The following is a 115,343-nucleotide window of genomic DNA, read 5'->3' as shown; positions in this document are numbered from 1 at the left end:
CTAATTTTCTTAGCAGCAAGATTACCCAATACATAAGCCAAAGAGAGTGTTATGTAGGTATACCCAATAAGATTTACTGAGAGCCCCATAGAACTAAATAAGTATGGTGACTCCACTATATAGGCAAAATAACTGGCGTAAGCAAAACAAGGTATCAGTGCGAAATGAAGAAAGCGGCGATGAGACAACACTGCCAATATATTGCGAAATAGGGTTACAGGATGAAAAGGTATGCGTTTTTCGCTAGGCAAACTTTCACTAAAACGAAACAAAGTAAGTAAAATCGTGATAGCTATAAATAATGACATAAATAAGAAGCATGACTTCCACCCAAAATAGAACGCTAATTGCCCCCCCAACATAGGAGCTATTGCTGGAGACATTCCCACAAAAGGAAAAATAATCAGATATAGCTGCCCCGCCTGCTCTCGATCGTAAAGGTCGCTCATGATAGCTCGGCTTATCGTGATACCCGCACATGCTCCTATCCCTTGGAGTAATCGGAGTAAGTAAAGTTGATCCACAGACGTTGATACGAATATCCCTAAAGTCGAGACAAGCCAGATAGCAAGTCCAATCAACAAAATATTCTTTCGGCCAAAGCTGTCGGAAAGTGGACCATATATAAGTTGGGATATAGAAATACCAAATAAAAAAATTGCAATTGCGCTTTGAATGTCGCTTTCAGTTGCCTGATAAAAATCCCCCATAGATTTCATTGCAGGCAAAAATATATCTGTAGATATCAGCCCACCAATTGACAAAAAGCAAATAAAGATGAGGAATGATGTTGATGGCTTATTTTTCAATTTAAATTACTCTTAATGCTAATTTATTTACCATTGTACTTACCTATTAACCTTAAGGATGAACACGATTTATCTTTGCTTTTTTAGCCAAAAACACAGAAATATCGCTTTTAATCAAAATATTACCAAGATCAAGTAAGTTATGACGTATTGCTTACCAGCCACTTTCTGCTACTTATTCAAATTTGATTCCTTAAAACCAACACACGATATTAGCCAACAAGAATATGAACAAGAACACTATGAAAGTGATTTCGCATTATTTATACACTCTTGTTACATTTTTAACACAGGCGAAAAATAAGATTTCAAATTTAACATAAGTTAACATGGGAAATGCGAATGATAATCGATATTAAAATCATATAAATAGACGTAATATAGCGAAATGATTGTCTCCAGAAGCTTTGGACAATGAGTTAAGTGAGTACATTCACTAACGAAGTGAACAATGGCAACTAAGAAAATACGAATCAAAAGTGCACCTGAAGTTGAGACGAAGCGCTTAAGTAAGCGGAGTTAGGCAGTGTCGTTGCAACTGTACGACAACTATCGTTCTATGAATCTAAAATCTATAGATGGCGTAAAGCCGTCAAAAAAGACTCTAAAATCAGCGATATTGAAAGAATTCTTTCCTTGAAAATGCCAGACTCAAACGATTATTTCCTGAGCAATCTGAAGAACTAGATATGGTAAAAATGTCCCACCTCCTTAGCGAAAAATCTAAAGCAAATTGCTATGATTTGATGCTCGAACACATGATGCAATATAGGATTATTCGTATGGCTAAGGTGTTTTTTTTTGGGGGGGGGGGCTTTAAGTAGGTTTTATTATTGGACTGCTAATCTCCATAAAGTCAACCCATGTAATGACAAACGCAAGCAGCTTGATAGCAAAGTTCGAGAAATATTTGCTGATAAAAAGGAACATGATGGTGCAGGGCTACTCAAAAAGAACTTGAAGAAAATGTAAGTAAGCGCGTTGAAAAAACGGTTGCCGCGAGTATGAAACGCCGAAACGACATCATTAAGGCAGGAAGTACGTAGCCGTTATTATCGACCTATACTTATAGCAAGTAGTTGGCTGATCAATGAGTATCAGAATGACTGCAACTTTGGTCTATGATGAAACAAGCTTGGGGCACTTTCGAACTAGAAAATACCACGGGTTAAATGGCCAATAGGCTCGCCTCAGGCTTTTCTGTGCTATAAATTTTCAACTCTCATTCCAGTGAAACTCTGCATCAACAGTCATTGGGAGACCATTTTTCATCGCGTCCCACAATACAGGAGCAAAGGTTTTAAGCGTTTCTATATTTGAGTCTTTATACTGATCACAGCTTGAGTCTTTACCAAGTTCTAGCCATTGCTTTACCGTATATGCATCAGCACCTTCATAGAGCCAGTCTCCTACATCTTTTTTGACTGACTCCTCTGTACCTGTTTTGATAAAGACATGCCGGCCTTCACCAGTTGCATGATAGTCAATCACTACAACCTTAAATAAGTTATGCTCTGCTTGCATGTTCTCTAAAAACTCCTTTTAAAAGAATCACTTTACCCATCAATACCAAGCCTATGTGTGAAGCAATTTAAAGTTTAGTATAACAAGATAAAGCTCTCACCAACTTTAAAAACAAAAACCATCAAGTTTAAACTTGATGGTTTTTATTCTAACTGCTTGTTCAGCAGGTTGGTTGCTTTCTTCCTGGCCTATTCTTAGCTGCCTATGCGGCAGGACACGCATATTCACTTGTGGGACCCGAGCAGTCCATATTCTTAGCTGCCTATGCGGCAGGACACTGTTAACTATAGTCACTAAACCGTTAATGCCACGGGTTTTACATCACAAAACCCCAAAATACCCTTTTTCTTATTACATTTATAAGTCATTGTTTTTAAATGTCTAAAACATAACTTTCAAAAAAGGGGCAAAAACGTAACTCAGGTACCGTGCCTTTTCTTTCTTGATTGGTGGCTAAACCATAGCTATTAAAGTTTGCTGTACCGCGCTCACCGACAAACTCCTTTTGTACAAACAAATTATAATCTTCCCCTGATGAACCGCTGGAGATTGGGATTCGATGAAAACTATCGATGATTCGCTCTTCATTAGTGGCTGGTAACGATGGTTCAGCACCAGATAGTTCGGCTCTCGCCATGCTACGTTTGATTCGGCGTTTCTTAGAGCCCAAAAAGTTTTTCCCAATCGTTTGGTTACGGACAAACCTCACTTCAGCCGCAGTGTCTGGTACCTCACAGACACTGGAGATCTCAAACAAACCTTCATTTACCATCACAGAGAAATAGGGCTGAAAAGAGAGTCCAACCATCATCTCCTTATCTTCGGCAACAAAGGCAATAGTTTGGCCGACTGTCGATTCATTCCAATCAGGAAAGCTCACGCCAATCCTATTCATCGCTTGTCGGTTATTGACCATAAACAAGTGCATTTGGGATATACACCGTCCTGCCAATAATTCGTGGTCGGCTTGTGCAGGCATGTAACGTATTAAGAAATAGTAACGCTTAGTCATATCTATCCCTTACTTCGCTTTGGAACAATTGAATAGGCCGCCTTTGATCAAGACAGACATGATGAAATGCACATCATTTGGGATGGCTTGAGAAGCTGTCATACTTTCAATCCAGTTCTCTGTATGTCTGAGCAGTTGATAGAAGTCATTTCCATGGGACACGTGTCGCCTTGCTATAACGTATTCTCGATCTGCCCCATATTCGTTCACTCTTAATGGTTTATCTGCGTTTTCATGCCACCAATCGTCAATCGATTGCAACGCTGCACCAACTTTTTGACCATGAAATGCAACAGTTTCCTTTCCGTCCAATAGTTCGACAGTAGCTAACTGCTTAGTAGGAACACCATCTTCTCGGCTATCCAAAAACTCTTGACTTGGGTAAACCTCATCTCCCCAACCAACTCCAATTTTAGCTTTGACATCCATATAGAAATATTCGGTTGGGTCAGACAGGGCTCGCATCAAATAGGCTGTGAGCTTTTCTAGGCATTCTGCTGAAGCCTCATCCCAATGACCATACCAAGAAAGCTTTGTTGCGTTTTCTACAATCAAGGCTTCTGAATCACTGATGGTCACTTCTATCGACAGCTTTCGACACTCCCTGTTTCTCCAAAGCCAACGGCCAAGCAGTATATTCTTCGCGTATCGATGAGCTAACTCATGATAGCCATTGAGCTCTTTATAAGTATTAGCCAGTAACGAAAGCTTACTGCGCACTTCATCATCACTACAGATATCTGGGGTTAGAGAATTGGCTCGAATTCGAAGCGGGAATGCACAGTAGATATCATCAACCCCAGGTTTGACATAACACTCTTCGATGAACTGAGGATTGGAATGAGCTAAATCTTGTGGAGCAACATTCTTTTTTACAAACTTGCTCCCTTTATATGCTTCTGCATAACCACCTTTTGGTGCTCGCAGCCTAGTTCTATCAATTTCAAGGGGACACATCTCACCACTTTTCGAAAGATGGTAGAAATATGCTTTGCCAGCGGAAAGAGAGCGTACGTAGTTCAGCTGAGTACAAAGTTCCATAAACGATTAATCCCTATAGTTTTTTATAAGAATAGTTTCGCTACTGCATTCTATCGACCAAAAGGCATGGTTTAAAAAGTGATCTCTTCCACTAAAACGTACTTCTATCGGGTTTACTCGCTGAGCAAGCCCTATCGCATTCTCTGCATAAGCGTGACAACTGGTGATTGAGTTGCCCCGTTTAGTTGGTTGTTCTAACAAATGGTAGCCAATAGAAACTGGCAAATTATCAGCGTCTTTAGTAATAAAACGCTCTAGCTCATCAAAATCACTCGGCTGGTTCTCACTTGGATATAACCATCGTCCGTATGCTGGCAACCCTTTTATGACATGGAAAAGCTCGCTCCTACTGGTAAACGTCCTTAGCCACTCAATCTGCGTCGATAGCTGTGGTTGGTATAATGCCCCTCCGGCAAAAGCTACGGGAAGTGCCGTTTTAAGCGCGGACTTAAAATCTGAAATTCGGCTGTCACTGTGGACTCTGATAACTAAGTCTATTTCTAGGTCCGCCAATCGTTCACTACGAATAGTTGGTCGCTTCGCGTTAGAAACCGTTCGTGCTTTGGCGACTGAGTTGGGCTCGGTAAGCTTCGCTGTCGGTTGAATGTTCTCGCTTCGAATATAAAAAGAGAAACTCGAAAACTCAAACGGGGAATCACAATTAACTAGCTTATTAAACTCTCTTTGATAATGGTGCATGAACCCCCAAATAGCCGTCAAAGAAGGAGCACCACACAGGTATGGGCTACTCATTGCGACCGCATCTTGCACTCTCATTGATGACAAATAGATATACTGCTCACCCGTTACCTTATCTTCCTTTCCATTTGGTTTACTGAGTTGTTCAAGTACCCATACAATTTGGGCTTTGGCGACCTGCATAAGCTTAGGATGATAGGCAAACTTTGCGGCATACCTATTATTTTGAAACGCGAGATGTAAGCGGCAGTTAAACTCACTAGCTAAAGAGCACAGATCCGATTCTGGTAGCGCCAAAAAGGCTTGAGCTAAAGTATCATCATGTTCCAATTGCTGTTGATTAGGGTCAGCATCAACGATATCTCTTAACTCAATTAATGGAAGCATCCACAGGGCTATCTGCTTTCGCAATATCTTACTTCTAACCTTACGAGCGCTCTCCCTTTGCTTCTGTGTTTTTGATGGCTCTGAACCAATTAGATGATTTAACACCTGACAAAATTTGGCGTTAGTTACCTGATAGTCATCAAAGTAGTGACCACTCTTTTTGCGACTTTCAGTTAACGTCCCACCCTGCGCTAGTTTGACGTCTAGCGGGTAGTTAAGGACTTTCATATGCCCACCTAAACTGCCACACAGATTCCCGATACTTGCCGAGTTTGGCAATGACGAAGACATAAAGCTGAGTTTACTTTCCTGACTTCGCGATCTCACTTCTAGCTCACTTTGGATGGCATGACTGACCACTGGGGTCACCGAAATATACCCCCCCTCCCAAGGAAACCGTAGCTGCTTACTGTAAGAACTGACACTATCGGGAAAATGATTATCAGGGAGCTGCTTTTCAATTGTATGTTTTAAGCGAGCGAGTGACTTAGCACCTAACCCAAATTCTTTGAGCAACTCAATCCAAACGGGGCTTTCTTGCTGTATAAGAGAAAGAATGCATAGTCGCTGTGATTGCCAACTAAAAGGATTCAATAACCACAATGTGTGACGATACACCGCAGAGTTATGCGCCCACCCCAAACGTTGCTCTAATACTGAGCTTGAGATAAACGCCTCGGTTGTAGCAAGAGGCTGTGCAATTATCCGCTGATCTTTAACTCGGCAGTCTGGAAACTTGAGATTATGAGTATGGAACCATTTGATTTCACCAAGGGACGCCTCTAGGTTCTCAGCCGCTTTTAAATGCCTTTTAGCTCGGGCAACATCCAACCAATCCAAGCATCTATCTGATTGATGGCTTGAACTGAGATTGAGCAAGATCGTTAGCGCTTCTTTTTCACACCCATCAACACAGACATCTTCCGTATTGGGCATGAACATCTTCTTTAAAGCAGACTGCTTTACTGCTTCGTCTTCAATTGTTAATAAGTCACTTAATTTCGTCATAATTACCACTCAGGTAGATACACACTTAAACCATCACTTTCAGAGCTCATTCGAGTCAACTTTGTTTCGATGACACTTCTTAAAGTAAACGCCGATTCATGACTCGCTATCTTTGTATGCATTCGCGGCCTGATCGCGGCTTTAATCTCACCAAACTCATACAGCCGATACACTTCATCCGTTGTACAAGAGAGCAATGTAGAAGCTTCTAAGGGGCTGAGCAGTACATCACCGATATTTCCTTTCGCGCTTGAAGGCACTGTTGCAATTAGCTTTGTAAAGTAAGCTAACACCTGAGTAAGCACGATATTGTGACTCAACTGTCGACTGGGTAACTGGCGACAATCTTTAAGCAGAGCACCAAAGGCTTCATTGAAAAACATTTTCTTCCAATCTTTTATTCGAACGAGTTCCGCCTTCTCCTTCAAGGCATCGAGGTCTTGCCACAATGCTGTTGGCCAAGAGCCGCAGTATTCGATGAATGATTCGAAACTGAAGTCATCAATATTGCCATAACGATTTACATACCAAAGTAAAAAGCCATAGCGCTCAGATAACGTCATTTCTCCTTTTAGTAATCCCAAGGGTTTTGAATCATTCCCTGACAACCATTGAGCAACTAATACCTCAACCTCTGGCGCATCTTCTACTGGCGAGTTTCGGAGTTCATAACCGCATTCACATTGGCCAATACTCTCGGTACTTTGGTATTCAAGTCTCGATTTACACTCAAGGCAGTGATGAACCAGTTTACAACCATGGTGTTCACAAGCTTGGTGAGAAATAAATTTCCACTGCTGGAGAATGTAGGGGGCTTCGTCAATACACAGAGGGCAGATAGGCGTGAAGCGTTTGCGAAGAAAAGCATAAGGGTAATCAACCCCGAATCTATGTACAGCTTTGTATTGCGGAGAGAATTGAGCTTTTGAATGTGATAACGCTAGGCGCAGTACACCAAAGTTGTTGAGCTTTAATTGGTTCTCAAGATGGATAAGAACCCGCACTCGCATTTGGCTTGTGGTTTGAGCATGGTAGATATTGACTCGGTTGAGTTCTAAGGGGAAAGCACCAGCCATCGCCTCATGCTGATCCATGGTGTCGAACCAGATATCTTCGGCGAAATGAGAAAATCGCTCGCAACCTTGCTCTTGCGATAAACGCAACAAGAAGCTTTCGAGCGATTCGTCAGGGTAAAGTTGAATGTCCGTTTTCACATGCCACCACTAAAACTTAGAATGTCTAAGTTTTAGTTTCGCTGATATTCCCACTAATGCAAATTTAAACTGTAATATGTATGGAAGCAGATCACTGTAGAGAATGAATAAAAGACGACCAAAAGTATTCTGCTGCACCTTGCTGCGTAAGTTGTTCTTCCGTGTCACTTGTTCGATAAAAATTCATTCCGCTAGCTTTTAAGTACAATGAAAGACCATCATTTTCAACACTTAGCCAATCATTCATACTGTTATCATTCTCAGAACTTGAATAACAAATAGTATTGCGCTCAAAGTGCCCACTACCATACCAAATATTACACACGCTCTTCTGACTGCCATTTTCATAAATATAAGCACAAAAACGTGTCGAGGTAATTTGCTTAAAACGAACTTGTATCTGCGGGTTCCGATTACCTAGTTCTTCTAAAGAGCCTTCAAAATAACGAGCTATGTAGTCAAAACTTGTTTCCAAAAAGCAATCTCTATCATGATCACTAAACTCTTGTTTCAAGCGCATATTACTCGAACGCGGTAAAGCTACGCTTTGTGAATTGGCAGGAGCTTGAGGGCTAATGGAGCTAGTAACGCCTTGAGAGGTGGAACTAACTGTTAGTGCATCAACTGCCACTCTGATCTGTTTTGCGATAATTGTGAATGCTTCTTGTTGATTAGCAAACATTGTTACAGGCTTTCCATCGGTGGGCGTAGCCAATAGCTTTCCAAAGGGTGCATGATGCCAATCACACGGATGTAAAATGACAGGAATCACTTTTGCCTCCCTGAGTTCGTGCTTTTCTAGGGCTCTAGCCATTTCTTTTTCATAGCAATAATTTGAAGCCAAGAAGTGAGCACTCACCAAAAGAAGAATTACATCTGAATCTTCTAAATTTTGACTAATATCTTGGTCAATTTCAGAACCAACAACAATCCGGCGATCATGCCACGTAGTAATCAGCCCTTGCCTTTTTAGCATAGCAAGGTGGACTTCTAATTCATTTCGTAGCTCTTCATCAACATGACAGTACGAAAAAAATAAATTTGCCATTACCTCTCCCTCTCTATTTTAATGCTGGATTTTGTTTGGAATCAGAGACTTACGAGACCAGTGTTCGTCAATGGTTTGAGTAAAGTCAGCCCTAACTAATTTAGCTCTTTTCTCAAGCCAGTTCCCTTTATCTTTCCTCAAATAAATACCTTCAATCTTATTAGCACCATAATATGACGGTTGGTCTAGCATCAATTTCAAGTCTTTGACACTAAATCTACCTTGAACCAACGGTGAAACAATGGGAATACCTACAGTCGCTAGAACCTTATTCCTTCTTTTAACAGAATAAAATTTACCTGCTGAACGACTATAAAGATCAAATCCAATAAACCAATTTGGTAGCTTTTCGTAACCAATTGAGTGCTCGGCATAACACCATTCACCAAACAGTATTAGATCGCTATCAAGAGCTAGTTTTAGTTGATACTCATATTGCTTTATCCATTTCCACAGGTGCTTAAACTGACCACCTACACCTTTATCTATCCAAGCTCCTCGATTTTGTGCTCTTAATTCACCATGCTGATCAATCGAGAAACCCACATTAGCCCCATCGACTTTCTCCTCAACAACTAGCTCTGAAGATAAAAAAGATTCCACTTCTAATGGTGGCAATAGTTTATCACCCCTAGGTTCCCTATCGCCTAACCAAGCAATGTGTGGAGTATGAGGAAATCGGAAAAACTCATCGTCCATGATGTTGACGCCACTTTTCTCTGAGCCAAACATCGATAATTTGCTCAACATTGACACCTGCATCTAACAATTCAGACTCCCAATCATACCAATCTGTGTCGCAAGCATTAACAATCGTACATTCTGGTTGTTCTTCATTTGCTTTAAGACATGCCGCTACTATTTTAGTATCAGCTAGATCGTGTACAACGGTTTTTAATGGTTCATCTAGTGCAGCAGCTTTATCAACGGCCGCAGGGTCATCAACCCACTCAAGACCTACGTAGTCAATTTCATTTCTCGCCATTTTTTCGAACAATACACGTTGGCCATAATCTTGCTCCGTAAGCTTATTTGAGTACTCAGTAATGATTTCCCAATCACTATCGACCACCATCCGGTCAGTTCCTAACTCAAATGATACTAGCCATTCAAATACTTTTTCTGCTTCCAGAGGGTCTTCAACGGGGTGATTTTCAGAGCGAAAAGGGGATTCAGGGTGCTCTCCACTGGCTACAATAAGCACGTTGGTATCAACTACATGTCTGCTCATTGTCTCGCTCGCTCTGCTTTTATTCGTTGCATCGTTTCTTGAGCTTGCTTTCTCAATTCACCAGTAGCATCACCGAAAAAGTTTTTAGGCCATTCTTCTAGTCGCCCATATTTATCCATACTCAATGTTTTCAACACCGCATCTGAATTCTTTCGTTCAACAAAATACAATGCACACTGATCTGGCTTCGCCTTTTGGGTTGCAACCAGAGTTTGCATACGTCTGAATAAGTGCTCAGAATGTGTCTCAACGATAAATTGAACATCACGTTCTAAGCTGACTTCCAAGAATAACTCAGCAAGTAATGACTGAGCCAGAGGATGCAAATGGATTTCAGGTTCTTCTAAGATAATCGTTGACTTTTCTGGTGCGAAATATGCCAATACAAGCACAGGAAGCACTTGCGACACACCTGTACCAACATCAATTAGATTTGCCGCTACACCATCTCGATGAACAAGTATGTTGTAGTTACCTGCACCAATATGTTTGACCTCAAGCCTATCGGCGATGCGCATTTTTTTGAGCCACTTTGATACCGCTTCAACTAAGCCATCGCTCTTTTTGCCTGATGTATTATTACTAGCTAACAATGCAAAAACGGCCTCGCTACCATCGACTCCGATGATTCCTGGGCGAGTTCTATTCCATATATACGTTCTTCTAGGCTTGCTTCTGAGAGGGCCTAAATAAGAGACGGCTTCAAGATCTCTTAATACCGACAGGCTGATATCTTCTACGTCACTTCCAATTGGTCCTAAATCGTAAATTGCATCTTTAGAAAATGACACACCACGCTCAGGCGAATACTCTCTACTTTTCAGGCTAGTTCGAGTCTCATTTGGCAAATAAATATTAAAAGCGCCTTTGTCAGAACGCTGAGCTCTGAACCAATTATCACTATCCTTACTAAGTTGGAGTTGATCGATTACCGGACTTTTTTTGGAATCCTGAGCATAGTCAATTTTTAGAAAGCTGCGCCCTTGTCTTCCGTCAACATCCATTTCAATAGAGATTTTCCGGTTTTCAGGATCTTTCGTTAATAAATCTTCAAATGCCCCCATGTCCACATAGTCATTTACCTCATCTCCACCGAGGTTTAAGTGAATCGTTCTATCTGGAGATGTCGCAGTCTGTTTCATTAACAACAAACTTTGCAATAGGCTCGATTTCCCTGTCGAATTTTCACCAAGCAAAAGAGTCACTGGTGCAAGATCGACATCTCCTGACTCACGCCACGCTTTAAAATTGGTAAGTTTGATTCTCTTAAACATAAAATATCCTTCGGCTCTAAACAGCCTGTTCAACGATGGCATCAGTAAAGTTTAGCTGTGTGGTTTGAGACTTTTTCAACCGAGCTTTTAGTTCATCGCAAACAACCATCAGCTCTTCGACTCTAGCAAATATACGGTGTTGTTCTTCTAGTGGGGGCATTGGCAAAACAATACTACGACTTTTTGTAACAGATATATTGTCCTGACCTGCCGTACCAATCAGCTCTATACTCTGCAGGAATAACCCTGCTGTTAAATAGGTATATATGTACTTATTTAACAAAGATTCTATTGGTCGGAATACGACTATAGCCTGATTACAATTCCATTCTGGATATGAATCAGGGATTATCGCTATCTTACCAAGAGGAGGGCCAACAATGTTCATTACCACATCTCCAGGATAGAGGATTGAACGTGTTAACTTGGTTGTATGGTGTGCAGAATCAACGAACTGTTCTTTATAGCTGAAATCAATTTTCTGATTTCTAATATTGTAAACCTTAAGATACGGCACACCTTCATTCTCGATAAACTTGTCTTTCGGAGGTGTAGAACCAGAAGTTACGCCAGTACAAATATCATCCAAACGTACAAAACACCAACCATTAGCGAGTCCAAATAACTTCTCATCATCAGCAATCGGCGGCAGGGCTTTCTGCTTTTTAATTTTCTTATCTTTGATTAACTGTGCTTTTTCTTCCGCGATACGCTCAAGCAACTTTGCAGCAGGTTCATCATTTGGGTCTTGTGGGACAAGCTTACCCATTACCGCCAGTTGCAGGATGGTTTGTTTTAGCTGATCGATGCTCACTTCGGTGGTGAACAGGGTATCGAAGTGCTCGCTGATTCGTGCCCAGTTTTGCATTAGTTCGTCGGCATCAGCGGAGTTGGTTAGCGTGTCTAACAGCGTTGTCACCAATAACTGATGCGCTTCAATGCTGGCTTCGGTTTGTTGCTCTAGTTGGTCGCAGAGTGTCATGAGTTCATCGACTTTGGCGACGATGCGGTGTTGCTCTTCTAGGGATGGAACAAATACAGGCATTAGAGACAATTTCCCTAAGTAAATTCCCTTTTGAGCAGTTCCTTTTCCATTTTCTTCAAAGTACTTGATACAAGTAGGTGAAGCCAAAAAGTAAGTAAGAAAATCAGAGTCAATTTTTGTTTGGAGTACCGCAACACTTCGCTGTAAAACGAATTCAGGAGCATCATTAGGTACAACAGCAGCGCGCCCTAATGTGCCTACTATAGTTAAAAGAACATCTCTAGGTTTAATTTGTGTTCGAGCGTGTTCCTTTAAATAATTATCTTCATCAACATAACGAGATGGACTAGTAAAATCTATGCTTCTGAAATGCACATTCTGACTACTAAACATTGGATAGCCTGAGCCAAAGTCTTTGGCAGGATTATGGGAGCCATCAGTCAACTTAATACACAAATTCCCTAGCCTAGCGATAGCCCAGCTTTGAGGGAGTTCAATAAACTGATCTTCATCGTTTATGTCTTCAAGCTTCTTCGGTTTTTTGATCTTTTTATCTTTCACCAATTGCGCTTTTTCTGCCGCAATTCGCTCAAGCAAAACAGAAGCAGGTTCATCTGTTGGGTCTTGTGGCACTAACTTACCGCGCACTGCCAATTCTAAGATCAGCTCACGCAGCTTCTTCACGCCATATAGCTCACGCTTTTTGCTGCTGCCACGACCAGAGGCGGACTTGGTTTTAACGGTTGAAGTCCAAACGCCGATATTATCGGTGATCAACTGATTCATAGAGGTCTGTTCTACACTCATTATTTACTCTCACCTACAATCGGGCCCACAGACGAATTCAGGGCTTCACCTAGAATGCCTTTAAGTTGATTGCGAAGTTGTGAGATCTCTTGCTGCTGCTGTTGGTAGTTCTCTAATAGCTCGTTTGGATCGTGGCTTATCACTTCACCTTGATACGGGTTTTTAATATCTAGGTTGAAGTTACGCTCAATGATGTCGGCGATTGGCACTTTCCATGCGTGATTATTCTCTACGCGGCTTGCAAAACCGTCTTCTTCATTACCCCACCAATCAATCTCTTGTTGGAACTCCTCAAACTTCATTGGTTTGGTCTTACTGTAGTTCTTCACGCCTTCTGGGTATGGGTGCTCGTAGAACCATACGTCTTTAGTTGGCTTGCCTTTGGTGAAGAACAGAATGTTGGTTTTGATGCCTGTGTATGGGTTAAATACCCCATTAGGTAAACGTACAATGGTGTGCAGGTTACATTCTTCGGTCAGCATTTTTTTGATTTTGGTTTTAACGCCTTCACCAAACAATGTACCGTCTGGCAATACTACCCCTGCGCGGCCGCCATTTTGCGTTTCTGAACCTTCGTCTAACACTTCTATGATCAGTTGTAGGAACAAATCAGCCGTTTCACGAGTTTGCATTTCGGCTGGGAAGTTCTTTTCAATGCCGTCTTCTTCTGTGCCACCAAACGGAGGGTTGGTTGCAATCACGTTAATGTTGCTGTCCCAGCTTGAAAGCGGTTTGTTCAGCGTATTGCCGTGTTTAATTTGCACTGGCACTTCAATGCCGTGCAGCATCATGTTGGTGATACACAGTAGGTGTGGCAGTTGTTTCTTTTCGACTCCGTGGATCTGCTTTTGCAGTGTTTGGTGATCCGCTGCAGTCTTCACGTAGTTGTCTTTCACATGGTCAAACGCACACGCTAGGAAGCCGCCCGTACCCGTTGCTGGGTCCATAATCGCTTCGCCCAGTTTTGGGTCTAAACGATTAACGATGAAGCGTGTAACGGCACGCGGTGTGTAGAACTCACCCGCGTTACCTGCGCTTTGTAGGTCTTTTAAGATCTGCTCGTAGATATCACCAAATAGGTGGCGCTCTGAAGAGTCAGTAAAGTCAATTTCGTTAAGCTTGTTGATCACTTGGCGCAGTAACGTACCGTTTTTCATGTAGTTAAACGCATCGCTAAAGGCTTCTTTAACAACAAAGCCACGCGGGTTTAGATCAACAGGTGCGGTTAGGTTTTTCAGTTTGTAGAACAAGTCATCGTTTACGAACTCAAGCAGCGCTTCACCGGTAATGCCTTCGGCATCTTGCGCCCAATTACGCCATAGATATTGTTCTGGGATGGGTGATTTGTAGTCGTCCAGTTCTAGCTCTAACTCTTCTTCTTGAGCATCAAATACTTTAAGGAAGAGTAACCAAGACATTTGACCAAGGCGCTGTGCATCACCGTCGACACCCGCATCTTTACGCATGATGTCTTGAATGGATTTGATAACTGAACTGATAGACATGTTTTTCTACTTTTAAACAACTGAAATTTGTGGCGAATTATAACAGAACTAGGTCAAAAAAAATGAAGTTAGTTCTATGAAACCATAGATATAAGATTCATTAATCTATAGCCTGAACTTATAAAATAATAATCATAAATACAGTTGGCTAAATAATGAAAATAGAATGCCCTCGTTGCCAGAAGGACAATGAGATTGAATTTGCAGAAAACATATCGTGTTCAGAGTGTGAGAAGAGTTTTAAAGGGTTTAAGTTCAGCAAGCGAAAGCTCGTTTCTGCTAGCTCCGCTTTACTGGTTGGAGCCCTAGGGGGTTACGCTGTTGAAAGTGGGTTAGACAAAGAAAGGTATCCTCTCGAAGTGGAATACGCGATTGTCGATACTTGCGTGAATTCTAGCAAAAACATGGTGTCCGTAAGTTGGTATGAAAGTAAACGGGAAACTTGTTTATGCGCATTAGAAAAAACAGAAAATGATGTGGCATATTCAGACTACAAATCAGATCAAGCTATATTTCTTCGCACATTCAAGCAACACGCTAACAGATGCTCATAAAAGGAGAGGCAGCATTATGCTACCCCTCCTTTAATTATTAGCGCTTAGGTGTGTTTCCGCGACCACCGCCCGATGGTTTGCCCGTCGTGCTTGGGTAATTTGGATTCGGCTTAGCGCCACCTTTAGGTGTACTTGAAGCTGGTTTATTCATGATGAACTCCTATTTCCCTTGTTTTTGGTTGTGAGCAGCTGCGCGTTGAGCTCGGCCAGCAAAGTCGCCTTTAGGAACTTGCCCACCGTTTTGTTTTGCGGCATTACCTTGAATGCGAGCAGCGGCTTCTGGTGTCATTGGTGCTTTTGATTTAGTCATGATTTTATCCTTAAAAATATCGTTATTAATGTGTCTTAGCTAAGACCAGGTAATATTAACTAAGGGGTTGGGGAACTATGGGGACAACTACAAAACAAAAGCAAAAACAGATTCAAAATACTTTAGACGCATTAGGTTGGAGCCATCATCGGTTTGCTGATGTACTCTACGAAGAGCTTAATGATAACGACGATTTTAAAGAAACAGACAAAGAGAATATCCGTAAGCTTGGTCAAAACATCAAAAAGCAGCTAAAGCGTGATTCGACGCCTGAAGAGCGCCTTAATAAGTATTTACAAGTACTGTTTGAACACCCTGACTACCAAGCCCTCAACTTAGGCAATATTTTACCTAGATATATTGATCACAACTGCATAAGCGGAATGTTAGCCGATCAGCTTGCACTACTCTCATCTGAACTGGATCTCTCCGATGAAGACAAAAAAGGCCGCTAAATTAGCGGCCTTAAAGGTTTTCGTATCTACACGGTGTGAATATTGTTAAGCAGATTGGTAGATAGCAGCTTCCAGTTCATTAACCGCTTCTAAATATTGCAGTTTGCCACCAAACCCTTTCTTAATGATTTCTAACGGTCTGCCCATTTCATCGAAAGGTTTCACTTTAAGAACATGAATGTTTTCGATCTCTTGCACACCTTCATCGGCATACTTATCAAGGAGGTTGTTCAGCACCTGCTGCGCGGTATCGCCATATTTAGTGAAGTAGTTACGCTTCTTCACGTTATCGGCGCGCTCTTTACGAGTTAAAGCGGGTTGATCGTAAACGACATGGCAAATCATATCGAATGGGTCCATGTCTTTGCCCACTTCGTCTTCTAATGCTTCCCATAGAATACCGGCTTCGGCTAGCTCATCGATAATAGCTTGCTTGCGGTCAGATTCGTTCCAACGCTTGGTAAACTCATCTAAAGAAGAGAACTGTTTCACCATGGTTTTGCGGGTGTAGTCTTTAAAGGACTCGGTCACAAGCTTACCGTCTGAATCGTAATATTGAACACGTTCAGCAAGCGCTTTGACTGGAACTCCATTTACATGGAACTTGCGAACTCGATTCTCATCATCCCAATCGTCTGCACCGCCTGTATTCTCAGGGGAATTTCCAAAATCTTCTCCATAGGTAGCCTCTGGCTCTTGAATTGAATCAGGGTCAATGTCTTCATCACCGAATGGGTTATCAGCATCGACATCATCAACACCGTCGATGATGTCATCTAAATCGTCTTCATCTTCAAACTGCTCTGGAGTCGTGACCTTCACGCGTTCTGGAGTTCCGTCGAAGCGTTCATCAGCAAACAGTTCTGTCGCTTTTTTGAAATCCAAGATAGTGAACCAAAGCTTGCCATAGCGATCATCAATACGAGTACCACGACCAATGATTTGCTTAAACTTGGTCATCGATTGAATACCTTGATCAAGCACCACTAGCTTGCAGGTTTTTGCATCAACTCCCGTCGTCATTAGCTCTGAAGTCGTGGCAATAACAGGGTACTTTTTCTTAGGATTGATAAAATTGTCTAGCTGATCTTTGCCAATGTCATCATCGCCCGTAATTTTCATTACGTATTTATCGTTCTTCTTAACCTGTTCTGGGTTCAGGTTTACTAACGCACGGCGCATGCGATCAGCATGATCGATGTCGTTACAGAACACGATGGTTTTGGCCATTGGGTCGGTACGTTTCAGATAGTTGGTAATGGTTTGTGCAACAAGCTCTGTACGCTCATCAATAACCATAGTGCGATCAAAATCTTTTTGGTTGTAGATTCGGTCTTCTATCACTTCGCCATTTTTATCGGTTTGCCCTTTGGTTGGTCGCCAACCTTGGACATCCACATCAATGTCAACACGAACGACCTTATAAGGAGCTAAGAAGCCATCCTCAATACCTTCTTTAAGAGAGTAGGTATAAATTGGGTCGCCAAAGTACTCGATGTTAGATACTTCATCGGTCTCTTTTGGTGTTGCCGTCAAACCGACTTGAGTCGCACTGCTAAAGTATTCAAGAATTTCACGCCAAGCGCTGTCTTCTGAAGCACTACCACGGTGGCACTCGTCAATGATGATTAAGTCAAAGAAGTTAGGGTCGACTTGCTTGTAGGCTTTTTGTTCTTCTTCTGGCCCCGTAAGCGCTTGATAAAGCGCTAGATGAACCTCAAAGGCAGGGTCGACTTTGCGACCTGTAATTTTTGTCATTGCCGTGCCAAACGGCTGAAAATCATTCGTTTTGGTTTGATCGACGAGAATATTTCTATCCGCTAGAAACAGAATTCGCTTCTTGGCTTTGGCTTTCCAAAGTCGCCAGATAATTTGAAATGCGGTGTAGGTTTTACCTGTACCCGTCGCCATGACTAGTAAGGCTCTGTCTTGGCCAGCAGCAACGGCCTCTACTGTTTTGTTGATAGCTTGAAGCTGGTAGTAACGCGGTGATTTACCGCTGCCATCATCATGGTAATCTTGGGTGATAATTGGCAGATGTTCTTCTTTATACCCTTTCCAAGCACAATACTTTTCCCACAACTGCTGAGGTGTTGGGAAATCCTCTAAACGAATTTCCGTTTCAAGTTGAGTTGGGTTGGTTAAGTCTCGGAAAATAAAACCATCACCATTCGATGCAAAAACGAATGGCACCTCTAACAGGCCAGCGTATACCATGCCTTGTTGCATTCCTTTACCAACTTCATGCTTATTGGCTTTTGCCTCAATCACCGCAAGCGGCATACTAGGCTTATGATAAAGTACGATGTCAGCTGATTTTACTTTCTGACGAGCAGCAGCTTGGCCTCGAACAATCACTTTACCATCGCGCAGTTTCACTTCTTGGCGAATCTGAGTCATATCATCCCACCCTGCCTCTTTAATCGCAGGAAGTATGAATTTGGTAATGATGTCGGTTTCAGATAACTTAGCTTTATTAATGCTGCTGACCATTTGGATTACTCGTAGAGAGACTCAATAGCTAATCAGTATATCGTAAAGCCAATATAAATCCGAGTGCGCATTATTCACGGTGTGATTAAGTGAATGTTGCGATAACTCTTTGTTTAAAATCACCTAAACGTAACTCATCATAACCCTCGAAATCAGAGTGAAAAGCGTTTTGAACCCCATCGATTTTTGACCAATTTAGTTGAGTTGAGGACTTCCCTGATACCATAATCTTATCGTTCGACAAATCTGTAGGAGTAAAACTCTGCACCTTATCTGATTCATCAGTCTGTGCATTCGATTTAATAAATAGACACGATTCTGGAATGTCCTGCTCAATTCTTTCAGCAAACCCAATCAAACTTTCTTCGGCAAAGGTATACAACCACGCTTCTTGGTTGGGTGAGTCATTGATTCTTAAAATTCGCCCGAGCACTTGCCTAAAGTAAAGCTCCGTTTTTACCGAACTCATATGGCAGCAAACTTGAAGCCTTGGAATATCCGTGCCTTCACTTATCATCCCAACACTGACTATCCACTGAACCGTTGAGTGACGAAAGGACTCAATTTCATGTAACGGATTATCGTGATGATAAGTCACTATGCATGCTGATTGATTAAAGTGGTCAACAAGTCGCTTTTGAATGTCTTTGGCGTGCTTAATAGAAGAGGCGACCACCAAGCCTCCAGCACTTAGGGACTCTTGCCTTATCTGCGCTAGCCTTTGGCAACCGCTATTTAATATGTAATTCATAGCGTCTTCGTTGTGGATGACGCTTTGATAAGAGACATCGGATTGTTTAAGGCAATCAAGAATAGAGGCGAAGTGTTGATTGTCACTGCCAGCTTTAACGCTCAGGTGTTCATTATCGATTAAAACGATCTTCGGGCGGCGGCATACCTTATCTTCAACGGCCTGTTGCAAACCGTATTGGTAATCGCAAACAACCTTACCCTCAGGGTCGGAATATTCAGCCATGACAATCGGTAGTCGATCAGAACGCCAAGGAGTACCCGACAGCGCCAGAGTATAACGAGCAAAGCCTTGGATCTTCGAGACAATTTCTAGCCCCCATGAATTTGACCGCCCCTCATCATCAAACGAACAATGGTGGATCTCATCAAATACGACTAAAACTCGATATTTGCTGACGGTGTTCCAAAAGTTTTCATCCAAAAAACGGATAGATTGATAGGTGTAAGAGCCCCCAAGAGAACCCAAACCTCCATTAAAGGAACATTCGAGCTTCCATGAAAAGGTCTTTTGCATCCCTTCAGCAACAGTCAGAGAGGGCGAGAAGCACAGCACTAAGTCAATCATGCCTATTTCAAATAACCGACTCGCAACCTCGGCGGCCATAACGGTTTTACCCGCTCCAGGGGTTGCTTGACAGAAGAAGTGTGAATGCTTGTTTAAAGTGAATTTCTCGATAACTTGAGCTGCACACTCGGTTTGCCATGCTCTTAACATTGAGGAGCCTTACTTTGCGCGACTTGCATCCAGTTGGTTAGTGCATTAATTCGGCCTAATAGCTTGGCTGAGCGCTCTCTTGCCGCATTAAATAGCGGCTGCATATCTTGCTTGTTGTTTGGGAAACGCGTTAACAACGATTGATATTCCTCAATTTCACCTAGAGTAATCGCCAGTTCGCCTTCATGCAGCTTCTTCTCTTGCTCTAATGCATTTATAGAGTATTCCGGAGACTGAACAGCTATTGAATCGACTTTAGCTTTCCTATTTCGACCCAGTCTAGGCTCAATTGTGAGCGCTTTGAATTCGTTAGTTTGATGGTAACGTTTGTCTCTGCGAGTCCCAATAACAGAAAGCCAGCCTTTCTCCTCAAAAGATAGAAGTTGCTTATAAACATACTTCCGCGCGTCGTCCTTGCTCGGGAAAGCTGAAGTACCGTTTAACAAAGCATCCCTAGCTTCTGTGACGGAGAAATTATCCATCCCTTTTTCAATCAATAGGTTAAACATGTGAGGGTTAATTCTGGTTACTTTCTTCATGAGACTCTTACAGGCAATAAAAACTTAGGATTGCTAAGTATACAAAAATCAGTAAAACTTAGACAATCTAAGTTATCTAAAGGTTGAAAAGAAATGTGTAAGTGCAAAAAGACAACCCAATCCCAGCGAGGCTCAAAGCTGCGCGTAAAAAAGCCAAGATCACCCAAAAAGATTTAGGGGTGAAAATTGGTATGGAGCAGAGTTCTGCTAGCGGTCGTATGAATCATTACGAGAAAGGCAGGCATGTACCCGATATTGGTACGCTTGAACGTATGGCTGAAGAGTTAGATGTGCCGCTAAACTACTTTTTCTGTAGGAGCGAATTGAGCGCTGAGTTAGCGTGCGCCATTGATAAGATGAGTGATCAAGAGAAGGCGGTGTTGTTGGAGAATCTAAAGAGCGAGAAGTAATACTTAAGCTTTAAGTCCATTTTTGCTCAATAACATACTCAATGGAATTGCATCCGTAAATCGCGGAGCAAGTATCTTATCTTCTGAAGTAATGGCATTTAGGTTGTAAGACGATCCAGAGTCAATTTGATGAAGACGAAGCTCCTCTACAGGACAATTAAAGGGATTATCCAAGTAGGGAAACTTAAATGAAAACGTGCGCGACAATATCTCTTTGTCTATCGTATCGACGTTCTCATTGAAACTCATAAGTAGTGCGTCTTTCAAGAAGTGCTTTAACGCTCGGCACTCCCCTCTACACATAATAAACAGAGGATATAACACTTCATTTTTTGTAAGCACTGGCGGTTCATCAAAGCCCATTCTCGTACTCAAACCAGCAACAAATTTAGCAAAGTGCTTTTTTTGCTCCAAGTCAAAACTATAAGATGCCGTTCCACTCGAATAGCTGTTAGCTTTCAACAGCTTGAAATAGTTAATCTTTCGTCTCCAACTTAATCGTGAGTTCCATTGTGGCTCTGTCGCTATTACATCAGCATATGGCATACCAACCAGCACAAACGAGACTTTTGCTTCTTCACTTATATATTTGAACGTATTAGCAATAGCTTGCCTTTCTTCTGCTGTAGAAAACTCCACAAGCTCTTGAATTTCATTGACGATAATCAGCTCAACAGATTTACGTTTAAGTTGCTTTACAACAGCCTCACCAAGAGCAATTTCATTACGTCGTCGAGTACCTCTTCCCCCTGACTTTCCATCTAAATCGACTAAAAACTGCGTAAGCGTGTTCTGTTCATTTATGCGGCTTGGCACTCTGGTGCTAAGAACAGGTTGTTTGCTCCAAGTTAAACTCGGCAGAAAGCGGGATAGATAGGTGTTAATCAAAGCCGTCTTTCCACTTCCGGCCTCACCAGTTAACAAGAAAGACTCCGGTTCACCGCCAAGGGAGTGATTAAAACGAAGCTGATCGAAGATAGAGTAGATTTCAGTTATTGCAGGGTACTCGATAAAGCTGGTTTCAAAGGACTTTAGCTGCTCAAACTGACTAGACGTTAAGTTCAAATTAATACCCCTCAATATCTTCAAAATCATCATCAGATAATTGCTCTGAGACATCGAACACGACCGCAACTTCTTTTTTGGCCGGAGTCGTACTGATTGAGCTTGGCCCCTCTGAGCCCACATCATTAAACTTTGCTAATTTCGAAGTGTTACCCGTTTTAGGCAAGCTACCCTTATTACTTTTGGCACTGCGGAACCTATCGGTTTCTTCCTGAATACGTTTCTTCATATACAGAAATGTATCCGCAAGCGCCTCATCATCAGCAAGCTGCTTAGTGTTAAGCCTGCGTACTTTTTGTATGCGCTCATGTTCAAAAAGGGACAGTCCTTTTGTATATCCGGTGTTGTCTACCGCTGGAACTTTTATGTACATCTTTTCCGATTCTAGATAAACATGAATAGAGCTGATATCAGAAGGGTCTGTTTTGGTCTTAACAAACAGCTTTTTGCCATTGTTGGACGCCCAATATTTACGGTATTCAATAAGTTCTGAGGAATGATAGTGGAGATTATGAAGCCTGATCCCTGCTACTCCAATGGTTCTGTGTCTAAGCAAACCTAGCTCAACTCTCAACTGCTCCTTCTCAACACCACTGTAGTAAGAGGGAGTCCATTCCGATTGATTCCACTTGTGGTATGGAATGTCACGTTCTCTTGAATCAGGTGCCATATGGTAATAGTCGACAATCCACTTATGAAGTAGCTCAAGAAACACGGAAACTCTAACCACCGCATCCTTCTTTGGGTTGTAATCTTGTAGCTGAGTAGGATTGGTGAACGTTTTTCCAGGCAGTGCGTTCACTAACCCTTTGTTCATCTGATCAAACAGCTTTTCGATCCCTGACTTTCGCCAAGGTTTAGCAGCTTGACTGTATTGGATATCAGACACTAGAGGCCGTAACGAATCTTCTAAGCTTTGGCTCCAAAACTCGGCACCATTGTCGACAACTAAACAGTCAATCTTACCGTGGCAAGGCCATTCATTATCAATAGATGGATATCTTTGCTTTACCCAACTCTTATCTAGCAGCGAGTTCAATAACGCCTTCCTCACAGAATCAAAACTAGGCTCTCTAAAGTTGATACTGCACCCAACGATACATTTACTGAAGCGATCATAAAGCATCGTCAGGTAGGGTCGCCCCAAAGGAATATCTAACTCATCATCAATCAGAATAACTGGAACTGGGGTATGGTCAATTTCGACATATTCCATTGGTTTTGTCGCAGCTACTTGTTGGCCAACTGCTCGAAACTTTCGATTTGCAAATCGTTTACCAAACCTTGCAATCGCGACTTCATAAGGAGGTAGAGCATGTATTCGATTATAAAAAGAGCGTTCGGCAATTGGCTTAATTTTCCCTTCGACAATCTCTCGATTTATTTGAATCACTCGACTCTTATAATATCGGTATGCTTCTGCGACACTTAGCCGTTCGCGAGTCAGGTATACGTTCTTAATCGCCTCATTAATCAAGGCTTGTGAATCCATTTCTCCTCGGCTGTTGCCCTTATACGTATGCTTGGGTATGAGTGCCCATGGCTCTCTACCTGCTTCAAAGTAGGATTTTTTCCAAGTTGCTAAAGTTCTCCAACTCGGGGGAGTGAGCTGTAATTCTGATTCCACGAGACTTAAGAGAGGGTTCAAGTTTTTTTCGGTCCATCCGCCTTTTAAACGCTTCTCTACGAACGCGATGATTTTGATACGACGAATAACTTCTTGCTGTACCTTCGGTGATTGAGAGTCAATAGTCGAAGAAATTTCAATAGGTTCTTGAATTAGCTCTATTGGAAGTTGCTGAGGCTCTCCTTCTGAAGCTTCAAATTCATCAAAGAACCCAAAAATGTTATTAGAGTCCGATGGCATGGTTAACACCAAACGTAAGTTTCGAGACCAAACCCAATACCGTTTAGGTCTGTTTTAACTTGCCCCGAAGAGATCCAAGGTAGAGTAGAAATAAGTGTGTCCTGCTCCGATAAACCGAAATACAAAGACACCTCTTGTAACTTCACCATTTGTTTCCGTTGAATAAACGCCAACACTAACTTTTGAAACTCAGTCACTGTCCGCAATCCGGAGTAACGGTGTAGTAGCTTGAAGTTATCTAAAGTTGGTCCCATTCTAATTTGCTTCTCAGTAACTAAAACCAAGCGTCTGTTAAACTCATTCAACGCAACTCTTTGTTTCTCTTCAAATCTATTCCTGAAATCAGGTTTGAGAATCTGACTAGAGTGTTTTACTTCGAAGAGGGTTGACTGCTCGTTGTGATCCGCTACTAAAAAGTCTGGGGTATATCGGCACTTACGATTATTGAATTGATAGTGGAAGCCAAAAGGTTGAGAGGTAAAACTTTTAACATTTGCGTTATATTCGAGGTGAAAACAGAAATCGAACTCCAAAATAGAGAGTGTGCGAACAACCGCATCATTCTTCAAGCTCATGAACTTACAGATGTTGTGTACGTGAGATGATTTCTTGGTTTGGTCGAACATAGCAAAATCACTTTTGTTGTAAACCTACAACAAAAAAATAGACTATGAAGACTTATGGTGCAAATATGAAGAAAGCCTGCAATTTATGCGAACATATATTGCAGGCTTCATAAGGGGTGGGAACCCAGCCACATCCCGGCACACAAGTCACTCGCTGCGGCTGCTCCCTTCCAGGCCTGACCGAGTTCACGAGCTATTGTTGCGGGAGGACCAGGCCCCCATAGATTCGTTTTCTAAGAGGCTTGCCTCAAAGAGTGATTGGATTATTAAGCATCCCGGCAGCCATTGCAAGCCCTTCCCCTTTCTTTTTGAGCAATTGTGGTCTAAGTGCTTATCCTTTATTCAAACCACCAGTAAATCGCAGGTAAATTCGCCATTTACCTGCGATTTGAAGTTCTCGTACAACATCATCTAGATTGAGCAGACACTAGATATCGATGTCTTCGTTATCTTCAGTACGAATGATGTAGTCCGTCATCCATGCCGTTCCTAACAAACATAGCCAGACTACAAATACAGGGCTTGGTACTTCAATACTCGGTGTAATCACCAGTGCTGCGAAGCCTGCAGTTGGTAGCGTCCAACACAATAACTTATTCCAGCGGAAGGTTTTCAGCTTGGTCATCGCTTCCATTGACGCCATAATGCCCGTCACACACAAGGCCACAAGCGCTGCATAAGGTAAATCGGCAATCCAAAGGGGCAAGATTAACCCTAATGACCACCAGCTGTGTCGGCTAGCAGGCTTAAGATGATTTGCCGCCCACCAAATCACGATGATTGATAAGGTTTGAAGTGTGGTAACCCACGGGACGCCTTCAAGCTTGCCTGCTGATTGTGTCACCATGATCCCGACCTGCAAAGTAGTCACAATCAAGCCGGAAATAATTACGACCGACAAACTACTGCGTCTTGAGAAGACCACCATCAATAGCGGGAATAGTACCCATGCACTGACAGACAGCGTGATAGGCTGTAAAGGAAGGGTTAGACCATAAGTGGTCATGGCAGCAAGCAAAGCTAATCCTGCGATGCCTCCCTGCGGTAAAATCCATAAAGCAGGAATTACCATCGCCAGTACAGGGATATCTCCCTCACTTAAACTGATTGCTCTAGCGCACACAACGGCTAATAATGTTGTAATTAGAAATTGAAATGTTGAAAAGACCATAGCTCTCTCCTTCTACCGATCCGTGGTATTCATGAACTAGGAACATTTAGTATGGACCAATTTTTAGCCCAAATCTTTGCTGTGATTCACCAAATTCCATATGGAAAAGTAACAACTTATGGAGACATAGCACGTTTCTCAGGTTTTCCGGGCTATGCGCGCCATGTGGGAAAGGCATTGGGAAACCTACCTGAAGGCAGCAAACTCCCGTGGTATCGAGTGATCAACAGCAAAGGTGAGATATCTTTGAAAGGTGACTCATTTGAACGCCAGAAGAAGCATTTGTTGGAAGAAGGGATTGAAGTGAGTGACGCAGGAAAAGTTAAACTCAGAATATACAAATGGCAGCCCTAAAGCTGCCATCATTCGCCGATTCAACTGGCTAGATTAAGCCAATCAAGATGCCTTAACAGTAGCATCCATTTCTAATTAGCGAACACCGACCAAGCGCAGGTCAGCGTGCTGTGTGTTTTCTACATCTGTAATCACAGACTTGATTGTATCCGTTGTGAAACGTAATTTGCCGTCAACATGGATAGTTGCACGCATGTTGTAACGGTGGTTAGGCTGAATCTTGTTGTCGTCGTAGCCTAATTCGAACGCAAACGGCACTTGCTTACCATCAGTTGTGAACTCTTGAGTTGCGATAACCGTTGATGGAGCATCTGCTAGTGAAATATCTTCTAGCGTTACAGTAACCAATGCATTCTCTGGTAATGCAATTCTTTCGCGGTAGCTAACTGTTCCTGAAATCACTTGAGTATTCTCTGCAACCACTTCCTGCGAAGCGTTAGTTTCTGATGTTGTTTGGCAACCCACTAGTAGGCCAAACGATACTAAAGACGTTAGAAGAATTAGAGCCTTTTTCATATTCAATTTCTCTCAACATGTTTGCCGGACTCGGCAAATCTACGGACTAATTATAAGAGAGCTTTCATATTCTGTCTTGAAACCCTATGATTTATTGACAGATATCTGACTAAGCTAAATGATTAACACCATAATCTGACACTCATTTTACGAAGAGGAATGCTGGCGATGAGTCAACCTTTAAAAGAATTACTAAGTTTACTTCAGCTAGAGAAGCTGGAAGAAGGTTTATTCCGTGGGCAAAGTGAAAACCTCGGCCTTCCACAAGTTTATGGCGGTCAGGTCTTAGGGCAAGCGCTTTCAGCTGCTCGTTATACCGTTGAAGAGGACCGTAGTGTTCACTCGTTCCACAGTTATTTTCTATTCCCCGGTGACCCTGAAAAGCCGATTATTTACGATGTGGAAAATCTCAGAGATGGACGCAGCTTTAGTACCCGCCGTGTGAAAGCGATTCAAAATGGCCGCCCTATTTTCTACCTGACGGCATCTTACCACGGTGACGCACCGGGCTTTGAACATCAAAACCCGATGCCTGATATTCCAGGACCGGAAAACTTTGCGTCTGAAACTGAACTTGCGAGCCATATTGCGGAGTTCTTACCAGAAAAACTGCGTAAAACCTTCTGTGGTGAAAAGCCGATTGAGATGCGCCCTGTAACGGTGGTTAACCCACTAAAACCAAAGAAGACGGAAGCGAAACAGTACCTTTGGGTAAGAGCAAATGGCGCGATGCCAGACAACCACTTAATTCACCAATACCTGCTTGCTTACGCATCAGATTGGGGGTTCTTAGTCACGGCACTTCATCCTCATGAAGTTTCTATCATGACGCCAAACTTCCAAGTGGCGACGATTGACCACTCAATCTGGTTCCATCGCCCATTCAAGATGGATGAATGGCTGCTTTATGCGATTGAAAGCCCAACGGCAGCGAACACTCGCGGCCTAGTGCGCGGCGAGATCTTTAACCAGAAAGGTGAGCTCGTAGCGACGGCAGTACAAGAAGGTGTGATGCGTTTTACTAAGTAGCGCTCAAATAAATAGCGGATAAACGCTTCTTACAAGCCCCAAATACGAGCAAACAAAAAGAGGCTAGGTTCAATACCTAGCCTCTTTCTTTAATGACGCTTAAGACAACCCGTCACATAAAAATCAATAAAACCTACTCAACTTCTAATGTTGGCTCAAACTCGCTCTGTACTCGTGTTTTGATGCCATCACCTGCGTCACGCAGTAGATTAAATGGCGATAACACTACGCCTTTCACCGCGCCCTCTGCGGCTCCCTGAGCGAGCTCTTTACTCTTATCCGCTAACAAGTTAGCTTGCGCCAAAATACCTGGGACTTCCGCTCGTAGCATTTCAGATTCAGTGACGATGACAGGAATAGTCTGTTCGCGATAAGATTTACTTTCAGCGAGCATTGGTGGCATTACGTCTACGCGGTATCTCTTTAATTCCGTTAATGTTGGTGGAATAACATCGGTTCTTACCTGCTCGACTTCCGTTCGAACATTTTTGACTTCATCTAATATCGCAGGAATTTTGCTGTCGACCGAGGCTACGGTTTGATTCACGTCATCGATCGTCTTTCTAACTTCTTCGACAGTGTTTAACACCTGAGGAGCAAGATCGCTGACATGTTCTGCAAGCGCTAATAGCTCTTCTACTTTGAGCCCTTTCGTGAGGCCCGAAATGTCTTCGATAACTTGCGGATAAGTATCAACGATTTCACCGACTTTATTGGTAAACGAGTAGATGGTGTAACCCAAGTAAAAAATGGCGACCGCCAATACTAGCTGGATAGCGGTAGATACTTTTGCAAACATGAATAATCCTTTTCTTTATCGCAGAGGCGAGATCTAAACTGAGAAGATATCTAAACTAAAGCGATAGTTAATCTATTACTAGGCGCAGCTTAAAGCGGCAATGCTGTCGTGTACTTCAACGGTTCCATCGCAAACGTCGAGGTCACATTGGAGATACCATCAATGCTATTCACCAAGCGCTTATAGAAATCATCAAAGCACTTCATGTCTTTAACCTGAACCTTCATCATATAATCATATTCGCCAGCCATGCGATAGAACTCCATCACTTCTGGAAATTCCGACACAGTATTCACAAAACGACCATACCACTCATGAGAATGATCACTGGTTTTCACTAATACGAACGCAGTAAAGGAAAGATCCAGTTTTTCTGGGTTCAGCAGTGCGACTCTTTTCTCAATAATGCCGTTCTCTTCGAGGCGCTTAAGCCTTTTCCAACAAGGCGTTGTGGTGAGATTGACCGCTTCAGAAATATCGTTCAATGACAGGGTGCTGTCTTCTTGCAGTAACCCTAATATTTTTTTATCTACGGCATCTATCACATTTTCACCAAATCGCATCTAAAGAGAATAATTTTCTACAATTTAAGCAAAACAAAGCAAATATGGCAAAGTTTTTCTCTCGGATTATAGATAAATTAGAACCATACCAATTACAAAGAATTCCTACACTCGATCAGGAGAACGCTTATGTGCACTGACCATCAATGGATTAACAACGCGATTCGTAAAATTGAAGCGGACTACCAACGCTCAGCGGATACGCACCTTATCAAGCTCGATCTACCAAGTATCGAAGGCATTGATGTTTACCTTAAAGATGAAAGCACACACCCTACAGGCTCTTTAAAGCACCGTTTAGCGCGTTCTCTGTTCTTATACGCTATCTGTAACGGTTGGGTTGGCCCAGAAACAACAATCATTGAATCTTCATCGGGTAGCACTGCGGTATCTGAAGCGTACTTTGCTCGCCTACTTGGCCTACCGTTTATTGCGGTAATGCCAAAATGCACAGCGAAGAAGAAGATTGAACAGATAGAATTCTACGGTGGCCAAGCGCATCTTGTTGACCGCTCAGATGAAATTTACGATGAGTCTCGCCGTTTAGCAGAAGAATTGAATGGTCACTACATGGATCAATTTACTTACGCTGAGCGTGCAACCGACTGGCGTGGTAACAACAACATCGCGAACTCGATTTTCAATCAAATGCAGATGGAAGATCACCCAGTTCCAGCTTGGGTAGTAATGAGCCCAGGTACTGGCGGTACTTCAGCGACGATTGGCCGTTTCATTCGCTACCAACAGCATGAAACCAAGCTTTGTGTTGTGGACCCTGAGAACTCTGTATTCCACGAATACTTCCAAACCGGCAATGCGAACGTGAAAGGCAGTACATTCAGCAAGATTGAGGGCATTGGTCGCCCACGAGCAGAACCAAGCTTTATTCCTGGCGTGGTTGACGAAATGCGTAAAATCCCAGACGCAGCAAGTATCGCAACGACACATTGGTTATCTGACATTCTTGGCCGCAAGGTTGGCGCATCAACCGGTACTAACATGTACGGTGTGCTTCAACTAGCCAGTGAGATGAAAGCGCGTGGCGAAACAGGTTCTATCGTGACTTTGCTGTGTGACAGCGGTGAGCGTTACCTAGACACTTACTTCAATGACGAGTGGGTAAATCTGAATATCGGAGACCTACAACCTTATGCAGCGAAGTTAGGAGCTTTCTCGCAAACGGGTGAGTTGGCTTAAGTACATTAACTAACAAGCTTACAATGACAAAAAGGACGAAGTTAACTTCGTCCTTTTTCTTTATAACAAGCCCCTATTAAGACACTTATTAATCGCTATTACTGTGTTATTTTTATCACTACAGACAAAGATGCATTATCACTATAAGTATCTACAAACAAAAACCCTTCCAGTTTAACTTTGCCTTTTGTGTTAAACAGAATTTCAAACGCATTATCAATATATTTATCTAATGAACAACATGACACTAGAAAGTTATCTGTTTGCACTAAAAAACTACACCCCGGATAAGACATATCATCGACAGGTTGAATATTCTTTTTAGTAAGGCTACTTTTCACAATAAAACCAGTCACGCCAAATTGATTCATATTAATATCCTGAAAGCTTGATTATTAATCGTAGATATTTAGAAATAATAGGCGAACAATAAAGTTCACTTTAACAATGTATGATTATGAGCTCACTTCAAATGCTTCTGATAACGCCTCTACAGAGGTTTCAGAGACAAACTCACCATCAACAAAGTACTTAACGTTTGCACCTTCCTTCACGCCGGTTACCGTTGAAGAAGTGCCGTCAACATAAGTCACTTCCATCTCAATAGTATTTTCGTCAATGGTTCTTATGTGGCTGTCTTCAATGTTGTGGTACGTCAGAGGATCAATCGGTGCATCACGCAGTGAAGGATCAAGATCGCTATTAATATCAATCATTGTCTCGACTTTACTATCAAAGATATGCGGAGTGCCGTCGAAAGGGTTTGACCCCGTCCAGAACTCGATTGAGTTAACAACGAAGTAATCTGCCAATGTTGTAAAGCCATAAACGGGTACCAATAAGAAGTTAACACCGCCACGTGCATAGCGGTTATCAACAACCTTTATGTTGAATTCCATTAACTTTTTTGTCGTGAAATTGCTACCGACACAACCGCTAAGAATTGGGGCAAGTAACAGGATACCCGCAAGCTTGATCGAACTCTTTTTACTGAAGATTTTCATTTCATCTACCTACGACTTAGAAATAGTAACCGAATTCAATACCAACAGAGGTATCGTCAAATTCATACATAGTTACGGATGCATTCACATCAACATTGCCGTTAGTCCAACCCAGAGCATTTTCAAACACAGTGTCGACATCAGAATCCAAGAAGTAAGTAAAATCACCGCGGTAATACATGTTACCAAATGACACCAAAACGCCCGCTTCTAGGTCAAAGCCGTCGCTCACATCACCCGTTGAATAGTTGGCACCCACGTTCCATGCACCAAAGCCAGCATCAGCGACGTAGTTACCACCGACGGTAAGATTGTCGTAGTCTCCAGAGATATTCCACTCACCATCAATAACAATGTTATTTGAAATATTGTATTGGCCAGATAGTGTAATGACATCTTCTCTATCATAATGATCATTTAATTTATCATTACCAAAGTCAATATCAAGAGTATCGTAGCTTAAACCGATGCTAGCTTTATCATTAATACCGTAGGTAGCTTCAACGCCTATTATATTCACGTCATATCGATCAAACTCTTGTGTATCGTATCCAGCTTTAATACTACTCTGAACATTTCTGATATCTTGATTGTGATAATTATTTTCAGCTTGTACCTCTTGTTCTACATTTTCTGCATTCGTTGTATCGTTTGCAGATACTACACTAGAAAAAGAAATAACAAATAAAGAAGATAATGTTAAAAGTTGTGTTTTCATGATATTCCAATGGTTAAATTTCAATGCCAAAATGGCAGTGTTAAAATTAGGCTATTAAATTAGCCGTTTTTTAGGTAATAAAAAGCCACACCATAATTTTAAAAACATGGCTTTTTATTAATGTGAATTAATTAGATGTTAATTATCGATATAAATCGTAAGGCGATAGATTATTTTTCTACCGCACCGCCGAGAGTTTTACCCAATCGAAAGTTGATGACCTTATGAGAAATTGCATTGTCCTGATAATGGAGTTCAGACATGTCGACAATATTATTGTAAGCAACCGTCACTTGACCGTTTTCTTCAGTCACTAATACTTTTTGGCCAAAAGCATCCAATCCAATACTTGGGAAATCGGTCATTGCTTTTGCACCTGGCGCTGGCCCACCAAAAACGAGCAGGGTCGCATTAGGTAGCGACTCCCCAATAGCTTCTGCTCTAGCCTTAAAGTCCCAGTTCATAAACCAAACCGTGTCACCTTGAGCAAGAACATCTCGTTTAATATTGTTCAGGGTCGTTTCAAAATCATACTCTGATACTAATGTTTCAATGCCGTAGTTCTTTGTTAATCCTTCGCTCTGAACTGGTGCAATGTTATCTAGCTCATTCGTTAGCGATGCCGTTTTTTCTGCGTACTGCTCAAGGGCTTCGTTATCCATTATTCCGTGTCGCTTTTGAATAAACTGAGCATCGGTATAGATTACTTTTTGCTCGCCATTTTCAACATAATTCAAAACACGAAATGGCAAATCGAGCCCTACTTGCAAACTGTCTTTGAGCAACTGGGTATTCAACTTATCGTCGGTATAAAAGTCCACTCGACTTGGCGCTAAATATTCATTTGCCTGTCCAGCTAATCGAGAATGGTCGATAGTTAATACTTTATCTAACCCGTTATCTTCAGCGTTTCGATCAACAATGAGCACACTCCCATCAACGGCATTTAGTTGAGATTGATGAGCGTTCTGATCAACGGTCGTTTCGCAACCTAGAATGGGCAGAACACACAAAGCAATTAAAGACAGTTTTTTCATAGATAACCTCTTTAGAGTTTGAAAATGATTAAAGACAAAACGAAACAATCAAATCTATTGAATATTATGCTCGGAAACAAAGTCTTCAAGAACTGAGTGGGCGCGCTTTAGGTCACCATCATTCAAATGGACTAAGTACCCATACAGCGCTTTTTCATGCTCTACCATATAAGTCATTTCTTTTTCATAACCGACTGGGCTGGATGCTTGAATATCCTTAAGCTGATGAACAAATCGCTCTGCGCTGCCCTCTAAATATTTCGTCCCTAAATATGGCATCACTTTCAAAGATAACGTCACTGTTTTAGCGAAAAACTTATCTTTACAATGAATAGTGCTATCAACACCGTATTGTTTGCGGACAGGGTTCATCACAATGGTATTGTGTTGCTCCATTTTACTGAGCAAGTCCAAGCTGTTTGCTGTCATACTGCCTGGCGGGTTATGTTTGAGTTCAGAAAATACCTGTTTACCTAAGTTTCGAAATACCAACTCATACTTAAGTCCCTTCGCAAACTCTCTGTACTCAGCTTTCTCAATTCTCGTCATCATATTTTCTCCACTCATAGCAACGAACGATGGCAAAGTTAACACCATTATCATGAGGAACTTGCCCCACTTTAGTTGGCTGTTATAGCAAATCATCAACAGGGGTCTCGCCTAGCCAGATATTCCTTAAAACAACACTCTGTTTTGAGGAGGCTTTAGCCTGATACACAACGTCATTGTTATATTGAATCTGCATCGTTTCCCCTCTGCAGATAATGGCAATCACATCGCCTTTAATCAGCGGCATGGATAGGCTATCCACTAGTTTTTGGATATTTGAGTCTTTCATATTGATGCCTGGGTTCGACTCTTCCAGCGCCTCAATCGTGGCTGTTGTGACTTTTCCTTGTGTTAACTTCTCAGGCGTAAACGTCAATAGAAGTGCGCTATCACCTTCTTTGCTTTTCAAGTGTCTAATATCGTAATAGTCGACAAACCATAATGTGCGAGTATTTTCTGCGACCATTCGATAATCATCGTATGCCCACGATTCAAATTGCGCATGCGAAGGCTCGTTTTTTAGCTCGTGACTGAACGCTTCCCCGGCCATCACAAGAGTCATCAACAAAAATGTTACTTTGTATCTCATTGGTATCTCTTCCTACATTCAGGTTTAAACATCGCAGGTACTCGCTAATGCCGAGATCGGGCTAAGACGCTAGCTTCATCATGTCGAGAGAATCTAATCTCTCCACCTTTCTTGAGCTCGGAAATGTCAAATGAACCAAAATGCTGTTTGCAATATTCGATGCTTGAATTGGTCGATATTTTTTCATTCTGCCTATCATCATCGGCTTAAGTACCTTAAGAGCACCTTGAAGTAACTTTTCGTCAGCTCTCTTCTCCTGTCGATTCCCCGCCAACGGGCCCGGGTGTAGGAAAGTCGTTTTCTCAAAATCAAGTAATTCAACGTCATTTTCCATCTCCCCTTTACAGCGAAGGTAATGCGAGCGAGCTTTGCTATCAGCTCCAAGACATGACACGACGATTAAGTGCTTCACTCCAAGGTCTTTCATGTTTGCTGCGGTCGACACGACTAGGTCAACATCAATTGCGCGAAGTTTATCTTTGGTACCCGATTTTTTAATCGTGCTACCTAAAGCGATAATCCCAACGTCCGGAAGATCTGAATCTAAATGGATTGCAGGAACACTTAGATTACTGTCAATTATCTGCTTCAATTTCTGATGCTGCGTATTGAGTTCACGTCGAGACAGTGCGTAAACAGTACTGATATTCTGACTGCCTAATAAAGTACTCAGCGTTTCTCGTCCAACTAAGCCACTCGAACCAGCAATAATGATTGATCTATTCATATGAAATTCACCGTTTAAAGTTATGTCGTCTCGACGTTGTATACATAATAAACGCAACAAACCGACCGGTCTAGTCAGAATATTGTCAACTTTGTCAGAATTAGACTGATCGGTTTACATATTCGAAGATGAAACGCATTGGGCTCTGGAATATAGATCTGATTAGTGAGGGGGAAAACGCGATCGCTCGACAAGTTTTGGGGAGACCGTTACTGATACTCCAAGAACCGGTAGGAGCCGATTTAAGTATCAGTATAGATATAGATGACTTGGTCATTAAATGAGTCGTTGAAGTGTTTAGTACTTAAAACCGAGCGAGAGCTCAATGAGGATATCTAGGGGGACAAGCTTTCAAATCGCCAATGGCGACGAAACAACATGAACACTTTACGTGTTAGGAGTTAGTCTCCGTTTCGCGCACTGCAAGTTGTGTAAATTGATCTATTTATTGCTGAATATTCTCAAGAACAGACTCGGGAATAATGTTCTCTATCGCCACATACTGACCAACATCTAGGAACGCAAAACAGCTATAAGCCAAGCTACTCCAGCCTAAAATAGACAATATCAGCATGCCAAATGTTTTCATGCCACTTTGATTCAATCGTTTCGAAACAAAGGTATAACTCGGAATTCCGACTAAAACAGGAGCCAAAATAGCCATCGAAAGTTGACCATATTGATTCCATTTTTTCATGAATTTTCTGAGCTTAGGTTTAAAGACAGCGCCTTTTTGTTTCTTAAATAAAGTTGAATAGACGGGAGCAATTTTCCAACCTGCATACGCAGCAATCATCGCTGGGATTAAATTAAACAACAGCATTTCTGGGTAGGAGTAAGATAGAAACGCGGCAATAGCAGGCCCTGAATAGGTTTTCCAAAGGCTTAACAGCGCCATCGATAAACCAATAGCCAAGTATGTTTCAAATGCCAATGTCATGCTTTGATCTCCTCTCTCCGGTTTACTTCTTCAATGATCTGATTGTCTAATTTGAAGTGTTGAATGAATAATACACAACATAGACCGACCGGTCTAGCTGTAATTTTATTATCCTATGAGAGCCTCAAATCTGAGGGGTACATACTCAAACCAGTGAATGAGTATTGGCGTCAATCTCGCAGCCGTGTAGACTCTAATTAAGGATAATCATTAACTTGAAAAGGAAAGAGTTTTGGCTGAATTCAAATACAAGCAACTAACTCAAGAAGAACAAGACAAGCTAGATGCCGCTTCATTTCGTCGCCTATTATCTCATCTAGACAACAATAAAGACGTGCAAAACATCGACCTAATGATTTTGGCTGGCTTTTGCCGAAATTGCTTTAGCAAATGGTATGCAGCAGAAGCTGAATTGATGGGAGTCGATTTAGATTTAGACGATGCACGTGAACGTGTTTATGGCATGACTTACGATGAATGGAAAGCTAACCATCAACCGAAAGCGACGCCTGAACAATTGGCCGCGTTTGAAGCTCGCCAAGCGAAAAAGAGTTAAGAAATTGGACACCAAATAAGAGTTCGTATCCTGAGCGAAGTTTTATTTTCGATTGAACGCATTCCTACTTTCAATCATCAATATTTAGCAAACAAAAAGCCCAGTAACTGCCTCCAATAGTTGGACACCAGTTACTGGGCTTTCTTTATCAAGCTTTAAACTTAAGGGCTATAACAACTTTCTATAGTCTAGCCCTTAGTTTTACCAACTAACCGTGAGAGGTTCTTCCCACGTTGTCATGGCTAAGCTCTTTATTAAGCTCCGCTTCCACGTGACCCGGAGAGCGGGTTGAGCCAGAAATCAGTCGGTACATCGCAGGAATTACGAACAGAGTAACCAATGTCGCAAAGCCCATACCGAAGAAGATAACCGTACCCACAGCCACTCGGCTTTCATAACCTGCGCCCGTTGAAGTAATCAATGGGATTGCACCGGCGAGTGTCGTGAATGCCGTCATCATGATTGGACGTAAGCGTCGAGCCGAAGCATCAATGATCGCCTTTTCAAATTCAATACCACGGTCACGAAGTTGGTTAGCAAACTCTACGATCAAGATACCGTTTTTGGTTACCATACCGATCAACATGATCATACCAATCTGGCTGTAGACGTTGAGCCCTTGACTCATCAGCACCAAGCCTAAGAAGCCACCAAAAATACCCATAGGTACGGTGAACATCACCACCAGCGGGTTAATGAAGCTTTCAAACTGCGCGGCCAGTACCAAGTATGCGACCAGCATCGCTAGCGCAAATACCACTAGGATACTTGATTGGTTCTCTTTGAAGTCTTTTGACTCGCCAGAGTAGCTCACTGAAATATCACCTGGTAGCTGTTCAATCGCTTGTTCATCAAGGAAGTCGAGCGCGTCACCCAGCGTGTAACCTTCCATTAGGTTCGCCTTGATGGTCACCGATTTCTGCTTGTTGTAGTGCGACAAACGAATCGATGATGCCACTTCTTCAATGTGCGTCAGCGTATCGAGTGTAACTAGCTCACCAGACTGAGTTCGCATGTAGATTTGGCTTAAGTCGTTCGCGTTGTTGAAGCTGTTTTCATCACCACGTAGATACACGTCGTACTCTTCACCACGATCAACAAAGGTCGTTTCACTGCGGCCACCAAGCATGATTTCTAACGTATCTGAGATGTCAGAAACGCTAACACCTAGCTCTGCTGCACGCTGCTTATCTACGGTTACCAATAGCTCTGGTGTTTTCTCAGAGTAATCGATGTCCGCACCTTCCATCATTGGAGAGTCTTCAGCCGCTTGCTTTAAGAGCTCTGCCCACTTCTGCAGTTCAGAGTAATCAGAACCGCCAAGTACGAATTGAACAGGCTCACTTGAACCACCTTTGAAGCCCGGCATGAACGGGAATACACGCACATCTGGAATGCCGTTCAACGATTTACGAACTTCGTTCAACGCTTCTTGTGCGGTAACGTCACGCTCATCCCAATCTTCTAGGATCATGATTACGAAGCCCGTTTGGTCGCCCGCATTACCACCAAACGCTGGTGATTGAATACTGAATGACTTCAAGAAGCCTTGACCAAGCAATGGCATTAAACGCTCTTCAACGATGTCCATGTTGGCAGACATACGGTTGTAACTGGTTGCATCGGCACCACGAACAAACGCAAAGATAACACCACGGTCTTCTTGTGGCGTCAGTTGCGACGGCACTTGTTGCATCAAGCCATAACTACCGCCCATACACGCGATAATGATGATTGGAGCCGCCCAACGCCAGTTTAGAGCACGGCGCAATACCGATCGGTATCCAGATTCAAGTTTGCCAAATACGCGCTCGACAAACAGGTTGAAACGGTTTGGTTTAACGTTCGCTTTTAGGATTTTACTGCTTAACACTGGCGTTAACGTTAATGCGACTAGCGACGAGAAGATCACCGACATAGCAAGCAATACAGAGAACTCGGTAAACAACAGACCAACCATGCCGTCCATGAACGAGATTGGCAGGAATACCATTACCAATACAAGCGTTGTTGCGATTACCGCGAAGCCTACTTCACGAGTACCTTTATAGGCAGCAAGCAGCGGTGACTCACCACGTTCAATATGGTGGAAAATGTTCTCAACCACCACGATCGCATCATCGACCACCAAACCAATCGACAGGATAAGTGCCATAAGGGTAATCAGGTTGATAGAAAAACCGAAGTAGTACGCGGCAATAAACGACGAGATCAGAGATACAGGTACGGTTACCGCTGGAATAAGTGTTGCACGTGCTTGACCAATAAAGATGTAAAGCACAAGGATAACCAAGCCACCCGTGATAAAGAGTGTGCTGTATACCTCTGAGATTGAGCGGTCGATAAAGACTGTTGAGTCATAATCGACAGCTAAACGAGTACCATCTGGCAAGAACTTTTGAATTGCTTCGACTTCTTTATGGACTAAGTCAGCCACCTCAAGTGGGTTCGCATCTGACTGAGGCACGATACCCATACTTACGTTAACAACCCCGTCACTCTTAAAGGTCGAGTTCTCGTTTTCTGCGCCAATGTAAACATCCGCTACGTCTTTCAAGTAGATAGGTGTGTTATCAGAGGCACGTTTAACGACTAGGTATTCGAAATCTTCCGCTTCAGTGTAAGAACGAGCAGTACGAACCGACATCACAATCGCATCGTTACGTACTTCACCACCTGGGCTTTCAATGTTCTCATTATTCAGAGCAGAAGTGATGTCCGAGGTAGTCACGCCACGCCCCGCCATCTGAGCAGGTTTCAGCTTCACGTACATTACTTTGTACAAGCCACCTGATATATCCACTGAGCTCACGCCAGAAATCAAACTAAAGCGGTCAATCAACACGCGTTCGGTGTAGTCGGTTAACTGCGTTCGGTCCATCTCCGTCGAACTTAAGTTGATGTAGACAGAAGCTTCACCACTACCATTGTTCTTATAAACAATGGGGTCGTCGGCTTCATCGGGCAATGAACGCTGCGCACGAGCTACAGCGTCACGAACATCACTCACACCGGTATTGAGGTCGTAACCAAGCTCAAAAGTAATCGTGATACGTGACATACCGTTACGCGTTGTGGATTCGATCTCATCGATACCACTAATACCGGATAACTGGTCTTCAAGATTGGAGGTTATTTGGCTTTCAATGATGGTGGCAGACGCACCCTCATAACGAGTACTGATCGATACCACCGGGCTTTCAATATCTGGCATCTCACGAACTGCGAGCTTATTGAAAGAGACAATACCAAACACAACCAATAGTAGGCTCAATACGACGGCCGCTACTGGTCTCTTTACAGAAACATCAGATAACAACATTAGTTAGCGCCTTCTTGTGCTTTTTTATCACTTGCTGCATCAGCCGGGCGATTAACAGTAAGCTCTTGAACCGAGACACCGTCACGCATATTCACGATACCTTGCACCACGATCTTCTGGCCAATTTCGATGCCTTTGTCGATCACGACTTCGTTATCAATACGAGCCCCAAGGAAAACTTCTGTACGAGTTGCTTTGTTATCTTCGTCGATAACATAAACGAAACGCTTCGTACCTGAATACTCAAGCGCTTGAACGGGAATGATTGGCGCTTCCACTGGTGGGAAGTCCATATCCGCTGCCACTAGCATGCCTGGCTTTAGATAATCATTATTGTTGTCGAAGTGGATTCGAACTCGAAGGTTCAAGGTTTCAGCGTTAATACGTGAATCAATGCCAACGACAGTACCCGTGAACTGAGTGTCGCCCCATGCGCTAGTGCGAGCCGTTACTTTCATACCTTTAGATAGTTTAGAAAGGTAGCGCTCCGGGATCTGCAGATCTAATTGCATTACCGATAGGTCGTCTAGGGTCACGAGTTCAGTACCGGCTGTCACCATTTTACCGCGGCTAAAGTCGATAAAACCAACAGTGCCCGAGAATGGCGCGCTGATGTGAAGATCTTTCAGATTGGCATTTGCAGCAGCTAAACGAGCGTTGGCGATCTCTACGTTCGTTTTCTGAGCGTCAATTTCAGTTTGCGTGATCGCGTTACGTTTCACTAGGCGTTGAAATTCCGCTAGCTTACGTTGCTCGTCTTTTAGATAAGCTTGCGCTTCTGCAACCGCCGCTTTCGCTTTGTCGTCATCAAGCTGAACCAACATCTGCCCTTTAGTGACATCTTGATTAGCTTTAATGTTGATAGAGTCCACTCTGCCAGCCACTTCAGAAGTGATCATTACCGATTGCTCGGCTTCTAACTTACCGACCAACGAAAGAGATTGGCTAACTTGGTGAATATCAACCTGCTCAGTAACAACAGTGACAGTGCTAGGGCCCATACGTTTAGCAAGTACGGCTGGAGACGCCATAAGAATAGACAAGCTAAGCAGGGTTAAAACAGATTTATGCTTCATAATAATGGTCTGCAAGTAAGTTTGTACCAATCACAGTGAGTAAGTGGTCAGAAATAGCTTAGGGAAAAGCTTGAGAACAAGGCAGCTTTTTTCAACAGATAGTTTCGATAAGTAGTTATTCTACAATCAAAATATCTGACGCTGTTCTCGAGCATTTTAGCAAGCTAAGATGACACGTTATTTACTACGATTGGTATTATTATCTATAAATGAAATTAACCGTATTCTATCAACTGATGAATGCTGTAACGTCAAGAAGTGTAAATCTAGATTAAATTCCATTTACGTTTCATCATGTTTTAGACACATTGAACACAATACAGAAAGCCAATTACCTCAAGGTGTTACCTATCACTACGTAAACCTTAGTACAGATGTTCACTTCACGAGCAATATGCATACTTTTCGCCATCTTTGCCCAAAAAGGCAGCATTTAACACAAAACCATAAGAAAAACCCTTTACAGGTTTAATGTGTTTGCTATGATGCGCTCCGCACTTGAGAGATGCGTTGGGAAAAACATCTCTTTAGCCTATCCATTATGAGTTAGGAAAAACACCCTGGAGGGGTTCCCGAGTGGCCAAAGGGAGCAGACTGTAAATCTGCCGGCACTGCCTTCGATGGTTCGAATCCGTCTCCCTCCACCATATTTCTTCTTACCTCGACCTAAGAGTTAAGAGACAAACCTAGTTGATGGGCTTATGGGAAAACATCAATTTAGGCTTACTTTGTGAAAAGTAAGACACACCCTGGAGGGGTTCCCGAGTGGCCAAAGGGAGCAGACTGTAAATCTGCCGGCACTGCCTTCGATGGTTCGAATCCGTCTCCCTCCACCATATTCTTCTTACCTCTTTTAAGAGTTAAGAGAACAACCTGATTGATGGGCTTATGGGAAAACATCAATTTAGGCTTACTTTGTGAAGAGTAAGACACACCCTGGAGGGGTTCCCGAGTGGCCAAAGGGAGCAGACTGTAAATCTGCCGGCACTGCCTTCGATGGTTCGAATCCGTCTCCCTCCACCATATTCTCCTTAATTGGAAAATCGAAAAGCCAACTCATTGAGTTGGCTTTTTTCGTTTCTGCCGTTCCATATTCTTAGCGTAACTTATCTTCCAAGCATAAAAAGTCTGCAATACCGGTCTTATAAAAAGATAGTTTATGCCCTTACACCCACGACTTAATCAATCACCCCAAACCTCTCTATGACGCTTACAGACCAAATAAGCTGCGCAACCTAAGCAGTTTGTAGAAACCAGCTCTTCGCAATCATCCACTATTTTCTGTTTCTGCTGCGATGAAAGTTCAGACTCTAATATGGGCTCAAAAAGCCTCGTCATATCAACCTACTCCTCGGTTTAGTTTGGTTAAGTAACCAATTAAAAATATTAAAATGAGTAACTTGCCTTAAGTTAGCCCACCTTATTCCCAGCCCTTCCCTAAATAGGTCTCTTCAAGACACTTGCAGAGTCAAATCGCCAGAAACAAAAAAGCCCCTACAGATTTCTCCGTAGGGGCTTTTAATAATCAAAGTACTGGTTTACTAACGTCTTCTGTTAGCCATGCCAGATATTAACCTTGAATACCAACAATCAACCAAGGTGCGTTGTCGGTTGTTAGGTCACGCTCTAAGTGCCAGATATCAGTGATGTCTTCTTCGATACCTTCCGCAGAATCACGGTAGCGACCGCTAAACTGTAGGCTTAGCTGTGCTTTGCTGCCGTCATGGTCTGCACGAACGATTTCAGCATCAACGTACATTACATCTGTGTGCTGATCACCATCTAGCTTGCTACGCTCAGCTTTTAGGTCTTCGAAAAGGCTTGGAGACACGTATTCTTCAATCGTGCTTAGCTCGTTGTGGTTCCATGCACCTTGCAGTGTACGGTAGTGCTCACGAGAGCCGTTGATAAATGCCGCTTGATCAAAACCCGGTGGGTAGTTATGTGGAACATCACTTTGCGCACCAAAACCAAAGCCACCAGCAGTGCCTTGTGATTGAGGTTGTGCTTGCTCGAAGTTATGAACATTTGGCTGTTGCGTTGGTTGTTCAAACTTGTTTTGTCCCATACCGCCGAATGCTGGCTGTTGGCCTCGTGCATTCTGCTGATTCATAGAACCCTGCTTCGCGCCAAGCATGCCACGTAGGAACTTAAACGCTAGGAAAGCAATCAGACCCATAATCAGAATATCCATGAACTGGATACCTTCAAATGCGCCACCGAAGAATGCTGCTAGTAAACCACCTGCAAGTAAACCGCCTAGCAGACCGCCCATAAGGCCTTTCTTGCTAGAGTTAGCCGCTGTGTTCTTACCGGCTTGATCTTGTCGGATTGAATTCGTGTTCTGTTGTTGCTGTTTGGGTGCAGGAGCCGTTTTGAAACTCTTACCAAAAGACTTACCACCACCAAACTTTTTCGCTTCCGCGATTGGTGTCACCGCGACTGATACCATCAGAATCGCGACTAGTGAGAAAAATCGTTTCATTATTATCCTTTATAGGTTTCTTTATCTTTCGACACCTTAATCATACTCGTTAACAAAGCACAATGAAATATTCACTGTGTTTACACATGTTTCATAATATTGCGGTGATTAGTTGATTACTAAACTAGCGAAGGGATTGACGGCACTTAGGGGCAGCATTAAAATATTGAACGATGTTCATTTACTAGAAACTAATCATGGCACGCAGAAACGACCACACTCGAGAACAATTGATTCAGCTGACTTTAAAGACAGTGACAGACTTTTTAGAGCAGCACTCCTATCACGAGTTGAGCTTACGAAAAATCGCGAACATGATTGGTTATGTACCGAGTACCCTGGTAAATGTGTTCGGTAACTACAACCTGTTATTGTTGCATGTGGTTGCTCAAACCCTGGATGAACTCGCGGCTGAATCTGCAGCTGCCGTTGAACAATCAAGCAATGCACAGCAAGCATTATTTAATCTTGCATACTGCTACCATGACTTTGCGCAAAAGCACCCACACCGTTGGCAGCTTATCTTTGAGCACAACATGAACGGTGAAAACCTACCTGAATGGCAATCCAACCGTATCGATAAAATGACTGGCATGCTCGAGCAATTGTTAATCGCAATTGCACCTGAACATACGGAAAGCGAAGTCGTTAAAGCGAGCCGTGTATTATGGTCTGGCGTGCACGGAATTACACTTCTGAGTGTTGACGATAAGTTTTTCGCATCTGAGCCTATCGATGGTAAAGAGTTGATTAATAACCTAGTCTCAAACTACTTAACCAACTGGTAAGCATTCAAGGAAAGACAATGAACAACAGCAGCCAATCTTCGCTGTTAACGCAAAAAAGGTTCCTACCCTACTTTATTACCCAGTTTCTGGGAGCCTTTAACGACAACATATTCAAAAATGTTCTGTTGCTGTTTGTTGCTTTCGCAAGCGTAGACACACTACCTATCTCCAGCAACCTATTCATAAACTTGGCGGCTGGGCTATTTATTCTGCCCTTCTTCCTGTTCTCTGCTTTAGCTGGTGTACTGGCAGACAAATACGAAAAATCTTGGTTTATCCGTAAAGTGAAGCTGCTTGAAGTCGTGATCATGTCGCTGGGTGCGATTGGTTTTATCTACGAAAGCTATGGAATATTACTTCTACTTCTATTTCTAATGGGAACGCAGAGTGCCTTCTTTGGACCGGTAAAATACGCGCTACTCCCTCAGCAACTAGAAACAAAAGAACTCGTTTCAGGTAACGCATTAGTTGAGACAGGTACATTTCTAGCCATTCTGATTGGTACTTTGGGTGCCGGTATTATTGCATCGGAAGAGAGCGCTAAACTGGTTGCAGCAATTTGTATTGTGTCATTTGCTGTGCTTGGCTACGTATCAAGCTGCTTTATTCCTGAAGCACCAAGCAATGCGCCAGATCTTAAAGTGAAATGGCAGCCAATCAAGCTAACCAAAGCAACACTCGCGATTGCAAAAAAAGATCGACCAACCTTCCAGGCTTTAATGTCTATCAGCTGGTTTTGGTTCCTTGGCGCGACCTACTTAACCCAATTCCCAAACTTCACTAAGCTGCATTTGAATGGCACTGAGAGTTCGGTTGCCTTTTTGCTGGCCCTATTCTCTGTAGGCATTGCCATTGGCTCTCTAGCCTGTGACAAGCTTTCCAATCACCGAATTGAGATCGGCATTGTGCCAATGGGCAGTTTAGGAATTTCAATCTTTGGCTTGCTGATGGCGACATCCATACCTGAGTCTTTGCCCGAGTTTAGCTCTTTCCAGCAATTTGTGACTTACTCCGAGCTATGGCCCCTGTTTGCTTATCTACTGCTACTTGGTATCTCTGGTGGTATCTTTATTGTGCCGCTTTATTCGCTGATGCAGCTACGCGCGAAACCAGACGAGCGCGCTCAAGTGATTGCAGGGCTAAATATCTACAACTCGCTGTTCATGGTAGGTAGCGCTGTGATGGGCATCGTATGCTTAAGCGTGCTTGAATTATCCATTCCACAGCTGTTTGTACTACTGGCTCTGTTGAATACCTTCGTGATGCTTTACCTGTTCTATCAGGTACCCATTTACGCCTTCCGCTTCTTCACTTGGGTAGTCACTCATACTATGTACCGTGTTAAGCACAAGAATCTGCATAACCTACCTGAAAACGGTGGAGCGTTGATTGTTTGTAACCACGTCAGCTATATGGATGCACTGCTACTCAGCGCGGTTTGCCCTCGCCTGATTCGTTTTGTCATGGAAGAAGACTATGCCAAGCTTCCGCCATTAAGACGCTTCTTGAAAAGAGCTGGGGTCATTCCTATCTCATCCACCAACCGCCGCTCGATTCGCAACGCTTTCAACGAGGTTGAACAAGCCCTACATGAAGGTCATATCGTGTGTATCTTCCCGGAAGGTAAACTCACCTCAGATGGCGAGGTTGCAGAATTCATGCGTGGTATGGAGCTGATTATCCGACGTTCTCCCGTACCAGTCATTCCAATGGCTCTCAAAGGGTTATGGGGCAGCTACTTCAGTCGCTATAAAGGCCGAGCATGCAAAGGGTTGCCAACTCGTTTCTGGACAAAGCTAGAGATCGAAACAGGTGAGCCAATTTCACCGGCCGATGCCTCTTGTGAAACTCTGCGTCAGGCTGTTGCTGATCTACGTGGCTCTCAAAGATAATTAGCTTAAAATAAGTCCAAATGTCCCTCCTGAACAGACGTTTAGTTTTTCTTAACGTTTGTTCAATTCATTTAGACTTACTTATCATCAAGTTAAGCGTATAGTCTTCGCTACGCTGCCATAACCAGAAACGATAAAAATAATATAATGAAAATGAATAAATCCATTCCATTTTATCTTGCTGCTCTATTTTGCTTAACCCCATGGGTAAGCTCCCCTACTGCGCTGGTTATCGGTTTCCTGCTTGCGAGCTTAGGTTTAGTGCCAGAAAACGTAGAAGTCGGCAAACTGACTAAGAAACTACTGGCCTACTCAATTGTCGGCTTGGGCTTTGGCATTCAGTTTGAGAAAGCACTAGCGGTGACTGGTGACGGTATTGGTTTGATCATTACCACAATTATCGGCACGCTGGTTATTGGCTGGTTCTTAGCAAAACGCATGGGGCTGGACCGTACTACGGGTTACCTGATTTCTTCTGGTACCGCCATTTGTGGTGGTAGCGCGATTGCAGCGGTCGCTCCGGCAATCAAAGCAGAAGACGAACAGATTGGTTTAGCTTTAGCTACCGTCTTTGTATTGAACTCTGTAGCACTGTTCTTATTCCCGATGATTGGTCATGCACTTGAATTGAGCCAACAAACGTTCGGTACCTGGGCAGCGATCGCAATTCACGATACTTCTTCAGTTGTTGGTGCTGCCTCTGCATATGGTGAAGAAGCACTGACTACCGCAACAACACTTAAGCTCGCGCGTGCATTGTGGATTATCCCAATCGCTTTGGTTAGCGCAATGATCTTCAAGAGCGATCAAAAGAAGATTACCGTGCCTTACTTCATTTTCTTCTACTGTGCAGCTATCGCAGTCAGCGACTTGTTGCCACAATTTGAAGTGGTATACCAAGGCATTTTTGACGTGTCTAAGCGTGCATTAGTTGTGTGTCTATTCTTGATTGGCTGCGGTATCTCTGTAGAGAAACTGAAAGCGGCGGGACCAAAGCCGTTGATGTTTGGTATTACGATGTGGGTGATGATTTCTACAGGTTCGTTAGCTTGGTTGACCCTCGCATAACCTCTAGGGAGTTAAATCTCTAACAAGATCACGAAGCTCGAATATCGAAATAGGAAACAAAAAGGCAAAGCTCATATGGGCTTTGCCTTTATCGTTTTTGAAACCTTTTAACCAAATCACTATTCAAACAGGGGCTTATCACTCTTCTTGCTCTCTCTTTTCATTAAAACCAATACCACAACTAACACAAATGCAGTAAGTTCAGCTAACGAACGCGTCAGCCCTGACGATGTGATGGCTTGGCCTATCTGCAGTAATACTGCAATGATGAGGGCAATTTTCATAATAAGACCTTATTCTATAATCCGTTATTTATATGGCTTATTATGATGGATGGTTATAAAGATAATAAATTCTGTTTTGAACTATCTAATTGCTAAATTAACTAACCTAGTTCAACTGACCTTCTAACCACTTGATAAAGGTTCTGACTTTAGGCCGCTTTTCGGTACCGAGCGGGCAGATAAGATCATACCCTTTATCTGTCTCCATACTTGGGTAAGGCGTAATCAGCTCCCCCGTCTCAATGTATTGCTTCACAAAGTGATAACGCCCCATCGCAACGCCAATATTGAACAAAGCACTCTTAACGCCCATATCTCGGTGACTCACACAATAAAACTGCTCGAACAGATTCACATCCAAGTTATTGTGCTTAACCCAGCGCTGCCAAACATCGGAGCCTAATGCATGAATAAAGTTAATCCTATTAAGCGACTCCAAACCATCATCAAAGATCTTGTGTTCTGCAGCATAACTCGGCGTACAAACCGGAATGTACTTTTCACCAAAAAGGCGTTGTCGGTGCATGTCTTTAAGATCTTCCGCACCGTAATAGATCGCTATATCAAGGTGATTTTGGTGAAAGTCTTGTTCCTCTTGCGAGAAGATATTGAGATTAAACTTAGGGTATCTTTTCTTAAAGTCTGCGAGCCTAGGCAGCAACCAGCTATTAGCAAACGCTGGGCTAGTACCAATATTGATCTGCCCATAGAGATCGGTGTTAGTAATGTCTTCAATCTCACCAAAAATCGAGCTTAACGACTTAGACAAAGTTCGTTGAAAGCGCTGACCTTCTTCGGTCAACTCAAGCTTACGTGTGCCTCGTACAAACAAGTTAAAGCCAAGCTCACCTTCTAACACCTTAATCCGATGACTCACCGCTCCTTGTGTTAAATGAAGCTTTTTAGCAGCCAGCGTAAAGCTCATTTTCTCTGCAGCAACATTAAAGGTATGAAGATTTCTAAGTAAAGACTGATGGTTTGCCATAAGCGCTCATGCATTAAAAATTTTAATTCATGGTACTACCCGTTTCGTTTGTTTGCATTAAGAAATAAGTTTCTAATAGCCGCAGTTACTTAAAATACTGCATTGATCAATATTTGGTTGCAAATAGTGGTGAGCAGAAACATTAAAAAAATTAATTTCAAAATTTAGGGGCACGTATGAATATACTTGGGTATATGCAAAAAGTAGGTAAGGCATTGATGGTTCCCGTAGCCACACTGCCAGCTGCGGCAATCCTTATGGGTATTGGCTACTGGTTGGATCCTGTTGGATGGGGTTCGGAAAGTATTTTGGCCGCATTCTTGATCAAATCTGGTGGCGCGATCATCGACAACATGGCGGTTCTATTCGCGGTGGGTGTCGCATTTGGTTTGAGTCGTGATAAGAATGGTTCTGCGGCACTGTCTGGCTTTGTGATGTTCCTCGTCGTCACCACGCTACTTGCTCCGGGCTCTGTTGCTCAGTTAATGGATGTTGAACTCAGTGAAGTGCCAGCGGCATTTGGCAAAATCAGCAACCAATTTGTAGGTATCATTGTGGGTATCATCTCTGCTGAGATCTACAACCGCTACTCAACCGTTGAACTTCCTCAAGCTCTAGCGTTCTTCAGCGGTAAGCGTTTGGTTCCTATCCTGACCTCAATCGCAGGTATGGCTCTCTCCTTTGCTCTTCTTTACATCTGGCCAGCTGTTTACGACGCTCTGATCGTTCTGGGTATTAAACTAGAAAGCATGGGCGCAGTCGGTGCTGGTCTGTTTGGTTTCTTCAACCGTTTGTTCCTATCAGTTGGTATGCACCACGCTCTTTACCCTGTGTTCTGGTTCGACGTTGTCGGTATTAACGACATTCCAAACTTCCTAGGCGGCGCGCAATCTATCGCTAACGGTACGGGTATTCCAGGTAAAACTGGCATGTACCAAGCGGGCTTCTTCCCTATCATGATGTTTGGCCTACCAGCAGCAGCATTGGCGATGTATCACTGTTCTGATGCGAAAAATAAGAACCAAGTATTCGCTATCATGCTTGCGGCAGCTATGGCTTCATTCTTCACGGGTATCACAGAGCCACTAGAATTCAGCTTCATGTTCCTTGCTCCGGTACTGTTCCTACTGCACGCTGTGCTAACAGGTCTATCACTTTACATTGCCGCAAGCATGGAATGGATGGCAGGCTTCGGATTCTCAGCAGGATTTGTTGACCTGGTACTGTCTAGCCAAAACCCACTAGCAGTGAACTGGTACATGCTATTGGTGCAAGGTGTTGTGTTCTTCGCGCTGTACTACTGCATCTTCCGCTTCGCTATCATCAAATTCAACCTACGTACTCCAGGTCGTGGTGAAGAGATGGAAGCTGAAGGCGAGACTGCATCTCCTGAAGCACTCGTGAACCTAACTAACAACTACATTGAAGCGATTGGCGGTGCTGACAACATCCTTGAAGTTGACAACTGCATCACTCGCCTACGCCTAACGGTAAAAGACTCTTCAATCGCCGACAGTGACAAACTGAAGAAACTAGGAGCAGCAGGTGTGGTTCCGGTGGGTAAAGGTGGACTGCAAGTTATCATTGGCTTAGGAAAAGTGGATAAGGTCGCAGAACAAATGAAGAAGGCACTCGCTTAACACGACACCTTTTGATGACAAGATCAAATAGTAAGAATTTGTGATGGCTTCACCACCATCACAACCCCCTGAAGCGCAATTACGACTAGTCACCGTGTATTGCGCTTCGTTTTATTTAGAACGAACCTCTTGTAACCACTGCGCCAATCCCGCTCTCGATACCTTGATGCCTAATTGTTCTTGCTCTGGCATGCGGTAGTAGTCGATAGGGAACTTAAATCGCTCTAGGCTTCCTTGTAGCTGTTCGGCAAACCACACTTTGGTTGGCATTTCATCACAGTCAATAATCGCAACGGGTCTAAAGCCAAACTCACTGTCTTCAACGGGTATGATAAAGGCTTGCTTAACCTCAGGAAGTTGACTGAGTGCTCGCTCAATTTCTTCACAGTGAATATTCTCACCGCCAGAAATAAACTGATTATCGGCTCTGCCAATAATCGACACTTGCTCGCCATCCCATTGCCCAAGATCTTTACTATCAAACCAGTCATTCTCATCCACTAATGGGGTTAAAGTACCTTGATAGTAGTAACCAGAAGCGAGGGTATTGCCTCCAATATAGATACGTTGGTTTTCTATTTTCAATTGGCGATGATTAAGCACAAAACCGGCAGTGCTGCTCGCATCAACAGGCTTTGCTGTCACCGTTGAGGCCGCTTCCGTCATGCCATAACCAAGCCAAGTCTCAATCCCCATTTGCTGAGCTTCAAGGCCAAGCGCTTCTGGAATATGGCTACCACCTAACAGCACATGAGTTAAAGTAAGTGCTTGCTTACTCTTTAATAACCTATGTAGCTGAGTAGCGACCAACGAAGCATGACTACAGCCCTTGATATCGGATTCAAGCGGGCCAATACCCATTTTTATACAGCCACCAGCAACTAGCCAACGATGAACAATCGCCAGCCCTGACACATGGTACATAGGTAAACTCAGCAGCCAAGTATCACTGCCTTTAAATTGGAAAGCATCCAGTAACCCGGCAGCTGAACATAGGTGCTGCTCAAGTGTGTGAGCCACCGCTTTAGGGGTTCCCGTAGAACCCGAAGTAAAAACGATACTCGCGAGGTTCTGAGGGCTAAAACAAGAAAGTCCTGACGTTGCTGCTAGTTTGTCATCAACATTCAGTTTTTTATCAACATTCAAATCACTCAAGCAAGGCAATGTAAGTAACTGAGTGTTTGGTTCAGCAATGTCTGATTGATTTAAACCACCACTTTCTAACAGCCACAAGTAACGTCTATCCGACGGCCTATAAAGCGATTCAAGCTTTTGCGTTAAGCGAGCTGAAGGTTGAGGCATGGTGAACGCGCAAAGTACGCCTAAATTAAGTGCCGCTAGATAAACGGGGATCACTTCGGCTTGGTTCTTACCAACAATAGTTAACACATCTCCTTCAGAGAGGCCTTGTTCTGATAGCTGTTGTTGGTAATCACTCACTAACGCCACAATTTGCAGCCAAGTGTAAGCACGGTTGGGTGTGACGAATGCTGTTTGATGTGGGTTGTGCTGCGCCCACTGTACCCAGAGCGGGTGATGATTAGATTGTGGGCGCATCATAAGATAACCAAGTTAAAGATTAAAAACTGATTGAGCTAACCGAACAATCGGGCTATGAAGACCAAATCAGTTGCTGCTGTTCAAGACTCGCAACAGGAAGCTGGCAACCTGGCCATGGAACTTCTAGCTGTTGTTGATACAAACCAATCGTATCAAGCCCTGGCACTTCATTAGGCAAGTACTGCTGTGCCAATCGCGCAATCTGAGTTAAGCCAAGGCTCGACTCAATACTTGAGCTTAGAACAGGCTTAATACCAAGTTGCTGTGCACGCTCAATGATCGCCACACAACGCTCTACCGAGCCGATTAAGGTTGGTTTAATTACCACAGCCTTAACGCCAGTTAAATCACTTAAATCAAACTCAAGGTTACGCACCGCTTCTTGCAGTGTTTCGTCCCAAGCAATTGCTACACCGTGGTCGATGGCAAAAGCCAAGCTATCTTCTGGCTTTTGGCAAGGCTCTTCAATAAAGCTAATGCGCTGACGAAGTGATGGCGAAATGTATTTAATGAACTGCTTCGCTTTTTCAGGCTTCCACGCTCGGTTAGCATCAAGTCGTAGCGTTAAATCAGGAATCGATTCAAGGAATAAGCTCACCAGCATCCCATCGCGGATCGCTTCGTAAAGACCAACTTTGACTTTAGCGACCTTCTCACCTTCCATCTCATTAAGCACAGGGATCAGTTCATCTGGGTCACCAGTACATAGAGGTGCAGCTTGGTAGTTACCTTCCGCATTGAGTTCGCCTTGAAGCTCCATCAACGCCATTGAAAAACCAAACGCCACTGACGGATAAAGTTCATCGAATAGGGTGTTACGTTTGTTGTGACTCCAAAGCTCTAGCTCGTTTTGTAACTGAATGCCAGCTTGCTCGGCATCTTCTTGGCTAAAGCCCGGCAAAGGTGCGACTTCGCCAAAACCAGACTTACCATCACACTCAAGATGGATAATGTAGCCAACACGTTCGTTCAACTTATTATCACGCAGCACCACGCCACTATCCATAGGTAGTTGATAACGATACAGTTTAGCGTGACGCTGGGAATTCATTGAATTCATAAGGTTTCCTAAAAAACGGGAACATTAAAACAAAACGAGCCGCTATTTAGCGACTCATTCTGAAGAGGATAAAACTATGGGTTACGCGGGAATTTGTCGAAATCAGGTCGACGTTTCTCGTTAAACGCATTACGGCCTTCTTGGCCTTCCTCTGTCATGTAGAACATCATGGTTGCATTACCTGCAAGCTCTTGCAGACCGGCTTGGCCATCACAGTCGGCATTCAGCGCTGCTTTCAGACAACGTAGCGCCATTGGGCTGTGTTGCAGAACTTCACGACACCAACGAACGGTTTCTTTTTCTAGGTCAGCGACAGGCACAACCGTGTTCACCAAGCCCATATCCAATGCTTCTTGAGCATCGTAGAAACGGCATAGGAACCAGATTTCACGCGCTTTCTTCTGACCAACGATACGAGCCATGTAAGAAGCACCCCAACCGCCGTCGAACGAACCTACTTTAGGACCAGTCTGACCAAATTGTGCGTTTTCAGCTGCGATTGTAAGGTCAGCCATCATGTGAAGAACATGACCGCCACCTACAGCCCAGCCAGATACCGCTGCGATAACAGGTTTTGGACAAGTACGAATTTGACGTTGGAAATCAAGCACGTTCAGGTGGTGTGTACCTGAATCGTCTTGGTAGCCGCCGTAGTCACCACGAATACTTTGGTCACCACCAGAACAGAACGCCTTCTCACCAAGACCCGTTAGAATGATTACGCCTACTTTCTCGTCATAACGAGCGTCAGCCAGTGCATTGATCATCTCTTTTACGGTTTGTGGACGGAACGCATTGTGCACTTGAGGACGAGCAATCGTGATTTTCGCAATACCGTCATCAGACTTGTGGTATTGAATATCTTCATATTGACTGCTTTCATCGCGCCAGTTAACGGCTGCGTAAAGTTCTTCTTCTGTGATGCCTACTGTTTTAGCCATGGTGATTCCCATTGTTCTATTAGAGAGCGCGACTAGCGTAGAGTCGCGACGGTGTTGCTCTGCTTGTCATAGCGCTTGATACGAGAGACTCGCTCAGTCAGTTCATCAACGACTGGCGATACATTGGATAATCAAGTTTGAAAACATCTCTGGTTGTTCAAAATGAACATTATGACCAGCGTAATCAACCTGACTATATTCAAAGCCACTATTCTCAGCTAGCTCCATGAATTTACGATCTTTTTCTCCACATACATAATGCAATAAATGCTCATGAGATTTCAATGTGGCACGTAAATCCGGTTGCTTAGCTAACGAAGTAGATAACAACATATTTGCTACGGATACTCCAAGGTTACCACTACGCTTTATGACCAAAGTTTGTCTTTGCTCATGATTTAGTGAAGAAAAGACGCTTTGTTGATACCAATCGTCTAAAACATCTTCAATCGACTGCTGTGCAAAGCGAACAGCCCATTGCGTATCGTGTACTAACCTTTGTGCTCTTTCTTCATCACATTCCAAGCCAAAGTTGCCACCTTCAATGATGACTTTCTCTAGATTGAGCGTCTCAAAGCAAGGGCTGGTTACCCCATACATAGCGAGCCTTCCGCCCATAGAATACCCAATCACTACAATAGGGTGATCGGCAGGAAGATCGTTGAGAGCCAGTTGAGATGTGATGCACTGGACAATTTTCTTGCAGCAATGATCAAACCCTACCGGATCGATAAAGCGACTTTGTCCGTGTCCGGGTAAATCTATGCAAAGGAGAGGAAAATCCTCGAGGAATGGATGACATGCACTCCAATCATCCCCGCTTCCGAGTAAACCATGTAAAAAAACAAGCAAAGGTTTGTCAGAAGAATCTTGTACAGCTGGGTAATAATCGGAGTAAAGCATGTAAAGTCCTTAGGCTAATGCCTCGGTGAGCATTGAACTGAATTGTTTCAGCAAAGTAGACGCTTGTTCGGGAGGCGTCTTAACTTCCACGAGCAAGGTACCCTGACCCTGTTCAAAATGTTGTTCGATAATGGTTTGATAGCAATTCAAGGTTTCTGGCGCAGCGTATCCCAACTGGAATTGCGCAGCTGCGTGTTCAAAACTGAAACCATGAGGCATTTGATAAAGTGACTGTTTCTGTTGTTCTGGTACCGGCAATAAATCAAAGATCGCACCGCCATCATTGTTGGTCACAACAATAACCATCGGCGTTAAGTTATGAGTCAGCAGAGCCAGTGAGTTGAGGTCGTAAAGCAGAGAGGTATCGCCAATCAACATCAACAAAGGATTCTGGTTGGCTTTCACTACACCCGCAGCCGTCGCCACCAAGCCATCAATGCCCGATGCACCACGATTGCTGTAAACTCGATTCGCAGATATTGAAGACAGCATATCCACCAGCCTTACCATCAAGCTGTTTCCCACAAACAACTCTCTGTCTTTAAGTCTAGACGACAAGTCAACCGCAACACTCAACTCGGTCAGTTGGTCATTATTGGATATTTGTGCGAGTGCTAGTTGCTGAACGGTATTTGCCACCTCGATTAAAGGCGTCGCCCAACCCGAGTGTTTGCCCAACAACGTTGGCAGGTGTTGATCGGTTATCCATGACTCAATATTGGCAACAATATGAGTTTGAGGCAGATGGTCTTGATTTATACGGTGCGCATCAGCCGAAACCACAACATATTGCGTGCAATCGAACCAAGCTGCTTGTGACTTAACCCAATGGTTTAATCGCTTAGAAACAATGCGCTCACCAAACTGAAGAATGAAATCACACTGGTTGAGTTGCTCTTTGACTGAGTCACTCTGTAACCACAGATCATAATGCTTCCAATCACTGCTCACGCCCGATTGAGAATCACAGAAAATTAGCCAGCCCAAAGCAGAAGCAAACTGCTGCGCTTTTGTTGCCGCTTCTTTATCAATCGAACCAATAATCACCGCACCTTTACGCTCTAGGTAATCGCCCGGCGCTATCGGTTGTACAGTCAAATGATTGGGTAAACAGGTATTAGAATACGGGCTTGTTGACGAGCTCCACCCAGCGATATTGTTAGTGTAGTCAGCATACATTTCAGCACTGTTCTTAGAATAGAGCGGCTCTGGGAACGGACAATTGATATGAATCGCACCGCCCACATTGCGTTGTTTCGCAAGCGCGCTATCAACCGATGTTAGAAGCCAGTTCAATGAAATCTGTGTGGTTGGGCTTGGTAGATTTAAAGCACTTTCAACATGGGAAGAAAAGATACCCTGTTGTTGAATCGCTTGATTGGCACCACAGTCGACCAAGTCGATGGGTCTATCAGAGGTCAGCAAGATCAGCTTCTCTCGTGTCAGCCCAGATTCAGCCGTCGCAGGAAGCAAATTCGCCACAGCGGTTCCCGATGTCACAATCACCGCAACCGGCTTGTTGCTAGCCTTTGCTAAGCCTAACGCTAAAAATCCAAGACCACGCTCATCAAAGTGCGTGTGTAAGGTTAACTTGGGGTTGGCTTCAGCTTCGAGAGTTAGCGGCGTTGAGCGAGAGCCCGGCGCAACACAAACATGTTCAACGCCATTGCGTGCAAGCTCTTCAAGTAACGTGTGACACCAAACTCTGTTTAATACGGCTTGGTCGTGATTCATGACGCGACACCCAATGGAGGGTGATCAGAAATGAGACTGAGCAGAGTCGACATCTTCTTGTTCAGCTCTTGCCATTCATGTTCGGCAACCGATCCCGGCACGATCCCCGCGCCAGCAAACAGTTGTACTTGATCGTTTACAACCAATGCACTTCGAATCGCCACACAGAATTCTGCTCGTTGATGACTGATATAACCGACTGAACCTGCATACCAGCCTCTCGCAAACGGTTCGTGTTCTAGAATGAAGTCCATCGCTTCTTTGCGCGGTAAACCGGCTACGGCTGCGGTTGGTTGTAAAGCCGCAAGCAACTGAACGCCATTAACACCGTTATTAAGCTGCGCATGAATATTTCGTTTTAGGTGCTGTACCTTACGCAAACGAACAAGGCGCGCTTCTTTCTCTACGTGCACGGATTGTGAATGAGGAGTGAGACGCTCAATGATGTCGTCGACGACATATTGGTTTTCATGAAGGTTCTTGGTGTCTTGTGAAAGCCAATTTGCTAGCTCCATATCTTCGGTAGCGTTCTCGCCACGACCAATGGTGCCAGCGAGCGCTTCGGTATCAAGCTCGGTGCCATGACGGCTGTATAAGCGCTCTGGCGTCGAACCAATGAAACTGTGTTTCGAATCCAGTACCAACATAAAGTGAAAACTATGGTGGTTTTGCAGGTAACTAGCCTTAAGGAGTTGAGCCGCACAAATAGGTGCATCAAGTTGTAGCGTGGTTTTTCGCGCTAAAACCACTTTCTTGTACTCTTCGTCGCTAATGCCTTTCAGTACTTTCTCAACCAACCCGCCCCACTGTTCTCTTTCTGGAACGTGGTTTATCTGTTCAATATGCGCAGACAAAGGCGCCAATATCGCGGCTTCTACGGATAGCTTATTCAAAGCATTAATAGAAACAACACGATCAGGGGACAAGTTAACCGCCAGCGACCAAGTGTCGTCAAAGCGGATCAATTCAATCTGAGGTAGAAAGAAGAAAGATTCCATGCAGCGGCGATTTTTTTCAGTGTGGCCGTCAAATGAACGTCCACCCCAGATTCGTTGGTCTTCACCTAGAATCGCATACGCGGGTGCTGGATCTGAAAATGTGTGTAACTGGCCAAGCGCAACCACCTCTTCACGAGTGTCGCGTGACTGCCAGTAGAACTTAGGAAAAAGCGGTTGAGCATGAAGCCATTCGATAAATGCAAACGATGGTTTTTGCGTGAGAACTTCAACACAACGAACTTCGCTTGCTTGGGCATTTTGTACTCGCTCAATCAAAGCGGAGATAGTTTGCTGGAAATGTGACAAATCGACCTCGTTCACATCTAAATTCTTATTATATTAGTTTGATACTTTATGGGTAGCACCCACTTAGATCAAGAATGTCCGATATCTTTTCAACATTCCTGTGACTTTAAGCGAGCCCCTCTATCATTTTAGACAATAACCATAAAAGCGATGAATTAAAACTTAGAAAAGGGTGACAACAAAAAGACCAAACGTGACACTGAAATGCGACATTCATCAGATTTTTATTCTATCAAACGCCATTTTGCGGTACTTTAATAAAGTATTTAAATTAATTTCAGGAAATCGGCAATGCAAAATATCGGGATGTCGTCAAAACTCAACAGCGTATGCTACGAAATCAGGGGGCCTGTACTCAAACATGCTAAGCGCATGGAAGAAGAAGGGCATAAAATACTAAAGCTTAATATTGGTAACCCCGCCCCATTTGGTTTTGACGCCCCTGATGAAATCCTTGTTGACGTAATCCGTAACCTGCCGACATCTCAAGGTTACTGTGACTCAAAAGGTATCTATTCAGCCCGTAAAGCGGTTGTTCAACACTACCAGAAAAAAGGTCTACGCAATCTTGACGTAGAAGACGTTTACATTGGTAACGGTGCTTCAGAGCTTATCGTTATGTCTATGCAAGCGCTACTGGATAATGGTGATGAAATCTTAGTTCCCGCTCCAGATTACCCTCTATGGACAGCATCAGTGGCACTTTCTGGTGGTACTCCGGTTCACTACATGTGTGATGAAGATGCAGACTGGTACCCAGATCTGGATGACATGCGCGCAAAGATCTCACCGAAGACTCGCGGCATCGTTCTTATCAACCCGAACAACCCTACAGGTGCGGTTTACAGCCGTGATTTCCTGCTTCAAGTTGTCGAGATTGCACGTGAACACGGCCTAATCATCTTCGCTGATGAGATTTACGACAAAGTCCTTTACGACGGCGCTGTACATACCTCTGTTGCAACGTTGGCTGAAGACGTACTGATGGTAACGTTCAACGGCCTATCTAAAGCTTACCGTGTTTGTGGTTTCCGTGGTGGTTGGATGTTCCTAACGGGCCCTAAGCACTTAGCAAAAGGTTATGTTGAAGGTTTAGAGATGCTTGCCTCTATGCGTTTGTGTGCCAACGTACCAATGCAGCACGCTATCCAAACGGCATTGGGTGGCTATCAGAGTATCAATGAACTGATTCTGCCAGGCGGCCGCCTGCTTGAGCAACGTGACCGAGCATGGGAACTGATTAACAAGATCCCTGGCGTGTCTTGTGTGAAGCCAAAAGGCGCGATGTACCTGTTCCCGAAGATCGACACCGAGATGTACAACATTAAAGACGATCAGAAGTTCGTACTCGATTTCCTTAAGCAAGAAAAAGTACTGTTAGTACAAGGTACTGGCTTCAACTGGCCTAAGCCTGACCACTTCCGTATTGTGACTTTGCCACATATTGAAGACCTTGAAGTGGCAATTGGTCGCCTAGAGCGCTTCTTGCAGACTTACAATCAAGACGACCTCATCGAAGGTTAATGAGCACAAGAAAGATGGCTACAGTTTGCTGTTTTAAAAGACTTTAACTTGTATTCATTCACTTCTATGCTTAAAAGGCTCCAGTTTAGGAGCCTTTTTTGTATCCGCTGTCTCGTGCAGTTTGTGGCAAACAAAAAGTACGAGTGGAGCACTCTCTAGATAGGACACTTATGAAACAGAGCCATTTCTTCGCCCATCTCGCACGTATGAAACTTATCCAGCGCTGGCCTCTGATGCGCTCCGTCTCAAGCGAGAATATTTCAGAACATAGTCTACAGGTCGCTTTCGTAGCCCATGCCTTGGCGCTTATCAAAAACAAAAAGTTTGATGGCAAACTCAACCCAGAACACATTGCCCTAATCGGGATGTATCATGACACCAGTGAAGTACTGACTGGTGATTAGTTCGTTTTTCTTTTTTTTCGTAAACTATTGACTTAGTTCGTGTCCGGTCATATATTTACATTAATAATAATGTGTTCGTATGGAGTTATTTATGGTCGAAACAGAGAGCACCTTCATGGCATGGATCACTCGAATGCCGTTAATCAAACGTTGGGCTTTGATGCATTGTTTTCAGGAAGAGAATGTCTCGGAGCATTGTCATCAAGTGGCAGTAATTGCCCATTTACTGACAGTAATAAAGAACAAAAGGTACGGAGGCAACCTTAGCCCTGATAGAGCGGCTACTGTTGCTATTTACCATGAGATTTCTGAGACGAAACTTCAGGACATAAATTCAAAAACCAAATATCACAGCCCAGAATTCACCTCTGCTTTTAAGAAACTTGAAGATTTAGCAGAAAAAGAGTGTCTGGATACCCTACCTGAAGACTTAAGAGATGAATTTGCTAACTTACTTATTCAAAAAGACGTTGACGTTAAATACAAAGCAATTGTAAAAGCAGCCGACATTCTGAGCGCTTATATCAAAACAATGAATGAGCTAAGGTTCCATAATGATGAATTTCATCATGTTAAAGAGAGCCTAGAGACTCGTATAGAGGAGTTGAAGCAACAACTGCCAGAAGTAAAAGACTTTATGGAAGTTTTCTGCAATAGCTGCACAAGTACATTAGACAAGATTTCAGGTTAGTTAGACAGAGACAAAAATGACAACAATGATAAAGTTGGTGGAAGAACTCATCGACACAGCCGCTAATAAACCTGATGTAGTACACATGTACTCATTGAGGGACTATCTCAATGAGAAAAACAAAGAAAGTCTATCACCGTATAACTTTGATGAGTTTGAGTTCATAAGGTTCTTAAGCTATCTGGCAAATACTAGAACAACTAAAGTTAGATACATTACTGCCGTAGCAGTTAGAAGGCAGTTAGGTAAGGCTCATAAAGAGCTTTCTTGCTTTAAGAAGAAGCCGAGTACATGGCCTGTACCAGAAAAACCAACTGCTGATCATTTTGAACCGCTTGATAGTGAACAGTTAGAAAAGCTAAAAGAATTTCTTTCGTCGGAAATAAAGGCCATTTATGACAGAGAAGAATCTGTTGAAAAAGCTCTTGAGTGTGGCGTCCCACATCAGTTGGTTGGTACTGATTTTTGGAGGCGTGACAACCCAGACAAGAATTTACCTAAGTTCTCAACATGGACAAGTAACCTAAGCGATACGATTGTTACATTTTACGCGCATAACCCTGAATACCCAAATAATGCAACGGTAAACATGGTTAAGAAGAACGGAAAATACCATGTCCCTTCAGATTTGACTTATACCAATCTTACAAATCCTTTAGTCACTACAATGAAGCGTTTGGTTATGCAAAAAATCAAAAGCTTCACTTGCTTTATGCCCGATGCACCAAAAACATCTGCATCTGATGTTATGGCAATTCTATATCCAACTGTATATGAATTTAGCGTAATCAAAACTGCAATTTGCTTAGAAACAGGTTGGTCACCTGATATTGTCGAAAAAATTAACCCTGAAGACTATCTATATGACCCTATTCCAATGGAAGGTGAATGGGCATTTATCAAATCAAGAAAAGAAAAAGGTGCGTCTGTCAATACAGAAACCAACATTCGTCAAGAAAGACAAATGATTCACCCAAGCTCCACCACTAACCTTAATAGTGCTTATAATTTAATAAAATTATTCAATAAGCGTACTTCAAGATTACGTAATGGAATGTTGTATAAAAAGGTCTTAGATAAACTAGACGGAGAAATACCTTTTTGTGTCACCTTGACGATTAATGCAGGGGTATCAATTAGCGCGTACCACCCATCGCTGGAATCAAATAGAAGTGCTCAACAAAAGTACTTAAAGGACAACCTTGGGTTTAATTTAGATTTACGGCAACTTAGACCAACAAGACTCTACTTAAACGACCAAGAGGGAAATTTACCTCTTTTATTACAAGTAGCTTTATATGGACATTCTACTTCAGCTATTACAGATGGGGTGTACAAAGATAACTCTGTGTGTAATCAGAAAAGAAAAGACAAGCTTTCTATCGAACTTGACGAACTGGTGGACACAATTGATAACGGTTCTTTTAAGGGAACACTTGTACCCTTGTTCAAAAAAGAGTCCATTAAGAAAAAAATATTGAACATTTACACAAATCACAATGGAGAATCACCATTGGCTATTTGTAATGATCCTTATCACCCTAACTGGGATATCAAAGGAAATGAATTACCAACAATAGCATGTAAGAATTTCAATAAGTGTCTCCTTTGTAGTCAGTCATCGGTAACGAGTGACAATATCCCGTTTGTAGTGGACAGGTTCTTATATCTTGATCAAATGAGGCGCTCTGTAAGGGAAGACCAATTCGACTTGTTGTATCGTGATGAATTCGAAGCAGCCCAACAGGTAATTGATTCTTGGCCTTATAAAGAAGATATAGAGGATGCTGAGTTGCGTAATGCAATGGAAGGTTACTTGTTACCACCAATTATTTCTGAGTACAACTAATGGATATAATCAAATTTTCCGATGTGAATTTAAGCCAAGATCTTAAAGTAATGAAAGATGTGAGTTTTGTAGAGAACTCATGGCGAATCCAGATTAGTCAATCAGAACACGTTAATTTTCAATTTACACTTGGTAAAGTTGTATATGATCGCGATTGTATAGATATTTTAAATCTAGTTAAGATGCTTTCTTACTATGAATTCCCTAAGTTAGTAAAATTGAATATTACGAGTTGGTACACTTCTGCGTCAAGAAATAGCATGTACATAAACGCGGCTCGTAACTTTCTATTCGAAAATGGATTTATTTCGAGTGTAATGCTAAGCAACATCACGATTAAACAATGCTCTAACTATATTGAAAATTGCATTCAAGATGTGAAAAATGACGTTAAAGGCTCCAGATATAAACTTTTATCGGCGATCAGATTTTTTGATGCATGGACAGAGGCTACTGAAAGAGAATTATTGCCAAGTGATTTTCAGTTTGCTCACGATAGCAAGGAGATTATCAATGATGATCTTCGCACCGAAATTTACATCCTAAATGAAGATAAGAGAAACCCATGGATGCCATTAGATGCATCAGTAATAGAGCAAGTTTATTCTGAAGCCGAAAAATATATCAATAGGTATGCACCTACAATTATAAAATGCTCAAAACTATTAAACACGCGTCAACGGCGAGGTGAAAAAGAGGAAGCCGGACTAGATAACATTAGGGAAGATGGGCGAACAAAGCATTTATTTTTGGAATTCAAAAATATGGAAATTCCGGAAATTTCTGATGGTGTTAAGCTTTTTAATTTCGAACCAAAAAAGCAGAAAGTAGCCTCTCTCGGTTACGCATGCGGTTGGCAATGGCGAACATCTATTGACATTGGAGAGGTCCGCCCAGCTGTCATTAAGCTTAAGCGATTATGCATTTTTATTATTGGCTTGTTTACTGGTTTAAGACGAAGAGAGATAGCAGCACTTCCAGCAAAGAAAACATTTACTAAAAATGACTCTGAATACTTAAACATAATAAGATATAAAACGTCTAATGATTCCGAGGTCGGCCAAAGTGATACCATACCTGTCCCTCAAATTGTTTCATCAGCTGTTGATGTGTTAATTGATTTGTTTCAAGAGAATCGTGAAGCCCTTGATACAAACAAGTTACTTGTAACTGATATATTAACCAAAAAGAAATTTAAACGTATAAAACTAAATACAATAAACAAAGATATTAAGGAAATTGTCAAAGAGGTTACTGGTGTAGAAGGTGCACATACACACCAGTTAAGAAAATCTATTGCATGGCTGTTAATCTCTAGAAGTGAAAAAAACATAGATTTGATTCGCCAGTTATTTGGTCATAAAAGTTATGGTATGACTATACGCTATATTATGCGTAATGAATTAATGGTAGATAGTGTTATCGAATTGCTTGAACACAACTATACTGAAGATCTTAAAGAAGTATTTGATGCAATAAGAGATAATAAAACATCCGGCGCTCTTTCTAAGAAAATCAAAGAGAGAATGGAAGACCAAAAGTATAGCGGACAAATACTACTAACTGATATAGAAACCTATGTGAAAGAGTCATTAAGGTCTGGTTTACCGTTATTTGTTTCAAGAGTTCCGATAGGTGGATTTTGCATGAAGTCAGGTGATGATAACGTCGCCCCACCTTGTATGAATGGTGATGTAAAGGGTTTGCCAAACATAAACAATTGTAACTATAAAGAGTGTGAACACTTGATTTTCAATGAAGAATCAGTGCGAAATATACATTCACAAATTAAATATTATAAGAAAAAAATTATTTATCTCGAAGATTCATCCAATGAAAGTGTTGTTTCTTATTATGAGAATGAAATCATTGAACACACTGATTTGCTTAAAAGGCTTAAAGATAACAGTTCAGAAATAAATAAAGATATCCAAGAGGAAGTAATTTAATGTATTTAGAAGATCAAGATGTAATAAAAGCTATCGATTTCCTGAAATCATCAGAAGACTACACTGTATCTAAGCTTGCAGAGCACCTTGGTCTATCTCGCTCAGTTTTATACAATAGATTTCGACACCTACTTTCAGACCCTAAAAAAGATACAGAGGATAAGTTAAAACTTGCAATTTCAACCTTACGAGCAAGAACAGGTGCAAATAAGTTAACAATATCCGCTGTCGCTAAAGAGGCTGGAATTACAAGGCAAAGTATTTCACGGGATTATAAGCATCTCATCCCCTTTATCAAAGGTAACGCTAATCTAGGAACAATTTCTAACTCAAATATTGAGTTGGAAGTTGTGATTCGTGAATTAAAGCAAGAGTTAGATTCTTTAGAGGTTGATGCTAAAAATAGAGAAGAAGAATTTAAACTTAAATTGTACTCTGACTTAATGAAGCAGGACTTGTTTGCATTCGAAGCAAATCAAGATAAAGCAAGCGCCATCAAGCTTCAAGGACAAGTTGATGAACTTACAAGACTTCACCGTGAACAGATGAATGAATTATCTGAACTTAGAGCAAAGATATCTTCATATGAATCTAATTCGGATTCGATGTCCTCAAACCTAGAAATATTAGCTCACCTAAAAGCAGATTATAATTATCTTAATTCATCCATGGAAGTTAGTGCCATGATGAAAGAATTTTTTTCAGCAGAAAACAAGAACATTAAAGAAGCCATTGATATTTGTTTAGCCTCTCAGCCTGATGCGATAATTTTCTTTCAACCTTTCTTAACTGGGTCATTCGATAGCCTTGGGCATATTTTACCTGAAAAAAGAGTTGTTATCATTGAGAGTAACTTCCCAAGAACTAAGCATTTTCAAGAGTTAATAAGCAATATCGATTCAATACCGATTCATAGTTTTTCGGCTAACAATACCAAGCAGAGGATTGCTTTTTTTAACTGTAGAGCTAATTATCATGGTAAATTTAATGAGGCTTTTATTGAAAAGCTATTTGAACTAATTGACTACCCGAAATTAAATGATGGATTTAAGTCTGTTACTACTTATGAACCAGATTTATTTATTTCTATGGTTAAAAAATGATGAAAATTGAAAGAGCTTTTATTTCTTACCAACATGAGAAAAGAACTATTTCGCATCACGTTATGCTGCTTCATTATAATGATAAAGTTATAATGCTTAGTGCGATCAACCTTTTCCTCAAGTCACGAGCCCATAAAAGCCAAAAAACAAGTGAACGTTATTCCTCCGCTATAAAACGCTTTTTTGAGTTCATGATTAATTATAAACAAGTGGAAAGCTCAAATTTCTGGAGAGAGGTTACTGAACCAGACATCAGGGAATGGCAAGGTCATTTGGTCACACAAAGGGATAGTCTTAATAAAACCAGACCTAAAGATGAAACCATTTTTTCTGAAGCTTGTATCGTGTTTGATTTCTACTCTTGGGCTAACTCTAATAATTTCCCAGTTTTAACATCTCCATCTTCAAGTGCTTGGAAATTTAATTTTCGTGACGAAAGTAATCTTCTAAAAAGTATTTCTATTCTGTCTGGGAGTAATGCTGAATATGCAAACATAGATATAGGTCGAGAAAGAGGCAGAAGCTCCAGAAGCCATAATACTGATAAGAATGTGACCATCATGTCAAATGAGAATATACAGAACTTACTTCGTCAATATGATGACGTTGTATATCCAGTTATGTTTTTATTAGGACTGGCAACAGGTATGCGAGCTCAAGGTATATGCTCTGTTCCTTATATTGGTTATGGCGTTAATGATCATGTAAGGACATATCCTGAGATCAAAAATACTATTCCTAAGCATAGTGACGGCACCATCGCAAAAACTTTTTCATATACTGTCACTGAAAAAGGTAGTAAAACAAGGACCCTTCAGGTGAATCTTGCTGCTTGGAAAGTGATATGTAAAACATATCTACCTGTTTACTTTGAGCGTCGCAAACTCCTCACTCTGCGACACAAGAATATCGATCCAAATACTATTTTTTTTATTAATAAAAAGGGTGACCCAGTAACACCTAAAATGATAGCAGACAGGACTCTTGCAGCTAAGAGAAAGTTGAAAGACGACACTTTTACTTGGTCATTTCATAGCACTCGCGATTGGTATGCCACTATGTTTGTTATAAAGCATCTTAGTAAGGAAAAAATTGAGTCTGCACATTATGATGCAGCTGTAGAGACCTCTCTAAGGAAACAAATTGGACATAGTGACATCAGGACAACATATATGCATTACGTTCGTGTAGCGTCAATACTACTTGCTACACAAAGTGGAGAGTTGGACTTTTCACTTGGGATGGACGAGGACTTTTGGAGCCAAGTTTCTGTCAATTAAAACAAATGGATTTTAGTATGAGTATTAATCAAGACAGTAGTTCAACTCAGAAAAAATTGAGTGGGCGAGAACAAGGACAATTAAATAAGACTCTTTTCAACAATTGGGTCGCTAGTTTAACAGACGATGACTTTCGTAGACTTAAAAATGGAACACAGCTGAACCGCGAACTTGTTGCTGAAGAATGTGGGTTTAGTCGGTCGGTACTATACCAAAACAGAACTATTCGTGCTGCCTTAGAAAGGCTTGATGAATCTAAACGACAAGAGGGAATTCTTGATGCAGTTGATTCTGAATCAATAGAAACAAAGCAGAGTTTCGATGTTAACGATAACTCAAGCATCCGCCAATCTGTCACATCTGTTGAACATGACCAAAACTTGAAAAAAATTCAAAAATTAAATGATAAAGTACGAACCCTTGAGGCCAAGGTTCTTGATCTTGAATCTCAAAATAATAAATTAAAAACAGCTCTTAGCCGATACGAAGAGGTGTCCAATGTGCTTTCTTCAAGAGGTATATTGCTCAGATGAGTAAAACAAGAAAATTAGAAGCAACATTAAGGGTCACTTCTATAGTTTCTGAAACCGATTCTGACTTTGTGTTTCGTGCTGTAGCTATTGACTCCTGTGGCACAGCTTTGGATGTAAATGAATATTATGTAGTTCAAGCATCCCCACTATTGGTTCCTATTCAGCCAACGATTGGTCAACATTGGCATGTTGTTGGCGATGCATCATCACGTAAGGTATTGCGAAACGGCTTCAAAACAAATGAAGTAAATCTATTTGCTCATAAACTTACTGTTCTATTGCCTGAAAGCAATAATAGTTTTGTAAACTTTATTAAAGGCGACAGTGAGTTTAGTCATGTGGGCCCAGTTACAGCAAAAAAATTGTGGGAAACGTTTCAGTCTGAGGTATATCAGATTTTATCCGATGGCGACATTGATAAACTAACTTCAGTAAAAGGTATCAGCAAAGTAACAGCTGATGGTTTAGTTAAAGGATGGAATAAATACGAAAACCTCAAAAACCTTTGGTGGTTTGAGAAACATAAAATCCCTAGTGGGATAGCTATGGACTTAATCAAATTCCATGGTGTTGAATCATTACAAAGAATACAAGAAGACCCTTATCGTCTCATCTCATTCGGTTTATCTTTCAAAGATACAGATCAGATAGCTCTACACTCCTTTGGTCTTCAAACGAATAGTCAAGAACGACTTATCGGAGCCATCGAGTTCGCCCAGCACCAACGAATGAAACAAGGTCACACTGTATCCTCTTTTGAAGAACTTGCCCCATTGGTTAATCGTTGCTTAAATGACATTAACCTTTCTAATTCTGCTCTGAAACAATCCTATGAAACGCCAGCTTTTACCATAGATAAGCAAGGTGATTTTCACCCGGCAGGACTCATTATCATGGAGCAGACTATTGCTCTAAGACTTGCTAAGTTAACTATCAAATGCACATGGAGTCATCATTATGACAATGCGTTAGCTACAACCATTTCTGAACTACCCTACTCTCTTACAAATAAACAGAAAGAGGCTGTGATAACCTCACTGAAAATGGGAACTTCAATTATTACGGGAGGAGCTGGAACTGGAAAAACAACTGTATTGAGTGTCATTATGAACGCCTATGTAAACTTGAATGTTCAAGTTATTCCTATGGCACTTTCAGGACGCGCAACAAAACGAATCACGGAAGCAACGGGATTTAAAGCTAGAACTATCGCTGGATTCATTCACAACGTTAAGCAATATGATCTTGATAGACCAACAGTGCTCATAATTGACGAAGCTTCCATGCTTGATTTGTGTACAATGTATAATCTTGTTAGACGTACTCCACCAAACGTTAGATTTATACTTGTAGGAGACTCCAAGCAACTACCACCGATTGGAACGGGATTAGTTTTCCATGATGCAGTTAATATAATTCCAACAACAGCCTTAGATGTTATCAAGCGCCAAGATGAGTCTACAGGTATCCCTTTGTTTACTGAACAAGTATCTAATGGCAGCACTCCTGACGCTCACCTTTTCAATGACAATATTAGGTTCCATCAAGTTAAAGCTGATGGTGTATTAAGCAAAGTCGCAGAGCTATATGCTACATCCCCTTCTAACACTCAAATCGTAACTGCTCAAAACAATGCTTTGTCTGGTGTAATTCAAATCAACACATTGTGCCAAGCTATGTTTAACCCTAATGGTAAAAGGCTAGATTTCTTCCTTGGTTCTCAAAAACATCACCTAAAAATCAATGATGGTGACCCGATTGTTTTCAACGACAACCACTGGGATAAAGATATACAAAATGGAACCATGGGGCACTTAATAAATGTTGGTCAATCGTCCTCATCAACACAAAACATTATAGCTTTAGCAGATGTTGAACTGGACGATGGACGAACAATCCCCTTAACACATGATCTTTTAGACTCTATAAGGCCAGCGTATGCTATAACTTTGCATAAAGCACAAGGAAGTCAGTTCAACAGAGTTATCATACCAATTTCCAACTCCAGTTTAATCGATAGGTCATGGATTTATACTGCATTAACACGAGCTGAGGTATCCATTGAACTTGTTGGTGATTTTAGTGATTTCAAGCGCGGTATTTGTCGGCAAGGTTCTGCGGGTATGCGGAAGACTTATTTGCGCGAGTTGCTAAACGAAGAGCTAATTGCTATGCACGAAGCCACTTTGTAAACCTTAACAACGGGTTTATCTATAGTTCTTAGAGGTGAGAACTTTTATAAAATAGTCTTTCAACCCTAACTTAAATTCACGTGTGGACCTAACGCCGTTTTTAAAAAGTCTACCATTCGAATCTAACTGCATAACATCACAGTTCTTCCAATGCTTCGCTCGCTTCCCGTAGTCGAGTTTACCTAACTGTGCTCCTGCATTTGATACCTGATCTAGTGTTTTACCCTCTAACACCAATGCATTAATTACTAATGACAAAGCTTGCCAGATTTGAGCTGATAACCTAAAACCTTTTCTATCATGCTCGTGGTTCTCGCGAATTGGGGTTAACCACGCTTTAAAAAAGGTTTCTACATACTGCTGGTACGTATCTGAATATGTCTGAACAAAGCGACCATCATCTTTTAAAGCAATGTCATCTGACATCTTAGCCCGCTCCTGAACTTTCTCACCACATACCGAGCCTACTAGCACTTTGAACAAAATATATTCCGTCGTTATGTGTTTATCTGAAGCTCGTACATGCTTCGTCTGATTAGATACACCTCCAAGATCATCTAAGGTCAGGTTTTCACTTAATTGAGACACAATTTTTTGCAAAGGAAATGAGTCTTTATTTGCGAATTGAGTCAAGTGGATCTCAGACCCTCGCCTATTATGTTTAAAAAACAACGACCTCACTTCATCTTCATTAAAACCTTTTTCTCTAAAAACAATGGTTAACATTAGCTCTTGAGTTACTAGTAATTGTCGAAAAACACTATTTCTTTGCAAATCACTTGCGCTAACCCTAGATGAAAATAGCGGGGCCTTCAAACCCGTTAAGTTTAGGATTGCGTTGTATGTCAATAAGTTGCCAACTACGAATGCTGTGGTTCTTTCGAATTCAATCTCTGTGGACATTTTATTCTCGTGCACTTCACTGTCACCACTAACAACCACTGTCAATGATAATGGAACACCCAATTCACCAGAAATAACTTCATTTTTTATATCATTCTGAAGAGTGAGTGTCTTTTTCTTATTGATGGGATTTTGAGCAGCACTAAACAACATCTGTAGTGCTTGGTGAGGCTTACTCGTTTCAACGTAACTACTTAATTCAACAACAGGAATGAAAGTTACAAGCGCCTTCGTTGGCCGCCGCCCATGGGAAACAACTCTCCCCTTTAACTTAACTTTAGACAATAAAAAAATCTCACTTACTGAATGTATCTTGTAGTTTAAAATAAAAATAATCATTGATCAGACGACGCGTCTGATCAATGATACATTCAAAATAAGAAGCTAGATTGCGCCGTAAGTTTTTCGAGGAGTTAAATATGTGCAAACAAACAAATATCGAATTTCAAGCCGAAGAGTTTGGTAGTGAGTCTTTGCAAGAGTCCATAGTAAATAAGCTTGTTGATCGTTATGAGGAAACAGAGAGCAATAGTTATCTTGCAAGCTCCAAGAGTCTTCTGGCAACAGCGACTGAACTTTTGTCGTCAGAAAATGTTGAAGATATTTTTAAGGCCAAAGCAAAGTATTACTCGGGTATACGTGCAGTAAAAACAACGTTAAAGCACGTAACTATTTTTATAAGCCCTGAACTAGCGAGGGATATGTTACGCTTCTCTAGCCGAGGCGCAGTTAACAGAGAGAACAAAAACAGAAAGCTAAGCCGCACCAAAGTAAAAAAATACGCTGAAGCCATGAAAAAAAGACAGTGGTGCCTGACTGGTGAACCAATCATCATTTCTGCGGATGGGGAAATTTTAAATGGTCACCACAGACTAGAAGCCGCTTGTGAAGCTGGAGTTGGGTTTATTGCTCCGATTACTTATAACGTGATAGATGATCTTTCTTTTGCTCACATTGATGTTGGTAATATGCGCTCAAGAGCTCAAGTTCTTGAAATGGCAGGTGTGACAGTAAGTGCAAATGTGCTATCTCGTGTTGCTATGCTAGCTAAAGCATTTGAAATGACGAAAAACCCATTCGCATTCCGTGGCACGCAAGGGACATCCTTTCAGCCTGCTGAGATTCTTGCTTATGTTGAAGATAACCAAGAGCTTGCACTATCTGTCGACTTTGTCGCAAAGATAGTAAAGCGTCACCGCTTAGAAAGCCAAGCATCGGAGGCAATTTATGCTTTTGCGCACTACCTAATCAAAAAGAATTTAGAAGATAGCCAATTTCAAGACCTATCAATTACTCCTGAGGTTTATTTAACACGTGTAATTTCATCCTTAGGATTAGAGTCCGAAGAAGACATCGAATTTCAAGTGCGTAACTACTTACAAACGATTGTTCATGAATCATCGTCGTATTCGCTTTTATGTAAGTTATCCGCAATTTTTAAAGGTTGGAATCAATATCTTTGCTTATCAATAACAAACAATAAGATAGCAGTGCGTCGAGTGAAAAAGTTTAAGAAAGACAAGGAAGGCAACAATATTCCTCAAACATCTGTTGGCAATATTAATGAGGCATTTACCGTGCCTTGCTTATCAAAAGGGCCTACACCGAAACGAATTTTGCAACAACGAAATGCTGAAGTTGATAGCTAAAATCTGATGTGCAGAAAAGGTGTGATAGGCTTAGTGAAGATGGGGGCTAGGGCTTTTTCACCATAACGCTCCGTTGTTTGCATGATTTGCCCTTTTCAGGGCTAAGTTAAAAACAACTAATAAAGGCAAGGTATTACACTTGCCTTTACTTTATCTAAGCTGCATACCACCCATCAGCCAACACCTCAGCCTGCTCCAGCACAAGCTTAATTGCTTCTTCTGCTGCATCAGGCGGGTATTTCCATCTACGTAGTAGTCGACGAACAAGATTGCGCATGCGAGCACGAACACTATCTCTTTTTTGCCAATCAACCGTGGCTGACTGGCGCAGTTGATGAGTCAATTCAATAGCAAGCTTACGTAAGTTGTCATCACCAAGTTCTCTAACCGAAGATTCGTTGTCGACCAATGCGCGATAGAAAGCGATTTCGTCAACAGAAAGGTTGAGCTTATCTAGTAACTCTCCATCTTCTTGCATCTCTTTCGCCCATTGAATCAACTCTTCGATAACTTGAGCCGTTTCAATGCTGCGGTTATGATACTTTTGAAGCGTCGACATAATACGTTCAGTGTATTTCTTCTCCTGAACGACGTCGTTCTTCATGCGAGATTTAACCTCATCACGAAGTAGCTTTTCTAACAGCTCTACCGCGAGATTCTTCTCTTTCATGTTCTTTACATCTTCTAAGAACTCTTCAGACAGAAGCCCAATGTTTGGCTTATCCAGACCAACCATAGAGAAAATATCATCAACGCCATCAGCTATAACTGCATTATTTAGAATTTGCTTTAACGCTGTATTGCGCTCTTCATCAGTGCGCTTTTTGTCTACAGTTGAATGCTTGATAAAAGCCGTCTTAATCGCAGAGTAAAAAGCAATTTCGTTCTTATAACCTTGAGTTTCATCCATGGTATTACATAGAGAATACGCCTTAGTTAACGCTGCCATTACATCAAGAAAACGTCTCTTACCATCTCTAACTTGTTTGCCATTAGCATCAGTATGAGACAATCCTGACAAATGGTTTACTGCTCCCGGTAACAAGCGTAATGCATCCGTTTCAAAGTCTGGACTGTAATTGAATACCTTTGTATCAACGGGTGTTGCGAACATCCCTCTGATGATATCAACTTTTTCCATCAATACTGAAAACGCTTCTGCCGTATCGACGGTTGGTTGCCCTTTACCTTGGCTGTTGGTATAGGTTTTTAGCGCATTTTTAAGTTCATTAGCGATACCAATATAATCGACAACCAAACCACCGGGTTTATCTTTAAATACTCGGTTAACACGAGCAATCGCCTGCATCAGGTTATGCCCTTTCATTGGTTTGTCGATATACATGGTATGACAACAAGGCGCATCAAATCCTGTTAACCACATGTCTCGAACGATGACGAGTTGAAGCTCATCGTCAGTATCTTTGTAGCGTTTCTCGAATAGCTTTTTGGTTTTCTTATCGTGGATGTGAGGCTGCATCTTTTCTTTGTCTGATGCAGAGCCAGTCATCACAATCTTGATTGCACCTTTATCGGTATCTGGGTGATGTCGAGAACAATCGTCAAACAGCAGAAGACCCAGCAGGAAGTACACTTCGAAATTACACCCAAGACGCAACAAACCTTGTCACAGTGGATCATTCAAAACTCGCTGACACCAACAGACTATCTGTTTCCAAGTCCACGGCGTGAAGGTCAACCAATTTCTTACCATTACTACACCACAATGGTTAATCGTTGGGTTACTGATATAGGACTCGATAAATCCCAATATGGCACTCATTCCTTACGCCGTACCAAAGCTTCTTTGATCTATGCTAAAACCAAGAATCTTAGGGCTATTCAATTACTTCTTGGTCATGCTAAGTTAGAAAGCACGATTGAATACCTTGGCGTCGAGATTGAAGACGCGCTAAGGATTTCGGAGAGTTGTGAGACCTAAGGGAAGGATTCAAAATTGTATTTATATAAATTTCAAAGAGTTGACAAATACTCGGTAGCAAACTTGCTGGATACATCCCTTTATTTTGCGAAACCCGCCAACTTGAACGATCCTACAGAATCGCTCTTTAAATTAGAACTCCCAAATCGGGACGATAAATACTGTCCCGACTTAGAGCACTTCAAAAACATTGCAGCCCTATCTATGGCAGTCGATATGGAACGTCCATACGAGCTATCCGACTCCTTATTCCATTGGTCTTATTATGCTGATGGGCTGAGAGGCTTCTGTATGGTTTTTGATAAGCAGAGACTTGTTGAAGAATTCAACGATAAGACTTTAGTCCATGATTGTATAGCCTATCAGCCTATTTCGAACATTCTCATAGGCGATAATCTAATTACTGAAGATTGGGGACTAGAAGAAGTTCCGGGGAAAAACTTCAAACGTGACAATTTTGGAAGACTAGTTAACTCAGCATATATGAACAAACCTGACAGCTATGCAAATGAAAAGGAATATCGATTCATTAAAACTGGGGATGGCGAACTAAAGTACAATCACGCCAATGCTCTTCGAGAAGTGATCATTGGCTCTAAGATGTCCGACCATGACCGAAAACTATTGGAAAGTATCATCAAGTTGACTGGTCAAGGTTCAAAAATCAAGTATGCCAATATACGAAAGAATCGTTATCAAATTTTCATTGAGAATGATTTGGTTTTAGAGTCAGTTTAGGAGCTTTGCCGAAGATGAGTCAAAGCACCACTATCAATATGATTGAATCCGCCGATAAAATGTTGAATGTTGATGTAAGCGAACATGTATATCAATACATTGAAAGTCGTTTAGTTGAAGGTGGTATCACGATTGAACAGGGCGTCAATATTGCACGGATGGCATGCATTCTAGGTCTTAACCATAACGACGATTTCGATGAGCGTTACAAAGACTTGTTTAATATAGCTTCAAGTGATTAAAGATCTGCGATCTCGCTTTTGTCCCAAAAAGCTTCTAATTTAACTCGATTAATATCAATGCCACTGGCTAGCCGGATATATTTGGAAAATAAATGAAACTTAATTGGCAACACATAGCTATTCTTGTGATTTTTTGGGGGACATTAGTTAGCCCTATTGCATTTTATATTTATACCTTCGGTTTTGGCATCTGGGAAAGCAATGATGACTGGGGTCAAATGGGCAGTGCTATTGGAGGGCTTTACACTCCAATCCTATCTTTATTTACATTTATGCTCTTAGGTCTTCAATTGTATCGACAAAATCAGGTTGATCGACACAATCAAATAGCGTGGTTTATAGATCGAAGCCTAGAAGGTGGTGAAAAAGCATTGAAGTACATGGCAGAAATTTCTCAAGAAAAAAATATGGAGAATCAAACTGTTTTGGATGGCTTACTATCCACCATCAAGAATGGCACCCCAGAAGATGTAGTGTCCTATTTAGGTATGCCTGTCAATCAACGCTTTTTTTCAGCAGCTACTATATATTTTTCAAATCTTGAAGGGTTAAAAAACTCAAAGAACCTTAGCGCGCAACTTGCTTGTGAAGAGTTGAGGACAGAGGCTGCTATGTTGTTAGGTTACAATATGATGATACTCATTGAGCGAGAAGTCCTACGCGGCATGTTGTCTTATGGCCCATATTTTGATAACGAGTTATCAAAATAACGGAAAACTTAGGTCGCTTTTGTCCCAAACATAGAGAATCTGGTTAGCCCAAATCGCGCAGTAAGGTGCATAATTTTATTGATGCAGGTTACTTTGCCTGTTAACGCTAAGTTAGGGGTAGTATGACAAACTTTCTAAAGGCAAAAATCCAGACATAACCCTATCACTTTGTTCCCAGTAAGGCTGATTTTAAATGACCCAAGAGCCACAAAAAGAAATATCCAAAGAAATACTTCAATATTTTCAAGCGATTCATAGAGAACTAAACAAGTTCGAGTTCGGTTCAAGCAAACGAGCTAACGTAGCTGTGCCTCTTTTTAATATAGCGATTGAGCATTGTATTTCTATCTGTGTATTAGAGAAAGAGTATCTACCATCATCAATGGCAGCTTTAGCTAGACCCGCAACTGAAGCTTACCTGAGGGCAATGTGGGTAGCATACTGTGTTGATGAGCAAGAGATAAAACACGATAGTTCAATGCACTTCCCGAAGCGTATTAATAAACTAATTGAACTGGTTGAAGATGCAATACCAACCTTCAAAAGCACTGCATTCCTCTCAACCAAGCTTTCCCCTCTTGTCGTTGAACAGAATGACTATACTCACAATGGTATTCAATCAATCTCAGCTCAATACAGTGACGATACCTTAACAAATCTCAGATCAGCAGAGTATAGTAAGCCCTTTCTAAATTTAGCTGTTGCTCTATCAGGCTTAGCAATCGGAGAACTAACGCAATTCCATATAGGTTGTAAAAAGATGGATATTGATGAAATCATTGAACGACAAAGAGCGGTTTTCTCTTCTTAATGAAGTCGTCCTCAAAAAGTTACGTGGCAAACTATTTAGAGCTAGATATTTAGCGCTTTCCGAGCTAGCAATTGATGTCCAATCGTTGTTAGCCCATTGTCAAAATGGACTTGTTGTTCAAGATACAGTTAAAAGAAAAATTAAGAACCTAGTTTAGATTCGAGATAGATGGCACTAATGTAGGACTATCACTAAGTCGCTTTTGTCCCAAAGCGGGTCTCGATTCCAGACGAATTAACACTAGCTTGGGTATCAAATGAACTAGCTTCTATTCCAACGCAATATTATGGGCATGATTTACATTACAAACCAGAGTTACGCTGTGTGCTATTGACTCTCCCAAAGAGTTTAATTGTAAGGGCTTTGTTATTACACCATTGGCACCAGCATCAACGAATGCTATCGCTGTTTCTTTGGTAACATCAGCGGTACAACCAAGAATAACCCCTTGATAAGCATACTCATTTCGTATTAATTCTGTCGCTTCTATGCCTCCCATATGTGGCATTTGATGATCCATCAAGATTACGTCAAAAGAACATTGGCGTACTCTTTCAGCAGCTTCTTTACCGTTAGATACAATAGAAGTAGTAAGCCCTAGCTTTTCACACAAGCGTTTAGCAACAAGTTGATTAATCCGGTTATCCTCAACGATAAGGACTGACTTACCGGAAAAGTCTTCTTCGTTTGAGATCTTTCTTTTATCTTGGAAGGTGGCTCCTCTTGGGCTTGTCACTTTTGCTACAAAGCAACTTCCTGAACCTAACTCACTTGTGACTGTAATATCCCCACCCATTGATAAACATAATTTTTTTACTATGGATAAACCTAACCCTGTACCTCCAAATTCGTGCATCGTTCTAACATCCGCTTGTTCGAACGCATTAAAAATACCGTTTAAACGATGTGATGGTATACCAACTCCAGTATCAGAGACTTGAATAAAAAGCTCACTTTTTTCATTGTCATATTTTAAAATAACTTTAACCTGCCCATCAGAGGTAAACTTAATGGCATTCCCCACCAAGTTGTAAATAATTTGACGTATACGAGCTTTATCTCCGACTAAAACAAGATCTTCAGGCAAACTACTGGTATCGAATATAAGCTGAAGGTTTTTGTCAGAAGACAGCGGATAAAAAGAGTTTTTTATTGGTATCAATAGCTTGTTTAGTTCGAACTCTTCCTCAACAAAAACTAGATTTCCTTGTTCTAGATTTGAAAAATCAAGAATTTCGTTTATGACTGCCATTAGGTGTTCACCTGACTCTAAAAGCGTGTCTAAGTGTGTCTGAATAGTTGAATCTTTATTGTCAGAGATGAGTAACTGCGTCATTCCTATAACACCATTCATTGGGGTTCTTATCTCATGACTCATTGTTGCTAAAAACATAGACTTAGCTAAGCTGGCTTCCTCCGCCTTATTTACAGCCCCTTGTAACGCTAACTTGGTTTTTTTCAATTCTATAATGTAGTGGTTAAGGTAAAGGAACACGACAGAGAAGACTAAAATAATCAATAGTATCAAGGTATAAACGGTTGCTTCGCTGGTTAAGAATATGTTGTCCATCAAACGTTCGTGAACATGTTCCGCTGCTTCATCCATCTCTTCTGAAAAAACTTGTTTCTCTAATTCGTTTAATAAAGATTCTGATACAGTTTGTTGTTTTGCTTTAAGTATTTTCTCAAGTAATGCCAATTGTCTATCAGCAGTTTTTACATACTCATCAACTACAGAAGGAAGTGAATTGCCTAACCAAAGCATTTGAGGAAATCTAACGTTAACGTCATTGCTAGCTTCCTTTAAAGTGTTTAACTCGTAAGTTAGCTCTTGTACTTCAGAAAGTAGTTTATTTATCTTGTAGTCAACGTCTTCTGGCTGAGTTAGATGAACATAGCTTCTCATATGGACAAGGCTTGCTGAATGGGCAACGTGCGAGCTTTCAATAGCCTCTAGAAGAGAGTTTTGAGTTTTAAATGAAAAGAATAAACTGAGAGTTATGCCCAATGCTAACGCAATTAAAGTTTCCATAACGTTGAACATTGGTGAGTGTTCATTATTCACTTGAGTCCTCCAGATGGAATTCATGGATAACAGGTATAGAGCTTTCTTTTTCAATATAATCAAAAAAGCAAGCAACCATAAATAGCCAGACAATTAATGCTATCCATACAAATACGCTTGTCTTATTCACCTTCCGGCACCTCTCTTTTTCCATATGCATAAAGTTTAGAAGAGCAAAGCCTCAGTAGCCATTCAATTTTTGTGACTAAAGTCAACGGAAAGAAAATGATATGGGTATGAAACGCTTAAAGTTGTTGGAGTAAGGCGCTTCTGTCCCTGAGCGCTAGAAACAGGTGCTCGCAAGCATCGAAATACACAGACTAAGACACTCTGTCCCAATCAGAGTCAAACATTATTATACGTTACTGATTGAGACAGGCTTTCAATTAATAAGAAGTTATCCTTTGTAATACTCAGTGTGAGCACACTTCGGGCATGGTGGTAAAGTATCATCATGATCATCTAAGTCGACTTGTTGACCGCATTTCTTACAGGTATAACTACCTTTACCCGGTTTTTCTCCTGTTGTAGCCATCATTGCTCTCCATATATTTAATTAGACTTCGCTGTACACTCAGGCGCTAGACCCGAACTAAAACAAATATACAATTAAGCACACATGTGAAATGTGACTAAGTTCGTTTTTCAAACGTTTGTATCAATAGAGCTAAGGCACTTTTGTCCCTAATAACTATGTTATTCGAGATATCGCAGCCAAGAGACGACTATTGATTACCCACCGAAGGAGCGCGATTCTTTGGGCAGTATTCAACCTACGAATTAGATATCTACCAACTCGGCAATTTTCTCTGCTACAACTTCCATTGAATCCTCAGAAGTATCCAAACCTGTTCTGGATGCTAGCATGGGGCTGACATTTCGTAGGGCTTCATAAGATGTGTTATGTACAATTGGAATAAGTTGGTTGCCAGCTAATAGTGTTGAAAGTTCTTTGTCGGCGACACTCTCTTTTGGAAGCCGCTCCAACATCGCTGGAGTCACCAATACAAGTCCTATTCGAGAGTTGGCCAATCCCTTATCGATAGCGCGCATCATCGGCACACCAAGTCCAAGATCCTTTTCGCTAAACCAAACTTTAACACCTGCTGCTTCAAGTAAATCATGCAATTCTTTAGCTGCGTCTTTACGGTCGCCCCATGCATGGCACAAGAATACATCTCGAAGATCTGGTTGTTGTGCTGCACGAGTCTCGACAGTTTCGCGTATCGGTGTAAGAGACTGAATTTGAGCGGATGTATAAGATACAGAAGAGCCTGATTTAGACCAACTTGGCTTTTTACTGCTACTTGTTTCGCTACTACTAATGCGAGATGGAGACTAAGATGAGGTTGAGTATGAACTGTAACCTCCACTTCCATAACGACTATAGCGTCCACCACATGCCGGGCAATTAGCTGCGGCGGCCGCTGAACGATGTCCTCTTGATGGTGCTGTGCATCTAGCCAATTGTTTACCTCTCTGTTCAAATGAGTATTAATGTAACCTTCGCAAGGTATTACGACCGAAAAACACAACATATAGTGTGTCATCAGTCTCACAATGGAATATACGGGGTAACAAAAACCATATTCAAGATAAGGGGGCTTAAAGTTTTGTCTAGATATCAGATTAGTGAATCTTATCTCATTTATATGAAATTGATATTTATGAGGATTACAACCAACATATCGATTCAGCTATCGATAGCTTTTAAGATCTCGTCACTATTTGCAAATATAAACAAAAGAAATTGAAAACTAACTCGCTTGATGACTCAAATCGCTTTTGTCCCAGAGTGTACTATCCAGCATTTTGGCAAAGTCATGACTGATATCTTAGTAATAATTTACATCTAGTTCGTTTAGTATCCTTAGGAGTTTCTTTCTCGCATTAATCACTGATTCCGCTTGATACTTAAAGCCTATATTTGTGAAAAACTCTGCTACACACTCTGCTGCGTCATACAAGGTTTCAACCTGTTTCTTACCTGATTCTCTTCTCTTCCACATAACTTCTTTAGTCTCATAAAGCCTGTCACAAAACAAACCTACGAATAACATTGATATCATGCTTTTATTTTTTATAACTTGTCTTTTATAAGTCTCAGAACGTATGTTGATAGGCAGGTAGTATGTGTATATATCTTTTAGGGTTTTTATCGGCATTTGTTTCTTGAATAGATATGACTTTATATACTCCATAGTGGCATCAAACATAGCTTCGTCAATTTCTTTTGGTAAAGCGACAAGGTGGAAACCTTGCATTGTATGTCCTTCAATCACTGATAACGATTCATCACCATCGTAATAGAAACCTTCTATACATGAACCGAGTGCTAAGTTTTTTTCGGTCATGGAGTTCCAGTCATCAATCGCCATCTGAGCTTTATCTGGTTCTATCTCTTCATTCAGTAAAGACTCATTGCTATTCCAGTATTGTTTCTGTTCTTCACTCATACTAGGCGATAAATTTGGAGAGAAATTTGCGTCTGAAATCATTCGATTCCAAAGAAAGTCTACATAAATTTTGAGAGTTTCATGGGGATAACTTTCCCCTTTGTTCAATATGGTACTCCAAGATAGGCTAAGTGCTGGCAGGACACCTCTCTCGTCACGAGTCATTTCCCAAATATAATTTATAGTCGCTTCATGCTCCTTTGGATACTTTTGAAAAAAACTACGCAAATACCCCTTGTACTCATAAACACTTCCACAGTGGCGTATAGCTATCAAATCAAATAAAGCTTCTCTAAAGCGTAACTCATCTCCTGCTTCAAAGGGCAGTTCGCTATTTTTCTTCAGCATATCAAATATCGAGTCAAAGGATTCTTTTAGTGCCTTAATTTTTTCATACCATCCATTTTTCACGGCCTGCCAAACAACTATCTCAGATGTCAATCGCTCGTCGATGAAGTCAGTCATATTTTTTTCGTGTGGGGGTATTCGTGGCATAGCTGCTCTTCCTAAAATACAAACCAGAAACAAATCAATTCATCAAGCATTGCTTGGGGTGCCCGTTGCGTACCTAGCGATACTTATTGGTTCATCATATATTAAATCTGACGAAAAGATGAATATCCAAATTCAAAAATGAACTTTCAGAGTGATAAGAGACGCCGCTTTGAAGTTTTATAAATCCAACTGTGTCTTATGAGGAAACTAGAAATGGCTGTAGGTAGACATTATCGCGCAGAATGTGAACTACGCGCTGTAGACAGGATGAAACGCTATAATATTAGTGAAACTGAACTCGTACTAGAAGTTTCACAGGATATTCCCGGAGAAGATAGGCTAGCAGCTATGTCACAAGCGATTGGAATGGTACGTTCAGTTCAGAATATAAACGACGGCTCAACTCCACTAAAAAATTCAGTTGATAAAATTTTGGCAAATAGGAAAAAGCTTGGGTTAAATCTCGATGGTACTGTTCCGGCTTAATCTATCAATACTCCTTTAATCACTAACTAGCTAAGTATCTCTATTTAGCTAGTTATCTTCTAAACGGGAATGAATAAAAACTTGTTCAGCGGTGTGGTTATAAGGCGCTTTTGTCCCCGAAGTTACCTAGCAGCCCTTGTCTGAAATCTCATTATCAACGCATAAATATTAACAACGTAACATGAGGGAAATTTGTCGAAATTACAATTAATTGAAAGTACGAATTTGTTCAACAAAGCTGATAAAGGGGCATTTTTAATTCACATGATTAATCCGTCTGGAGTAACATCGTTGACTGGTAGAACGGCTCCCTGCTATCGCAAAACACCGACCGAAAATCATCAAGTGTTTCAACAACGAAAACGACACGCAAGTTCTCTATGCGCCGAACAGTTAGCCGAGTACGCAGCCACCCTGCATAGGCTGAATCTCGCAGAACATCGACATCATAGAACCAGACCCACACGGGGTGATCACTCTCTCCAATAGAGGAATTCAATATCTTTGACCACTTATAGTCCTCCCTGTGCATACCTAGATTAATTGTTACCACTGATATACCGAGTGAACAATTAACCCGGTTAAAATTCTGAATGAACTGTTCAGACAGGTTTTCTCGTAACACGTAATGGCGGTGCATATGCATCTCCCATGTTGCGCGTACGTATCGTTCTGGCCCTGCCTCATAGTCATTGAACCTAACATCGAGATCTTCCAGTTTCCGCAATTTGTTCTCCATCAACGACCTCTATTGCTTTTGTCCATAAACTTTCATTGTGAATTCCTGCCGTTGATAACAATTAATCATTCCTTGGGTGTTAGCAAGCCAGTACCAAATAACAACTAAGTAGTAGCTGAAAATTATAGCTGTCCTTTAGGAAACTGGGCAATTACTAAAGTCATTGAATTTTCATCATAATACTGTGTAACTAAAGCCACACACTCCAATGTACAAAAGTTGCATCTCCCCATTTTGAGTTAAATAAAAGTGTTAACTTTTGTCTTTCCACATACAAATGTTACATTGTTAACTATTGTCTTGTGCAAATATTGGTAAAACTCCCTATGGAACCTTTATTTATGGAGCCCTTCTCACTCACACACACATACATGCTGCTTGATCTAAAACGAACTAAGGGTGATCTGCCTACACCCGTCAAATACTACAACCCAGATATTGCTCAAGAGTATAAGAAGATAGAAGCAGCTGCAGAGCAAAGGCTACTTTCGATGCTGCCAGAGGAGTTTCAAGACGACTTCGCGCCTTTCTTAATCTCCGGCACCGCCAGTAAAGAAGAGCAGAACATCGTAAAACAAGCCGACACTATCTGCGCTTATCTCAAATGTTTAGAAGAACTCAGTGCAGGCAACCATGAGTATGAACAAGCCAAACGTCGGCTAGAAGAGACTCTCGAACAGCGCAAAAGTCCTGAAATGGACTACTTTCTCACCACCTTTGCCCCAAGCTTTGAATTATCACTAGACGAGATAAGCTAGCTGGGTATAAGTTGCTTGTAATTAGTTAAATAAAATCAATTTGATAGGTGATATTTTGAATTCTCAACTCGAATCCTCTTTTGTACTCGAACAAGAGTGGCAACATCGAAATGACGATGAACACAAAATAAGACGTGATGATCACCGCAGCCCTTATCAACGAGACCGAGCACGCGTACTTCACTCTGCCGCTTTCCGTCGACTACAAGCGAAAACTCAAGTGCACGGCACCACGGTTAATGACTTTCACCGCACGCGCTTAACTCATTCGCTAGAAGCAGCGCAGCTTGGCACTGGTATTGTTGCGCAGCTCAAGAAAAAGCAACCTGAGTTTCGAGACCTTCTGCCTTCAGATAGCCTAATTGATTCTTTATGCCTAGCTCACGACATCGGCCACCCACCTTATGGACATGGTGGTGAAGTCGCACTCAACTACATGATGCGTGAACACGGTGGCTTTGAAGGCAATGCCCAAACGTTTCGCATTGTCACACAGCTAGAGCCTTATACTGAACATCATGGGATGAACCTGTCTCGACGTACACTATTAGGGTTAATCAAATACCCTTCACTACTCAGTGAAGTGAAGGCAAAAGAACAACCAGAACCCGTTAAGCACCAGCGACAACTTCGTGCCAAAGACTGGATGCCCGCGAAAGGTATCTACGATCATGACGAAGCACTCTTCAACTGGGTACTTGAGCCGCTCTCAGCTAACGATCAACAACTTCTCAAACAGAAGAGAAAATTACATACAGAGCCACTAGAACATAACAAGACCAAGTACAAATCACTCGACTGCTCCATCATGGAGCTTGCGGACGACATCGCCTACGGTGTACATGATTTGGAAGATGCGATCGTGCTTGGTTCAGTGACTAAAGCACAGTGGATTGAATCGGCTTATCCGCAGTTAAAAGAGATGGCTGATCCGTGGATCTGTGAGCACCTAGACTCCATCACAGAGATGTTGTTCTCTGGCGAGCAATACCGCAGAAAAGATGCCATTGGTGGGATTGTTAACGCGCTGCTGACGAGTATCTCGATTAAGCCCGTTGAAGAAAGTTTTGAGAACGCACTGCTTGCCTACAATGCCGTATTGGAACCAAGCATGGATGCCACCCTCGACAAGCTGAAACACTTCGTCAGCGAATTCGTGATTCAAGTGCCGCAGGTTCAAGTTATTGAGTACAAAGGTCAGCAGATCATCATGGATATGTTTGAAGCCTTCAGCGCCGATCCTGAACGCCTGTTGCCCCTGCCAATCAAGAAGCAATGGCTACAACATCAAGATGAATCCAGAAAGATGCGCGTAATTGCTGATTACATCTCATCAATGACCGACGATCTTGCTCAGAAGATGCACCAACAGCTGTTTTCAGCACATACAGAGTTCTAGACGTAATCGCGGTACTTAGACTCACCGAATTTAGACAAATATTGGTGAGATTACGCTAAGTAGTTTTTCTCAAATACGCCCGGCGGCATTTGATTGATTTGAAACTGAATCATTTGGTCAAATGCCGTTAGCAGCGGACTGAAATCTCGGCCATCTTCTAACAGGCTCAGCAAATGATAGCCAGCTTCAACTGTTGAAAGGCTGTTTTCACTGGGTGCTTTGCGAATTCGATAATTACCTTTGAGATCTTTTGGTAAGTGGACCGTGTTCAACGCATGCAAGTTACTCGACACTTGCCACATCTTGAATGCTTTCTTCCACGTCCCATCCAATAAAATCACACGTAGCTTTTTATTAGGGCGTGTTACAGATTCAACTGGCGCAGAGTGTTCACTTGGGTACAAAATCACGTGCTGATATTGCGTATCAGCCAGCATGGCATTCAGTTGTTCATTGTCTGAAAAATCTTCACCGACGATCGTCACACTGTTTTTTAAAGATAACGAGAGGATACGCGCGGTTCCCATCGGACGATGCTCTTCTGATGGGTGCTGAAGAATGATAAGCTCAACGTTCGACTCTAGTGGTGTAACCCACTGACAAATACAAGCTTTCAACGCCTTGCTGCATTGGGGGCAATAACGAGACATGGATGTAATGTGTACCCTGTTTTAATTTTCGCTTCACTTTTATGCGTCATATTCCAACTAGAGCCAGTGCAGGCTTGGGTCGTTTGGGATAAAAGTGCGATTGTCGATGGACAATGGTGGCGGATCCTAACAGGAAACTTTTCACATACCAACTACTCACATCTGCTAATGAATCTAGCAGGCTTGTGGATCATCAGTTATCTGTTTCAACCCACGCGAAAACAACTTATCTCTGCGTTAGCTATGATCAGTTTAATCACTGGATTGGCTTTGTTGCTTTCAAGCATTCAGATTTATGTAGGCTTATCGGGAACACTGCATGGATTGTTTGGCTTATTCGCGCTCAGAGAGGCTTTAAACGGCAGGAAATCGAGTTGGCTGTTGGTATCAGGATTAGTCGCTAAAATCGCTTGGGAGCAATTTGTAGGCCCTTCCAGCACGACTGGTGAGCTAATTAACGCGAGAGTGGCTATTGAAGCCCACCTAGCAGGTGCACTGGCAGGCGGCTTCCTAGCTATCATTTCATTGGTAATGAGCAAAAAAACGAACTAAAGCTGTATTCTTTCGCGATTCTTCTCAACCGTTGCTTCACCAATCCCTTTGACACTCACCAAGTCGTCAGCACTAGCAAACGCTCCGTTCTCAGTTCTATAGTCGACAATATCTTTGGCTTTCTTATCACCCACACCTACCAGTAACGCTGATAGCTCTTCTGCGGTCGCGGTATTAATGTTTACCGTAACCTCAATGCCATCATAAAGTTCGGCCTTAGTTGGGCTGTCTGCGAGTGCTGTAGGGCTTAAAAACATCAGAAGTGAAAGAAGTAGTGTTGAATATAGAGTGCGCATAATCCATTCCTTTGTGAAAAAAGGTAACTTATGCGTTTGCAGCAAGAGATAACATAATCGCCAGATAAAAATAAAGCGGGTCACCTAAGTAACCCGCTTTGTTATACATCTTATTTTCATCAGCTTGCTTGTTGGCTCACAAATATGATTTGTGGCTAACTAGCAAGACAATTGATGATTACTGACCTTGACCTACTACGTAGTATTCAACGTCTGCGTTTTTGCGTAGTACGTTTAATACGTTAGTTAGATCTTGCTGGTTACCAACACGCTCCAACTGAGCACCAATTTGAGTGCTGTAAGCTGGGTTGATTTCAGCTGTTACTTTAGACAGCTCTACAACAACGATGTTGCCTTCTTGGTCTTTAGATTGACCGAATACCACTTGGCCTTTTTCTGGCTTAGCTAGAGCAAATACAGAAGCCGCTAGTGGAGAGTTGCGGTCAATGGTCTCAAGTTCTGTGAACTCAAGGTTGTTATCCGCTAGTACTGCTTCGTTACCAGCTTTAAGATCGTTGACTAGAGAAACACCTAGCTCAACAGCTTGCTCTTCCGCTTTTACAGCAGATAGCGCAGCCACAACTTGATCTTTCACTTCTTCAAGAGGAAGAACCGTCTCGTCACGAGTCTCTTCAACACGTACAACAATGACGTGCTCAGGAGCCACTTCGATAACTTCAGAGTTTAGGCCATCTTCTTTCACTTCAGGGCTCAAGATAGCTTGCATAACTGCAGGCGTCATCAGAACTTCTGGAGCATCAGCTTGAGAGATGAAATCAGTTGTTGTGATCTTAGCATTGATAGCTTCTGCAGAATCGTCTAGCGAGTCTGGGAATTCAAACGCTACTTTTTCTAGCTCAGTTTGCATTTCGTAGAACTGGTCTACTGCGTGTTGGTCTAGAAGTTCTTGCTTAATCTCTGCCGCTACTTCTGCGTATGGCTGAGATTCAGGCGCTTTTAGTTCGTCTAGCTTGATGATGTGGTAACCGAAGTCAGACTTAACTAGGCCAGTTGTATCACCAACATTCTGAAGAGCGAAAGCTGCGTCTTCGAAAGCAGGGTCCATCACATCACGTTCGATCCAACCTAAGTCACCGCCAACATCTGCACTGCCGAAGTCGTCAGATTTCTCTTCTGCTAACGTAGCAAAGTCAGCGCCTGCATTTAGCTCGTCTAGGATTGACTGAGCTTTTGCTTCGTCGTCGCCTTCAACAAGAATGTGGCTCACTTTACGTTGCTCTGCCGTTGAGTACTTGTCTAAGTGTTCTTGGTAGTATTTTTGTGCTTCTTCGTCGCTCACTTCTAGCTGTGACTTAAGTGCTTCAGCAGAAAGTTCAATGTAAGACACTTTAGCTTGCTCTGGACGAGTGTACGCTAGAGGGTTTTCAGTGTAGTACTGTTCGATCTGCTCATCAGTTAGCTCAACGTCTTTCGCAAGGTCAGCAACAGAAAGAGTCACTGTGCGAATGTCACGAGTTTGAGCGATTAGCTTGCTTTGTGTGTCGATTTCGCCTTGAAGAACGAATTCACTGCCTTGAAGTGCTGTCACAAGCTGGTTGCGCATTAGGTCACGACGCATGTATTCAGCGAAGCTTTCTGCGCTGAAACCTGCACGGCGTAGAGCTGCTTGGTAAACTTCTTGGTCGAATTGACCCGCAGTTTGGAACTGAGGCATTTCTAGAATCATTGTACGGATTTGAGAATCGCTGATTCGTAGGCCTAGAGACTCTGCTTGCTGCTCAAGTAGAACGTCGTTGATCATGCGATCAAGTACTGATTTACGGAAAGACTCTACGTACGCAGGGTCTGCAAGCATTTGAGCGAAGTAATCGCCAAGTTGAGATTGCATGCGATTACGTTCGTTTTGGTAAGCTTGTTCGAACTCACCACGACCGATTTCTGTATTGCCAACTTTAGCTGCTGCGTTGTTACCGCCACCGGTGATGTAGCTGCCTACACCTGCGAATACGAATGACAGGATAATCAACCCAAGGATAATTTTTACCGCGATGCTATTCACGCCTTCGCGTAATCGATCCATCATAATTTAAGTGCTCTCCGGATATGAAGCATTGGCTTCAAAATAAAAATCTATTCACGCGATATTATCAGAAAAAGAAATGCGCATCAGTAGGATGCGCATAATTTAAATTAGTTCAATGTGCTTCGCACATATACTGTTTAAGAATGAAACATCATTTTTCAAACAGTAAACGCATTTTACTGCCTTCCCCTCTTTAAAATCGAGGTTTCAGCAGTAGAAATTAGTTACATGCGTCTTTAAGTGCTTTACCCGCTTTGAAGCCAGGTACTTTAGCTTCTGCGATTTGGATCTCTTCACCAGTTTTTGGGTTACGACCTGTACGAGCAGCACGAGTACGAACACTGAAAGTACCAAAGCCAACAAGTGCAACTTGGTCACCTGATTGTAGCGTTGTGCCAACTGCTTCGATGAAAGCGTCTAGAGCGCGACCAGCTGAAGCTTTAGAGATGTCTGCGTTTTCTGCGATTGATTCTACTAGTTGTGTTTTATTCACTGTTTTTCCCCTATGTGTCATCTGTGACTACTTCTCGATGACTGTACGTTCCATTTTGGTTTTAATTTAGCCGCAACCCTTATTGCAAAAGGGCTGCCGCTTTGATCAATAACTTAGCGTCCAAAAAAAACGCTGACAAGCCTTTTCGGGCCTATCAGCGTAATTCTTTACTTATTTTTGCTATGCATCACTATTTTTTCACGTCAAACTCGACCCCTGACGGATCTCGTTCTAGCGCTACTTTCAGTACTTCGTCAATCCACTGAACTGGGATCACCTTCAAGTCAGCGATTACGTTGTCTGGAATCTCTTCCAAATCACGCTCATTGTCTTTCGGAATCAGTACCGTTTTGATGCCGCCACGGTGTGCTGCAAGCAGTTTTTCTTTCAAGCCACCGATAGGTAAAACTTCACCACGAAGGGTAATTTCACCTGTCATACCGACCTCAGCTTTAACAGGGTTACCCGTCAAGCTAGACACTAAGGCAGTACACATTGCGATACCCGCACTTGGACCATCTTTCGGTGTTGCACCTTCAGGTACGTGAACGTGAATGTCGCGTTTCTCATAGAAATCTGAGTTAATACCCAGTTTTTCTGCACGAGAACGAACGACCGTCATCGCAGCTTGAATCGACTCTTTCATCACATCGCCAAGAGAACCGGTTTGCGTTAGCTTACCTTTACCCGGCATTGCTTCGGTTTCGATAGTCAGCAAGTCACCACCAACTTGAGTCCACGCTAGGCCTGTTACTTGACCAATACGGTTGCTCTCATCCGCTTTACCGAAGTCGTGACGTTGAACGCCTAAGTACTCTTTCAGGTTATCCATGTTAACCGTTACAGACTTAAGGTCGCTGTCTAGCAAGATGTTCTTCACTGCTTTACGACAGATCTTAGAGATTTCACGCTCTAGGCTACGTACACCCGCTTCACGCGTGTAGTAACGAATAATGCCGATGATTGCAGAGTCTTCAATCTCAATCTCATGAGGTTTTAGACCGTTGCGCTTAACTTGCTTATCTAGCAGGTGGCTCTTAGCAATATTCAGCTTTTCATCTTCTGTGTAACCAGACAGGCGAATCACTTCCATACGGTCCAATAGTGGACCAGGAATGTCCATCGAGTTCGATGTTGCCACGAACATAACGTCTGACAGATCGTAATCTACTTCTAGGTAGTGATCGTTAAACGCGTTGTTTTGTTCTGGATCCAGTACTTCAAGAAGTGCTGAAGATGGGTCGCCACGCATATCAGAAGACATCTTATCGATCTCATCCAATAGGAACAGTGGGTTCTTAACACCAACTTTAGACATCTTCTGGATTAATTTACCCGGAAGAGAACCAATGTAGGTACGACGGTGACCACGAATCTCAGCCTCATCACGAACGCCACCTAGTGCCATACGCGTGTACTTACGACCTGTAGCAGCCGCGATAGAGCGACCTAATGACGTTTTACCCACACCAGGAGGACCAACAAGACAAAGGATTGGACCTTTCAGCTTATTGATACGGTTCTGTACCGCCAAGTACTCAAGAATACGTTCTTTAACACGCTCTAAGCCGTAGTGATCTTCGTTTAAGGTCTCTTCCGCTTTCGCTAGATTCTTCTTAACTTTTGAGCGCTTAGCCCAAGGAACGCCAACCATCCAATCGATGTAGCTACGTACTACTGTTGCTTCAGCAGACATAGGCGACATCATTTTCAGTTTTTGCAGTTCTTGCTCGGTTTTTTCACGAGCTTCTTGAGGCATTTTTGACTCTTCGATCTTCTTCTTCAGAGTCTCGAATTCATCAGGAGCGTCGTCCATCTCGCCAAGTTCTTTCTGAATCGCTTTCATTTGCTCATTCAGGTAGTACTCACGCTGAGATTTTTCCATCTGCTTCTTAACACGACCACGGATGCGTTTTTCAACCTGCAGGATATCAATTTCTGATTCCATTTGGCCCATCAGGAACTCCAGACGCTCAGTCACATCTAGAATTTCTAGTACGTGCTGTTTGTCTACAAGTTTAAGTGGCATGTGTGCTGCGATGGTATCTGCAAGACGAGCAGCTTCATCAATCCCATTCAGAGAGGTTAGAACCTCTGGTGGAATCTTTTTGTTTAGCTTAATAAAGCCTTCGAATTGATTGATCGCACTGCGAACAACCACTTCTTGTTCTTTTTCGTCAAGTTCTGAGGTAACAACGTATTCGGCATCCGCTAGGAAAAACTCACTCTCTTTAAATTGGTGAATTTTTGCACGTTGCTGACCTTCAACAAGTACTTTAACTGTACCATCAGGGAGCTTAAGTAACTGAAGAATGGTAGCGACGGTACCTACTTTAAATAGGTCGTCAATTGAAGGCTCATCAGTGTCCGCTTCTTTCTGCGCAACAAGTAGTACTTGTTTGTTAGCTTCCATTGCCGACTCTAGGCAAGTAATCGATTTTTCACGACCAACAAACAATGGAATAACCATGTGTGGGTAAACCACTACATCACGTAGAGGTAGCACGGGGATTTCGATACGCTCGGAACGTTCCAAGTTCATATATTTCTCTCTTCCGCTTTAACTTATAAAGCAGTATATGGGGCTTAAACGACTGGATTCAATGGAAGAATAAAAAAAAGGAGGTAATTGCTTACCTCCTTTTTCAATTTGAGTGACTTGTCTAAAAAAGACCTACTCTGCAACAGCTGCTTGGTTATCTGAGTTGCTGTAAATCAATAGTGGTTCTGACTCACCATTGATTACCGACTCATCAATCACAACCTTGCTTACATCAGTTGAAGATGGCAGTTCGTACATCGTTTCTAGCAGAACACCTTCCAAAATAGAACGTAGACCACGAGCACCCGTTTTACGGCTCATCGCTTTCTTAGCAATCGCACGTAACGCGTCTTCGCGGAACTCAAGCTCTGTATCCTCTAGCTCAAATAATGCTGCGTACTGTTTAGTAAGTGCATTCTTTGGTTCACAAAGGATTTGGATTAGCGCTTCTTCATCCAGCTCTGTTAGTGTTGTCGTAACAGGTAGACGACCAATGAATTCTGGAATTAGACCGTACTTCACTAAATCTTCAGGTTCTACTTGAGTGAACAGTTCACCAATAGTTTTGGTTTCGTCTTTTGAACGCACTTCAGCGCCAAAACCGATACCTGAACCTGTCTCTACACGTTGTTCAATCACTTTATCTAGGCCGGCAAATGCACCGCCACAGATAAATAGAATCTTAGACGTGTCCACTTGCAAGAACTCTTGCTGTGGATGCTTACGACCACCTTGTGGTGGAACAGAAGCAACTGTACCTTCAACAAGTTTTAGTAGAGCTTGCTGTACACCTTCACCAGACACGTCACGCGTGATTGATGGGTTTTCAGCTTTACGAGAAATCTTATCGATTTCATCGATGTAAACAATGCCGCGTTCCGCTTTCGCTACGTCGTAATCACATTTCTGAAGCAACTTCTGGATGATGTTTTCAACATCTTCACCCACGTAACCCGCTTCGGTTAGTGTGGTTGCATCCGCCATTGTGAAAGGAACGTCTAGGAAACGAGCCAGTGTTTCAGCCAGTAGTGTTTTACCACTACCAGTAGGACCGATAAGAAGAATATTACTCTTACCTAGTTCTACGCCTTCAGCTGTCGTATCACCATTACGTAAACGCTTGTAGTGGTTATATACTGCAACTGCTAGCACTTTTTTCGCGTATTCTTGACCGATTACATAGTCATCAAGGTGCTCACGAATCTCACGCGGCGTTGGCAGCGCTTCAGACTCTTTCTTAGGAAGAACATCTTTGATTTCTTCACGAATAATGTCGTTACAAAGATCGACACATTCATCACAAATGTAAACAGAAGGACCTGCGATTAACTTGCGAACTTCGTGCTGGCTTTTGCCACAGAAAGAGCAGTAAAGCAGTTTACCGCTACCACCCTCTTTGCTTTTATCTGTCATTCGCTAACCTCTTAGCCTTTACTCTCTATGGTTTGAGTGTATATCAATTTGCATCACTTTGCGTCAAACAATTGCCCTGCAATTATTGACCGCGGTGATTAAGAACTGAATCCACTAAACCGTATTCTACTGCTTGATCAGCAGACATGAAATTGTCACGATCTGTATCACGCTCAACAACTTCTAGAGGCTGGCCTGTGTGCTCTGCCAATAGTTTGTTTAGCTTCTGTTTGATCGTTAGGATCTCTTGCGCGTGAATCTGAATATCAGACGCTTGGCCTTGGAAGCCGCCAAGTGGCTGGTGAATCATTACACGTGAGTTTGGAAGCACGTGACGCTTACCTGGAGTACCACCCGCTAGTAAGAATGCACCCATAGAGCAAGCTTGCCCCATACATACTGTGCTCACGTTTGGCTTGATGAACTGCATTGTGTCGTAGATAGACATGCCTGCTGTTACGCTACCGCCAGGTGAGTTGATGTAAAGGTAGATATCTTTGTCTGGGTTTTCAGATTCCAAGAAAAGCAGTTGAGCCACGACAAGATTTGCCATGTGGTCTTCCACTTGACCTGTTAAGAAAATGATTCGTTCTTTTAATAGACGAGAATAAATATCGTAAGAACGTTCACCACGGGAAGTCTGTTCAACCACCATAGGAACTAGTGCGTCCATAATCGATGGCATTGTATTTTTTTCTTGGTAGCTCATATTCTTATGTCCCTAAAATAAATGGCCCGAATGATAAAATCATACGGACCATTGTTAGCAGAATTGTCGACCGTACGTCAACCTTCTACGTCAGATATTACTATATTAAGCAGGTTGCTGATTCATTAGCTCGTTGAAGCTAACTTCTTTATCAGAAACTTGAGCTTTAGCGATGATTGCATCAATAGCTTGCTCTTCTAGAGCAACGTTGCGCATGTTGTTCATCATTTGCTCGTTTTGCTCGTAGTAAGCAATAACTTCAGATGGATCTTCGTATGCTGTAGCCATCTCTTCGATGATAGCTTTAACTTTCTCGTCGTCAGCTTTTAGCTCTTCAGTCTTGATTACTTCACCAAGTAGAAGACCTACAACTACGCGACGTTTAGCTTGCTCTTCGAACAGCTCACGTGGAAGTTGGTCAGCAGCTTCAGTGTTGCCACCGAAACGTTGAGCAGCTTGTTGACGTAGAACACCGATCTCTTGATCGATTAGAGCAGAAGGTACGTCGATGTTGTTTTCGTTAACTAGACCGTCGATAGCTTGCTCTTTGATGCGGTTCTTAACAGCTTGCTTAAGCTCACGCTCCATGTTCTTACGAACTTCAGCTTTAAGACCTTCAACGCCGTCAGTTGCGCCGAACTTAGCAACGAATTCTTCGTTTAGTTCTGGAAGTTCACGAGCTTCAACTTTGTTTACTTTGATTGCAAACTTAGCTGCTTTACCTTTTAGGTTTTCAGCGTGGTAATCTTCTGGGAAGTTTACGTCGATTTCGAATTCCATACCTGCTGTTTTACCAACGATACCGTCTTCAAAACCAGGGATCATGCGACCAGCGCCCATCTCTAGTGGGAAGTTCTCAGCTTTACCGCCTTCGAACTCTTCACCGTCGATAGAACCAACGAAGTCGATAGTTGCACGAGAACCAGCGTCAGCTGCAGTGTCAACTTCAGTCCAAGTTGCTTGTTGCTTACGTAGAGTTTCGATCATCTCTTCAACGTCTGCGTCTTTAACTTCTACTGCTGGTTTCTCAACAGTGATGTTTTCTAGACCTTTCAGCTCAACTTCTGGGTAAACTTCAAAAGTTGCGTTGAATACTAGGTCAGCACCTTCGTTGTTTTCAACTGGTGCGAAAGTAGGTGCGCCAGCTGGGTTGATTTTCTCTTTAACGATCGCTTCGATGAAGTGACGTTGCATTACTTCGCCCATCACGTCTTGACGTACTGCTTTGCCGTACATTTTAGCAACCATCTTCATTGGCACTTTGCCTTTACGGAAACCATCGAAACGACGGTTTTTCGCGATGTTGCGTAGTTCAGCTGTAACTGCATCTTCGATGTTAGCAGCAGGAACAGTAATATTAAGACGGCGCTCTAGGCCTTCTAGCGTTTCAACAGTAACTTGCATTATATAAACCTCAAAACTGGCTCAGTAATCTGAGCATATGAGCCGTAACTTAGCTTTAATTCAAAAGCAGACGTTGTTGGCTGCATCCTTGTGTAGTGCTCTATCCGAACACCTAATTTAAAATCGAGCATTGATGTCTGAATTGATTATTCAACCAAACACCAGACTAATCAGCGATATCTTCGTTCTTCACACGTCGATTAAAACGCAATAAAGCTTGTTTTCAGAAACAAGAAAGGTATCTCCGATTAGCCTCAGGACAGAAATTTTAGACGCGACATTCTAGCGATCTGTTTAATCTCTGTCGAGCCGTTCACCTCTGCATGATGATGAATGCTCTAAATTCGTCCAACTAAGTGATACAAAAACGATCAAATCATCACTTAGCACAACAGAAATGGGGACAATAGCGACTTTTTCAAGGGAATCGAGGGCTTTTTTTGCTAAAAACCTTAAAAAGAGATCTTGCTCTTGTTTTACCCCTCAGAGTCGATAACTTTTTCAACAATCCCCGTTACAAACCCTTAACCTACACCCATCTGTTCACTCTCTGCTTTCAGCAAAAACTACCGCTATTTGCTACCATAAACGAGAGAAGACAGGCTTGATTGTTTACCAAAGAAATTAGCGGAGAGCCTTCATGTTTCAAGCTTTTAGAATCCCAATACTGTTAATGGCCACATACAGTTTACTGATGGTGTTTGGCGGTCATTGGGTGTGGAGCACAAGCCATGAAAGTTTGTTAAATGATCATCAATCTAAGCTAGACCGCTTTTCAGTTCATATTTCAAGCCAATTGGATAAGTTCGCGCACATTCCCGAGCTGCTTTCAAAAGACAAAGAGCTGGTCGATGCCCTGCACTCTCCAAGTAACTCTGCGCAAATCGAACTCACTAATCGCTATCTAGAGCACGTAAACTCGGTGATTCAAGCATCCGACACCTACCTACTAGACAGCATCGGCACCACTATTGCAGCCAGTAACTGGAATCAACCACGTTCTTTTATTCGTCGTAACTTTGCTTTCCGCCCCTACTTTCAAGAAGCGATTATTGGCAATGAAAATCAATATTTTGCGCTAGGTTCAACCTCAGGAAAGAGAGGCTATTATTATTCTTACCCCGTCTCCTATGCCGCCGAGATTATTGGCGTCATTGTCGTAAAGATGGATTTATCGCTGATTGAAGCAAGTTGGAAAGGCAAACAGAGTTTTTTTGTTGCTGACGATAAAGACCAGATCGTATTTATGTCGAGCAATCCTGAGTGGCTGTTCAAAAGCCTTCAACCGCTAAGCGAAGCACAACACACTCGAATTCAAGAAAGCAGGCAGTACCTCGATACAAAAATAGAAAGCCTGCACTTCTCTGGTGATTTAGACAGTGCCACCAGTCGTATTGAGTCGCCACACAAACTCGTCCAAGAGCAGTTCTTTAGCTCTTCGCGTTTCCTAGCCGAACCAAAACTCACAATCCGAGTATTTTCTCCAACCCACTTAGTGTGGTGGGACTTGGTTGCTTACCTTGTGGTTTTGAGCCTTATCTTTGCGATTATTTATCTAACGATGCAACTCAATCACCATCGACAACAGAGACGAGCTCAGATAGACAGACTGCAATCCGAAGCCAAGCAAAAGCTAGAGTTTCAAGTGCTTGAACGTACATCGGAGTTGCATGTAGAGATCAAACACCGTATCGAAACCGAGCATGTGCTGAGGCAAACTCAAGACGAGCTCATTCAAGCCGCTAAACTGGCGGTGCTAGGGCAGATGTCAGCGAGCATCAGTCACGAGCTAAATAACCCGCTCGCTGCGATTCGCAGTTATGCCGACAATGGCCGACTCTTCCTTGTCAAAGATAAAACCGATCGAGTCGACGACAACCTATCTCGAATCTCAGCACTCACTGATCGTATGGCGAAAATCAGCCACCAGCTTCGCTCCTTCGCCAAGAAATCCACCGCAGAAGAGCTACACACATTACAAATACTCCCAGTTTTACATTCATCGAAAGAGCTGATGAAGCCACAACTTAAGAGTGAACGAGTTAAGGTCAACGAACTCCCTGAAACCTTTGATGCATGCGTGCTCGCCAACGCTATTCAACTGGAACAGGTGATCATTAATCTACTGACCAACGCAATTCAGGCGATGGAACAACAAGACGACAAACAATTAGCTATTCTGTTAGAGATTAGGGAGTCCGACCATCAACAAGCCATGACCTTGCTGATTCATGTCGATGATAACGGCCCCGGCTTCACCTCCCCTTCGAACGGAAACTTTTTTGAACCCTTCCATACCACCAAGAAAAACGGACTTGGACTTGGACTATCGATTTCTCAACAAATAATCAGCGGAATAAATGGCAAGCTCGTTACCGGAAGCAGCCCTCAAGGTGGTGCTCGATTCAGCATAGAGCTGCCCCTTGTTGAACAAGAACAGCAAGCAAAACTCAGCAATAACCAGAATACAAAGAAGTAAAGGAATCACTATGTGTCACGTCTATTTCATTGATGATGAATCCGAACTAAGAATAGCGATTGAGCAGAGCTTTGAGCTCGCGGATATTGATGCCGAATTCTTTCCCGATGCGGAGTCAGCTTTGCTCGCGATTCAAGAGAACGGGTTACCTCATGTGATCATTACCGATATCTGTCTACCCGGTATCTCTGGCCATGACTTGCTCAACACTGTCATGCATAAAGACAAAGAGATTCCCGTCATCATGATCACAGGACACGGTGACATCTCGATGGCGGTACAAGCGATTCAAGACGGCGCCTACGATTTTATCGAGAAGCCTTTTGCCAATGAGCGCTTAATCGAGACCACCAAACGCGCCATTGAAAAGCGCCAGCTGACCTTGGAAAACCTTGAACTCAAACGCTCACTCAAAGCCAGTAAAACCCTTGGACCAAGAATCATTGGTGATACTCAGTCCATGACTGAGCTTCGCTCTGTGATTACCCATGTCGCTGACACCAACGCCGATATCTTGTTATTTGGAGAGACAGGCACAGGTAAAGAGCTGGTCGCGCGCTCCCTGCATGAGCAAAGCAGCCGCAGGGAACAAAACTTTGTCGCTGTAAACTGTGGTGCCGTTCCTGAAAACCTAATTGAGAGTGAGCTCTACGGTCATGAAAAAGGCGCATTCACAGGTGCAGAGAGTAAACGCGTGGGTAAGTTTGAGTTTGCTCAGGGCGGAACCCTGTTCTTGGATGAAATAGAATCTATGCCGATGCAAGCACAGATACGCCTACTACGTGTGTTGCAAGAACGCGTTATCGAAAGGGTGGGCTCAAACGGATTAGTACCTCTGGATATCCGCGTGATTGCGGCCACTAAAGTCGACCTAAAGAAAGCTGCTGAAGAAGGCACTTTCCGCCAGGATCTCTATTATCGACTTAACGTTGTGACCTTAGATTTGCCACCATTAAGAAGCAGACAAGAAGATATCCCAGCCCTGTTCCATCACTTCTTGTTGGTCGCTGCCGCTCGCTATGGCAAAACTGCCCCAGCTCTTCCACAAGCCGAACTACACGCCCTTTTAGCGCATGATTGGCCAGGAAATGTGCGTGAATTACGTAACACTGCAGAACGTTTTGTCCTTTTAGGTAAGCTTTCTCACCTATCAGATAACGCTAATACAACCGCCCAACAAATGTCTTTGGCCGAGTTAGTATCAGAATTTGAAAAAAACACGTTAAAGCAAGTGCTTATCGAATGTAACGGTAGTATCAAAGAGACAATGGAAAGGCTGCAGCTACCAAGAAAAACACTCTACGATAAGATGCAAAAACATCAGCTATCTAAAGAGTCATTTAAGGCGGAACCAAACTAAATTAGATTTGCGAGCAAGATCACCTATACTTATTTCAATAACAGGATGTTATGCAATAAATATAATAAGGATATGGCTATGGGTGAGAAAACTAGAGTTCCTTCGATTAGCGACACTTTCGAGATAGATGGCATTTACTATACCGATGAACATCTCGACTTAAACACGCCGGAATTGGAAGCGAAAAGAGCGCTATACGAACAGATCAATCCTCATGTTAAGCGAGGAAGACACATAGATGAGGAGGTCTAAAGACCTCCTCATTTTTTATGGATTGAACGCCATGTCAATGAAACGTTCAAGTAACTACTTGGTTATGATCTCCGGTCCCATCAAGGTGGTTGGTAACCATGTCGATACCCAAGGCACGTAAGTTACGATTATCAAGAACAGGAACATTACGCCAACCCAAGGCAGCGCCGCCTTGACCACATTCATCATCGACATCTTCGCAACCCCTGCAGTTACAAACAAGTTGAGTCCCACTGGCGGTGTTATCATCCCTATTTCCATGTTCACCACCATCATGATACCAAGGTGAATTGGGTCAATACCAAGCGCGATAGCAATTGGGAATACTAGCGGAGCAACGATGATCAGAAGGCCTGATGGCTCCATGAACTGACCACCAATCAAGAGCAGTACGTTCACCACAATCAAGAAGGTGATCGGCCCTAAGCCCGCAGAGAGCATAGATTCGGTAATCATCTGAGGAATACGTTCTTCTGTCAGCACATGCTTCAAAATCAGAGCATTAGCAATGATAAACAGCAGCATGATCGTCAGCTTACCCGCATCATAGAGTGTGTCTTTGGTATCTTTATGAAAGAAGGTTTGGAACACTTTAACCAGCGCTGGCTTGGTGTTGCTCCTATCCGCAAACGGCCCCATATCTTTATAGATAAAGTTGGCAATAAAGAAGGCATACACCGCCGCTACTGCAGCTGCTTCTGTCGGAGTAAAGATACCACCGTAGATACCACCAAGAATGATGACGATCAGTAGCAAACCCCAGCTTGCGTCTTTAGCGGCTGCGAACATCTCACCCCAACCCACAAATGGTTGCGCTGGAATCTTCTTAATGCGTGCTGCAATGTAGATAGCGATCATCAACATCACACCAGCCAACAAACCCGGAATCACGCCACCAAGGAACATACGACCTACCGATACATCGGTTGCCGCCGCGTATACCACCATTACGATCGATGGCGGGATCAAAATACCTAAAGTGCCTGCATTACAAATAACCCCTGCAGCAAACTCTTTCGAATAACCGTTTTTGATCATACCTGCGATAACGATACTACCGATCGCCACTACCGTCGCAGGTGAAGAGCCAGACAACGCTGCGAACATCATACATGCCACAACCGACGCCATCGCCAAGCCACCGCGGAACCAGCCAACCATCGCGATAGCAAAGCGGATAATTCGTTTCGCCACGCCACCAGTAGACATAAAGCTCGAGGCCAAGATAAAGAAAGGAATCGCTAACAATGTGTAGTGGCCAGCAAAGGCGTTAAACAGAGTTTGTGCGACCGATGCCAATGACGCATCTGAATGCATCAACAAAAACAGGATGCTTGATAAACCTAAGGAAATCGCAATTGGCACACCGACCAACATAAAAGCAATTACCATCAAAAATAGAAATAACATTGCCATGATTAGTCTTCCTTACCGTTAGGCTTTGTACCCGACGTGCTGGTCTTGTTGTTCGTAGTCGAATCCAATACTGCAGTCGCGTCTTCGTCAGAACCCGCAAGTACATCCGCTTTCAACGCATCCAACTCTTCTTCAGCTTCATGACCTGCAATCATGCGGTCGAGTTTGCCCGTCACAACTTGGTAAGCAACTTGAATGAATCGGAACGTAAGTAATGCCATACCAATCGGCAACGCCATGTAAGGGATAAAGCGTGGTAGTTTCTCGTATCGCTCACCTTCATTCAGCCAGTCAGCTAAGAACTGCAGCATCTCTGGCATTGGGATATCATCGGTTTCATACCATGCGCGATCAGTCGCGAATGGGTACCAATAATTCCATGAACCGATGAGAAGTAAGATTGAAAAGGCAAGACAGCTAGTGACGGCAATTAACGCGTACACTTTGCGTAGCTTTTCAGGGGCAAGGTTGATGATGACATCAACACCAATGTGAAAATGCTTTTTAACGCCGTAAGAAGCGCCAACCAGTACCATCCATGCAAACATGAATACCGTCAGTTCCAATGCCCATAAAATGTTGTCATTGAACGCGTATCGAAAGACCACGTTCGCAAAAGTTAGTAGGGTCATTGCACCCAGAAAGAAGGCTATTAAAGACTCTTCAATTAAATCGGTGACTCTTCCGACTTTGGAAAATAAAGACTGTTCCATTTGAGACTGTTCCATAAAATGCTCCGCTTATAATTGTTTTAATAAAGGGCAGCGGTAGGGAGCCGCCGCCCTATAGCGGTGTTATTGGTTTGAAGCTAATGCTGCATCGATAAGATCTGAACCGATGTCTTTTTCAAACTTCTTCCATACTGGTTGAAGTGCTGTTACCCATGCTTGACGCTGTTCAGGCGTCAACGTACGAACCTCACCACCAGCTTCGATGATGTTGTTTTTGTTCGCTAGGTTAACTTTTGAAGATTCAGCGTTACGAGTTTCAGAGACTTCTTGGACGATGGTGCCAAGCTGTGTACGTACATCTTCAGGTAGGTCTTTCCAGAAGTCGTTTGACGTTACCACTAGGTAATCCAAAATGCCGTGATTGGTTTCAGTCACACCGTCTTGTACTTCGAAGAACTTCTTACCGTAGATGTTTGACCAAGTGTTCTCTTGACCATCGATAACCTTAGTTTGCAGGCCGCCGTATACTTCTTTGAACGACATTTTCTGAGGGTTAGCACCTAACTGCTCAAACTGAGCTACCAATACGTCTGACGCTTGAACACGGAACTTCAAACCTTCTGCATCTGCAGGGGTTAGTAGTGGCTTGTTCGCAGACATCTGCTTCATGCCATTGTGCCAGAATGCCAAACCTTGAAGACCACGACGCTTCATTGCGTTCTTCAGCTTTTCACCAGATTCTGAGTTTTGGAAACGGTCAACGGCTTCTACATCTTCAAACAGGAACGGAAGGTCAAAAATGCGGTATTTCTTAGTGAACTTCTCAAATTTAGACAACGAAGGTGCCGCCATTTGAACATCACCATTTAACAGGGCTTCCAGTACCTTGTTATCATCGTAAAGCGTCGAGTTAGGGAAAACTTGCATACAAGCTTTACCATTCATTTCCGTGTTTACTCGCTCTTCAAGTAGAGAAGCAGCGATGCCTTTCGGGTGCTTATCCGTATTGGTTACATGACTGAATTTAATCACGATTTCACCTGGGTCACAGTTTGCAGCAGCATTAAAACTGGTGAGTGCCAGAGCAGATACAGACAGCAGTGTAAGAGGCTTAAACATTATTATTCTCCTTAGTAAACAAAGCAGCCCTTCAATGGAAACTGCGTGCTTTCACTAAGGCAATTAGCGCGCCATATTGACACAAATCATTAACAACCCTTTAACCATAAGGCTTGGTAATATCGAGCCGCTCATCAGGGAGCTCAGCCAATAATATTAATGGGTGGGAAATGACCCATAGAATATTTATAAATGGGTGAGAGTTGACCAAACTATCAATGATGAAATAGAGGTTTAGAGGACAAATAGAGGTTAGGAGGAAAAAAAAGGCCACCACTTCGGTAAACAAAATGGCAGCCTTATATAGAGATTCTTTAGAGCTGGTTATCTCAATAGGATATTGAAATATTATCTAAAACAGATGATTACGAGTTCTGCATACGCTTTTTAAGTCTTGCTAAATCAATAGCACTTGAACGTACTGTCAGCTTAATGCACTCGTAGTCGTACTCTTCCTTCACCACACTCATATTAGAGCGGATCTCACCGATGATGCCTTGCCCAGAATAAGGAATGGTGATCTCTTCTTCGATCATTCCTTGCTCAGCCACACCCACGATGTACTTATGAAGCTTGGTTATATCAAGTGGGTCGCGAGTTGACGTCAGCATCGCATCTGGGAATTCTTCAATCAGCTCTAACTGCTCTTCTTCGCTCAATCTATCGCACTTGTTCAGTACCAATAGTTTTTCGCTGCCTTCAACACCCACTTGCGCTAATACTTCATGTACCACATCAAGCTGTGCGCGGAATGAAACGTCAGAAGCATCAACCACATAAAGCAGTAGTGACGCGTCGTGTGCTTCTGCAAGCGTTGAGTGGAATGAAGCAACCAGATCATGTGGCAGCTTCTTGATAAAACCAACCGTATCTGACACAAGAATACGCGGCTGAGTGATCGGCTGAAGTGCACGAACTGTGGTATCTAGGGTTGCGAACAGCTTGTCTTCACCACTCACTTCGGTTGCGGTCATTGCACGCATCATCGAAGATTTACCCGCATTGGTGTAACCGACTAGAGCAACGGTGAAAAGTTCCGAACGCTGTGTGCGTCGGTTCTTCATTTCATCTTGTACGCTTACCAGCTCACGCTTAAGCGCAGCAATTTGGTCACGTACTTTACGACGGTCAAGCTCTAGTGAGGTTTCACCAGCACCCTGACCCATTTGACGTTCTTTGTCACCGTCAGCTGTTTCACGAAGTCGAGGTACTAAGTAGTTTAGGCGAGCAATTTCTACTTGCAGACGTGCGGTACGAGTGCGAGCGTGGCGACTGAAAATTTCGATGATGATACCGGTGCGGTCAAACACTTCGACACCTAAGTGAGCCTCAACATTGCGTAATTGAGATGGGCTCAAATCACAGTCAAATACCACAACATCAGCAGTACCAAACTCCACCTCTTCAGATGGCAGGTCATCAAAATCGAGTTCATCAATACCAGCATGAAAATCAAAAGACTCATCAATGAAGTCTTCGTCTTCCACTTCTTGAATCGAACCTTGGTAACCGGTTAGGTGAGCAATTTCTGCAAGCTTACCGGCACCCAATACGTTTTGTCGTTGGGTTGAACTGTGGTGTTGTGACTGAGTACCGACCACTTTAAACCCTAGGGTTGTCACTAATCGAGCAAGTTCAGCAAGAGACTCTTTTGCTTCGTCACCTTTAAAGTCAGGTGTCGTAATAGAGATAAGTAGAGCGTTACTAGCGGAGGGTTTTGCTGTCAGTTTCATGTTTTATTCTGTCTATGCACAAAAGTGCACCTAGTATTGGGTCTAAAGTAGCGCGATCCTACGCTGTTCTCAGTCCGCTTTATAGAGCTAACCGTGACTAATTGGCGATATTATTTCAGTTAATCTGATTATCTCGTTTATCCCTCTGTTTTCATGAGGAAATAAAACAAGCTAAAACAACAAAAAAGACAGCATCACGTTACTTATTATAAGTTAGTGATACTGCCTTTGTTTAAGCTTAGCCTCTCATTGGACTACTGACTCAAAAACTAGAAATCAATTCTCGCTTCAGTCTGTGCATCAAAGAATACCGCTTTCGACAGGTCAAAATGCAGCGGTGCCATCTGCCCTACCGACACTTCAAATTCCGGTGATAAGCGACACGCCACTTCTTGGTCGTTCACCTTCACCATCGCAATCGTATCTGGCCCTGTCGGTTCTAACACTTCCAACTGCAAGTCCAGTTTAGTGGTTGCCGATAGGTCATCGCCTTGCTGCTCAGTAATCTGTTCAGGGCGTAGGCCAATCACCACTTCTTTACCGTCTTGTTCACGCATGCTTTGCGGCAGACGAATATGGTGTTCCTGCTCAGCCGTACCAATAACCTTGATGATCGGGTTCTGCTCTTCGTCGAGATCCACCATAGTCTTGATAAAGTTCATCGATGGTGACCCCATAAAGCCTGCCACAAACATGTTGCTTGGCTTGGTATAGATCTCTTGTGGTGTGCCTAACTGTTGCAGCTCACCATCTTTCATTACTGCGATACGATCAGCTAGCGTCATTGCCTCGATTTGGTCATGGGTGACATAAACAATCGTGGTGTTGAGCTTTTGATGGAGGCGTTTGATCTGGTGGCGCATTTCCACACGCAGCTTCGCATCCAAGTTAGAAAGCGGCTCATCAAACAAGTACAGCTTAGGACGACGGGCCAGTGCTCGTCCCATCGCTACGCGCTGGCGCTGACCACCCGATAGCTGTGAGGGTTTGCGGTCCAGCAGTTGTTCGATTTGCAACATTTCAGCGACTCGATTCACTTCAGCATCGATCTCGTCCTGCGGCATCTTGCGTATCTTTAAGCCGAAGGCGATATTGCCGCGAACCGTCATGTTTGGGTATAGCGCATAAGATTGAAACACCATCGCGATGTCGCGGTCTTTAGGTTCAACCTGAGCCACGTCGACACCATCAATCACTATCTCACCTGAACTAATGTTTTCTAGCCCAGCAATGGTGTTCATTAGGGTGGATTTTCCACACCCCGAAGGGCCGACAAGTATCAAGAACTCCCCCGAATCGATACTAATGTCGATGCCCTTTAACGTTTCGTTGTCCGCGTTGCGATAAGTTTTACGGATCTGTTTTAAATCTAATGTTGCCATGGGTAATTATCCTTTTACTGATCCTGCCGTTAGGCCACGAACAAAATATTTTCCTGCGAAGACATACACCAACAATGTTGGCAGTGCGGCGATGATCGCGGCAGCCATATCGACGTTGTACTCTTTAACACCTGTGCTGGTGTTAACTAAGTTGTTTAATGCTACGGTGATTGGCTGAGTCTCTGAGCCTGAATACACCACCCCAAATAAGAAATCGTTCCAGATAGCGGTAAACTGCCAGATCACCGTCACCATTATGATAGGCGTAGAGATCGGTAATAAGATCTTAAAGAAGATGGTAAAGAAGCCCGCACCATCCAGTTTCGCTGCTTTGATCAACTCATCAGGAATCGAGATGTAGAAGTTACGGAAAAACAGCGTTGTAAACGCCATGCCATAGATAACGTGCACAAGTACCAGACCTACCGTGGTGTTTGCTAATCCCATCTTGCCCAGTACGGTCGCCATTGGTAACAGCACCACTTGGAACGGAATGAAGCAACCGAACAACAGCAAACTAAAAAACAGGTTTGAACCTCGGAACTGCCACTTAGTGACCACATAGCCATTGAATGCGCCTAGTAGTGTTGAGATAGCGACCGCAGGAATCACCATTTGGAATGAGTTCCAGAAATAGCCTTTCACCCCTTCACATTTCACGCCAGTACATGCGCTGTCCCACGCTTTGTACCAAGCATCGAACACCCACTCTTTGGGTAAACTCATCAAGTTACCAGCCTTAATATCTGGCAAGGTTTTGAATGAGGTTAGTACCATTACGAACAGCGGCATTAGGTAAACCAAGCAGAAGAAAAGCAGCGCCGAATAGATAAACATTCGAGCAAAGTTGATGTTGTTCATCATGACTTTTTCTCCCTAAGCTCTGAGTAAAGATAAGGCACCAGAATCGCTAAAATACCGGCAAGCATCATCATCGCACTGGCGGCACCGAGGCCGATTTGTCCACGTGTAAATGAGTGTGCATACATAAATAGCGCCGGAAGATCCGAGGAATACCCTGGGCCACCTGCTGTCATCGCCGTCACAAGGTCGAAGCTCTTAATCGCAATGTGAGAAGTAATGATCACCGCACTGAAAACGACAGGGCGCAAGCAAGGTAAAATGATTTTTAGGTAAATAGTGGGTAAGCTTGCACCATCGATTTGCGCCGCTTTAATGATGGAAGAATCGATACCACGCAGGCCAGCTAAGAACATCGCCATCACAAAGCCTGACGACTGCCAAAGTGCGGCAATCACTAAGGTGTAGACCGCCATTTCAGAGTCAACCAACCAGTCGAATTTAAAGTCGGTAAAGCCCCAATCTTGCATCAATTTCTCAATGCCTAGGCCCGGATTCAAAATCCACTTCCAAGCGGTACCCGTCACGATAAATGACAGTGCCATTGGGTAGAGATAGATGGTACGAATCGCGCCTTCTTGTCGGATGTTTTGGTCAAGCAAAATCGCTAAACCGACACCCAAGACGATAGCAATCACCATGAATAAGATCCCGAACACACCGAGGTTGGTGATTGAGGTGATCCAGCGATCGTTCTCCATCAGCTTTTCATATTGAGTAAAGCCAACAAAATTGAAGCTCGGTAGAAATCGAGAATTAGTAAACGACAGCGCTGCCGTCCAGAATATGTAGCCGTAGATACATACCACGGTCACCAACGCGGTCGGTGCCAACACAATCTTAGGTAACCAATGTTGTAACCTGTCAGCAAAACTGGGCTTTGGTGCAGGCTGGCTCCTTGTCGGTTTTGGAGTCGACTCAGTCAAAACATGCTCCATAACTTTTCCTTGTTGCACAATTAAGCCAATGGCTTACCTCTCGGCACCACATCAGCATCACGCATATCAGAATTGAGGTGAAGAGCGGATAGGCTCCCTACGAACCTACCCACCCTGGGGGTTTGGTACTAGACCAAATGAGATTAGATAGCGGCTTTTACTGCTTTCGCTAACTTAGCTGCTGCCTCTTTAGGATCAGCATCTTTCTCATTGAAGAAGTTGGTCACAACGTCATAGATAGCGCCTTGAGCGTAGCTTGTCGTTGCTAGGCCGTGAGCCATACTCGGTACAAGGTCGCCAGATTCCGCACTTGCTTTGAAGGTTGCCATTGAATCCAACGCACATTGGTCGAACTTAGACATGTCCATATCGAGGCGCACTGGAATCGAGCCTTTGTTTAGGTTGAAGACCTCTTGGAAGTCTTTAGTAAGAATGGTTTTCGCAAGATCTTGTTGCGCTTTTTGATTCTCTTTATCGCCTAGCTCAAAGAAGGCAAAGCTATCGATATTGAAGGTAAATTGGCCGTCAGTGCCCGGAGCTGGTGCACAGATGTAGTCTTTACCTGGCACTTTACCTGCCGCTGTAAACTCGCCCTTCGCCCAGTCACCCATGATTTGCATTGCCGCTTCACCATTGATAACCATTGAGGTTGCTACGTTCCAGTCACGACCTGGAGAGTTGCTGTCGATGTAGTCACGCATCTTTTTGAACTTGGTGAACACTTCGACCATTTTATCGCCAGATAACACGTCCATATCTAGATCAACGAACGCTTTGTTGTAGTCTTCACTACCAAGTACATCAAGTGCCACAGCCTCGAAGACTGTTGCGTCTTGCCAAGGTTGACCGCCGTGCGCCAGAGGGATGAAACCTGCTGCTTTGATCTTATCTGCAGCAACAAAGAACTCATCTAAGGTAGTTGGAACCGTCACACCTGACTTTTCGAGCACTTCTGGGTTTGCCCAAAGCCAGTTAACACGGTGAACGTTCACAGGAACTGCTACGTACTCGCCGTCCCACTTCATCACTTTGGTGACAACAGCAGGCAGTAAATCATCCCACTTTTCTTGTTTCGCGGTTGCATCGAGAGACGTTAGAAAACCTAAACCACCCCACTCCTGAATATCATGACCTTTGATCTGCGCAGCAGATGGCGGGTTACCAGATACTGCTCGTGTTTTTAAAACAGTCATCGCACTTTCACCGCCGCCACCAGCAACAGCGAAATCTTTCCAAGTATGACCTTGTTCTTCAATCATCTCTTTAAGTACTGCAGCGGATTTAGCTTCACCACCAGCAGTCCACCAGTGAAGCACTTCCACTTCACCAGCTTGAGAAAATGTTGAGGCAGCAAGAAGAGATAGAGTAAGTAGGGTTTTATTGATTTTCATTATAATCTTCCATGTTTAGCGGGCTCGTCGCCCGGTTCAATAAAGAGTCTACTTATTCTGATTTATAAGATTGAAACAAAAGGTAAGCTCAATGTAACACAATTGTTACATTAAACTTCTAGGCCGCGTGGGATATAGACTTTGGCTTCTAAGCCGCCTTGACGGGAGTTACGAATAATGAGATCTCCGCCGTGCCCGTGTAGGATATTTCGACAGATTCCGAGCCCTAAACCGTGTCCTTGGTCGTCGGTCGCAAGCCTAAAGTAAGGTTCAAACACCAACTCAAGTTTGTCTTCCGGGATTCCTTTTCCGTAGTCCTGAATCGTTACGATAACCCACACAGAATCGCTACTGATATTAACTTTAGCGGATGTTCCGTATTTCACCGCATTGTCGATAAGGTTAGTCAAAACACGTTTAATCGCTAATGGCTTAGCGACTAGCGGCTCAACCACAATAGGTTCAAACTCTACTAAAGTTTGATGCTGGTTATGCGATTCAATAACCGAAGCAACCATGTCATTAAGGTCGATAATGGCGTTATTTTCATGAAGGTCGGTATCTCTTACTGCTTGCAGAGCACCTTTGACCATCATCTCTAGCTCATCCAAATCCTTGTTGAACTTCTCTTTCTTAACTTCGCTTTCCAACAGCTCAGCTCTCAGCCTAAGCCGAGTTATGGGTGTCTTTAAATCATGAGAGATAGCAGAGAAGAGATGCTCCCTATCGGCCACATAACGACGAATACGCTGCTGCATCCGATTAAACGCGCGAGTCGCCGTGACCAGTTCAGTCGCCCCCTCTTCGTTAAGTGGCGGCTGCTGAATATCCATACTCATTTCATTGGCTGCCCTTGCTAATTTTTTAAGCGGGCGTACTTGGCGGCGAATCATTAAGTAGGTCAACACCAGCAGAATCAACGTTGAAGAGAGTAAGAAGATCACCTGCTCACGACCGAGAATGGTGTCATCAAGTTTTACATAGGGTGCAGGTAACAGTGCTGCAATGTAAACCCATTCATGGCTGGCTAACTCAATCTGAACAACCAGAATCGGCGGATTGAGAGGCTCTAAGGTTAAGGTATGATGCGCCCACGATCGCGGGAGATCGCTCAAGTAGATGTCATTTTTAAGCAAACGAAGATGTTCTGGGCGAGAGAAATCAACGCGTACCGACTCCACCTTGTTGAGCTTGCTACTCAAGACACTCTCTATCGCTTCAATCGATGCGGTTTTTAAGCGGGTATCGGGAATCGGTTCAACAATCAAAGCCTCTTTATTGAAAGAGACGAAGAAACGTGTGCCACCCATGTTTCGAATTTGGTCTAACACGATATGGCGATATTTGACGGGCAGAGACTGGAAGAAAGTCACTGTTGAAGCAAACATGTTCGCCATGCTCGATGAAGCGGAGCGAATACCCTCCAGTTCTTTTTGTTTGGATTCGCCATACCAAATCGACGTTGCAATGCCCTGAGCGATGACGACGGCTAGCAAGGTCAAAAGCAAGGTTCTAGCAACTAACGAGTTTGGCTTTAAACTTCTCAACCACTTCATACGGACTTCTTACTCAGTGCTCATACTGAACAGGTACAGCCAAGATATAGCCATTACCACGCATGGTTTTGATGTAGTGCGGGTATTTAGCGCTATCTCCTAACCTGCTTCTCAAACGGCTTAACTGAACATCAATGCCACGCTCAAAAGGCAGTGCTTCACGTCCTCTGGTCGCAAAAGAAATAGTATCTCGGTCTAACACTTCGTTTGGACGAGTTAGGAACAGCATTAACAGTGAGAAGTCACTGCCTGACAAGTCCATCTCTTCGGCGCTTTCGTTGTGAGAGATTCGGTGTGCAAGAGTATCGAGTGTCCAATCACCAAAGATGATCTGTTTAGGCAATGCGTCGCTCGGCTTGTCATCGACCACTTGAACACGTCGTAACAAGGCTTTAATTCGTGCCATTAATTGGCGGGGACTAAACGGCTTAGCGATATAATCATCGGCACCAATTTCCAAGCCAATGATCTGATCGGTTTCATCGGACACTGCAGTCAGCATAATGATAGGCACATTGGAGTTTCTACGGACGCGCTGACACAGGGTAAAACCATCATCACCGGGAAGCATCACGTCAAGAAGTATCAGGTCAGGGTAACCTTGGTTTTGTAGGTGAGTCTCTAGTTCAACCCCATCTCCAACCGAAGAGACATCGAAACCCGATTTTGTAAGGTACTCTTCCAGCAACTCGCGGATTTCTTGATCATCATCCACCACGAGAATTCGAGTATTTGTTGGCATCGCCCAAACCTATAAAATTTACAACTTATTCACATAGTGTATAGGCAGGTCGAGTATTTGATTATTGATATGTTTGTAAAATTAGAAGAACAAACAGATAGAGATCACAACTAAGCGACCGCTATCTGTTGGTTTTGTACTGGTAAGCCAATTTAAGACGAGCAGCTAATCTCCATCCCTTTACCCCATTCCGGTGGTAAAGCAGCTAAGTATTCGTAATCAGGGTGCTCCGCATATGGGTCTGCGAGTACTACCATCAGAGCATCAACATCGCTACTATCACCACGTTCGGCCCTTTCAATCGCAAGTTGAGCCAAATAGTTTCTAAGAATGTATTTAGGATTTACCTGCCTCATCTTTTCGCAGCGCTCTGTAGCTGAACTCTCCTCAAGTTCACAACGTTGCAAGTAGTTATCTAACCATAGCTTCGCTGCATCACGATCGATGACCAAATCAATGACTTCCTGAGCAGGCAAAGTGTCTAGGTTCGACAGAGTTCTAAAGAACCTTGGGTAATCGACTTTGTTTTGCGACATCAATTCGAACATAGACTCAAACAAGCGGCTGTCGCCTTCTTGCTTGGAAAGCAGACCAAGCTTTCGGCGCATCAGTTGGCTGAAATAACCGTTCATTTGTGGCTCGTATTGTTCCAATGCCGCCTCTAAATCAGCCCTTTCCACCAGCGGTGACAACGAGTGTGCCAATGCCGATAAATTCCACATCCCGATTCTTGGTTGCTGATTGAACGCATAACGCCCTTGATAGTCGGAGTGATTGCAAATCAATCTCGGGTCATATTCATCTAGGAATGCAAATGGACCGTAATCGAAGGTTTGTCCAATGATCGACATGTTATCCGTGTTCATCACCCCGTGAGCAAAGCCATTTGCTTGCCACAACGCAATCATCTCTGCGGTGCGGTCAACAATTTGATTAAACATAGCAGCGTATGGCTTTTCTTCATCTAGGCACTCAGGGAAGTGCCACTCGATGATTTTGTCGGCCAACAACTTATGTTCGGCCAACTGATTGGTATAAAACAGATGTTCAAAGTGACCGAAACGAATGTGTGATTCAGCAGCACGCACCAACAATGCGCCCCACTCTTGCTTTTCTCGATAAACAGGCGTGTCGCTGGTCATCATGGCTAATGCACGTGTGGTGGGGATATTAAGCCCTGCCATTGCTTCACTGCACAAATACTCGCGCACAGTCGATCGGATAACCGCGCGCCCGTCACCCATGCGCGAATACGGTGTTTTCCCTGCACCTTTTAGGTGTAAGTCGAACGTTTCACCACTTTTAGCGACAACTTGAGCTAACAACAATCCTCTTCCGTCGCCCAAATCAGGGTTATAAGCACCAAACTGGTGGCCTGCGTATTTCATCGCTAACGGAGAAAATTGCTCTGGTTCCACATTGCCAGATAAGGTATCCAGTAATTCTTCTGAAGCACTCTCAAATGACGGAAAGCCGAGTTCAGTGGCAAGGTTTTGATTCCAGGCGAGCCATTGGACATTGCTTAACGGAGTTGGTTGGATTGGGGTATAGAACAGTCGAGGTAATGCAGTAAATCGATTGTTAAATGAAATAGAATCCCAGACAGACATGAGAGACACACTGTAAATAAAAGATAATTTAAGATTATCACAGTTTAGTAACAACTTCAGATCAGGTTACACGATTAGCTTTGTGCGAAAGTTGGCTTTGTTGCCCTATGAAATGTAGTTTTTACTAAGAAGAAGGACGCGTTTAGGAAAAGGTTAAGTGGCTAAGCTGGTGAGAAAAGCCACATTTATAGGAGGAAGAGTTCTAACTTTGAAAACTTTTTTACAAGTATGTTCATAATGAAAACTGGAAATATAGAGCCATTTAGCTGACTACATTAGAGCAAGAATACCCACTAGAGAAAGGGTAGAGAAAATCCAAGTACGGCTGATAACGCCAAAGTTACTGTGTTGAATCATTTCTTGATGCTGCATATGCCTCTCCTTGAGAACGTGATGGTGTAACTACAATATATCGGCTTTTTGTTAAAAGCAGCAAGCATATTAATGTTAACCTTTTATGACAGCACCAAGAAGTTTCTGTAACTATTCACCCCTTCGATAAATCATAGAGTTAAGCTCGACTTGTCGTTGAAAGCAGCGCTCCAGCTCCAATAAACACGCCACCTGTTACACGATTGAAAACCTTAGCTCGGCCTTTCGCGAACAACCAGTTCGACGACTTTGAACCTAAATACGCGTAGACCAATAACCAAGACAACTCCATCACAGCAAAGGTTAAAGCAAACACAGCAAACTGCGGTAATAGCGCGAGTGATGGGTCAATAAACTGCGGGAAAAGTGCGGTAAAAAACAGAATCGCTTTAGGATTACTGGCACCGACGATAAAGCCACTTACGTAGTGAGAAACGATACTCTCTTTAACGACTTTAGAGTCTGATTGCTGACTCGGTAGTTGGTCATAATCTTGCTGACTCGAGCGCAACGATTTCCATCCGAGGAAGATAAGATAAGCCGCCCCCGTCCATTTAATGACATTAAATACCACTTCAGAAGAAGCAATAATTACTCCGAGTCCCGTAAACGATAGCGTGAGAATTCCGGTAATCGCCGTTAGGCTACCTAAAGCAGTAAATATCGATAATTTGAAGCCTGATTGCACACCTTTGGTCATGCACAATAAAGAACTTGGGCCTGGGGATGCCGTCAAAATCAGCACGGCTAACAGGTAGTAGATCCATGTATCAAAGCTCATCGTGAATTCTCCTTAACTCACTAGGGCGTGTTGACCTTTCGTGGTTGAATTTTGTTCGAGATAAAAGCGTTTTAATCGCGGCGAGGGAGAAGTAGCCTAGTCACTCTAAGCAAATATCCCTCAACAAAGAGTAAAACGCTTTTAGCCGAACCCTTTGGGCAGCGTTTGCTGGTCATTTCTACTACGTTATCGGCATCTCATGTAGGCTAGCTACACATCAAAGCCTCTGCCTTGTATAAATACCCAGCAACTCGCTGCAAAAACCAGCTCGAAAGGTCAACACGCCCTTAAATATAAATATTGAGCTCCAATATGAATTAGATGTGCAACTTGATCAACTTCACCCCACAGCTTTCGTTCGCACTGAACGGCACTTCACATTATAAAATCGCTAAACGAGCAGCGTAATATTCTAGCCTGATAAAAAATAGTAAAACCATTATTCAAAGATAAAGGCAAACTAAGTATGACTCGCCAAAAACAAAAAAGCCGCACTGTTCAGTGCGGCTTTGATTCAATCATTGGGCTAATTAGTCTTTGTAGATAGAGAACTCATCAGCGCAAGCAACAAGCTGCTCACGAGTGATCATGAATACACCGTGACCACCATTAGAGAATTCAATCCAAGTGAATGGAATCTCTGGGTACTGATCCATCATGTGAACCATTGAGTTACCTACTTCACAGATAAGAATACCATCGTCAGTTAGGTAATCTGGCGCGTTAGCTAGGATGCGGCGAACCAGTTTCAGGCCATCAGTACCTGCAGCTAGGCCAAGTTCTGGCTCGTGAGTGAACTCATCTGGCAGGCTGTTCATATCTTCCTCATCCACGTATGGTGGGTTAGATACGATCAGGTTGTATTTCTCTTTTGGCAGATCACGGAACAGATCAGAACGGATTGGGAACACTTGTTGCTCCATGCCGTGATCTTGAACGTTCTGCTCTGCAACTTGCAATGCATCAGTAGAGATGTCAATTGCGTCAACTTCTGCTTCAGGGAATGCGTGTGCACAAGCGATAGCAATACAGCCACTGCCCGTACAAAGGTCCATGATGCGAGTCGGCTCTTCAGTTAACCAAGGTTGGAATTGAGCTTCAATAAGCTCACCAATTGGAGAGCGAGGCACAAGAACACGCTCATCAACGAAGAACTCAAGACCACAGAACCAAGCTTTGTTCGTTAGGTAAGCCGTTGGTGTACGATCATTGATACGCTTGATTACACGCTCAACAATGCGTAGACGTTCGCTGCTCGTTAGACGAGAGTTCAATACATGTGAAGGAACATCAATCGGCAGATAAAGAGTTGGTAAAATAAGTTGTACCGCCTCATCCCACGCATTATCAGTGCCGTGACCATAAAATAGGCCCGCTGCATTGAAGCGGCTAACAGTCCAACGAATCACATCTTGAAGCGTGTGTAGTTCTGATACCGCTTCTTCTACAAAAATCTTATCCAAAATTGTCTCCGAAAAGCGCTACAATACTGCTAATTACGTTTCAAATTAGAATTCATAACCTGATGAGCAAAAAAGACACCGATTTCGATGACGATTTCGCCCTGTTCAGCGATGCAGTAAAGGGCGTTAAAAAGTTGCAACAGGATACCATAATCCAGCAGCCAAAAAGAAATGCCAAACAAAAAGAAATTACTCGAACGGCAAGACAAGCCAGTGACAGCGAGTTTTATTTCTCAGATGAGTTCATTCCGCACCTTAGCGAAGAGGGTCCAACACGCTATGCGCGTGACGATGTCTCCAAGTATGAAGTGAAACGACTTCGTCGTGGTGTCTATGTACCAGACGTCTATCTGGATATGCACGGCATGACGCAGCAAGAAGCCAAACGCGAGCTTGGCGCCATGATCGCACATTGTGTGAAAGAAGGTGTCGCGTGTGCCTGCGTTCAACACGGCATCGGTAAGCACATCTTAAAAGAGAAAGTGCCTTTGTGGCTGGCTCAACATCCAGATGTAATGGCTTTTCACCAAGCACCTCTTGAATTTGGCGGCAATGGTGCACTGTTAGTGTTGCTCTCTATCCCAGAGAAATAGAACGAGTCGTAAGCACATCACACCAAATAACAAAGGGCACCTCAATTACTGAGGTGCCCTTTTCTATTCTGGCTGTCGCTCTATGTTCTCTCAAACCCTAAGTTATGGGTTGATGTTCCACAGCAGCTCGCCTTTTTGTGTCTCAAGGTCGAATTCAATACACGCTAAACCTGATGTTGGGAACATCGGCGGCGCCATACCGGTAGCAAATTCTGCTGTTAAATAGCCCACTAGAGGTAAATGAGAAACAAATAAAATGGTCTCTAGCTTTTCTACTTCAGCCATTGCCAAGGTCAAATCAAACACATCGTCAGACATTCCATAAGGCGTGATGTCATCACAGGTTTCCACTTTCGTTCCAGAAAACGCCTGAGATATCTCTAACCACGTTTCTTGCGCCCTCAAGTATGGGCTCACAAGCACTTTATCAAACTGGCTAATGCCCTGCTCATTTGCAGCTTGAGCCACCGCAAGAGAAGCC

At 42.8% G+C, this 115,343-nt stretch carries 100 protein-coding genes, 3 tRNA genes, 1 other RNA gene and 5 pseudogenes (2 of these 109 cut by a window edge); 37 read left to right on the top strand and 72 right to left on the bottom strand.

The genetic code is table 11. The features are described 5' to 3' along the window. The 12 genes from OH460_RS04935 to OH460_RS04880 form a co-directional block, all read right to left on the bottom strand. Positions 1 to 809: the 5' portion of a multidrug effflux MFS transporter gene (locus OH460_RS04935; RefSeq protein WP_269995611.1), read on the bottom strand. The gene continues 403 nt to the left of window position 1, outside the view; the window shows 809 of its 1,212 coding nt (coding positions 1-809); the start codon lies at positions 807 to 809; its stop codon lies beyond the left edge, outside the window. Positions 810 to 2,024: 1,215 nt separating this feature from the next. Next, the gene (locus tag OH460_RS04930; protein WP_102286390.1) at positions 2,025 to 2,333 is read right to left on the bottom strand and encodes a hypothetical protein; all 309 of its coding nucleotides are present in this window, start codon (positions 2,331 to 2,333) and stop codon (positions 2,025 to 2,027) included. 373 nt (positions 2,334 to 2,706) lie between these two features. Beyond that, positions 2,707 to 3,345 carry a type I-F CRISPR-associated endoribonuclease Cas6/Csy4 gene (gene cas6f / locus OH460_RS04925; RefSeq protein ID WP_269995606.1) on the bottom strand — a complete coding sequence of 213 codons (639 nt, stop codon included), beginning with the start codon at positions 3,343 to 3,345 and terminating at the stop codon, positions 2,707 to 2,709. Between the two features lie 9 nt (positions 3,346 to 3,354). Continuing rightward, the gene (gene csy3, locus OH460_RS04920) at positions 3,355 to 4,386 is read right to left on the bottom strand and encodes a type I-F CRISPR-associated protein Csy3 (RefSeq protein ID WP_102502378.1); all 1,032 of its coding nucleotides are present in this window, start codon (positions 4,384 to 4,386) and stop codon (positions 3,355 to 3,357) included. A 6-nt stretch (positions 4,387 to 4,392) separates the two neighbouring features. Next, a complete protein-coding gene (locus tag OH460_RS04915) occupies positions 4,393 to 6,480 on the bottom strand; it encodes a type I-F CRISPR-associated protein Csy2 (RefSeq protein WP_269995603.1) in 2,088 nt (695 codons plus the stop codon). Between the two features lie 2 nt (positions 6,481 to 6,482). After that, the gene (locus tag OH460_RS04910) at positions 6,483 to 7,694 is read right to left on the bottom strand and encodes a TniQ family protein (RefSeq protein WP_269995601.1); all 1,212 of its coding nucleotides are present in this window, start codon (positions 7,692 to 7,694) and stop codon (positions 6,483 to 6,485) included. A gap of 91 nt (positions 7,695 to 7,785) precedes the next feature. Beyond that, the gene (locus tag OH460_RS04905) at positions 7,786 to 8,742 is read right to left on the bottom strand and encodes a toll/interleukin-1 receptor domain-containing protein (protein ID WP_269995599.1); all 957 of its coding nucleotides are present in this window, start codon (positions 8,740 to 8,742) and stop codon (positions 7,786 to 7,788) included. Between the two features lie 18 nt (positions 8,743 to 8,760). Further along, the gene (locus tag OH460_RS04900) at positions 8,761 to 9,492 is read right to left on the bottom strand and encodes an RNA ligase family protein (RefSeq protein WP_269995597.1); all 732 of its coding nucleotides are present in this window, start codon (positions 9,490 to 9,492) and stop codon (positions 8,761 to 8,763) included. Beyond that, positions 9,431 to 9,973, bottom strand: coding sequence for a hypothetical protein (locus OH460_RS04895; RefSeq protein ID WP_269995595.1), 543 nt, complete (start codon positions 9,971 to 9,973; stop codon positions 9,431 to 9,433). The genes OH460_RS04900 and OH460_RS04895 overlap by 62 nt, the downstream gene beginning before the upstream one ends. Beyond that, a complete protein-coding gene (locus OH460_RS04890; protein ID WP_269995593.1) occupies positions 9,970 to 11,247 on the bottom strand; it encodes a DUF3696 domain-containing protein in 1,278 nt (425 codons plus the stop codon). The genes OH460_RS04895 and OH460_RS04890 overlap by 4 nt, the downstream gene beginning before the upstream one ends. A 16-nt stretch (positions 11,248 to 11,263) precedes the next feature. Continuing rightward, positions 11,264 to 13,039 carry a restriction endonuclease subunit S gene (locus OH460_RS04885; protein WP_269995591.1) on the bottom strand — a complete coding sequence of 592 codons (1,776 nt, stop codon included), beginning with the start codon at positions 13,037 to 13,039 and terminating at the stop codon, positions 11,264 to 11,266. After that, positions 13,039 to 14,544 (bottom strand): N-6 DNA methylase, encoded by a 1,506-nt coding sequence (locus OH460_RS04880; RefSeq protein ID WP_269995589.1) that lies wholly within the window; start codon positions 14,542 to 14,544, stop codon positions 13,039 to 13,041. The genes OH460_RS04885 and OH460_RS04880 overlap by 1 nt, the downstream gene beginning before the upstream one ends. Before the next feature lie 155 nt (positions 14,545 to 14,699). Between OH460_RS04880 and OH460_RS27370 the strand changes: the two genes are divergently transcribed. Continuing rightward, on the top strand, positions 14,700 to 15,098 hold the full coding sequence (locus OH460_RS27370; protein WP_008220703.1) for a hypothetical protein: 399 nt from the start codon (positions 14,700 to 14,702) through the stop codon (positions 15,096 to 15,098). 160 nt (positions 15,099 to 15,258) lie between these two features. On the opposite strand, the gene OH460_RS04875 is transcribed toward OH460_RS27370, so the two are convergent. Beyond that, positions 15,259 to 15,408, bottom strand: coding sequence for a hypothetical protein (locus OH460_RS04875; RefSeq protein WP_008220701.1), 150 nt, complete (start codon positions 15,406 to 15,408; stop codon positions 15,259 to 15,261). Positions 15,409 to 15,485: 77 nt separating this feature from the next. On the opposite strand from OH460_RS04875, the gene OH460_RS04870 reads away from it, so the two are divergent. After that, on the top strand, positions 15,486 to 15,863 hold the full coding sequence (locus tag OH460_RS04870; protein ID WP_046225068.1) for a hypothetical protein: 378 nt from the start codon (positions 15,486 to 15,488) through the stop codon (positions 15,861 to 15,863). 45 nt (positions 15,864 to 15,908) lie between these two features. Here the strand turns inward: OH460_RS04870 and hsdR are convergent, their stop codons facing one another. From hsdR to OH460_RS04855, 3 genes are all read right to left on the bottom strand, one after another. Next, positions 15,909 to 18,356, bottom strand: a complete 2,448-nt coding sequence (gene hsdR / locus OH460_RS04865) for an EcoAI/FtnUII family type I restriction enzme subunit R (protein ID WP_269995583.1) — start codon at positions 18,354 to 18,356, stop codon at positions 15,909 to 15,911. Positions 18,357 to 18,441: 85 nt separating this feature from the next. Continuing rightward, positions 18,442 to 19,824, bottom strand: a complete 1,383-nt coding sequence (locus tag OH460_RS04860) for a DEAD/DEAH box helicase (RefSeq protein ID WP_269995581.1) — start codon at positions 19,822 to 19,824, stop codon at positions 18,442 to 18,444. Further along, complete coding sequence (locus OH460_RS04855; RefSeq protein WP_269995579.1) at positions 19,818 to 20,363, bottom strand: hypothetical protein; 546 nt, start codon at positions 20,361 to 20,363, stop codon at positions 19,818 to 19,820. Before OH460_RS04855 ends, OH460_RS04860 begins: the two co-directional genes overlap by 7 nt. 101 nt (positions 20,364 to 20,464) lie before the next feature. On the opposite strand from OH460_RS04855, the gene OH460_RS04850 reads away from it, so the two are divergent. After that, entirely contained in the window at positions 20,465 to 20,773 is a 309-nt protein-coding gene (locus OH460_RS04850) for a helix-turn-helix domain-containing protein (protein WP_269995577.1), read from the top strand. Positions 20,774 to 20,776: 3 nt separating this feature from the next. Here the strand turns inward: OH460_RS04850 and OH460_RS04845 are convergent, their stop codons facing one another. From OH460_RS04845 to OH460_RS04825, 5 genes are all read right to left on the bottom strand, one after another. Next, positions 20,777 to 21,871: a TniB family NTP-binding protein gene (locus tag OH460_RS04845; RefSeq protein ID WP_197275913.1), complete on the bottom strand. Its 1,095-nt coding sequence runs from the start codon at positions 21,869 to 21,871 to the stop codon at positions 20,777 to 20,779. Further along, positions 21,840 to 23,705, bottom strand: a complete 1,866-nt coding sequence (locus OH460_RS04840; protein WP_050634806.1) for a Mu transposase C-terminal domain-containing protein — start codon at positions 23,703 to 23,705, stop codon at positions 21,840 to 21,842. Before OH460_RS04840 ends, OH460_RS04845 begins: the two co-directional genes overlap by 32 nt. Before the next feature lie 2 nt (positions 23,706 to 23,707). Further along, positions 23,708 to 24,331, bottom strand: a complete 624-nt coding sequence (locus tag OH460_RS04835; protein ID WP_086774870.1) for a TnsA endonuclease N-terminal domain-containing protein — start codon at positions 24,329 to 24,331, stop codon at positions 23,708 to 23,710. Positions 24,332 to 24,450: 119 nt separating this feature from the next. Continuing rightward, an RNA gene (gene ffs / locus OH460_RS04830) (signal recognition particle sRNA small type) lies at positions 24,451 to 24,547 on the bottom strand. Between the two features lie 211 nt (positions 24,548 to 24,758). Beyond that, positions 24,759 to 25,502: a hypothetical protein gene (locus tag OH460_RS04825; RefSeq protein WP_269995567.1), complete on the bottom strand. Its 744-nt coding sequence runs from the start codon at positions 25,500 to 25,502 to the stop codon at positions 24,759 to 24,761. A 51-nt stretch (positions 25,503 to 25,553) separates the two neighbouring features. Here OH460_RS04825 and OH460_RS04820 point away from each other — a divergent pair, with 51 nt between their 5' ends. After that, a complete protein-coding gene (locus OH460_RS04820; protein WP_269995565.1) occupies positions 25,554 to 25,856 on the top strand; it encodes an MGMT family protein in 303 nt (100 codons plus the stop codon). Positions 25,857 to 25,931: 75 nt separating this feature from the next. Here the strand turns inward: OH460_RS04820 and OH460_RS04815 are convergent, their stop codons facing one another. Further along, on the bottom strand, positions 25,932 to 26,372 hold the full coding sequence (locus OH460_RS04815; RefSeq protein WP_269995563.1) for a YbaY family lipoprotein: 441 nt from the start codon (positions 26,370 to 26,372) through the stop codon (positions 25,932 to 25,934). Positions 26,373 to 26,540: 168 nt separating this feature from the next. Between OH460_RS04815 and tesB the strand changes: the two genes are divergently transcribed. After that, complete coding sequence (gene tesB / locus OH460_RS04810) at positions 26,541 to 27,401, top strand: acyl-CoA thioesterase II (RefSeq protein ID WP_269995560.1); 861 nt, start codon at positions 26,541 to 26,543, stop codon at positions 27,399 to 27,401. A 133-nt stretch (positions 27,402 to 27,534) separates the two neighbouring features. Here tesB and OH460_RS04805 read toward each other — a convergent pair whose 3' ends face one another. Both OH460_RS04805 and OH460_RS04800 read right to left on the bottom strand, forming a co-directional pair. Next, entirely contained in the window at positions 27,535 to 28,200 is a 666-nt protein-coding gene (locus tag OH460_RS04805; RefSeq protein WP_269995558.1) for a hypothetical protein, read from the bottom strand. Positions 28,201 to 28,289: 89 nt separating this feature from the next. Further along, complete coding sequence (locus OH460_RS04800) at positions 28,290 to 28,763, bottom strand: Lrp/AsnC family transcriptional regulator (RefSeq protein ID WP_269995556.1); 474 nt, start codon at positions 28,761 to 28,763, stop codon at positions 28,290 to 28,292. 129 nt (positions 28,764 to 28,892) lie between these two features. Between OH460_RS04800 and OH460_RS04795 the strand changes: the two genes are divergently transcribed. After that, entirely contained in the window at positions 28,893 to 29,960 is a 1,068-nt protein-coding gene (locus OH460_RS04795) for a PLP-dependent cysteine synthase family protein (protein ID WP_269995554.1), read from the top strand. Between the two features lie 98 nt (positions 29,961 to 30,058). On the opposite strand, the gene OH460_RS04790 is transcribed toward OH460_RS04795, so the two are convergent. The 8 genes from OH460_RS04790 to OH460_RS04755 form a co-directional block, all read right to left on the bottom strand. Beyond that, entirely contained in the window at positions 30,059 to 30,331 is a 273-nt protein-coding gene (locus OH460_RS04790; protein ID WP_269995552.1) for a hypothetical protein, read from the bottom strand. Positions 30,332 to 30,415: 84 nt separating this feature from the next. After that, positions 30,416 to 30,964, bottom strand: a complete 549-nt coding sequence (locus OH460_RS04785) for a DUF3332 family protein (protein ID WP_048609267.1) — start codon at positions 30,962 to 30,964, stop codon at positions 30,416 to 30,418. A 16-nt stretch (positions 30,965 to 30,980) separates the two neighbouring features. Then, positions 30,981 to 31,682, bottom strand: coding sequence for a hypothetical protein (locus OH460_RS04780; RefSeq protein ID WP_269995548.1), 702 nt, complete (start codon positions 31,680 to 31,682; stop codon positions 30,981 to 30,983). Positions 31,683 to 31,852: 170 nt separating this feature from the next. Then, entirely contained in the window at positions 31,853 to 32,719 is an 867-nt protein-coding gene (locus OH460_RS04775) for a DUF302 domain-containing protein (RefSeq protein WP_269995546.1), read from the bottom strand. Between the two features lie 54 nt (positions 32,720 to 32,773). Then, complete coding sequence (locus OH460_RS04770) at positions 32,774 to 33,271, bottom strand: hypothetical protein (protein WP_269995545.1); 498 nt, start codon at positions 33,269 to 33,271, stop codon at positions 32,774 to 32,776. Between the two features lie 79 nt (positions 33,272 to 33,350). Beyond that, positions 33,351 to 33,857: a chalcone isomerase family protein gene (locus OH460_RS04765; protein WP_269995543.1), complete on the bottom strand. Its 507-nt coding sequence runs from the start codon at positions 33,855 to 33,857 to the stop codon at positions 33,351 to 33,353. A gap of 61 nt (positions 33,858 to 33,918) precedes the next feature. Next, on the bottom strand, positions 33,919 to 34,584 hold the full coding sequence (locus OH460_RS04760; protein ID WP_269995541.1) for a nucleoside-diphosphate sugar epimerase: 666 nt from the start codon (positions 34,582 to 34,584) through the stop codon (positions 33,919 to 33,921). Positions 34,585 to 35,029: 445 nt separating this feature from the next. Beyond that, positions 35,030 to 35,524: a hypothetical protein gene (locus OH460_RS04755; protein ID WP_269995540.1), complete on the bottom strand. Its 495-nt coding sequence runs from the start codon at positions 35,522 to 35,524 to the stop codon at positions 35,030 to 35,032. Between the two features lie 232 nt (positions 35,525 to 35,756). Between OH460_RS04755 and OH460_RS04750 the strand changes: the two genes are divergently transcribed. After that, positions 35,757 to 36,080 carry a DUF1244 domain-containing protein gene (locus OH460_RS04750; protein ID WP_017094028.1) on the top strand — a complete coding sequence of 108 codons (324 nt, stop codon included), beginning with the start codon at positions 35,757 to 35,759 and terminating at the stop codon, positions 36,078 to 36,080. Positions 36,081 to 36,288: 208 nt separating this feature from the next. Here the strand turns inward: OH460_RS04750 and vexH are convergent, their stop codons facing one another. Next, positions 36,289 to 39,402 (bottom strand): vibriobactin export RND transporter permease subunit VexH, encoded by a 3,114-nt coding sequence (gene vexH / locus OH460_RS04745; protein ID WP_050644645.1) that lies wholly within the window; start codon positions 39,400 to 39,402, stop codon positions 36,289 to 36,291. Further along, a complete protein-coding gene (locus tag OH460_RS04740; RefSeq protein ID WP_269995532.1) occupies positions 39,402 to 40,478 on the bottom strand; it encodes an efflux RND transporter periplasmic adaptor subunit in 1,077 nt (358 codons plus the stop codon). The genes vexH and OH460_RS04740 overlap by 1 nt, the downstream gene beginning before the upstream one ends. A 562-nt stretch (positions 40,479 to 41,040) precedes the next feature. On the opposite strand from OH460_RS04740, the gene OH460_RS04735 reads away from it, so the two are divergent. The 3 genes from OH460_RS04735 (at position 41,041) to OH460_RS04725 (ending at position 41,501) form a co-directional block, all read left to right on the top strand. Further along, positions 41,041 to 41,125 (top strand) — tRNA-Tyr (locus tag OH460_RS04735). 104 nt (positions 41,126 to 41,229) lie between these two features. Then, positions 41,230 to 41,314 (top strand) — tRNA-Tyr (locus tag OH460_RS04730). Between the two features lie 102 nt (positions 41,315 to 41,416). Continuing rightward, positions 41,417 to 41,501 (top strand) — tRNA-Tyr (locus OH460_RS04725). 547 nt (positions 41,502 to 42,048) lie between these two features. Here OH460_RS04725 and OH460_RS04720 read toward each other — a convergent pair. Continuing rightward, on the bottom strand, positions 42,049 to 42,963 hold the full coding sequence (locus OH460_RS04720; protein WP_008220669.1) for a Tim44 domain-containing protein: 915 nt from the start codon (positions 42,961 to 42,963) through the stop codon (positions 42,049 to 42,051). A gap of 197 nt (positions 42,964 to 43,160) precedes the next feature. Here OH460_RS04720 and OH460_RS04715 point away from each other — a divergent pair, with 197 nt between their 5' ends. From OH460_RS04715 to OH460_RS04705, 3 genes are all read left to right on the top strand, one after another. Continuing rightward, a complete protein-coding gene (locus OH460_RS04715; RefSeq protein WP_269995527.1) occupies positions 43,161 to 43,751 on the top strand; it encodes a TetR/AcrR family transcriptional regulator in 591 nt (196 codons plus the stop codon). Between the two features lie 17 nt (positions 43,752 to 43,768). Next, the gene (locus OH460_RS04710; protein ID WP_269995525.1) at positions 43,769 to 45,643 is read left to right on the top strand and encodes an MFS transporter; all 1,875 of its coding nucleotides are present in this window, start codon (positions 43,769 to 43,771) and stop codon (positions 45,641 to 45,643) included. A 147-nt stretch (positions 45,644 to 45,790) separates the two neighbouring features. Then, a complete protein-coding gene (locus tag OH460_RS04705) occupies positions 45,791 to 46,711 on the top strand; it encodes a YeiH family protein (RefSeq protein WP_061033648.1) in 921 nt (306 codons plus the stop codon). A 119-nt stretch (positions 46,712 to 46,830) separates the two neighbouring features. Here OH460_RS04705 and OH460_RS04700 read toward each other — a convergent pair whose 3' ends face one another. Together OH460_RS04700 and OH460_RS04695 are read right to left on the bottom strand one after the other, a co-directional pair. Next, a complete protein-coding gene (locus tag OH460_RS04700; protein ID WP_008220662.1) occupies positions 46,831 to 46,995 on the bottom strand; it encodes a hypothetical protein in 165 nt (54 codons plus the stop codon). A 106-nt stretch (positions 46,996 to 47,101) separates the two neighbouring features. Continuing rightward, positions 47,102 to 47,980 carry a LysR substrate-binding domain-containing protein gene (locus tag OH460_RS04695; RefSeq protein ID WP_269995521.1) on the bottom strand — a complete coding sequence of 293 codons (879 nt, stop codon included), beginning with the start codon at positions 47,978 to 47,980 and terminating at the stop codon, positions 47,102 to 47,104. Between the two features lie 194 nt (positions 47,981 to 48,174). Between OH460_RS04695 and nagE the strand changes: the two genes are divergently transcribed. Continuing rightward, a complete protein-coding gene (nagE, locus tag OH460_RS04690) occupies positions 48,175 to 49,620 on the top strand; it encodes an N-acetylglucosamine-specific PTS transporter subunit IIBC (RefSeq protein ID WP_269995912.1) in 1,446 nt (481 codons plus the stop codon). A 111-nt stretch (positions 49,621 to 49,731) separates the two neighbouring features. Here the strand turns inward: nagE and menE are convergent, their stop codons facing one another. From menE to OH460_RS04660, 6 genes are all read right to left on the bottom strand, one after another. Further along, positions 49,732 to 51,180 (bottom strand): o-succinylbenzoate--CoA ligase, encoded by a 1,449-nt coding sequence (menE, locus tag OH460_RS04685; RefSeq protein ID WP_269995519.1) that lies wholly within the window; start codon positions 51,178 to 51,180, stop codon positions 49,732 to 49,734. 52 nt (positions 51,181 to 51,232) lie between these two features. Further along, positions 51,233 to 52,240 (bottom strand): o-succinylbenzoate synthase, encoded by a 1,008-nt coding sequence (gene menC / locus OH460_RS04680; RefSeq protein ID WP_269995517.1) that lies wholly within the window; start codon positions 52,238 to 52,240, stop codon positions 51,233 to 51,235. Between the two features lie 74 nt (positions 52,241 to 52,314). Next, positions 52,315 to 53,181 (bottom strand): 1,4-dihydroxy-2-naphthoyl-CoA synthase, encoded by an 867-nt coding sequence (menB, locus tag OH460_RS04675; RefSeq protein WP_017064079.1) that lies wholly within the window; start codon positions 53,179 to 53,181, stop codon positions 52,315 to 52,317. 105 nt (positions 53,182 to 53,286) lie between these two features. Beyond that, positions 53,287 to 54,084 carry a 2-succinyl-6-hydroxy-2,4-cyclohexadiene-1-carboxylate synthase gene (gene menH, locus OH460_RS04670; RefSeq protein WP_269995512.1) on the bottom strand — a complete coding sequence of 266 codons (798 nt, stop codon included), beginning with the start codon at positions 54,082 to 54,084 and terminating at the stop codon, positions 53,287 to 53,289. Positions 54,085 to 54,093: 9 nt separating this feature from the next. Then, complete coding sequence (menD, locus tag OH460_RS04665; protein WP_269995510.1) at positions 54,094 to 55,818, bottom strand: 2-succinyl-5-enolpyruvyl-6-hydroxy-3-cyclohexene-1-carboxylic-acid synthase; 1,725 nt, start codon at positions 55,816 to 55,818, stop codon at positions 54,094 to 54,096. Next, positions 55,815 to 57,122, bottom strand: coding sequence for an isochorismate synthase (locus OH460_RS04660; RefSeq protein WP_269995911.1), 1,308 nt, complete (start codon positions 57,120 to 57,122; stop codon positions 55,815 to 55,817). The genes menD and OH460_RS04660 overlap by 4 nt, the downstream gene beginning before the upstream one ends. A gap of 291 nt (positions 57,123 to 57,413) precedes the next feature. Between OH460_RS04660 and OH460_RS04655 the strand changes: the two genes are divergently transcribed. The 9 genes and pseudogenes from OH460_RS04655 to OH460_RS04615 all read left to right on the top strand — a co-directional run bounded on the left by OH460_RS04655 (position 57,414) and on the right by OH460_RS04615 (position 68,647). Beyond that, positions 57,414 to 58,646, top strand: a complete 1,233-nt coding sequence (locus OH460_RS04655; protein WP_004739935.1) for a pyridoxal phosphate-dependent aminotransferase — start codon at positions 57,414 to 57,416, stop codon at positions 58,644 to 58,646. A 170-nt stretch (positions 58,647 to 58,816) separates the two neighbouring features. Further along, positions 58,817 to 59,047 (top strand): annotated as a pseudogene (gene yfbR / locus OH460_RS04650) (5'-deoxynucleotidase); the annotation flags it as partial. Positions 59,048 to 59,141: 94 nt separating this feature from the next. Beyond that, a complete protein-coding gene (gene yfbR, locus OH460_RS04645; protein WP_269995507.1) occupies positions 59,142 to 59,741 on the top strand; it encodes a 5'-deoxynucleotidase in 600 nt (199 codons plus the stop codon). 16 nt (positions 59,742 to 59,757) lie between these two features. Then, the gene (locus tag OH460_RS04640) at positions 59,758 to 61,590 is read left to right on the top strand and encodes a hypothetical protein (RefSeq protein WP_269995505.1); all 1,833 of its coding nucleotides are present in this window, start codon (positions 59,758 to 59,760) and stop codon (positions 61,588 to 61,590) included. Further along, positions 61,590 to 63,539, top strand: coding sequence for a tyrosine-type recombinase/integrase (locus OH460_RS04635; RefSeq protein WP_269995503.1), 1,950 nt, complete (start codon positions 61,590 to 61,592; stop codon positions 63,537 to 63,539). The genes OH460_RS04640 and OH460_RS04635 overlap by 1 nt, the downstream gene beginning before the upstream one ends. Beyond that, complete coding sequence (locus OH460_RS04630; protein ID WP_269995501.1) at positions 63,539 to 64,642, top strand: AraC family transcriptional regulator; 1,104 nt, start codon at positions 63,539 to 63,541, stop codon at positions 64,640 to 64,642. Before OH460_RS04635 ends, OH460_RS04630 begins: the two co-directional genes overlap by 1 nt. Continuing rightward, positions 64,639 to 65,922: a site-specific integrase gene (locus OH460_RS04625; protein WP_269995499.1), complete on the top strand. Its 1,284-nt coding sequence runs from the start codon at positions 64,639 to 64,641 to the stop codon at positions 65,920 to 65,922. The genes OH460_RS04630 and OH460_RS04625 overlap by 4 nt, the downstream gene beginning before the upstream one ends. A 17-nt stretch (positions 65,923 to 65,939) precedes the next feature. Then, positions 65,940 to 66,455, top strand: coding sequence for a VPA1267 family protein (locus OH460_RS04620; RefSeq protein WP_269995496.1), 516 nt, complete (start codon positions 65,940 to 65,942; stop codon positions 66,453 to 66,455). Further along, positions 66,452 to 68,647 (top strand): AAA family ATPase, encoded by a 2,196-nt coding sequence (locus tag OH460_RS04615; protein WP_269995494.1) that lies wholly within the window; start codon positions 66,452 to 66,454, stop codon positions 68,645 to 68,647. The genes OH460_RS04620 and OH460_RS04615 overlap by 4 nt, the downstream gene beginning before the upstream one ends. Before the next feature lie 15 nt (positions 68,648 to 68,662). Here OH460_RS04615 and OH460_RS04610 read toward each other — a convergent pair whose 3' ends face one another. Next, complete coding sequence (locus tag OH460_RS04610; protein WP_269995493.1) at positions 68,663 to 69,889, bottom strand: hypothetical protein; 1,227 nt, start codon at positions 69,887 to 69,889, stop codon at positions 68,663 to 68,665. 80 nt (positions 69,890 to 69,969) lie between these two features. Between OH460_RS04610 and OH460_RS04605 the strand changes: the two genes are divergently transcribed. After that, positions 69,970 to 71,199, top strand: coding sequence for a ParB/RepB/Spo0J family partition protein (locus OH460_RS04605; protein ID WP_269995490.1), 1,230 nt, complete (start codon positions 69,970 to 69,972; stop codon positions 71,197 to 71,199). 154 nt (positions 71,200 to 71,353) lie between these two features. On the opposite strand, the pseudogene OH460_RS04600 reads toward OH460_RS04605, so the two are convergent. Beyond that, positions 71,354 to 72,748 (bottom strand): annotated as a pseudogene (locus OH460_RS04600) (type I restriction enzyme endonuclease domain-containing protein); the annotation flags it as partial. Here OH460_RS04600 and OH460_RS04595 point away from each other — a divergent pair. From OH460_RS04595 to OH460_RS04575, 5 genes and pseudogenes are all read left to right on the top strand, one after another. Continuing rightward, a pseudogene (locus tag OH460_RS04595) lies at positions 72,743 to 73,141 on the top strand (tyrosine-type recombinase/integrase); the annotation flags it as partial. The pseudogenes OH460_RS04600 and OH460_RS04595 overlap by 6 nt on opposite strands. Before the next feature lie 15 nt (positions 73,142 to 73,156). Next, positions 73,157 to 73,879 carry a DUF2971 domain-containing protein gene (locus OH460_RS04590; RefSeq protein WP_269995489.1) on the top strand — a complete coding sequence of 241 codons (723 nt, stop codon included), beginning with the start codon at positions 73,157 to 73,159 and terminating at the stop codon, positions 73,877 to 73,879. A 14-nt stretch (positions 73,880 to 73,893) separates the two neighbouring features. Continuing rightward, complete coding sequence (locus OH460_RS04585) at positions 73,894 to 74,121, top strand: hypothetical protein (RefSeq protein WP_269995488.1); 228 nt, start codon at positions 73,894 to 73,896, stop codon at positions 74,119 to 74,121. A 92-nt stretch (positions 74,122 to 74,213) separates the two neighbouring features. After that, positions 74,214 to 74,831 (top strand): hypothetical protein, encoded by a 618-nt coding sequence (locus OH460_RS04580; RefSeq protein WP_269995487.1) that lies wholly within the window; start codon positions 74,214 to 74,216, stop codon positions 74,829 to 74,831. Positions 74,832 to 75,024: 193 nt separating this feature from the next. Continuing rightward, positions 75,025 to 75,642: a DUF6988 family protein gene (locus OH460_RS04575; protein ID WP_269995485.1), complete on the top strand. Its 618-nt coding sequence runs from the start codon at positions 75,025 to 75,027 to the stop codon at positions 75,640 to 75,642. Positions 75,643 to 75,910: 268 nt separating this feature from the next. Here OH460_RS04575 and OH460_RS04570 read toward each other — a convergent pair whose 3' ends face one another. The 4 genes from OH460_RS04570 to OH460_RS04555 form a co-directional block, all read right to left on the bottom strand. After that, the gene (locus tag OH460_RS04570) at positions 75,911 to 77,686 is read right to left on the bottom strand and encodes an ATP-binding protein (protein WP_269995910.1); all 1,776 of its coding nucleotides are present in this window, start codon (positions 77,684 to 77,686) and stop codon (positions 75,911 to 75,913) included. A gap of 418 nt (positions 77,687 to 78,104) precedes the next feature. Continuing rightward, the gene (locus tag OH460_RS04565) at positions 78,105 to 78,245 is read right to left on the bottom strand and encodes a zinc ribbon-containing protein (protein WP_022570822.1); all 141 of its coding nucleotides are present in this window, start codon (positions 78,243 to 78,245) and stop codon (positions 78,105 to 78,107) included. A gap of 242 nt (positions 78,246 to 78,487) precedes the next feature. Next, on the bottom strand, positions 78,488 to 78,877 hold the full coding sequence (locus OH460_RS04560; RefSeq protein WP_243654656.1) for a toll/interleukin-1 receptor domain-containing protein: 390 nt from the start codon (positions 78,875 to 78,877) through the stop codon (positions 78,488 to 78,490). Positions 78,878 to 79,542: 665 nt separating this feature from the next. Continuing rightward, entirely contained in the window at positions 79,543 to 80,628 is a 1,086-nt protein-coding gene (locus OH460_RS04555; protein WP_269995479.1) for a hypothetical protein, read from the bottom strand. Between the two features lie 243 nt (positions 80,629 to 80,871). On the opposite strand from OH460_RS04555, the gene OH460_RS04550 reads away from it, so the two are divergent. From OH460_RS04550 to OH460_RS04540, 3 genes and pseudogenes are all read left to right on the top strand, one after another. Next, positions 80,872 to 81,144, top strand: a complete 273-nt coding sequence (locus OH460_RS04550) for a hypothetical protein (protein WP_269995477.1) — start codon at positions 80,872 to 80,874, stop codon at positions 81,142 to 81,144. A 1,137-nt stretch (positions 81,145 to 82,281) separates the two neighbouring features. Continuing rightward, positions 82,282 to 82,641: pseudogene (gene yfbR, locus OH460_RS04545) on the top strand (5'-deoxynucleotidase); the annotation flags it as partial. A gap of 55 nt (positions 82,642 to 82,696) precedes the next feature. Then, positions 82,697 to 84,040, top strand: a complete 1,344-nt coding sequence (locus OH460_RS04540) for an anti-phage deoxyguanosine triphosphatase (RefSeq protein ID WP_269995475.1) — start codon at positions 82,697 to 82,699, stop codon at positions 84,038 to 84,040. Positions 84,041 to 84,090: 50 nt separating this feature from the next. Here OH460_RS04540 and OH460_RS04535 read toward each other — a convergent pair whose 3' ends face one another. After that, positions 84,091 to 84,690 (bottom strand): tRNA-uridine aminocarboxypropyltransferase, encoded by a 600-nt coding sequence (locus tag OH460_RS04535; RefSeq protein WP_061033657.1) that lies wholly within the window; start codon positions 84,688 to 84,690, stop codon positions 84,091 to 84,093. 9 nt (positions 84,691 to 84,699) lie between these two features. On the opposite strand from OH460_RS04535, the gene rrtA reads away from it, so the two are divergent. Then, positions 84,700 to 85,242, top strand: a complete 543-nt coding sequence (gene rrtA / locus OH460_RS04530; protein ID WP_269995472.1) for a rhombosortase — start codon at positions 84,700 to 84,702, stop codon at positions 85,240 to 85,242. Here the strand turns inward: rrtA and OH460_RS04525 are convergent. The 8 genes and pseudogenes from OH460_RS04525 to OH460_RS27365 all read right to left on the bottom strand — a co-directional run. Beyond that, a complete protein-coding gene (locus OH460_RS04525) occupies positions 85,239 to 85,538 on the bottom strand; it encodes a ComEA family DNA-binding protein (protein WP_171762662.1) in 300 nt (99 codons plus the stop codon). The two genes, rrtA and OH460_RS04525, sit on opposite strands and share 4 nt — an antisense overlap. A 178-nt stretch (positions 85,539 to 85,716) precedes the next feature. Then, entirely contained in the window at positions 85,717 to 87,582 is a 1,866-nt protein-coding gene (gene ppiD, locus OH460_RS04520; protein WP_269995469.1) for a peptidylprolyl isomerase, read from the bottom strand. A gap of 220 nt (positions 87,583 to 87,802) precedes the next feature. Then, positions 87,803 to 88,096, bottom strand: coding sequence for an HU family DNA-binding protein (locus OH460_RS04515; protein WP_012604504.1), 294 nt, complete (start codon positions 88,094 to 88,096; stop codon positions 87,803 to 87,805). Positions 88,097 to 88,265: 169 nt separating this feature from the next. After that, on the bottom strand, positions 88,266 to 90,617 hold the full coding sequence (gene lon / locus OH460_RS04510; protein WP_269995468.1) for an endopeptidase La: 2,352 nt from the start codon (positions 90,615 to 90,617) through the stop codon (positions 88,266 to 88,268). 132 nt (positions 90,618 to 90,749) lie between these two features. Continuing rightward, positions 90,750 to 92,030, bottom strand: a complete 1,281-nt coding sequence (gene clpX / locus OH460_RS04505) for an ATP-dependent protease ATP-binding subunit ClpX (RefSeq protein WP_105059184.1) — start codon at positions 92,028 to 92,030, stop codon at positions 90,750 to 90,752. A gap of 82 nt (positions 92,031 to 92,112) precedes the next feature. Continuing rightward, positions 92,113 to 92,739 carry an ATP-dependent Clp endopeptidase proteolytic subunit ClpP gene (gene clpP, locus OH460_RS04500; RefSeq protein WP_004736080.1) on the bottom strand — a complete coding sequence of 209 codons (627 nt, stop codon included), beginning with the start codon at positions 92,737 to 92,739 and terminating at the stop codon, positions 92,113 to 92,115. Between the two features lie 105 nt (positions 92,740 to 92,844). Further along, entirely contained in the window at positions 92,845 to 94,143 is a 1,299-nt protein-coding gene (gene tig, locus OH460_RS04495; protein ID WP_004739926.1) for a trigger factor, read from the bottom strand. Between the two features lie 294 nt (positions 94,144 to 94,437). After that, a pseudogene (locus OH460_RS27365) lies at positions 94,438 to 94,620 on the bottom strand (hypothetical protein); the annotation flags it as partial. A gap of 163 nt (positions 94,621 to 94,783) precedes the next feature. Between OH460_RS27365 and OH460_RS04490 the strand changes: the two are divergent. The 3 genes from OH460_RS04490 (at position 94,784) to OH460_RS04480 (ending at position 98,234) form a co-directional block, all read left to right on the top strand. After that, positions 94,784 to 96,622, top strand: a complete 1,839-nt coding sequence (locus OH460_RS04490; protein ID WP_269995462.1) for a sensor histidine kinase — start codon at positions 94,784 to 94,786, stop codon at positions 96,620 to 96,622. A gap of 10 nt (positions 96,623 to 96,632) precedes the next feature. After that, positions 96,633 to 97,982, top strand: a complete 1,350-nt coding sequence (locus OH460_RS04485; RefSeq protein WP_269995460.1) for a sigma-54-dependent transcriptional regulator — start codon at positions 96,633 to 96,635, stop codon at positions 97,980 to 97,982. Positions 97,983 to 98,060: 78 nt separating this feature from the next. Further along, on the top strand, positions 98,061 to 98,234 hold the full coding sequence (locus OH460_RS04480) for a hypothetical protein (protein ID WP_008218379.1): 174 nt from the start codon (positions 98,061 to 98,063) through the stop codon (positions 98,232 to 98,234). 54 nt (positions 98,235 to 98,288) lie between these two features. Here the strand turns inward: OH460_RS04480 and OH460_RS04475 are convergent, their stop codons facing one another. The 13 genes from OH460_RS04475 to prmB form a co-directional block, all read right to left on the bottom strand. Continuing rightward, complete coding sequence (locus OH460_RS04475) at positions 98,289 to 99,650, bottom strand: TRAP transporter large permease (protein ID WP_269995458.1); 1,362 nt, start codon at positions 99,648 to 99,650, stop codon at positions 98,289 to 98,291. 2 nt (positions 99,651 to 99,652) lie between these two features. Continuing rightward, positions 99,653 to 100,378, bottom strand: a complete 726-nt coding sequence (locus OH460_RS04470) for a TRAP transporter small permease (protein WP_269995456.1) — start codon at positions 100,376 to 100,378, stop codon at positions 99,653 to 99,655. Between the two features lie 66 nt (positions 100,379 to 100,444). Further along, entirely contained in the window at positions 100,445 to 101,440 is a 996-nt protein-coding gene (locus tag OH460_RS04465) for a TRAP transporter substrate-binding protein (RefSeq protein ID WP_061033666.1), read from the bottom strand. 365 nt (positions 101,441 to 101,805) lie between these two features. Continuing rightward, positions 101,806 to 103,173: a GTPase HflX gene (gene hflX, locus OH460_RS04460; protein ID WP_008218370.1), complete on the bottom strand. Its 1,368-nt coding sequence runs from the start codon at positions 103,171 to 103,173 to the stop codon at positions 101,806 to 101,808. Positions 103,174 to 103,442: 269 nt separating this feature from the next. Continuing rightward, positions 103,443 to 104,555 carry an ABC transporter ATP-binding protein gene (locus tag OH460_RS04455; RefSeq protein ID WP_269995453.1) on the bottom strand — a complete coding sequence of 371 codons (1,113 nt, stop codon included), beginning with the start codon at positions 104,553 to 104,555 and terminating at the stop codon, positions 103,443 to 103,445. 6 nt (positions 104,556 to 104,561) lie between these two features. Beyond that, positions 104,562 to 105,419 (bottom strand): carbohydrate ABC transporter permease, encoded by an 858-nt coding sequence (locus tag OH460_RS04450; protein ID WP_008218366.1) that lies wholly within the window; start codon positions 105,417 to 105,419, stop codon positions 104,562 to 104,564. Beyond that, entirely contained in the window at positions 105,416 to 106,354 is a 939-nt protein-coding gene (locus OH460_RS04445; protein WP_105059181.1) for a carbohydrate ABC transporter permease, read from the bottom strand. Before OH460_RS04445 ends, OH460_RS04450 begins: the two co-directional genes overlap by 4 nt. Positions 106,355 to 106,497: 143 nt before the next feature. Continuing rightward, positions 106,498 to 107,745, bottom strand: a complete 1,248-nt coding sequence (locus OH460_RS04440) for an ABC transporter substrate-binding protein (RefSeq protein WP_137407315.1) — start codon at positions 107,743 to 107,745, stop codon at positions 106,498 to 106,500. A 110-nt stretch (positions 107,746 to 107,855) separates the two neighbouring features. Further along, entirely contained in the window at positions 107,856 to 109,301 is a 1,446-nt protein-coding gene (locus tag OH460_RS04435; protein ID WP_269995448.1) for an ATP-binding protein, read from the bottom strand. A gap of 13 nt (positions 109,302 to 109,314) precedes the next feature. After that, on the bottom strand, positions 109,315 to 110,043 hold the full coding sequence (locus tag OH460_RS04430) for a response regulator (protein ID WP_269995446.1): 729 nt from the start codon (positions 110,041 to 110,043) through the stop codon (positions 109,315 to 109,317). Positions 110,044 to 110,195: 152 nt separating this feature from the next. Then, the gene (locus tag OH460_RS04425) at positions 110,196 to 111,653 is read right to left on the bottom strand and encodes a protein adenylyltransferase SelO (protein ID WP_269995444.1); all 1,458 of its coding nucleotides are present in this window, start codon (positions 111,651 to 111,653) and stop codon (positions 110,196 to 110,198) included. 511 nt (positions 111,654 to 112,164) lie between these two features. After that, entirely contained in the window at positions 112,165 to 112,806 is a 642-nt protein-coding gene (locus tag OH460_RS04420) for a LysE family translocator (RefSeq protein WP_269995442.1), read from the bottom strand. A gap of 530 nt (positions 112,807 to 113,336) precedes the next feature. Next, positions 113,337 to 114,269 (bottom strand): 50S ribosomal protein L3 N(5)-glutamine methyltransferase, encoded by a 933-nt coding sequence (gene prmB / locus OH460_RS04415; protein WP_008218350.1) that lies wholly within the window; start codon positions 114,267 to 114,269, stop codon positions 113,337 to 113,339. A gap of 62 nt (positions 114,270 to 114,331) precedes the next feature. Here prmB and smrB point away from each other — a divergent pair, with 62 nt between their 5' ends. Continuing rightward, entirely contained in the window at positions 114,332 to 114,862 is a 531-nt protein-coding gene (gene smrB / locus OH460_RS04410; RefSeq protein ID WP_061033674.1) for an endonuclease SmrB, read from the top strand. Positions 114,863 to 114,964: 102 nt separating this feature from the next. Here the strand turns inward: smrB and sixA are convergent, their stop codons facing one another. Further along, a protein-coding gene (gene sixA, locus OH460_RS04405; protein WP_269995438.1) for a phosphohistidine phosphatase SixA crosses the window boundary here: on the bottom strand, positions 114,965 to 115,343 show its 3' portion. Its footprint extends 86 nt past the window's final position; only the last 379 of its 465 coding nucleotides appear in the window; the start codon falls outside the window, past its right edge; its stop codon occupies positions 114,965 to 114,967.

The sequence above is a fragment of the Vibrio sp. Makdt genome, assembly GCF_027587015.1.
GTDB classification, from domain to species: Bacteria; Pseudomonadota; Gammaproteobacteria; order Enterobacterales; family Vibrionaceae; genus Vibrio; species Vibrio chagasii_B.
The sequence above is the reverse complement of the archived record's forward strand: the minus strand, read 5'-3'. Positions and strand labels throughout refer to the sequence as shown.

Bases quoted from the DNA above. Each gene is read 5' to 3' on its own strand.
- OH460_RS04930 (WP_102286390.1), bottom strand. From the start codon at position 2,333: ATGCAAGCAGAGCATAACTTATTTAAGGTTGTAGTGATTGACTATCAT.
- cas6f (WP_269995606.1), bottom strand. From the start codon at position 3,345: ATGACTAAGCGTTACTATTTCTTAATACGTTACATGCCTGCACAAGCC.
- csy3 (WP_102502378.1), bottom strand. From the start codon at position 4,386: ATGGAACTTTGTACTCAGCTGAACTACGTACGCTCTCTTTCCGCTGGC.
- OH460_RS04915 (WP_269995603.1), bottom strand. From the start codon at position 6,480: ATGACGAAATTAAGTGACTTATTAACAATTGAAGACGAAGCAGTAAAG.
- OH460_RS04905 (WP_269995599.1), bottom strand. From the start codon at position 8,742: ATGGCAAATTTATTTTTTTCGTACTGTCATGTTGATGAAGAGCTACGA.
- OH460_RS04900 (WP_269995597.1), bottom strand. From the start codon at position 9,492: ATGTTGAGCAAATTATCGATGTTTGGCTCAGAGAAAAGTGGCGTCAAC.
- OH460_RS04895 (WP_269995595.1), bottom strand. From the start codon at position 9,973: ATGAGCAGACATGTAGTTGATACCAACGTGCTTATTGTAGCCAGTGGA.
- OH460_RS04890 (WP_269995593.1), bottom strand. From the start codon at position 11,247: ATGTTTAAGAGAATCAAACTTACCAATTTTAAAGCGTGGCGTGAGTCA.
- OH460_RS04885 (WP_269995591.1), bottom strand. From the start codon at position 13,039: ATGAGTGTAGAACAGACCTCTATGAATCAGTTGATCACCGATAATATC.
- OH460_RS04880 (WP_269995589.1), bottom strand. From the start codon at position 14,544: ATGTCTATCAGTTCAGTTATCAAATCCATTCAAGACATCATGCGTAAA.
- OH460_RS27370 (WP_008220703.1), top strand. From the start codon at position 14,700: ATGAAAATAGAATGCCCTCGTTGCCAGAAGGACAATGAGATTGAATTT.
- OH460_RS04875 (WP_008220701.1), bottom strand. From the start codon at position 15,408: ATGACTAAATCAAAAGCACCAATGACACCAGAAGCCGCTGCTCGCATT.
- OH460_RS04870 (WP_046225068.1), top strand. From the start codon at position 15,486: ATGGGGACAACTACAAAACAAAAGCAAAAACAGATTCAAAATACTTTA.
- hsdR (WP_269995583.1), bottom strand. From the start codon at position 18,356: ATGGTCAGCAGCATTAATAAAGCTAAGTTATCTGAAACCGACATCATT.
- OH460_RS04860 (WP_269995581.1), bottom strand. From the start codon at position 19,824: ATGTTAAGAGCATGGCAAACCGAGTGTGCAGCTCAAGTTATCGAGAAA.
- OH460_RS04855 (WP_269995579.1), bottom strand. From the start codon at position 20,363: ATGAAGAAAGTAACCAGAATTAACCCTCACATGTTTAACCTATTGATT.
- OH460_RS04845 (WP_197275913.1), bottom strand. From the start codon at position 21,871: ATGATGATTTTGAAGATATTGAGGGGTATTAATTTGAACTTAACGTCT.
- OH460_RS04840 (WP_050634806.1), bottom strand. From the start codon at position 23,705: ATGCCATCGGACTCTAATAACATTTTTGGGTTCTTTGATGAATTTGAA.
- OH460_RS04835 (WP_086774870.1), bottom strand. From the start codon at position 24,331: ATGTTCGACCAAACCAAGAAATCATCTCACGTACACAACATCTGTAAG.
- OH460_RS04825 (WP_269995567.1), bottom strand. From the start codon at position 25,502: ATGGTCTTTTCAACATTTCAATTTCTAATTACAACATTATTAGCCGTT.
- OH460_RS04820 (WP_269995565.1), top strand. From the start codon at position 25,554: ATGGACCAATTTTTAGCCCAAATCTTTGCTGTGATTCACCAAATTCCA.
- OH460_RS04815 (WP_269995563.1), bottom strand. From the start codon at position 26,372: ATGAAAAAGGCTCTAATTCTTCTAACGTCTTTAGTATCGTTTGGCCTA.
- tesB (WP_269995560.1), top strand. From the start codon at position 26,541: ATGAGTCAACCTTTAAAAGAATTACTAAGTTTACTTCAGCTAGAGAAG.
- OH460_RS04805 (WP_269995558.1), bottom strand. From the start codon at position 28,200: ATGTTTGCAAAAGTATCTACCGCTATCCAGCTAGTATTGGCGGTCGCC.
- OH460_RS04800 (WP_269995556.1), bottom strand. From the start codon at position 28,763: ATGCGATTTGGTGAAAATGTGATAGATGCCGTAGATAAAAAAATATTA.
- OH460_RS04795 (WP_269995554.1), top strand. From the start codon at position 28,893: ATGTGCACTGACCATCAATGGATTAACAACGCGATTCGTAAAATTGAA.
- OH460_RS04790 (WP_269995552.1), bottom strand. From the start codon at position 30,331: ATGAATCAATTTGGCGTGACTGGTTTTATTGTGAAAAGTAGCCTTACT.
- OH460_RS04785 (WP_048609267.1), bottom strand. From the start codon at position 30,964: ATGAAAATCTTCAGTAAAAAGAGTTCGATCAAGCTTGCGGGTATCCTG.
- OH460_RS04780 (WP_269995548.1), bottom strand. From the start codon at position 31,682: ATGAAAACACAACTTTTAACATTATCTTCTTTATTTGTTATTTCTTTT.
- OH460_RS04775 (WP_269995546.1), bottom strand. From the start codon at position 32,719: ATGAAAAAACTGTCTTTAATTGCTTTGTGTGTTCTGCCCATTCTAGGT.
- OH460_RS04770 (WP_269995545.1), bottom strand. From the start codon at position 33,271: ATGATGACGAGAATTGAGAAAGCTGAGTACAGAGAGTTTGCGAAGGGA.
- OH460_RS04765 (WP_269995543.1), bottom strand. From the start codon at position 33,857: ATGAGATACAAAGTAACATTTTTGTTGATGACTCTTGTGATGGCCGGG.
- OH460_RS04760 (WP_269995541.1), bottom strand. From the start codon at position 34,584: ATGAATAGATCAATCATTATTGCTGGTTCGAGTGGCTTAGTTGGACGA.
- OH460_RS04755 (WP_269995540.1), bottom strand. From the start codon at position 35,524: ATGACATTGGCATTTGAAACATACTTGGCTATTGGTTTATCGATGGCG.
- vexH (WP_050644645.1), bottom strand. From the start codon at position 39,402: ATGTTGTTATCTGATGTTTCTGTAAAGAGACCAGTAGCGGCCGTCGTA.
- OH460_RS04740 (WP_269995532.1), bottom strand. From the start codon at position 40,478: ATGAAGCATAAATCTGTTTTAACCCTGCTTAGCTTGTCTATTCTTATG.
- OH460_RS04720 (WP_008220669.1), bottom strand. From the start codon at position 42,963: ATGAAACGATTTTTCTCACTAGTCGCGATTCTGATGGTATCAGTCGCG.
- OH460_RS04715 (WP_269995527.1), top strand. From the start codon at position 43,161: ATGGCACGCAGAAACGACCACACTCGAGAACAATTGATTCAGCTGACT.
- OH460_RS04710 (WP_269995525.1), top strand. From the start codon at position 43,769: ATGAACAACAGCAGCCAATCTTCGCTGTTAACGCAAAAAAGGTTCCTA.
- OH460_RS04705 (WP_061033648.1), top strand. From the start codon at position 45,791: ATGAAAATGAATAAATCCATTCCATTTTATCTTGCTGCTCTATTTTGC.
- OH460_RS04700 (WP_008220662.1), bottom strand. From the start codon at position 46,995: ATGAAAATTGCCCTCATCATTGCAGTATTACTGCAGATAGGCCAAGCC.
- OH460_RS04695 (WP_269995521.1), bottom strand. From the start codon at position 47,980: ATGGCAAACCATCAGTCTTTACTTAGAAATCTTCATACCTTTAATGTT.
- nagE (WP_269995912.1), top strand. From the start codon at position 48,175: ATGCAAAAAGTAGGTAAGGCATTGATGGTTCCCGTAGCCACACTGCCA.
- menE (WP_269995519.1), bottom strand. From the start codon at position 51,180: ATGATGCGCCCACAATCTAATCATCACCCGCTCTGGGTACAGTGGGCG.
- menC (WP_269995517.1), bottom strand. From the start codon at position 52,240: ATGAATTCAATGAATTCCCAGCGTCACGCTAAACTGTATCGTTATCAA.
- menB (WP_017064079.1), bottom strand. From the start codon at position 53,181: ATGGCTAAAACAGTAGGCATCACAGAAGAAGAACTTTACGCAGCCGTT.
- menH (WP_269995512.1), bottom strand. From the start codon at position 54,084: ATGCTTTACTCCGATTATTACCCAGCTGTACAAGATTCTTCTGACAAA.
- menD (WP_269995510.1), bottom strand. From the start codon at position 55,818: ATGAATCACGACCAAGCCGTATTAAACAGAGTTTGGTGTCACACGTTA.
- OH460_RS04655 (WP_004739935.1), top strand. From the start codon at position 57,414: ATGCAAAATATCGGGATGTCGTCAAAACTCAACAGCGTATGCTACGAA.
- yfbR (WP_269995507.1), top strand. From the start codon at position 59,142: ATGGTCGAAACAGAGAGCACCTTCATGGCATGGATCACTCGAATGCCG.
- OH460_RS04640 (WP_269995505.1), top strand. From the start codon at position 59,758: ATGACAACAATGATAAAGTTGGTGGAAGAACTCATCGACACAGCCGCT.
- OH460_RS04635 (WP_269995503.1), top strand. From the start codon at position 61,590: ATGGATATAATCAAATTTTCCGATGTGAATTTAAGCCAAGATCTTAAA.
- OH460_RS04630 (WP_269995501.1), top strand. From the start codon at position 63,539: ATGTATTTAGAAGATCAAGATGTAATAAAAGCTATCGATTTCCTGAAA.
- OH460_RS04625 (WP_269995499.1), top strand. From the start codon at position 64,639: ATGATGAAAATTGAAAGAGCTTTTATTTCTTACCAACATGAGAAAAGA.
- OH460_RS04620 (WP_269995496.1), top strand. From the start codon at position 65,940: ATGAGTATTAATCAAGACAGTAGTTCAACTCAGAAAAAATTGAGTGGG.
- OH460_RS04615 (WP_269995494.1), top strand. From the start codon at position 66,452: ATGAGTAAAACAAGAAAATTAGAAGCAACATTAAGGGTCACTTCTATA.
- OH460_RS04610 (WP_269995493.1), bottom strand. From the start codon at position 69,889: ATGATTATTTTTATTTTAAACTACAAGATACATTCAGTAAGTGAGATT.
- OH460_RS04605 (WP_269995490.1), top strand. From the start codon at position 69,970: ATGTGCAAACAAACAAATATCGAATTTCAAGCCGAAGAGTTTGGTAGT.
- OH460_RS04585 (WP_269995488.1), top strand. From the start codon at position 73,894: ATGAGTCAAAGCACCACTATCAATATGATTGAATCCGCCGATAAAATG.
- OH460_RS04580 (WP_269995487.1), top strand. From the start codon at position 74,214: ATGAAACTTAATTGGCAACACATAGCTATTCTTGTGATTTTTTGGGGG.
- OH460_RS04575 (WP_269995485.1), top strand. From the start codon at position 75,025: ATGACCCAAGAGCCACAAAAAGAAATATCCAAAGAAATACTTCAATAT.
- OH460_RS04570 (WP_269995910.1), bottom strand. From the start codon at position 77,686: ATGTTCAACGTTATGGAAACTTTAATTGCGTTAGCATTGGGCATAACT.
- OH460_RS04565 (WP_022570822.1), bottom strand. From the start codon at position 78,245: ATGATGGCTACAACAGGAGAAAAACCGGGTAAAGGTAGTTATACCTGT.
- OH460_RS04555 (WP_269995479.1), bottom strand. From the start codon at position 80,628: ATGACTGACTTCATCGACGAGCGATTGACATCTGAGATAGTTGTTTGG.
- OH460_RS04550 (WP_269995477.1), top strand. From the start codon at position 80,872: ATGGCTGTAGGTAGACATTATCGCGCAGAATGTGAACTACGCGCTGTA.
- OH460_RS04535 (WP_061033657.1), bottom strand. From the start codon at position 84,690: ATGTCTCGTTATTGCCCCCAATGCAGCAAGGCGTTGAAAGCTTGTATT.
- OH460_RS04525 (WP_171762662.1), bottom strand. From the start codon at position 85,538: ATGCGCACTCTATATTCAACACTACTTCTTTCACTTCTGATGTTTTTA.
- ppiD (WP_269995469.1), bottom strand. From the start codon at position 87,582: ATGATGGATCGATTACGCGAAGGCGTGAATAGCATCGCGGTAAAAATT.
- OH460_RS04515 (WP_012604504.1), bottom strand. From the start codon at position 88,096: ATGACACATAGGGGAAAAACAGTGAATAAAACACAACTAGTAGAATCA.
- lon (WP_269995468.1), bottom strand. From the start codon at position 90,617: ATGAACTTGGAACGTTCCGAGCGTATCGAAATCCCCGTGCTACCTCTA.
- clpX (WP_105059184.1), bottom strand. From the start codon at position 92,030: ATGACAGATAAAAGCAAAGAGGGTGGTAGCGGTAAACTGCTTTACTGC.
- clpP (WP_004736080.1), bottom strand. From the start codon at position 92,739: ATGAGCTACCAAGAAAAAAATACAATGCCATCGATTATGGACGCACTA.
- tig (WP_004739926.1), bottom strand. From the start codon at position 94,143: ATGCAAGTTACTGTTGAAACGCTAGAAGGCCTAGAGCGCCGTCTTAAT.
- OH460_RS04490 (WP_269995462.1), top strand. From the start codon at position 94,784: ATGTTTCAAGCTTTTAGAATCCCAATACTGTTAATGGCCACATACAGT.
- OH460_RS04485 (WP_269995460.1), top strand. From the start codon at position 96,633: ATGTGTCACGTCTATTTCATTGATGATGAATCCGAACTAAGAATAGCG.
- OH460_RS04480 (WP_008218379.1), top strand. From the start codon at position 98,061: ATGGGTGAGAAAACTAGAGTTCCTTCGATTAGCGACACTTTCGAGATA.
- OH460_RS04475 (WP_269995458.1), bottom strand. From the start codon at position 99,650: ATGGCAATGTTATTTCTATTTTTGATGGTAATTGCTTTTATGTTGGTC.
- OH460_RS04470 (WP_269995456.1), bottom strand. From the start codon at position 100,378: ATGGAACAGTCTCAAATGGAACAGTCTTTATTTTCCAAAGTCGGAAGA.
- OH460_RS04465 (WP_061033666.1), bottom strand. From the start codon at position 101,440: ATGTTTAAGCCTCTTACACTGCTGTCTGTATCTGCTCTGGCACTCACC.
- hflX (WP_008218370.1), bottom strand. From the start codon at position 103,173: ATGAAACTGACAGCAAAACCCTCCGCTAGTAACGCTCTACTTATCTCT.
- OH460_RS04455 (WP_269995453.1), bottom strand. From the start codon at position 104,555: ATGGCAACATTAGATTTAAAACAGATCCGTAAAACTTATCGCAACGCG.
- OH460_RS04450 (WP_008218366.1), bottom strand. From the start codon at position 105,419: ATGATGAACAACATCAACTTTGCTCGAATGTTTATCTATTCGGCGCTG.
- OH460_RS04445 (WP_105059181.1), bottom strand. From the start codon at position 106,354: ATGGAGCATGTTTTGACTGAGTCGACTCCAAAACCGACAAGGAGCCAG.
- OH460_RS04440 (WP_137407315.1), bottom strand. From the start codon at position 107,745: ATGAAAATCAATAAAACCCTACTTACTCTATCTCTTCTTGCTGCCTCA.
- OH460_RS04435 (WP_269995448.1), bottom strand. From the start codon at position 109,301: ATGAAGTGGTTGAGAAGTTTAAAGCCAAACTCGTTAGTTGCTAGAACC.
- OH460_RS04430 (WP_269995446.1), bottom strand. From the start codon at position 110,043: ATGCCAACAAATACTCGAATTCTCGTGGTGGATGATGATCAAGAAATC.
- OH460_RS04425 (WP_269995444.1), bottom strand. From the start codon at position 111,653: ATGTCTGTCTGGGATTCTATTTCATTTAACAATCGATTTACTGCATTA.
- OH460_RS04420 (WP_269995442.1), bottom strand. From the start codon at position 112,806: ATGAGCTTTGATACATGGATCTACTACCTGTTAGCCGTGCTGATTTTG.
- smrB (WP_061033674.1), top strand. From the start codon at position 114,332: ATGAGCAAAAAAGACACCGATTTCGATGACGATTTCGCCCTGTTCAGC.